The following is a 92,083-nucleotide window of genomic DNA, read 5'->3' on the forward strand; positions in this document are numbered from 1 at the left end:
CCGGAAGCTAAGCCTCACAGCGCCGATGGTACTGCAGGGGGGACCCTGTGGGAGAGTAGGACGCCGCCGAACTAAATTTAGAGAAAAGCCCGGACGGGAAACCGTCCGGGCTTTTCTGCGTTCAGGGGAAAACTTCGAGGGCACCCCTCTGCGCGGGTGCCGGTGTCCTGAGGGTAAGGTCAGGAGGCATCGTTGGCTCGTTTCCCACAGGAGGCCCCCGGGTGGAGGTCCAGGAGACCCGTGTCCAGACGGACCGGGTGCTCACCATCCCGAACATCCTCAGCATGGCGCGTCTCGTCGGCGTACCCCTGTTCCTGTGGCTGATCCTCAGGCCCGAGTTCGGCGGGCCCAAGAGCGACGGCTGGGCGCTGCTTGTCCTGATGCTCAGTGGAATCAGCGACTATCTCGACGGAAAGCTCGCCCGGCGCTGGAATCAGATCAGCAGCCTCGGCCGGCTCCTCGACCCCGCCGCTGACCGGCTTTACATTCTGTCCACGCTGGTGGGACTCACCTGGCGCGAGATTCTGCCGATCTGGTTGACGGCCGTACTGCTTGCCCGTGAACTGGTTCTTCTGGTGATGGTGGGAATCCTTCGCCGGCACGGCTATCCGCCGCCGCAGGTGAACTTCCTCGGTAAGGCCGCGACGTTCAACCTCATGTATGCGTTCCCGCTGCTGCTCCTCAGTGACGGAAGCGGCTGGATCAACACGCTCGCTGCTATTTTCGGCTGGGCGTTCGCGGGTTGGGGTACAACGCTGTACTGGTGGGCAGGGATCCTGTACGTAGTACAAGTCCGCCGACTGGTCAGGGCGGACTCCACGGTCGATTGAGCTCGCCATGTAGCGGTATTTGAGGCCATATCGGTCCGCAACCTGAGATCTGCGGGTCCATCCGGACGGGCGAAGTCGGCTAGACAGTCGTCTCTGCGAGGAGGACGCTTCCGATATGAAGGCCGTCGTAATGGCTGGAGGCGAAGGGACACGCCTTCGCCCCATGACCTCGAGTATGCCCAAGCCGCTCCTGCCGGTGGTGAACCGGCCGATCATGGAGCATGTGCTGCGGCTGCTCAAACGGCATGGGCTCACCGAGACCGTCGTCACCGTCCAGTTCCTGGCATCTCTCGTCAGGAACTACTTCGGGGACGGCGAGGAGCTCGGAATGGAGCTCACGTATGCCAACGAGGAAAAGCCACTCGGCACCGCCGGCAGCGTGAAGAACGCCGAGGAAGCTCTCAAGGACGACGCTTTCGTTGTGATCTCCGGCGATGCGCTGACCGATTTCGACCTGACCGACCTCATCAATTTCCACAAGGAAAAGGGTGCGCTCGTAACGGTCTGCCTGACCCGTGTTCCCAATCCCCTCGAATTCGGCATCACCATCGTCGATGAACAGGGGAAGGTCGAGCGTTTCCTTGAGAAACCCACCTGGGGCCAGGTTTTCTCCGACACCGTGAACACGGGCATCTACGTCATGGAGCCCGAGGTCTTCGACTACGTCGACGCCGATGTGTCGGTCGACTGGTCCGGCGATGTCTTCCCGCAGCTCATGAAGGAAGGCAAGCCCATCTACGGCTATGTCGCCGAGGGCTACTGGGAGGACGTCGGTACGCACGAGAGCTACGTCAAGGCACAGGCGGACGTGCTCGAAGGCAAGGTCGACGTCGAGATCGACGGATTCGAGATCTCGCCCGGTGTGTGGGTGGCCGAGGGCGCCGAGGTGCATCCCGACGCCGTGCTGCGCGGGCCGCTCTACATCGGGGACTACGCCAAGGTCGAAGCCGACGTAGAGATGCGCGAGCACACCGTGGTCGGTTCGAACGTCGTCGTGAAGAGCGGGGCCTTTCTGCACAAGGCCGTCGTCCACGACAACGTGTACATCGGCCAGCACAGCAATCTCCGCGGCTGCGTCATCGGCAAGAACACCGACATCATGCGGGCCGCCCGCATCGAGGACGGCGCCGTCATCGGCGACGAATGCCTCGTCGGTGAGGAATCGATCATCCAGGGCAACGTACGGGTCTATCCGTTCAAGACCATCGAAGCCGGTGCGTTCGTCAACACCTCGGTGATCTGGGAGTCCAGAGGGCAGGCGCATCTCTTCGGCGCGCGTGGCGTCTCCGGGATTCTCAACGTCGAGATCACCCCGGAACTCGCCGTGCGGCTCGCGGGGGCGTACGCGACGACGCTCAAGAAGGGGTCGACCGTCACCACGGCCCGTGACCACTCGCGCGGTGCGCGGGCGCTGAAGCGGGCCGTCATCTCCGCGCTGCAGGCGAGCGCCATCGACGTACGCGACCTGGAGAACGTGCCCCTGCCGGTCGCGCGGCAGCAGACCGCGCGGGGCAGTGCCGGCGGGATCATGATCCGTACGACGCCTGGAGTGCCGGACTCCGTCGACATCATGTTCTTCGACGAACGGGGCGCGGACCTCTCGCAGGGCAGCCAGCGCAAGCTCGACCGCGTGTACGCGCGGCAGGAGTACCGGCGGGCGTTCCCCGGAGAGATCGGGGACCTGCACTTTCCGTCGAGCGTCTTCGACTCGTACACGGGTTCCCTGCTGCGGAATGTGGACACGACGGGGATCGCCGAGGCGGGGCTCAAGGTCGTCGTCGACGCGTCGAACGGCAGCGCGGGGCTTGTGCTGCCGAGTCTGCTCGGTCGACTGGGTGTCGACTCGCTGACCATCAACCCCGGTCTCGACGAGTCGCGGCCGACGGAGACGCGGGACGCGCGGCGTTCCGGGCTCGTGCGGCTCGGGGAGATCGTGGCGTCGGCGCGGGCCGCGTTCGGCGTGCGCTTCGACCCGGTGGGCGAGCGGCTTTCGCTGGTGGACGAGAAGGGGCGCATCGTCGAGGACGACCGCGCGCTGCTCGTCATGCTGGACCTGGTGGCGGCGGAGCGGCGCAGCGGGCGGGTGGCGCTGCCGGTGACGACGACGCGTATCGCCGAGCAGGTTGCCGCGTATCACGGGACGCAGGTGGAGTGGACGACGACGTCGCCCGATGATCTGACGCGCGTCGGGCGGGACGATGAGGCGATCTTCGGCGGTGACGGCCGGGGCGGGTTCATCATTCCTGAGTTCAGTTCCGTCTTCGATGGTGCTGCCGCGTTCGTGCGGCTGATCGGGCTCGTGGCGCGTACGCAGCTGACCTTGAGTCAGATCGACGCGCGGATTCCGCGGGCGCATGTGCTCAAGCGGGACCTCGCGACTCCGTGGGCGGTGAAGGGGCTCGTGATGCGGCGCGTGGTCGAGGCGGCCGGTGACCGTTCCGTGGACACAACCGACGGTGTCCGGGTCGTCGAGGCGGACGGCCGTTGGGTGATGGTGCTGCCCGACCCTGCCGAAGCTGTCACCCATCTGTGGGCCGAGGGGCCCGACGACGCATCCGCGCAGCAGCTGCTCGACGAGTGGGCGGTGGTCGTGGACAGCGCAGGTCGCTGAGGGTTTTTCCGTATCCGGCCGGCGTCCGTGGAGGGCGTCGGCCGGTACGCGGGTGGGGCCATTCGGAGGTAGGGGGCACCACGTGCGACGATGTGCGGCATGTCGCAGCAGCCCCCCGAACGGAGCAGTCCCGCGGGCCCCGTGCGCCCCAGGCGGCCCGACGCGTCCATGTCGCTGCTGACGAACGTGATGGACCACAGCCTCGACGACGGCTACGCGGAGGCGGCGGCCCGTAAGAAGGCCGAGGGAAACGGCGGGATGCCGCGGACGTTGCGCGCCAAGCTCGGGCTCGCGGCGGGGCTTGTCCTCGCGGCGCTCGTGGTGACGGTGGGGGCGGCGCAGGCGCGGGTGGCGGCGCCGGTCGTGGCGAAGGAGCGCGAGGAGCTCATCGCCCGTATCGACCGGGAGACGCAGGCCGCGGACAAGCTCGAACGCAGAGTGGAGACGCTCCGGAACGACGTGAGCGGCCGGCAGCGTGAGGCGCTGAAGAAGCACGGCGGGGACAAGGGTGAGCTGGTCGGCCTGCTTTCCGGGGCGACTGCGGTGCACGGACCCGGCGTGAAGCTGGTGGTCGACGACGCCAAGGAAGCCGACCAGGGCGGCGGTGGGCCGCGTGAGAGCGCCGGCTTCTCCGACACCGGGCGGGTGCGGGACCGGGACATGCAGAAGGTCGTGAACGGCCTGTGGCAGTCCGGGGCGGAGGCCATCGCGATCAACGGGCAGCGGCTGACCGCCCTGTCCGCGATCCGTGCGGCGGGCGACGCGATACTGGTCGACAACAGGCCCCTCGTGCCGCCGTACACGGTGCTCGCGGTGGGGGACGGCCGTCGGCTGAGCACACGGTTCCAGAACAGCCCCGACGGCATGTACCTTCACGCCCTGCAGGAGAACTTCGGGATCCGGACCGCCATTTCGGCCCAGGACGACGTCCGGCTGCCCGCGGCGCCGAGCGTGATCGTACGTACAGCAGAGCCAAGCACAGGGAAGGGCACATCGTGATCGCCGTACTGGGTCTCATCGTCGGAGTCGTGGTGGGACTGTTCGTCCGGCCAGAGGTTCCGGCGGTGGTCGAGCCCTATCTTCCGATCGCCGTGGTGGCGGCCCTCGACGCGGTGTTCGGCGGTCTGCGGGCGATGCTCGACGGGATCTTCGACGACAAGGTCTTCGTCGTGTCGTTCCTGTCGAACGTCGTCGTGGCGGCGCTGATCGTGTTCCTGGGCGACAAGCTGGGCGTGGGCGCGCAGTTGTCCACCGGCGTCGTCGTGGTGCTCGGCATCCGCATCTTCTCCAACGCGGCCGCCATCCGGCGGCACATCTTCCGGGCGTGACGCCGATGTCCGAGGAAGAGAACCCCGAGCAGCACCGCCTGCGCAAGGAACTGCCCGCCGAGGTCGCTCCCAAGGCGGCGGACGAAGCGGCGGCGCCGGCCGAGGACGCCCCGGAGGCGTCGGCCGCGGCGGATCCGGCGGCCAGGACGAAGGACCCGTCCCTGACCGGGCGTCAGCGGCTGGCCAAGGGACTGTGGCCGCCGCGGGTCACCCGGGCGCAACTCATCGTCGCCGTCCTGCTGTTCGTCCTGGGCCTCGGTCTGGCCATCCAGGTGCGGTCCAACAGCGACAGCAGCGCGCTGCGCGGGGCGCGTCAGGAAGATCTTGTCCGCATCCTCGATGAACTGGATGACCGTACACAGCGTCTGGGAGATGAGAAGCAGCGTCTCGAGGGGCAGCGTACGGAGCTGGAGAACAGTTCCAACCAGGCCGAGGAGGCCCGCAAGCAGACGGTCGAGAGGGAGAAGCAACTCGGCATTCTGGCGGGCACCGTGGCGGCGCAGGGCCCCGGGATCACGCTGACGGTCAGCGACAAGAAGGGCTCGGTGCAGGCGGACATGCTGCTCGACGCGATCCAGGAACTGCGGGCCGCGGGTGCCGAGGCGATCCAGGTGAACGACGTGCGGATCGTGGCCGACACGTATCTGACGGACGCGACGGGCGGGGGAGTGAGCGTGGACGGTCGCAAGATCGCCCAGCCCTATGTCTTCAAGGTCATCGGCAAGCCGCAGGACCTGGAGCCGGCGCTCAACATCCCTGGTGGCGTGGTCCAGACTCTGGAGAAGGAGCAGGCCACGGTTACCGTGAGTCGGGCTCAGAAGATCGTTGTAGACGCCTTGCGACCGGCGAAGCGGCCTGACTACGCTCAGTCGTCTTCCCAGTGAGGCGGGGGTGCATGGGGGTCCTTCCGCGAGGGCATGAGGTTGCGGGGGGTCGGCGCACCGTAAGAGGTGTGCGTGGTGGAAACTGTTTGGCGGATACGGACGTTGTGAGGATGTCTGTACCGCTGATGTACGGCGGTGTGTGCAATCAGGGTTCGTCCTGCCCCACGGGCGGGTCTGTTTCGGTCAAGGGGAATCGCCCGTGAAGTTGTTTGCGAAGTTGTTCGGCAAGAGCGCACGCGAGGACAGCGGCAACGCCGCTGGCAGTCACCGTGCGCCGCGCTCCCAGGGCGCTCAGGAGCCGGGGGCCGAGCGCCCTCTGTTCCGCGATGAGGTCGGTGGTCAAGGCGGTGACATTTCGGGCGGACAGGGCGCGTCGTCTGTTGACCCTGCCGCGTCCGGCCGCATAGGTTTCGGGGAACCGTCAACCTCAAGTGCGGGTGGAGGGTTCGCCCCCGACCCGTATGCGTCCAATGCCCCCGCGGGGCAGCCGCGGCAGGAGGATCCGTCCATGTCGGCACAGGTGTGTACGAGGTGCGGAAACCGCAACGCCGAGGCGAGCCGGTTCTGCTCCAACTGCGGTGCGCCGCTGCGTGCCGGAGCCGAGCGTCCGTCCGAGACGACCTCGACCATTTCCATTTCGGGCCTTGAGGCCTACGACGCCGAAGTCACCGGTCAGACGCTCTCGCCGGCGCTCTCCCCGGAGGCCCAGGCCGCCGTCGACGCCCTGCCGCTCGGCTCGGCGCTCCTGGTGGTGCGGCGCGGTCCGAACTCGGGCAGCCGCTTCCTCCTCGACGGTGAACTGACCACGGCGGGACGCCACCCGCAGAGCGACATCTTCCTCGACGACGTGACCGTGTCGCGCCGCCATGTGGATTTCCGTCGCGGTGCGGACGGCGTCTTCACGGTCAGCGACGTGGGCAGCCTCAACGGCACGTACGTCAATCGGGAGCGGATCGACTCGGTCACGCTGTCGAACGGCGACGAGGTGCAGATCGGCAAGTACCGGCTGGTCTTCTACGCGAGCCAGCGGGGCATCTGACCTGTCAGGAAGGTCCATGCTTCAAACACCGAAGGGCGGTGCCGGTCACGGCGCCGCCCTCACGGACAGTCGGCTGATGAGCATCGGCACCGTACTGAACGTGTTGCGCGACGAGTTTCCCGAAGTCACCATCTCCAAGATCCGGTTCCTGGAGTCGGAAGGGCTGATCGATCCGCAGCGGACCCCCTCGGGGTACCGCAAGTTCAGCCCGGACGACGTCGAGCGACTCGCCCACGTGCTGCGTATGCAGCGGGACCACTACCTTCCGCTGAAGGTCATCAAGGAACAGCTCGACGCTCTGGAGCGGGGAGAAGCGATCACGCTGCCCTCTCCGGGGCGACCGGGCGACGGGGAGGACGCAAGCGCCTCCGAGGGCGGCGAGGGCCCGACAGTGGCCCGTGTGGGCCGTGACGAGCTGCTGGCCGCCGCCGGCATCGAGTCGTCCGAGCTCGACGAGTGGGAGTCGTACGGCCTCCTCGCGCCGCTGCCGGACGGCGGGTACGACGCGGAGGCGGTCACGGTCGCCGAGCTGGTGACGGAGCTCGGCCGGTTCGGCATCGAGCCCCGGCATCTGCGGGCGATGAAGGCCTCCGCCGACCGTGAGGCCGGCCTGGTCGACCAGATCGTGGCGCCGCTGCGACGGCACCGCAATCCTCAGACCAGGGCGCACGCGCAGGCCCGCGCGAAGGAGCTCGCGGCACTGACCGTGAAACTTCACGGGGCGTTCGTGCAGACCGCTCTCGGCGTGCGTCTGCCCTGATGCGAGGGGTGCTCGCGCGGTGTGCGACCGGCGATCGACGGGTGCCCGACTACCCAAACCTGCCGGGCACGTCCTAGGGTTGCTGTGTGAACGAGCTCGACGTCGTAGGTGTCCGGGTCGAAATGCCCTCCAACCAACCGATCGTGCTCCTGCGTGAAGTGGGAGGCGACCGTTACCTCCCCATCTGGATCGGTCCGGGGGAGGCGACGGCGATCGCCTTCGCACAGCAGGGCATGGCTCCCGCCCGCCCGCTGACGCACGACCTGTTCAAGGACGTGCTGGAAGCGGTCGGCCAGGAGCTCACCGAAGTACGCATCACGGACCTGCGCGAAGGCGTCTTCTACGCGGAGCTGGTGTTCGCCAGCGGGGTGGAAGTCAGTGCCCGTCCGTCCGACGCCATAGCGCTCGCGCTGCGCACCGGTACGCCGATCTACGGCAGTGACGGTGTGCTCGACGATGCCGGGATCGCGATCCCGGACGAACAGGAGGACGAAGTGGAGAAGTTCCGCGAGTTCCTCGATCAGATCTCGCCCGAGGACTTCGGGACCAACAGCCAGTGACGCGCGCGGCCGCCGTCCGGCGGCCGCAGCCGCGCCGGGTCCCGGCCGGACATTCGGCTAGCCTTTCCCCGCGGTGGGGTACGGGAAACCACTCTTAGGGTGATTATCACTCGGCGTGCCGAGTGTGGCGATCGTTGACGCACCCCTGGTGACTGCCTACCGTCGAGAAGGCAGGTCAAAGAGGAGGTCGGCGTGAGAAGCAGCGGCGACGGTACGGCTGGGGGTGCCGGACACAGTCCGGCGGGCCCGTACTCGCTTCACGGCCACGCGGCCGATCACACTCCGCGTCGGCCGACAGTGTTGCCGGCGGTCGTTCGGGGGGATGACGACGCGACGCCCGAGCAGGTCGGATACCGGGGACCCACCGCGTGCGCGGCGGCCGGGATCACCTATCGGCAACTGGACTACTGGGCGAGGACCGGGCTGGTCGAGCCCAGTGTGCGCCCCGCCCACGGGTCGGGGACCCAGCGCCTCTACAGCTTCCGGGACGTGGTCGTCCTCAAGATCGTCAAGCGCTTCCTCGACACGGGTGTCTCGCTGCAGAACATCCGTACCGCGGTGCAGCACCTCAGGGAGCGCGGCTTCCGCGATCTGGAGCGGATGACGCTCATGAGCGACGGCGCCACGGTGTACGAGTGCAGCTCGCCGACGGAGGTGCACGACCTGCTCCAGGGCGGGCAGGGCATCTTCGGCATCGCGGTCGGTGTGGTGTGGCGGGACGTCGAGAGCGCCCTGTCGCAGCTGCACGGGGAGCGCGTCGACACCGGCGAGACCCTCGTGGGGAACAACCCCGCCGACGAGCTCGCGAGGCGCCGCAACCGCGCCGTCTGAGCAGCGCCGATGCGTCCGGCGCGGCATTGTCAGTGCCGTAGGGCAGCATCGGATGTGTGAGAACCGCCCCGACGATCCTGCATCTCGACATGGATGCCTTCTTCGCCTCCGCGGAGCAGGCGGCGAAGCCGAGTCTGCGCGGGAAAGCCGTCGTCGTGGGCGGGCTCGGGCCGCGCGGGGTGGTCGCCACCGCCTCGTACGAGGCCCGGGTGTTCGGGGTGCACTCGGCGATGCCGATGGGGCAGGCGCGGCGGCTCGCGCCCAATGCCGCGTATCTCGTGCCGCGGTTCCGGCTGTACCGGGATGTCAGCGACCAGGTGATGGCGCTGCTGCGGGAGCTTTCACCGCTGGTGGAGCCCTTGAGCCTGGACGAGGCGTTCGTCGATCTGGAGGCCGGTGGCGCGGCGTCGGACGCGGCGTCGGCGCGGCTGGTGGGTGAGCGGCTGCGGGCCGACATCCGGGTCGTCACCGGGCTGACGGGATCGGTGGGCCTCGCGGCGTCCAAGATGCTGGCGAAGATCGCCTCCGAGGAGGCCAAGCCGGACGGGCTCCGCCTGATAGAGCCCGGTACCGAGCGCGCTCTGCTCGGGCCCATGTCGGTACGCACACTGCCGGGCGTCGGGCCCGCCACCGGAGACCATCTGCGGCGGGCCGGGATCACCACCGTCGAGGAGATCGCCGAGGCGGGCGAGGACGAGCTCGTACGGCTGCTCGGGAAGGCGCACGGGGCCTCGCTGTACGCCATGGCGCTCGCGCACGACGATCGGCCTGTGGTGGCCGAGCGGGACACCAAGTCGGTGTCGGTCGAGGACACGTACGACGTGGACATCCATGACCGGGTGCGCGTGCAGAACGAGGTGTGGCGGCTCGCCGGGCGGTGTGTGGAGCGGCTGAGGGGTGCGGAGCGGTCGGGGCGGACCGTCGTCCTCAAGGTGCGGCGCTACGACTTCTCGACGCTGACGCGGTCCGAGACGCTGCGCGGGCCCACCGATGACCCGGCCGTGGTGCGGGAGGCGGCCGCGCGGCTGCTGGACTCCGTGGACACGACCGGTGGCGTGCGGCTGCTCGGGGTCGGTGTGAGCGGCCTGGCCGACTACACGCAGGAGGACCTGTTCGCGCAGGCGCGGGCACAGGCGGAGGCCGACGCGCAGCCGGGCGAGGCTCATGGTGACAGGAGCGCGTCGGAGGAGGGCCAGGCGGCGGTGGAGGAAGCGGCCGAGGCCGTGGACCGGCGCTGGGTGGCCGGGCACGACGTGCGGCACGAGGAGTACGGGCACGGGTGGGTGCAGGGGAGTGGGCTTGGGAGAGTGACGGTGCGGTTCGAGACGCCTTATTCGGGGGTGGGGCGGGTGCGGACGTTTCGTACTGACGATCCGGCGCTGGCGCCTGCGGAGCCGTTGCCGCTGGTGGCGGTGGGCGGGGCGGTGCGGGGTGCGGTGGGGGAGTCGGGCGCGGGTCGGGGCAGCGGGTCGGGTGTTGTCTGAGGCGCGGCGCTCGTCTCCGCCGAGCCGCTGCCGCTGGTGCCGGTGGGCGGGCGGAGGGAGAGCCGGGCACGGGTGGGTGCAGGGCAGTGGGCTCGGCCGGGTGACGGTGCGGTTCGAGACGCCGTATTCGGGGCCCGGGCGGGTGTGGACGCTCCGCAGCGGCGATCCGGCGCTCGCCGCGCCGGGCCGCTGCCGCTGGTGCCTTAGGGCGGTGCGGAGCCGGGTGCGGGGTCGGACGGCGGGTCAGGCGTCGTCTGACGTGCCGTTGCTGTTTCCGTTGTTGGCGAGTTTGCCGAAGTCGCGGTCCTTCGGGGGGACGGCGTCGTCGGGGACCGTCAGGTGGAGGCCGTAGTGGTGGTAGAGCTGGAGCTCCTGTTCGGGGGAGAGGTGGCGGCCGACCCCGAAGTCGGGGGCGTCCTTGATCAGGGAGCGTTCGAAGGGGACGCGCAGGGTTCCCTCGACCAGTTCGCTCGGCTCCAGGGGGACGAAGGCGTCCCGGCTGAACAGGCCGGTTCGTATCGCCGCCCACTCCGGGACGCCGGTGGCGTCGTCGAGATACACCTCGTCGACGGTTCCGATCTTGGCTCCGTTGCGGTCGAACGCCTTGCGGCCGATCAGACTGCGCGGATCGACATCGGTCTGCACGGGGCCCTCCAGCTGGTCGCAACTCATCCGTAAGCACTACGAAAGAGCACATTGGTGATGACGGCCACTCGAGGCCGGAGGCCGTGTCGCCGCTGGTAGGCTGGCTTACGGCTGCTGACCCCGTGCGGGAGAGTCTTCCGGAGGTATCCGGAGGCGCCGAAGGAGCAAATCCTCCCCGGAATCTCTCAGGCCCACGTACCGCATGGACGAGGTCACTCTGGAAAGTAGGGCGGGTGTCCACACCTCCGCTCTCACCGACGGTGAAAGCCGGTATGCCCTTCGTCACACGGGGTGCGCCGGTGAAACTCTCAGGTTGAGATGACAGAGGGGGAGGCCGTCCGGGCACCCACGCCGTGGTGCCCCTCGCAGGTCGCAATGACCAGGAGGCCTCCGCAATGACCGCCAACCGTATTCCGCTCTCTCGGCTTGAGCAGGGAATCCCCTTCGAGCAGCGCCACATCGGTCCGGATGAAGCCGCGCAGGCCAAGATGCTCGCGCAGGTCGGGTACGGCTCGCTCGACGAGCTGACGGCGGCCGCGGTGCCGGACGTGATCAAGAGCGCCGAGGCGCTCGACCTTCCCGGTGCCCGCACGGAGGCGGAGGTTCTCGCCGAGCTGCGTTCGCTCGCGGACCGGAACCAGGTCCTCGGCTCGATGGTCGGCCTCGGTTACTACGGCACGTTCACCCCGCCCGTCATCCTGCGCAACGTCATGGAGAACCCGGCCTGGTACACGGCGTACACGCCCTACCAGCCGGAGATCTCGCAGGGCCGTCTCGAGGCGCTGCTCAACTTCCAGACGATGGTCGCCGAGCTGACCGGTCTGCCGACCTCGGGCGCCTCGCTGCTCGACGAGGGCACCGCCGCCGCCGAGGCCATGGCGCTGTCCCGCCGCATCGGCAAGGTCAAGAACGGCGCCTTCGTCGTCGACGCCGACGCGCTGCCGCAGACCATCGCCGTGATCGAGACGCGCGCCGAGCCGACCGGTGTCGAGGTCGTCGTCGCCGACCTCAGCGAGGGCATCCCGGCCGAGGTCGCCGAGCGCGGCGTCGTCGGCGTGCTCATCCAGTACCCGGGCGCCTCCGGTGCCGTCCGTGACATCAAGCCCGTCATCGAGCAGGCCCACGAGCTGGGCGCCGTCGTCACGGTCGCCGCCGACCTGCTCGCCCTCACGCTTCTCACCTCGCCCGGCGAGCTCGGCGCCGACATCGCCGTCGGCACGACGCAGCGCTTCGGCGTCCCGATGGGCTTCGGCGGTCCGCACGCCGGCTACATGGCCGTCCGCGAGAAGTTCGCCCGCAGCCTCCCCGGCCGCCTCGTCGGCGTCTCCGTCGACGCCGACGGGAACAAGGCGTACCGCCTCGCGCTCCAGACCCGCGAGCAGCACATCCGCCGCGAGAAGGCCACCAGCAACATCTGCACCGCGCAGGTGCTGCTCGCCGTCATGGCCGGCATGTACGCCGTCTACCACGGGCCCGACGGCCTCAAGAGCATCGCGCGCCGCACGCACCGGTACGCGACGCTGCTCGCCGAGGGCCTGAAGGCCGGTGGCGTGGAGGTCGTGCACGGCGCGTACTTCGACACCCTGACCGTGAAGGCGCCCGGCAAGGCCGCCGCCGTCGTCGGCGCAGCCCGTGAGGGCGGGGTCAACCTGCACCTCGTGGACGCCGACCACGTGTCGATCTCCTGCGACGAGACCACGACCCGTGCCCAGCTGGGCGCCGTCTGGTCCGCCTTCGGTGTCGAGGCCGACGTCGAGGCGCTCGACGCGGCCGCCAAGGACACGCTGCCCGCGGGCCTCCTGCGCGGCGACGCCTACCTCACGCACCCGGTGTTCCACTCGCACCGCTCCGAGACCGCGATGCTGCGCTACCTGCGCAAGCTGTCCGACCGTGACTACGCGCTCGACCGCGGCATGATCCCGCTGGGCTCCTGCACGATGAAGCTCAACGCGACGACGGAGATGGAGCCGGTCACCTGGCCCGAGTTCGGCCAGCTGCACCCCTTCGCGCCCGCCGAGCAGGCCCAGGGCTACCTCACGCTCATCCGTGAGCTGGAGGAGCGCCTCGCCGAGGTCACCGGCTACGACAAGGTGTCGCTCCAGCCGAACGCCGGTTCGCAGGGCGAGCTGGCCGGCCTCCTCGCGGTCCGCGGCTACCACCGCGCCAACGGCGACGAGGGCCGCACCGTCTGCCTGATCCCGTCCTCCGCCCACGGCACGAACGCCGCGAGCGCCGTGATGGCCGGCATGAAGGTCGTCGTCGTGAAGACGGCCGACGACGGTGAGATCGACGTCGAGGACCTGCGCGCCAAGATCGAGCAGTACGCCGACCAGCTCTCCGTCCTGATGATCACCTACCCGTCGACGCACGGTGTGTTCGAGGAGCACGTCGCCGACATCTGCGCCCAGGTGCACGACGCGGGCGGCCAGGTGTACGTCGACGGCGCCAACCTCAACGCCCTGGTGGGCCTCGCCAAGCCGGGCCACTTCGGCGGCGACGTCTCGCACCTGAACCTGCACAAGACGTTCTGCATCCCGCACGGCGGCGGCGGCCCCGGCGTCGGCCCGGTCGGCGTCCGCGCGCACCTCGCGCCGTACCTGCCCAACCACCCGATGCAGCCGGCCGCCGGTCCCGAGACGGGCGTGGGCCCGATCTCCGCGGCTCCGTGGGGCTCCGCGGGCATTCTGCCGATCTCGTGGGCGTACGTGCGTCTCATGGGTGGAGAGGGGCTCAAGAGGGCCACGCAGGTCGCCGTGCTCAGCGCCAACTACATCGCCAAGCGCCTCGAGCCGCACTTCCCGGTCCTGTACACGGGCCCGGCCGGCCTTGTCGCGCACGAGTGCATCATCGACCTGCGCCCGCTCTCGAAGGAGACCGGCGTCAGCGTCGACGACATCGCCAAGCGCCTCATCGACTACGGGTTCCACGCGCCGACGATGTCGTTCCCCGTGGCCGGCACGCTGATGATCGAGCCGACCGAGAGCGAGGACCTCGCCGAGCTGGACCGCTTCTGCGAGGCGATGATCGCCATCCGCGGCGAGATCGACAAGGTCGCCGCCGGTACGTGGCCCGCCGAGGACAACCCGCTGCGGAACGCGCCGCACACCGCGGCCGCGCTCGGCGGTGAGTGGGACCACGCGTACAGCCGCGAGGAGGCCGTCTTCCCCGCCGGTGTCTCGGCCGCCGACAAGTACTGGCCGCCGGTCCGCCGCATCGACCAGGCCTTCGGCGACCGCAACCTGGTCTGCTCGTGCCCGCCCATGGACGCGTACGAGAACTGAGCATGAGTGAGGGCCGGTCCCGGGGAGTTTCCCGGGGCCGGCCCCTTCGCTTGTCGTGCTGCCTGGCTGTCGCCGCGGGCTCAGGCCGCGGTCACGACCTTGACCGGTCGGTGCGGCGCGATGATCTGCCCGTCGGGCAGCAGCTCACCGGTGTCCTCGAAGAGCAGGACGCCGTTGCAGAGCAGGCTCCAGCCCTGTTCGGGGTGATGGGCCACAGGGTGCGCGGCCTCCCGGTCGGCGGAGTCTGCGGACGGGCACGGTGGCTGGTGCTGGCACATGGGTGGGATCTTTCGCTGCGGAGTGATGTCGGTGACGGGTGTGTTGCCGGCTGCTGAAGCTGTCCTGCGGCGCGGTGTGCTGCTCGGTGTGTTGTTCATGGCCGCCCCCCGTTTTGATTGGTCGGTCCGGACCCCAGTGTTGCTCCACGGACGGGAATCCGCAGGTATTTGGTGACAGCGGTCCTCACTCAAGGAGTACGCATCACCCCTGCGGGCGGTTCAGTCCAACCGCACTGTCCCTTCGGGTGGTTCGGGGTGGCCGGATGGGGCTAGTCCGGTCGGGCCGGGTAGTGGGACGGCTACGCCCCGCGACCGGAAAGTGCGGGTCGTGGGGCGGGTGTTCCGGGAGGTCAGCGCGGTGTCGGAGGCCTCGTCGTGTCAGGCCGGTGAGATCAGGAGGGGCGCGGGGGCCAGTCGGTGGGTGAGGACGGGCAGGAGGTCGGCCGCGCGGTGTGGGAGGTGGGGCGCGATGCCGGGGGGCGCGGGTGCGAGCGGGACCAGGAGATCGTCCGCCGATGGATGGCCGGTGGCGGCGTCGGCGGTGGTGTCGCCGTGCAGCCAGAGGGTGAGCATGTACAGCTCCGGGACCGAGAGCAGGCGCGGCTGGTACGGCGTGGGCAGTGACTCGGCCTGGCGCAGGGCGCGCTCGGTGGCCGTGACGTAGGGGCCTTCGAAGAAGTGCGAGAACACCCAGCCGTCCGCCGTCGGTGTCGTGTCGGCGGCGGCCACCGCGTGCTCCCCGCAGCGGATCAGGAACCGCCACGCGGTGAGCCGGGTGCGCGCCGGTCCTGCCCCGCCGGTGACGTGGTCAAGTACGTGGACGGGCAAAGGGAGTTCGGGGGATGCCGGGGCCTCGGCGGAACGCAGTGACGGGGTGCGGGCCTCGCGGACGGCGGTGGGGGAACCGAGGGCCGTGAGGACGGTGCGCAGGGCGGGCGCGGGGGCCGGGAAGACATGCAGCGGCATCGTGGGTCGCCTCTCGTTCGACAGGCACGGTGGATCGAGGTCGCGGCGCGACGAGCGGACGACGCTGTCAGCTGATCGGGCCAGAGAAGGCGGGGGAAAGTGCCACGAGCGCCCACTCTCTGCCTCGTCCGCGGAGTTTATACGACACGTGTTCACATAGTGTTTCGGCTAGCTGTCGCCGAAATCCCCGGCAAGGCGCTATCCGGTCGTCCGGATGGGCCAAAAGCTCCCGGTTCCCCGAGGAGGCGGGTCCGTGACCTCGTAATCTTCATGGCGTGCGGACGGCTGGATTTCGCGGGTTGTATTTCGCGGCGACAGGTGGAAGCGAATCTTCGACATGTCGGTTGCCGTATGAATGTGCCCCGGGAAAACCGCTGTGAGCCTACTCGCGTGCGCCGGGGCGCGGGCCTTATTGATCACATTGCCTGGGCATCATCCATCGTGACACCCGGCCAGGTGGTTGGTCCGGCCATGCGAGGAGGGACGCTTCCATGGGCGAGAAGGTCGTGGCGGGCGCGTTCGACCTGTCCGATCGGCGGCACTACCGTAGAAAGTTGCAGCAGTGCCTCGCGGGGCTCGCGCGCCTTCTGGAGGAGGAGCGGTTCGACCGGCCGAGGAATCTCATGGGTCTGGAGATAGAGCTGAATCTCGCGGGCCCGGACGGTATGCCGAAAATGCGGAATGCGCAGGTGCTCGAACGTATCGCGAGCCGTGATTTCCAGACAGAACTCGGAATGTTCAACCTGGAAGTGAACATTGCTCCGCACCGACTGGAAGGCCGCGTTCTCGACCGGCTGGCGGAGGAACTGAGGACCGGGCTCGCCTATGCCCACCGGAAGGCCAACGAGGTGGATGCCGGGATCGTGATGATCGGCATTCTCCCGACGCTCGCACCCGACGATCTCGTCTCCGCGAATCTGTCGGACGTCGACCGGTACAGCCTGCTCAACGAGCAGATGCTTGCGGCGCGGGGCGAGGACTTCGCGCTCGACATCGAGGGTGTGGAGCACCTGCGCTGCAACTCGGAGTCGATCGCGACCGAAGCGGCGTGCACGTCCGTGCAGTTGCACCTCCAGGTCACGCCCTCCCGCTTCGCCGACGTGTGGAACGCCGCGCAGGCCGTCGCCGCCGTACAGATCGCCGTCGGTGCCAACGCGCCGTTCCTTTTCGGGCGCGAGCTGTGGCGGGAGTCGCGGCCGCCCCTGTTCCAGCAGTCGACCGACACCCGGCCGCCCGAGCTGCAGGCCCAGGGCGTGCGGCCGCGCACGTGGTTCGGGGAGCGCTGGATCAGCAGTGCGTACGACCTCTTCGAGGAGAACCTGCGCTACTTCCCGCCACTGCTGCCGCTGCTCAGCGACGAGGAGCCGCTACGGGTCCTCGACGACGGCGGAGTCCCGGCGCTCGGCGAGCTCGTCCTGCACAACGGCACCGTCTACCGCTGGAACCGGCCCGTGTACGGCCTCGTGGACGGCGTCCCGCACCTGCGCGTGGAGAACCGCGTGCTGCCCGCGGGCCCCACCGTCACCGACGTCATCGCGAACGTCGCCTTCTATTACGGCCTTGTGCGTGCTCTCGCCGAGGAGGCCCGGCCCGTGTGGACCCGCCTCCCCTTCGACGCGGCGGCCCGCAACTTCGACGAGGCGTGCCGGTACGGCATCGAGGCCCGCCTGGACTGGCCGCGCCGGGGCCGGTTCGGCGGGGTGGAGCGGGTGGCGGCGGTTGCGCTCGTACGGGACGAGCTGTTGCCGTTGGCCGCCGCCGGGCTCGACGCGTGGGGCGTCGAGCCCGCGGACCGGGACTTCTACCTCGGGGTGATCGAGGAGCGGTGCCGGCGCCGGGTCAACGGGGCGTCGTGGCAGGCGGCCACGTTCCATCGCGCGCTGGATGCGGGTCTGGAGCGGGACGCGGCGCTGGCCGCGACGACGCGGCGCTATGCGGAGCTGATGCATACGGGGGAACCGGTGCATTCGTGGCCGGTGGGGCTGCCGGCGCCTACGGTGCGGGTGGGGTGACGGGGCGAGCGGATCGGGTTGGGGTGTGGCGGCGCCAGCTGAATGTGCGGGTTGGGCTGGCGCCGGCCGATGGTGCGGGCCGGCGTCAGCCGATGGTGCTCATGGGCTGACCGGCGCCGAGCGTGCGGCTCGTGTGGAGCCTCAGCTCTTCGCCCCCGCCTCCATGATCGCCTTGAGGATCACCGAGTGGATCTGGGCCGGGTCGTTGACCTGGTGGCCCGAGCCGTTGGTGGCCGCGGCCATCTGTTCGACCTCGTCCTTGGATGCGTCCGGGCCGACCGCCATGGCGATGAGCGGTACCGGGTGCTGGGGGTCGGCGAGGTCTTCGAGGCGGGAGATCAGGTTGCTGCGCGAGATCGAGCCCGGGTCCTCGTTCGCGCCGTCGGTCACCACGACGAGGGCGTTGAACTTGCCCTTCGCGTAACTGGCCGTGGCCTGCTGGTACGCGGCGAGTGTCGTGTCGTAGAGGCCGGTGGCGCCGCCCGGCACGGGCTGGAGGCCGCTGAAGGCCGCGGACAGCCGGTCGCGCTGGGTGCCGTCGCCCTTGCGGTCGCCGAGACGCTCGGTCGGCACGAGCTTCTTGTAGTCGAGCTTGCCGTCCAGATGCGTGCTGAACTCCCACAGGCCGATCTCGTCCTCGGGCGTGAACGTGGCGAGGGCCTGGAGCATCGAGGCCTTCGTGACCTCCATCCGGGACTGGCCGCGGCCCGGCACGGGGTTCGCCATGGATCCCGACGCGTCCACGACGACGGTGATCCGGGCGCTCTGCACCGTGATCGTCCACATGCCGAGGGTCTCCTGGAGCTCCTTGTCCGTCGGCGGTTCCGGGTCCGCCGTCGCGTACGGCTGTGGAGTGCGCCCGCCCGCCCCCGCGACGAGGGTCTCCGACGGCGCCTCGTCGTCCGTACGGAAGCCCTGCTTGTGCAGGATCCGCAGGCCGGCGTCCTCACCGAGCAGAGTCATGAAACGGGTCGCCGCCCGCCGCTGGTCCGTCGTCTGGGAACCCTCGTCGAGCAGCGTGAACGGATAGTCGAGCGCCGGCGCCCCGTCCTTCGGGTAGAAGAGATCGAGGTCGTCGCCGTCCGCGGCGGACTCGTTGTAGCGGAACGAGGACTGCTCGGAGAGGATCAGCGCCTGATTGCGCCGCGGATTGCCCTGTTCCGTGCCGGAGGAGTCGCGGGGGAGGGTGTCGGTGAGCTGCGCGTCGCTGTCGACCGTGCGCTCGGAGAGCGCCTTGGCGAGAGCGGCGGCCTGGGTGTCGCTGTCCGCCCCGCCCTTCTTCGAGGACTTGCCCAACTGCGACAGGGCGAGGAGCCCGGTCGCGCTGCGCGCCGGGTCCGCCGTCCCGAGCCGCAGCTCGTCCCCCTGCATGGCCGCACCCGTCAACTCCGCCCAGGTGTAAGTCTTCGCGGGCCAGCCCATGCTCTTCGCGGCCGACGGCACCATGCTGACCCCGATGGGAGACGAGGCGACGTTGCCCATGGGCGTGACCGGGGTGGGGTCCTCGCCGAGGCCGGCGCGCTGTATCCACAGACTCGAGTCCGGCACCCACGCCTCGAACTCCCGGGTGCTCTTGTCGCCCCGCCGCAGCGCGTCGGCGATCTTGTACGAGTCGGCGGCCTGCACACGGGCGTCGAGGCACTGCCCGTCGGAGGTCAGGCTGTTCTTACGGGCGTGGTCCGCCGCGGCCTGCAACGCGGGGGCGACATCGGGCGAGGCGACGACGTCGAGGCGGATGGTCCGGCCGCCGCAGGCCCCGCCGAAGGAGAGGAACCCGCCGCGCACGGCGAGTGTCGTACCCGCGGCGACCACGAGGACCACGGCGGTGGCGATGGCCACGGTTCGGCCCCGTGAGCGGGGGGCGACGGTGTCCGTCCCGTACTCGTCGGGCAAGCTGTGACGTCCCATGGCGGTGGTGCCCTTCCTCGGCCCGGCCCGAAGACGAGGGAGAGGTACACCAAAGAACGGCCTTCGTCCCCCCGGCCTGTCGCGCGCGATCTTCGTACCTGCATTCGAGACCCTAGCGGGGCGGCGTGGGGGATGAGGCGGGATTACTCAACTGGAGGCAGGAGTGCAGGCGGAGGTGGGTGCGGTGGCCGATTCTTTTCCGAACGAGCGACTCTCGCGACGGATTTTCCGGGACGAGACGCTGCTCGTGCTGGCGCTCTCGCTCGGTGCGAGCGGAGTGTCCGCGCTGATCAGCTTTGTCGGATCGGTCACCAAACCGGGCGGTCTGAAGCACCAGGCCGCGACCTTGAACGCCTCGGCGGCTCCAGGGCGGCCGTGGCTCGATCTCGCTTGGCAACTGTTCGGTATCGCGAGCGCGCTCGTCCCGGTCGCCCTCGTCGCGCACCTGCTGCTGCGCGAGGGTGCCGGAATGCGGACGATCGGCTTCGACCGCCGTAGACCGCTCTTCGACACGAGCCGCGGAGCGGCGATCGCGGCGGTCATCGGGAGTACGGGCATCGCCTTCTACCTGGCGGCGCGGAGCCTCGGCTTCAACCTCACTGTGGTGCCCGAGGCGCTGCCCGGCGTGTGGTGGAAGTTCCCGGTCCTGATCCTCTCGGCGATCCAGAACGCCGTCGTGGAGGAAGTGATCGTCGTCGGCTATCTGCTGCGCAGACTCGGCCAGTTGGGCTGGACCCCGGCCGCGGCGCTCCTGGCGAGCGCGCTGCTGCGCGGCTCGTACCACCTCTACCAGGGCATCGGCGGCTTCCTCGGCAACTTCGTGATGGGCGTCGTCTTCGTGTACCTGTACCGGCGGTGGGGGCGGGTCGGGCCGCTCGTGGTGGCACACTCGCTGCTCGACATCGGCGCGTTCGTCGGTTACGCGCTGCTCGCGGGCAAGGTGGGCTGGCTGCCGACCGGTTGAGACGAGCCGGTGAGGCGGTCGCAGGGGGCGTACGAGGTGTTCGTACGCCCCCTGTTCTGTGACAACTATTCGTACGCCCCCTGTTCTGTGAGACCTACACGAGCAGTTCGCCCTCGATCGTCGTGACGGCGCGGCCGGTCAACAGGGTGCGGGCGCCGCGCAGTTCGGTGCGGACGAGGCCCGTACGGGCGGACGCCTGGAGGCCGGTGAGTTCGGCGCGGACGAGGCGTTCGGACCAGAACGGGGCGAGGGCCGTGTGGGCGCTGCCCGTGACCGGGTCCTCGTCGACGCCGACGTTCGGGAAGAAGCAGCGCGAGACGTAGTCGTACGGCCCGTCGGGGTCCTCCGCACGGGCCGTCGCGATGACGCCGCGCGCGGAGTGGGCCGCGAGCGCCTTGAGGTCGGGGGTGAGGGAGCGCACGGTCTTCTCGTCCGCGAGCTCGACGAGCAGGTCACCGACCTGGCGGCCCGTGTCGTGCACCGACAGGGGCTCGGCGCCGAGGGCTGCGGCGATGCCGTCGGGGGTGTCGATGTGCGTCAGCGGCGCGGTCGGGAAGTCGAGCGTGATGGCGCCGTCCTCGCGCGGCGACGCGACGAGTACCCCGCTGCGGGTGGCGAAGCGGACGGGGCCGTCGGTCACGCCCGTGCTGTGCAGGACGTGGGCGGTGGCCAGGGTGGCGTGGCCGCACATGTCGACCTCGGTCGCGGGCGTGAACCAGCGCAGCGCCCAGTCCGCGTCGCCGCCCGGGGGCAGTGGGTGGGCGAAGGCCGTCTCGGCGTGGTTGACCTCGGCGGCCACGGCCTGGAGGCGGGCGTCGTCGGGAAAGGCGTCCAGGAGCAGGACGCCGGCGGGATTGCCGGAGAAGGGGCGGTCGGTGAAGGCGTCCACGATTCGAATGCGCATGGACCGGACGCTACGCGGGTGACGAAAGCGCAGGCCAAGGCCAATTCCTGAGTGCTGGACCGGGAGGGGGTTGTCAGTCGAACAGTCCCGATATATCGTTGACGCATCGCGACCGATCAACGATGGAAGGAATGACGACAATGCGTCCCCATGAACACGAACATGAGCACGGGCATGGACACGGACCGTGCGGGCCCGGCCATCCCGGTCGGGGCGGCTTCGAGGCGCGGCGCGCGGCCTTCGGTCCCTTCGGGCCGGGCTTCGGCCCGGGACCCTGGGGTCACGGGCGCGGCGGCGGCCGGGGCGGACCCAGGGGAAGGGCACGGCGCGGCGACGTACGCGCGTCGATCCTGGCCCTCCTGAAGGACCGCCCGATGCACGGTTACGAGATGATCCAGGAGATCGCCGAGCGCAGCGGCGGGGCGTGGAAGCCCAGCCCGGGGTCGGTGTACCCGACCCTCCAGCTGCTCGAGGACGAGGGCCTGATCGCCAGCGAGAGCGAAGGCGGCAAGAAGCTGTTCGCCCTCACCGAGTCCGGTCGTTCCGCGGCCGACGAAGGCCCGGACGCCCCTTGGGAAGAGGCCGGGCGCGGAGTCGACTGGGACACGCTCAACGAGATCCGCCAGGCCGGCTTCGGCCTGATGGAGGCGTTCGGGCAGGTCTGGAAGACCGGCAGCAAGGAGCAGCGCGAGAAGGCGCTGACCGTCATCAACGACGCCCGTAAGAAGCTGTACCTGATCCTCGCCGACGAGCACTGAGCCGTCCCGGCGGACGAGGTTGTACTGATCGACAAGTGAAGGCGCCCCGCACATGTGATGTGTGCGGGGCGCCTTTGTTTGTCTGTCCGGACCGGCGTGGGGCCGGTCCGGGTGGCCGTCGGGGTCAGGCCACGAGGCCGGCCAGCTTGGTCAGCGACTCGTTGAGCGCGGCCGTCGCCGAGTCCTTGAGCTTGCCCGCCATCAGCGACACGGCGGCGCCGGTGAACTCGCCGTCGATGCGGACGGTGGTGGCGTCGCCGTCCGCGGTCAGTGTGTAGCGCGTACCGATGTTCACGCCCATCGGCCCCTTGCCCCGGATGGCCAGGGTGCGGGCGGTCTCCAGGTCCTCGACGGTCCAGGTCACCTCCGCCGGGAAGCCCATGAGCTTCATGTTCTCCTCGAACGTGCCGCCCAGTTCGAGCGCCGTGGGCGGACCCTTGGGGAAACTCGTGTGCGTGGCGCTCCACTCTCCGAACGCGCTGAAGTCCGTGAGCTGCGCCCAGACCTTCTCCGCGGGGGCCCCGATCCGTGCTTCCGCGCTGACTTCGGCCATGCGACCACCCCTTCTCGACGAGAGCTGCGGCCTGCGCAGCCGTGGTGTCGCGGAAAGTAGTCTCAGGGCCGCGAACATTCAATACTGATGAACCGTCAGAAAGAACTGATGAGTCGTCAGGGCCTGTGCGGGTGGGGCGTGTTGTCAGGTGACCTTCTCGATGACCGCTGCGTCGAAGAGGTCCGAAGCTCGGGGGAACGGGCCCTCGTCGTGGCAGTGCCACGCGTCCCAGAACAGGTCGGCGAGCAGCGCGTCGTCGGGTGCGTACACCCGGTACACGTACTGTCGGCCGTCGATCGCGGGCAGGGCGACGAGCCAGCACCTGCTCTCCATATCAGTGAAGGACGTCCTCCGGTCGGGGTCCGGTTGCGGTCGGCGCGGAATGCAAGGCGGCGCCACCTCCCGAAGTGAATCGGCGTGATCTCATCCGCAAGGAGGACAACCCGCCTGGCCATGCCCACCTTGCGTCGGACGTGGAAATGCTTCCCGCCGGCGATGTCACGCCGGGGAGGTGCTGATGGGGTGGGAGACGTGCAAAGCCCTACCCCGCCCGATGCTGCCGCAAGCGGCCACAATCGTGAAGATGCCTGCGCCGTGCTGAGTCCCGAACTGGCCTCCGTGCCGGCCGGCGCCCGGCGCAGAGCCGTGCGTGACGGGGACGGGCAGATCGACACCGCGCACCTCCTGCACTCGCTCCTCGAGGCGGACCCGCAGGTGCGGGAGGCCGTCGGCGACACACCCCAGCTCGCCCGGCTCTTCGGCTACCTCGTCCAGCGGAGCATCGGCTACGGGCTCCTGTGGCAGGGCACCGTCGAGGACTCCGGCGCCGTGCCCGTCGTGAAGGAGCTGGGCTGGTCCCCGGCGGCCGCCGCCGCGATGGAGGCCGCGCTCGACCGTGCGGTGCGGCGCGGCGAGAAGCGGGCGCGCGGGGTGGACCTGCTGGCCGCGCTGGCCGCGGACGGCGAGTGCCGCGCGGCCGACGTGCTGGCGCGGGCGGGCATCGACAGGGAGAGCCTGCGGCGGCGGGTGGAGGCGATCTGGTCGTGAGGCGGCTGGGCGGAGGCCGTCGGGCACTGACGCCTCCGCGCCGTAGGTGGTGCGCTACGTGTGGGACTTGCCGCAGGCTGTGGCTGATCGCGCAGTTCCCCGCGCCCCTTACGGGGCGCTCTGAGCTCAGTCGTGATGGATGCCGTATGCACCTACATCACGTTCCCCCACGTCAGCCGCCCTATGCCTGCCGTCCGCCACGTGAGACAGGGGTTATCGGGGATGACGGTCATTACGGGGGCTGTCATGATGTGCCGGTGTATGCGTCTCAGGGGATTCAGGCGAACCGCGGGCGGGGCATCGGGCTGGGGCTCGCCCTCGGGTCCGCGCTCGCCTTCGGTGGTTCGGGTGTCGCGGCGAAGCCGCTCATCGAGGCGGGTCTCGACCCGCTCCACGTGGTGTGGCTGCGGGTCGCGGGCGCCGCGCTCGTCATGCTGCCCGTCGCCTGGCGGCACCGCTCCCTGCTGATTCAGCGGCCCGCGCTGCTCGCCGGTTTCGGCCTGCTCGCCGTCGCCGGTGTGCAGGCCTGCTACTTCGCCGCGCTCTCCCGTATCCCGGTCGGCGTCGCGCTCCTCATCGAGTACCTCGCCCCGGCCCTCGTGCTCCTCTGGGTGCGTTTCGTGCAGCGCAGGCCCGTGACGCGCGCCGCCGCCGTCGGTGTGGTCCTCGCCGTCGGCGGTCTCGCCTGCGTCGTCGAGGTGTGGGCGGGCCTCAGGCTCGACCCGATCGGCCTGATCCTCGCCCTCGGCGCCGCCTGCTGCCAGGTCGCCTACTTCGTCCTGGCCGACCAGGGCAGCGACGCGGGGGAGCGCGCACCGGACCCGCTCGGCATGATCGCGTACGGGCTGTTGGTGGGCGCCCTCGTGCTGACGGCCGTGGCGCGGCCCTGGGGCATGGACTGGTCCGTGCTCGGCGGCAGCGCCTCGATGAACGGCACCTCCGTACCGGCCTGGCTGCTGCTCTGCTGGATCGTGCTGCTCGCGACCGTCGTCGCCTACGTCACCGGCGTCCTCGCCGTACGCCGGCTCTCGCCCCAGGTGGCCGGCGTCGTGGCCTGCCTCGAAGCGGTCATCGCGACCGTCCTCGCCTGGGTGCTCCTCGGCGAGCACCTGTCGGCCCCGCAGATCGCCGGTGGTGTGGTCGTCCTGGTCGGCGCCTTCATCGCCCAGTCCTCGGCTCCGGCCAAGCCCGAGGTGGTCGCCGTCGGTGAGGGTGGCGCGAAGACCGCTGCCGACGCCGACCAGTCGGAAGCGGACCGGACGCTTTCGGGGCAGCGCACCACGAACCTGTAGCCGAGGGGCGACCCCGAGAGTCCCGCCCCCCGTCAGAGCATCGTCAGGTAGTCCGGCAGCCCGATCCCCGGCGCGAGGTCGTCCGCCGGGATCGGCGCTCCGTGGCCCTTCGTCAGCGGGATGACGCCCGTCCAGTACGGCAGGCCGAGGTCCTCCGCGTCGTCGTTCGGGCCGCCCGCGCGTACCCGGGCGGAGACCTCCGCGAGGTCGAGCCGGAGCACGGACGTCGCCGCGAGTTCCTTGGCGTTCCCCGGGCGCGAGTCCTGGGAACGGCCTGGCACGACATGGTCGACGATCGCGTCGAGCGCCGTGCCCTTCTCGTCGGGGTCGGTCACCTGGTGCGCGAGTCCGTGCACCACCACGGAGCGGTAGTTGAGCGAATGGTGGAAGGCGGAACGGGCGATGACGAGCCCGTCGACATGCGTGACCGTCAGGCAGACCTGGAGGCCCGGATCGGCTGCGCCCGCCATGCGCTGAACCCGCGCTCCCGTCGAACCGTGCACGTAAAGGGTCTCGCCGACGCGGCCGTACAGAGTCGGCAGCACGACGGGGGAGCCGTCGCGGACGAGGCCGAGATGGCAGATGTAGGCCTCGTCGAGTATCGAGTGGACCAGCTCCCGGTCGTAGTGCGTCCGGTCGAGCTTGCGGGCCGGGGTGGTGCGGTCGGTCGCCGCGTACGAACCGGCGTCCCCCGAAGTGACGGTGCCGGGCTCGGATGCCACACTCATTGCCAACTCCATTGCACTAGTGCATAATCTGCTTTGTGCTAGGAGAGTATCCGATCGAGGGTCGGCGTGCAGCGGATATTGCCGCGAGTGTGGAACGCGCGGTGGGCAGCGGTGACCTGGAACCCGGTCAACTGCTGCCGCCCATGCGGGAGTTGGCGCAGCATCTGGGGGTCAATCCCAATACGGTCGCGGCCGCGTACCGCACGCTCCGCGAGCGTGGGGTGATCGAGACCGGGGGGCGCCGCGGCAGCCGCGTACGTGCCAAGCCCGCCACGACGGCCCGCAAGCAGATCCGCGTCGACGTGCCGCCAGGGGTCCGTGACGTCTCGAACGGCAATCCGGACACGGCTCTGCTGCCTCCGCTCGCCGACGCCTTCGCCTGGGCTGCCGCACGCGGCGACAAGGAGCCCGTCCTCTACGGGGACGAGGCCCTGGACCCGGAACTGGCGCGGCACGCGCGCGTGGCGTTTGGCAAGGACGGCGCACCGGAGGGGCCGCTCGCCGTGACCTCCGGTTCCCTCGACGCCATCGAGCGGGTACTGGCCGCGCACCTCAAGCCGGGTGACGCCGTCGCCGTCGAGGATCCGGGCTGGGGCAGCCTGCTCGACCTGGTCCCGGCGCTCGGGCTGCGCGTCGTGCCCGTCGGGGTGGACGACGAGGGTCCGATCCCGGAGGACGTGGAGCGGGCGCTGGGCGCGGGGGCGCGGGCCCTGGTGGTCACCGACCGCGCCCAGAACCCCACCGGCGCCGCCGTCACCGAACCACGTGCGCGTGCGGTGCGCCGCGTCCTCGCGGCCCACAAGGACGTACTGCTCATCGAGGACGACCACGGGCACGGGATCGTCGACCTGCCGTTGCATCCGCTGGCCGGGGTGACGCGGCACTGGGCGTTCGTCCGCTCCGCCGCCAAGGCCTACGGGCCCGATCTGCGGATCGCCGTCATGACCGGGGACGCCGTGACGGTCGACCGGGTGCAGGGGCGGCAGCGCCTCGGGCCCGGCTGGGTGAGCCGCATCCTGCAGCGGGCCGTCGCGCGCCTGTGGTCCGAGGGGGCCGTGGACACGCGCGCCGTCGCGGCCTCGTACGGAGAGCGGCGTGACGCACTCATCGCGGCCCTCGCCGAGCGCGGGATTGTCGCGCACGGGCGGAGCGGCATGAACGTGTGGGTGCCCGTCCCGGACGAGACGGGAGCGGTCGCCCGGCTGCTGCACGCCGGCTGGGCGGTGGCGCCGGGTGCGCGGTTCCGGATGGAGGCGGCGCCCGGGGTGCGGATCACGGTGTCGACGCTCGGCGCCGACGACATCGGCGTGGTGGCGGACGCCGTCGCCTCCGCGACGGAGCCCGCGCCGGCCCGCCGATACGGGTAGGGCCTACGCCCGAGCCCTGCGCGGCCTCGACTGCGTGAGCGCCGCGCCAGCCAGCACGATCACCGCGCCGATCGGCGTCGACCAGCTCAGGGACTCGCCGAGCAGGGCGACGCCCGCGGCCGTAGCGATCACCGGGATGAAGTACGTGACCATCTGCGCCGTCGTCGGGCCGATCTCCGCCACCAGGCCGTACTGGATGAGGAACGCGAGGCCGGTGCCGAGGGCGCCCAGGGCGACGATCGCGAGCAGCGGGACGACCGGCAGGTGGGCCGGGAGAGTGGTGAACAGCGGGGTGACGACGGCCAGTTGGAGCGTGGCCAGCATCAGCTGCGCGCCGGACAGCGACAGGTTCGAGTGGCCGGTGCCGGCCAGCGTGCGGCGCAGGTAGATCCAGCCGACCGGGTAGCACAGCGACGCCAGCAGGGCCATCGCGGTGCCCGCGAGGTCGAGGCCGTGGAAGCCCTGCCACACCCCGAGAACGGTGAGCACGCCCAGGAAGCCGATGCCGAGCCCCGCGACGCGGCGCCGCGTGGGCCGGTCCTCGGACAGCGCGACCAGCGACAGCGCCATGCCCCACAACGGGGACGTCGCGTTGCAGATACCGGCGAGCGTCGACGGAATCGTCTGCTCGGAGAAGGCGAACAGGGAGAACGGCATCGAGTTGAGCAGCAGCGCCGCCACGAAGATGTGCCCCCACGTCCGGGCGCCCCGCGGCAGCCGCTCACGCTTCACGGCCATCGCGACGGCGAGCACCACCGTGCCGAAGGCGAGCCGCCCGAGCGTCACCTGGAACGGCGCGTAGCCCTCCGTGCCGACCTTGATGAGGAGGAAGCTGAAGCCCCATATGAGCGACAGGACGCCGAAGCGGAGCCGCCAGTCGAGGGCGCGGCGCGGCGGGTGGGACGCAGGCATGTCGACGGAGGCCGAGGCCGTGGCGGAGGCGGAGGCGGAAGCGGAAGCGGAAGCAGATGCGGAGGTACCGGAGGGGTCAGGGGTACCGGGGGTGCCAGGGGTGGCGGCGGGGGCCGAAGTCGTGCGGGACGACGAGGGGACGACGGAACTCATGTCCGTAACTGTGCCGCCCCGCAACCTCTTAGCACAAGCCAGAAATATTGCCCGGTACGGCTTAGCATCGCTTACATGTTGAACCTGGAGCGCCTGCGCACCCTCGACGCCCTCGCCCGGCACGGTTCCGTCAGTGGCGCGGCCGCCGGGCTGCACGTCACGACGTCCGCCGTCTCGCAGCAGATGGCCAAGCTGGAGCGTGAGGTCGGGCAGCGGCTCCTGGCCAAGAACGGCCGCGGTGTGCGGCTCACCGACGCCGGGCGGCTGCTCGCCGAACACGCGGGGCGGATCCTCTCCCAGGTCGAGCTCGCGCAGTCCGACCTGGAGGCGCAGCGCGGGCAGGTGGCGGGGGAGCTGCGCATCTCGGCCTTCCCGACGGCGGCCCGCGGCCTCTTCCCGCGCGCGCTCGCGACGCTCCGCGCCGAGCACCCGGGGCTACGGCTGCGCTCGCAGGAACTGGAACCGGAACTGGCCGTCGCCGGGGTCGTCCGCGGGGACCTCGACCTCGCCGTGGTGCTCGACTGGTACAACAAGCCGATGCCGCTCCCCGAGGGCCTCGTGAAGGCGGCGATCCTCGACGACCCCGCCGATGTGGCGATGCCGGCGGACCACCCCCTCGCCGGGCGCCAGGAGGTAGGCCTGGAGGACTTTGCAGAGGACGAGTGGATCACCTGGGGCGAGGGCGAGTTCTGCCACGAGTGGCTGCTCTTCACGCTGCGCGCCAAGGGTGTCGAGCCCCGCATCGGCCATCGCGCTGCCGAGACCCACACCCAGCTCGCCCTCGTCGCCGCCGGGCTCGGCGTGTGCGTGGCTCCGTTGCTCGGGCGCGATCCCGTGCCGGAAGGCGTGGTGACCGTGCCCGTGCGGCAGCGCGTGCGCCGCCAGGTGTTCGTCGTGTGGCGGGCCGACGCGGACCGCCGCCCGTCCATCAGGGCGGCGGTGAAGGCGCTCCGGGCGGCGGGGGAGAGCCTAGGTGGCGTACCGGCGAGGTAGGGGGTGTGCGGCGAGCTAGGGGGTGTCCGGCGAATTAGGGGGTGTCCCGCGAGCTAGGGGGCGACCGGCGAGTCAGGGGGCGTCCCCGGCGAACCAGTCGATCCCTAGAGCGACGCCAGCTTCCGGAAGTCCCACGACGCGACCTTGTCCGGCGTGAGCCGCGCCCACGCGTGCCGGCCGTCGTGCACCATCTCGTCGAGGCCGAAGTTCTTACGGGCGAACAGCCGCTCCGGGGCGTCCAGTTCGGGCACGGCCTCACCGGTGCGCGGGCTCTCGCCGACGAACTCGACCGTGCCGGACAGCTCGGCGCCGCGCAGCTCCCCGTACTCCTCGCCGTCGTCGATCACCACGGCGATGCGCGGGTTCTGGCGCAGATCGGCCCAGCGGCGACTGCGCGTGATCGAGTACAGCCACAGCGAGGCGCCGTCCCAGACGAACCACAGGGTGCTGACGTGCGGGGAGCCGTCGGGCGACACCGTGGCGACGCGGCACGTGCGCTGGGAGCCCAGGAACTCGTCCAGCTCGGCCGGCGTCATCATGATCCGGCGGCCCCGGCGCTGTGTGACGGTCATGGGAACTCCCTTTTGCGGACCAGTTACTGACGGTATGTCAGATCAGAAGCATGGAGCGTCTTCCTCCATGACGCAATGGCGGTTAATCTCTCGCCGCTGAGGATGCCTGCGACAGGGAGACACCGTGCCGTCGTACGAACAGCTCGCCGAACTGCTCGACCCCGCCACCACGGTGCTGCTGACCGTCGAATGCCAGCGAGGCGTCGTCGGTACCGACAGCGCCCTGCCCGAACTCGCCCAGGAGGCCCGCTCGTCCGGGGCGCTCGGCAACGTGGCGCGCCTCGTCTCGGCCGCGCACGAGAGCGGCGTGCAGGTCATGCACGCGGTGGCCGAGCGGCGGCCCGACGGGCGGGGCGCCAACAGCAACGGACGCCTGTTCCGCGCCGCCGCGCGCCTGCCCGTGCAGCAGCTCACCGGCACCGAGGCCGTCGAGATCGCGCCACCCGTCGAGGTCGCGGACGAGGACATCGTCGTGCGCCGGCTGCACGGTCTCTCGCCGATCGCGGGCACCGACGTGGACCCCCTGCTGCGCAACCTCGGCTGCCGGACGCTGATCGTCACCGGCGTCTCGTCGAACGTCGCCATTCCCAACACGGTCTTCGACGCGGTGAACCTCGGCTACAACGTCGCGGTGCCCGCGGACGCCATCGCGGGGGTGCCCGCCGACTACACCCCCGTGATGGTCCGCAACACGCTCTCCCTGGTCGCCACGGTGACGTCGACGGAGGACATCCTGACCTGCTGGAAGCGGTCGCGCGACGAGGGGTGACGGGTTCCCGCCGGGCCGTCGGGGTGCCTGGGCCATATCGACTTCGGCGGCCCGGGGAGAGCGCCTAGGCCAGCTCGACCGAGTCGCCCGTCACCTTGATCTGCTTGGCGGCGAGCGGCGTCGTGGCCGGTGAGCCCGGCTTCGGGCTGCCGTCCTCGATCGAGAACTTGCTGCCGTGGCACGGGCAGTTGATGGTGCCGCCCTCTACCGCCGAGACCGGGCACTGGCGGTGGGTGCAGATGTTCGTGAACGCCTTGAACTCGCCCTTCTGTGGCTGGGTCACGACGACACCCGCGTCGCCGAAGATCTTGCCTCCGCCCACGGGGATGTCGGCCGTCTTGGCCAGCTCCTTGCCGGCAGCGCCGCCGCCCTCGGCCTTGCTTCCGCTGCCGCTTCCGCTGCCGCCGCCGTCGGCCTTGCCCGCGTTCCCCGTGGCCTTCGAGGGCGAGGAGCCGCCGGAACTCCCGCACGCGGTGAGCGCGGCGGCGACGCCGACGGCTCCCACGGCCGCGACGACACTGCGGCGGGCCGGGGCGGAGACGGACTGCTGCGAAGAGGTCATGACGGATGCTTCCCTTCGGTCGGAGAGGGGTGACCACGTCTCGTACGGGCCGCACTGCCGGAGCGTTCAACGCAGGGTGGACTTTCACCCGGTGCGCACCCGTCGCCTAACCTGGGCCAATGCTCACCGAAGTCACGGCGACCCGCTATGTCACCCCTTTGAGGGAGGGCGGATCGCTCCCCGGTCTGGTCGAGGCCGACGATCTCGCCCCGTACGTCATGAAGTTCACCGGCGCGGGTCAGGGCCGTAAGACGCTGGTCGCGGAGGTGATCTGCGGAGGGCTCGCGCGGCGGCTCGGATTCCGGGTGCCCGGACTCGTGACGATCGGCCTCGACCCCGTACTCGGCCTCGGTGAACCCGACCAGGAGGTGCAGGCCCTGCTCAAGTCGAGCGGTGGCGTGAACCTCGGGATGGAGTACCTGTCCGGCGCGCTCGGCTTCGACCCGCTCGCCTACGAGGTGGACCCCGCCGAAGCGGGCCGCGTGGTCTGGTTCGACGCCCTGATCAACAACGTCGACCGGTCCTGGCGCAACCCCAACATGCTGGTCTGGCACGGCGACCTGTGGCTCATCGACCACGGCGCCAGCATGATCTGGCACCACAACTGGCGCGGCGCCAAGTCCGCCGCCTGGACCGACAAGCCGTACGACGCGACCGACCACGCCCTCGCCCGGTTCGCCCCCGACGTCACAGAAGCCGCCGCCGCACTCGCGCCGCGCGTCACCGAGGAACTGCTCGGCGAGACCGTCGCCGACGTGCCGGACGTGTGGCTGGCGGACGAGCCCGGGTTCGACGGCCCCGACGCCGTGCGCAGCGCCTACGTAGAGATGCTCCTCGCGCGCGCCGCCACCATCCACGAACGCATCGCGCTGCCCGAGAGCGGCGCGGACCGGACCCGGCCGACGGCGCCGGGCTGGCTGACCGGGGGAACCGACCGATGAGCGAGCGCGACGTCTTCGAGTACGCCCTGCTGAGGGTGGTGCCCCGCATCGAGCGCGGCGAGCAGATCAACGCCGGAGTGGTCGTCTACTGCCGCGCCAAGTCCTTCGTCGCCGCCCTCACCCACCTGGACGAGCGGCGCCTCCTCGCGCTCGACCCCGAGGCCGACGTGGCCGGCGTGCGCGCCCTGCTCGGCGCGATCGAGCGGCACTGCGAGGGTGGCGCGGCCTCCGGTCAGGCCGCCGACGACGACGCGGGGCGCCGCTACCGCTGGCTGATCGCGCCGCGCTCCACGGTCGTGCAACCGGGCCCCGTCCACACCGGTCTGACGGCGGATCCGGCGGCCGAGGCGCAGCGCCTCCTCGACCTGCTCGTGCGCTGACCGCGGAGCCCGTCGCCGCACCGAGTGATCAGGGGCACGGCCTGGGTACGTTGACACCGGGTGCCAGGGCTTCTAGCGTCACCCGCACTGGGTACTAAGCGGTCGCTCACCCGCACCGGAGCGGAGCGGCCGCACTCTACGGCGAGGAGACCGAAGAGCATGTCCACCACTGAGCAGCGCGTCGCGATCGTCACCGGTGCCGCACGGGGCATCGGCGCCGCCACCGCCGTACGTCTGGCCGCCGAGGGCCGCGCCGTCGCCGTGATCGACCTCGACGAGGCCGCGTGCAAGGACACCGTCGCGAAGATCACCGAAGCCGGCGGCAAGGCCATCGCCGTCGGCTGCGACGTCGCCGACGAGGCGCAGGTCGAGGCCGCGGTCGCCCGTATCGCCGCGGAGCTCGGCGCGCCCACGATCCTCGTCAACAACGCGGGCGTGCTCCGCGACAACCTGCTCTTCAAGATGAGCGCCCTCGACTGGGACACCGTCATGAACGTGCACCTGCGCGGCGCGTTCCTGATGGCGAAGGCCGTCCAGAAGCACATGGTGGACGCCAAGTTCGGCCGCATCGTCAACCTCTCCTCCTCCTCGGCCCTCGGCAACCGCGGCCAGGTCAACTACTCGGCGGCCAAGGCCGGCCTCCAGGGCTTCACCAAGACCCTCGCCAAGGAGCTCGGCAAGTTCGGCGTCACCGCCAACGCCGTCGCCCCCGGCTTCATCGTCACCGAGATGACGGCCGCCACCGCCGCCCGCGTCGGCATGGGCTTCGAGGAGTTCCAGGCCGCCGCCGCCACCCAGATCCCCGTCGCGCGCGTGGGCGTCCCCGACGACATCGCCAACGCCATCGCCTTCTTCACGGGAGAGGCGGCAGGCTACGTCTCCGGCCAGGTCCTGTACGTCGCCGGCGGACCGCTCAACTGAGGCCGGGGACAACGGACATGACCGCAACCCAGCTCCCCGAGCTCTCCGGCAAGGTCGCCCTCGTCACCGGCGCGAGCCGCGGCATCGGCTACGGCATCGCCGAGGCGCTCGTCGCCCGCGGTGACCGCGTCGTCATCACCGGCCGCGGCGAGGACGCCCTGAAGGAGGCCGTCGACAGGCTCGGCTCCGACCGCGCGATCTACGTGGCCGGCAAGGCGCACGACGAGGCCCACCAGGCCGCCGCCGTCGAACGCACCATGGAGGCCTTCGGCCGCGTCGACTTCCTGGTCAACAACGCCGGTACGAACCCGGTGTTCGGCCCCATCGCCGACCTCGACCTGAACGTGGCCCGCAAGGTCTTCGAGACCAACGTCGTCTCCGCGCTCGGCTTCGCCCAGCGGACATGGAAGGCGTGGCAGGGCGAGAACGGCGGGGCGATCGTCAACATCGCCTCCGTCGCCGGCCTCGCCCCGTCGCCCTTCATCGGCGCGTACGGCATCAGCAAGGCCGCCATGATCAACATGACGATCCAGCTGGCGCACGAGTTCGCGCCCAAGGTGCGGGTCAACGCGATCGCCCCGGCGGTCGTCAAGACCAAGTTCGCCCAGGCCCTCTACGAAGGGCGCGAGGAGGAGGCCGCGGCCGCCTACCCGCTCGCCCGGCTCGGCGTGCCGTCGGACATCGGAGGCGCGGCCGCCTTCCTGACCTCGAACCAGTCCGACTGGATCACCGGTCAGACCCTCGTGGTGGACGGCGGGCTCTTCCTCAACGCGGGCGTCGCCTGACCGGACAACACCCGTCGTACGGGACCGATTTCGCCCCAGCGAATTTGCCCGCGCACCTGACGGACGCACGCATCAAGTGCCCCGCCGGACTTCCTCATCGGACCGGCGGGGCACTGCGGTATGGTCTGCCGATCCATGGCATGGCCGATCGAGGAGCGCGCGCGTGTTCAACCGGATCAAGGGCCCACGTCAACTGGCGGCGATAGCCTCCCTGTCGCTCGTCGCGGGATGCGGACTGATGCCCTCGGCAAGCTCCGGCACCGAGGAGCCGATCGTCGTGGGGACCACCAGCGCGCCCAGCACCCTTGACCCGGCCGCGTCCTGGGACGGCTCCTGGGAACTCTTCCGGAACGTCTACCAGACCCTCCTCAGCTTCCCCTCCGGCGCCTCCGCGCCCGCCCCCGACGCAGCCGAGAGCTGCGACTTCACCGACACCTCGAACCGCGTCTACCACTGCACGCTGCGTGCGGACATGACGTTCTCGGACGGCGACAAGCTCGACGCGACGGCGGTCAAGTACTCCATCGACCGCATCAGCCGGATCGACGTCCAGGGCGGCCCGAAGGGACTCCTCGGCAGCCTGAAGTCCGTCGAGGTCCAGGGCGACCGGGACATCACCTTCCACCTGAACAAGCCCGACGCGACCTTCCCCTTCGTCCTCGCGACCCCGGCGATGTCCATCGTCGACCCCGCCGAGTACCCGACGGACAAGATCCGCGACGACGGCAAGATCAGCGGCTCCGGGCCCTACGCGCTCGACTCCTACAGCGACGGCGCAAAGGCGGAACTCGTCGAGAACACCCACTACAAGGGCTTCGCCGACCGCAAGAACAGCGCCGTCACCATCCGGTACTTCAAGGACTCCGCCGCGATGGTCGGCGCCCTGCGCGACAAGAAGATCGACGCGACCTTCCGTGGTCTCGCCGCCTCCGACGTCGTGACGCTCCAGGGGAAGAAGGTCACCGACGGCATCCAGCTCGTCGAGGGCGCCGGCATGGAGATCAGCTACCTGGTCTTCAACCCGAAGGACCCCTGGGCCGCCAAGCCCGCCGTCCGCAAGGCCGTCGCCCAGGTCGTCGACCGCGGCGCCATCGCCCACAAGATCTACCAGGACACCGTCGACCCGCTCTACTCGATGGTCCCGCGCGGCCTGACCGGACACACCACCGGCTTCTTCGACGACTACGGCGACCCGAGCACGGCCAAGGCGAAGGCCATCCTCGCCCGGGCCGGCATCACCACGCCCGTGCCGCTCACCCTCTGGTACACCACCGACCGCTACGGCTCCGCGACCGGCGCCGAGTTCGCGGAACTGAAGCGTCAGCTGGACGCCTCGGGCCTGTTCCGCGTCACGGTCAAGGGACGCCCCTGGAAGACGTTCGAGGCCGGATACCGCAAGGGCGAGTACCCCGTCTTCGGCCGCGGCTGGTTCCCCGACTTCCCGGACGCCGAGAACTTCATCGCCCCCTTCGTCGGCGAACAGAACGCGCTCGGTACGCCGTACCCGTCCCGCGAGATCACCGACAAGCTGCTGCCGCAGACGCGCCGCGAGCGCGACCGGGCCGCCGGCGTCGGCCAGTTCACCCGTGCCCAGCAGATCCTCGTCGACGACGCCCGGCTGCTGCCGCTGTGGCAGGGCAAGCAGTACATCGCGGCCAGCGAGGACATCGCGGGCGGCGAGCGGGCCCTCGACCCGTCGACGATCATGATGATGTGGGAACTGCACCGCAAGACCAGCTGGTAGGCGGGGCAGCGGGGCCCGTTGTCAGTGGGCGCCGGTAGGTTCTGGGGTGTGAAACGGCCGTGCCCCGCACGGCCGTGAAGTGACCGTACCCCGGAGGTTGTTGACGTGACCGACACCGCGATGCTGCCCGAGTCCTGGCGCGGCGTCCTCGGCGAGGAGCTGCAGAAGCCCTACTTCAAGGAGCTCACCGACTTCGTCGAGGAGGAGCGCGCGAAGGGTCCCGTCTACCCGCCGCGCGAGCAGGTCTTCGCCGCGCTCGACGCGACTCCGTACGACAAGGTCAAGGTGCTCGTCCTCGGCCAGGACCCGTACCACGGGGAGGGGCAGGGGCACGGCCTGTGCTTCTCCGTGCAGCCCGGCGTCAAGACGCCGCCGTCGCTGCGGAACATCTACAAGGAGATGCAGGCCGAGCTCGGCACCCCGATCCCGGACAACGGCTATCTGATGCCGTGGGCCGAGCAGGGCGTGCTCCTGCTCAACGCGGTGCTCACGGTCCGGGCCGGCGAGGCCAACTCCCACAAGGGCAAGGGCTGGGAGAAGTTCACGGACGCGGTCATCCGCGCGGTGGCCGACCGGCCCGACCCGGCCGTCTTCGTCCTGTGGGGGAACTACGCGCAGAAGAAGCTCCCCCTGATCGACGAGGAGCGTCACATCGTGGTGAAGGGCGCGCACCCCTCGCCGCTCTCCGCGAAGAAGTTCTTCGGCTCGCACCCCTTCACGCAGATCGACAAGGCCGTCGCGGCACAGGGCCACACGCCGATCGACTGGCGCATTCCGAACCTCGGCTGACCAGCGTCCTTCCGGGCCCGGCGGCGTCCCTGGACGCGCCGGGATCCGGAGACCCCGGCAGCCCGTGCCTGACGAGAATTGTCCGTTACTCCCTATAGCGTCGGAATTGTTATCGGCTGGACCGATCGGCATACGAGCATGGAGGACCCGTGACTGGGCAGCGGGAACAGGCGGCTGAGGACGCCATGATGAGCCGGATCGGGCAGGTGGTCATGCTGCATCACGCCGGCGACCGCGAGGAGGCCAGGGAGCGTTACCTGGGCCTGTGGTCCGAAATCGGCGAGGACGGTGATCCTCTCCATCGGTGCACGCTCGCGCACTACATGGCGGACACCCAGGACGACCCGGACGACGAACTGGCCTGGGACCTGAGAGCCCTGTCCGCCGCCGAGGGTCTGACCGAGGACCGGCTCGCGCAGCACGAGCAGTCGCTCGCGGTCCGCGCGCTCTACCCCTCACTGCATCTCAACCTGGCGGCGGACTACGTGAAACTGAGCCGCCCCGAAGCGGCGCGCACCCATCTGGCACTGGCCCGCGCGGTGGTGGGGGCGCTCGGCGACGACGGTTACGGGGACGGTGTGCGGGCGGCGATCACCCGCCTGGAACAACGGGTTGCGGGGATGCCGACGCTGCCCTCCGGGGAGCGGGGGCCGGGGCCGAGGCGGGGGTCCACGGGGGGCGAGGCGTTGGGGCCGCCTCGGCGGAGTTCTTGAGGGGGGCCGGGTCCTCGGGGTAGGGGTTACTGGTGTCGGGGGTGCCGGGGGTGCCGGGGGTGTCGGGTTCGGGGGTCCCAGGTCGAGCTTCCAGGGCTAGATGCCCCGGGCCTCAGGGCCCCCAGGTCCCCGGGGTGCCGGGTTCTGGGTTACCGGGTGGGGCCCCCCAAGGTCAGATGTCCCGGGCCTCCAGAGCTTCTCCGTCACCGGCGCCCCGGACCCCTCATTTCCCATACGCCTCTCGGCAGATCCGGGCCTGCGGACTGTTCGGGTCCCACTTGCCGTACTGGTTGCCCAGGGCGCACACATCGCGCGCGGAGCCCGGTGCCGCGGGGATCGGGATGTCCGGGGGGAGCCGTGGAGGTGCCACGTGGCGGGGCTCCTGTTCCGGGCCCGACCGCCGCGGTGCCTCGTGGCGCGGGGGCGCCGGTGGCTGGTGCGGTGGGCGCGCCTGCTCGGGTTCGCGGGCCTCGGCCGGTGGCGACGAGCGGGGTGACGGGCTCTGGCCCATCCTGTCCAGCACCTCCCGCACCGGCGCCTGCACGAGCTTGGGTTTCGCCCGGCCGTCGGGGCTGGGGAGCACCGGAACGGCGGGGGTACTGGGGGACAGAGCGGGCGGCTCGGGCTGCCGTACGCTCACGCACCCTGACACCGCGGCGGCCGTGGCCGCCACCGCGAGAAGGAGCGCTGCGGAGGTCGTCGATCCATGCACCCACCCCACTCTGGTGGTTGGAGAGCGCCGTCGCGGGCCCGTCCGCGGATGATGCCCCGCACGGGTGACGCGCAGGTCAGAGGCGGACGAGCCGATCCTACGTATGCCCGTAATTCCGGCCACCCGGTCGCCACAAGGTCAACTCGGGGGCGCCAGGCGGTAGTTCATGCCAGCAGGAAATCGGGTGGCGCGATCATGAGACGGCCGTTCGCGCAGCGGTCGTATGCTGCCGGGACACAGCGGGTCGGGCCGGGCACGGCCGACTCCGGGCGACAGGGAGAACACGCACGTGAAGGTCGGCTGCATCGGACTCGGAGACATCGCGCAGAAGGCGTACCTGCCCGTGCTCACCGCCCTGCCGGGGGTCGAGCTGCACCTGCAGACCCGTACGCCCGAGACGCTTCGGCGGGTCGGCGACGCGCACCGCATTCCCGCCGGACAGCGGCACACGGACCTGGACGCGCTGCTCGCGCAGGGGCTCGACGCGGCCTTCGTGCACGCGTCGACCGTGGCCCACCCCGAGATCGTGACGCGGCTCCTCGAAGCGGGCGTCGCCACCTACGTCGACAAGCCGCTCGCCTACGAACTCGCCGACTCGCAGCGTCTCGTCCAGCTCGCCGAGGAGCGCGGGATCAGCCTCGCCGTCGGGTTCAACCGGCGGCACGCCCCCGGCTACACGCAGTGCGCCGACCACCCCCGCGAACTCATCCTCATGCAGAAGAACCGGATCGGGCTGCCCGAGGACCCGCGCACCCTCGTCCTCGACGACTTCATCCACGTCGTGGACACCCTGCGCTACCTCGCGCCCGGACCCATCGACGACGTGACCGTGCGCTCCCGCGTCCGGGACGGCCTGCTGCACCACGTCGTGCTCCAGCTCTCCGGGGAGGGCTTCACGGCGATCGGCATCATGAACCGGCTCAGCGGCTCGACCGAGGAGATCCTCGAAGTGTCCGGCCAGGACACGAAGCGCCAGGTCGTCAACCTCGCCGAGGTCATCGACCACAAGGGCCAGCCGACGATCCGCCGCCGCGGCGACTGGGTGCCCGTGGCCCGCCAGCGCGGCATCGAGCAGCTCGTCACCGGCTTCCTCGACGCCGTACGCGCGGGCAAGATCCTCAGCGCCAAGGACGCTCTTGAGACCCATGTCCTGTGCGAACAGGTCGTACGTGAGGTGCGGCGCTCCGCCGCCTGAACATCCGGACGGCCTCGGCCGTGCCCAGGACGAAGAGCGTCAGGACGGCCGCGTGCACCGGCCAGGCGCCGTACCGGACGTACAGCGTCGTCCCCTTCGCCATCGGCACCGTGTAGACGTGGGCCGTGCTCGCCGAGGTGCCGAGCCGCGGACCGATCCGGGACCCGTCGGCCTTGTACACGGCGGACTCCCCGGTCAGCGTCGCGTGCACCATCGGGCGCCCGGACTCCGCCGCCCGGAGCGCCGCGAGCGTCGCGTGCTGCTCCGGCGCCCAGGTGTTCTGGAACGTCGACGTCGAGGACTGCGCGACCAGTACCTGCGCCCCGTCCCGCGTCAGGTTGCGCGTCATGTCGGGGAACGCCGTCTCGAAGCAGATGAGCGGGCCGATCCGCAGGAGGGGCTCCCGCGCGGACCGTATGTTCATCACGACCTGGTGCTTGCCCCTGATCCGGTTCTCACTGGCCGCCCCTTTGCCGACCGCTGTTGCCCAGCCGAACAGGGGGCGCGCCGGGATGTACTCGCCGAACGGGACGAGCCGCATCTTGTCGTAGCTCTGCCCCGTCAGGCCGTTCGGGCCCACGAGGACCGAACTCTTGGAGATGCCCTGGGGGCCGGTGGGGGAGGTGTTGCGTGCGTCCACGTTCACCAGGATCTCCGCGCCGACCTCACGCGAGAGGGCCGCGATGCGGCGCGTCAGGTCCGGCCGCGCGCGCAGGTCGAAGCCGACACTGCTCTCGCCCCACACCACCAGGCCGACGTGCTGTCCGATCAGGCCGCGGGTCAGGGCTTCCTGCCGGTCGAAGCGCTGTCCGGGGCCGGCTATGAGGCCCGGCTGGACGACGGCGACCCTGACGTCCCTGCCGGTCGCTGTGGGGCGCGGTGCCCAGGCCCACGCGGCCGTCGTCACCATGGCCGTCACGACGAGCCCCACCACGGCGGCCATCCGGGCCCTGCGCGCCACGAGGAGGATCGTGACCGCCGTGTTCACCGCCACGACGAGCAGGCTGAGCAGCCACACCCCGCCCACGGACGCGACGCGCAGCGCGGGCGGCACCTGCCACTGGCTCGACCCGAGAAGCCCCCAGGGACCGCCGAGCCCCTGCCAGGACCTGACGAGTTCGGCCATCAGCCAGGCCGACGGCACCGCGACGAGGGCGGCGGCCGCACGCCCGCGTGACGGCGTGCCGCCGAGCAGATATCTCACCAGCCGGCCCCAGGGCGCCCACAGCACCCCGAGCAGCGCCGCGATCACGAACGTGAACACATTGAGGCTCGACAGCAGCCAGTGGTGCACGGCGAACATGAACCCGAACCCGCCGAGCCAGCCGTCGAGGGTCGCGCGGCGCGGGGTGGGGGCCGACCGGATGAGCAGCATCCACGGGACGAGGACGACGTACGCCAGCCACCACAGCGACGGCGTGGGGAACACGAGTACGGGCAGGCCGCCCAGGACCGCGGCGGCCGCGCCACGCCACCACGGGGACGCACTGAGGCGCGCGACGACGCTCTGCGGCGACGCCGTGGACCCGCCGGGCACACCACGCAGCGCCCGGACCGCGGGCACCGGCCGGACCGGCGCCGGATTCGCGGAGCGTGACCGGCCCTTCCCGTCCGACTCGTCCATGCGCCATCTCCCTCGTCGTCCGACGCCCGGTACGTGTACGTGCCTTCAGTGTGCGCTTCACGGACGATCTCTGACAGTGGGCGCCCGGACGGCCTGATCAGGCGGTAGCGGTCCTGGCTGGGCTTTCGGGGTGACGCGGTGCCGCGCGGGCGATCACTTCGGCTCGTTCTCGTCGGTGATTCCGGCGCGTCGCCGGGCCTTGCGCGGAGTCACCCGGCACCGTTCCCCGCCGCGCTCGCGACGCGGCGCCACTTCTCGTGCACCGTCACCCCACGCAGTCGCCAGCCCTCGTAAGTCCGTACAAGAGCGAAGGCGTACCGGCCGCCGCACACGAAGTCGGGCGCACCGGACGCGTCCCCTACGTCGCCCTTCGTCGCGAACCGCATCGGGTTGATGTAGTCCGCCTGCACCCCGGCCGTGTCGCCGGTGTCGTTGTCCAGGCGGCCGAAGCGGAGGCGCCGGTTCACGATCAGGTGCTGGCGCATCGGGAACAGTTCCATCGTCCGGGCCATCCACTCGGCGATCTCGGCCGCGCCGCCCTCGATGCCGCCGGCCCGCCGGTAGTCCGCGCGCCCGTCCGGACTGAAGAGCCCGCGGTACGCCGTCCAGTCCCCGTCGTCCACGCACACCGCGTAGTCGGTGATCAGCTCCTCGATGGCTAGCCGGTCCATCATGGTGTGGAGTTCCACGCGCTGGGTCATCCCGTCAGTGTTGGGCACCGGGACAGTGGATCCAAGAGGTGCGACGGGGGTGAGGTGCCGCGACGATGGCCGTTGGTACCTTCTGCGCCATGTCACGAGAGAGCACACCGCACCACGGTCCGGTCACCGCCGACGACGTCGCGCACTCCGTCCGCCTGTCGGTCGACACCTTGGCCGAGGCGGCGGCCGCCGACTGGAGCGTCAAGGCCGGTTCGCTGGACTGGGACTGCTGGGAGACGGCCGAGCATCTGGCCGACGACCTGTTCGCGTACGCGGCCCAACTCGGGCCCGCCAGGCCGCCGTTGGACACCGACGTGCCGTTCGACTGGACGAGCCGCAGGCCGGGCGGCCCCGCCAACGTCGTCTTCGCGAACCGTGCGGCAGGTCCCGCGGGTCTGCTCCAGGTGCTCGACGCGAGCGGCGCCCTGCTGGTCGCCATGGTGCGGACGGCGCCACGGGACGTGCGCGCCCATCACGTGTTCGGCGTATCGGACCCCGAGGGCTTCGGCGCGATGGGCGTCGTGGAAACCCTCGTCCACACGCAGGACATCGCGGAGGGGCTTGGTCTTGGTTGGTCCCCGCCGGGCGACCTCTGCGCCCGGGCCCTCGTCCGCCTGTTCCCTGACGCGCCGGTCGACGGCGACTCCTGGCGTACGTTGCTGTGGGCGACGGGGCGAGGTGAGCTGGCTGGCAGGGAACGGCTCACGTCGTGGCGCTGGTACGGGGAAGTCCGCTGAACGCGCTCGGGGCTGACGGGGCGTCAGGCCGCCTCGACGACCTCGTCGCGGACCGCGTTCGCCCATTCCGTGACGAGGCGCGCGTACTGGGCGCGCTGCTCGGCGGAGAGCCGGCCGCCCGCGCGCAGCCATAACCCGCGGATCTGCTCGTTCACTTCGTCGGCAGACCGCACGGAACCCGAACACTCAAGCGGCATGGCGGCAAGGCTAGGCCGCCCGAGGCCCTCTGGGAACCCTCAGCGACCGAACATATTCGCCAAGTGATCGGAAACACCGGAGAGTTGTGCGAGGCCGTGGACGGGTCAGCCCGCCGACTGTCCGGCGTGCGGGCTCAGCACACCCGCCGTGACCAGCGCGATCAGCGCGATGCCGAGCAGGACCCGGTAGTAGACGAACGGCATGAAGCTCTTGCTCGAGATGAACTTCATGAACCACGCGATGACGGCATAGCCGACCCCGAAGGCGATGGCCGTCGCGAAGGCGACAGGACCCCAGCTGGTGTGACCGTCCTGCCCCGCGTCCTTGAGCTCGAAGACACCGGAGGCGAGCACGGCCGGGATCGCGAGAAGGAACGAGTAACGAGCCGCGGCCTCACGCGTGTACCCCATGAGGAGTCCGCCGCTGATGGTGGCGCCGGAGCGGGAGACTCCGGGGATCAGGGCCATGGCCTGGCAGATTCCGTAGATCAGGCCGTCCTTGACGCTCAGCTCCTCCAGGCTCTTGCGCTCCCGCACCGCGCGGTGCCTGCCCCCGATCTCGTCGCGGGCGGCCCGGCGGTCGGCGATGCCGAGGACGATACCCATCACGATGAGGGTCGTCGCGGTCAGCCGCAGATCGCGGAACGGGCCCTCGATCTGGTCCTTGAACGCGACACCGAGCACGCCGATGGGTATGGAGCCCACGATCACGAGCCAGCCCATCTGCGCGTCATGGTCGCCGCGCAGCGCCTTGTTCGTGAGCGAGCGGAACCAGGCCGAGACGATCCGCGCGATGTCCTTGCGGAAGTAGATCACCACCGCCGTCTCCGTGCCGAGCTGGGTGATCGCCGTGAAGGCGGCTCCCGGGTCGTGCCAGCCCGCGAAAGCCGCCGTCAGACGCAGATGCGCGCTCGACGAGACGGGCAGGAACTCGGTCAGCCCCTGGACGAGTCCGAGGATGAATGATTCGAACCAAGACATGACGTTACGCGATCCAAGTGCTGACGTGAGCTGACCGCGGACGCGCAGGCCAGAGGCGGGTGCCCGCCGCCGCGCAGATTAGTGACGCCGGGTGAAGCGGAGGCGACGGGATCACGACGGCGAGGAAACCCGGGGGTGGCGCACGGGTGCGCCCGGCAGCCCCGGCACCCCCAGTAGTCCCGTCAGCCCAAGCGGTCCCGTCAGCCCCCGGCCCTCCCCCCCAGTAATCGCGTCAGCCGCGCAAGCGATGCCGCTTGCGCCAAGCCACCACCGCGCCCACCACCATCGGCACCACGACCAACGCCATCGCGATCAGGAACGCGGGCGACGTCGGCTTCGAGGCGGTGGCCCCGGCGAACACGTACGCCGCCGTGTTCGGCACCGAACCGATCGCCGTCGCCAGCAGGAACGGCATCCACCGCATCCGGGAGACCGCCGCGCAGTAATTGGCCGCCCAGAACGGCACCCCGGGAAACGTCCGCGCCGCCAGCATCGACCGGAACCCGTGCCGGCTGAACTGCCCGTCGACCGCCTTCAGCCAGCGCCCCCTGAGCAGCGGCCGCAGCGCGTCCTGCCCGAGCACCCGCCCAAGGCCGAACGACACCGCCGCACCCAGCACCGTCCCGCCGATGGACCCCGCGAGCCCGAGCGGGGTCCCGAACAGCGCGCCCGCCGCGAGGCTCAGCACCGGCCGCGGCACGAACGCCACCGTGCACAGCCCGTACGCGGCACCGAACAGAACGACCGCCGTCACGCCGCTCAGCTGCTGAGGCCAGCCGTCCGAGAGGAGGCGCTGAGGGTGGAGCAGCAGCACCGAGACCCCGCCCGCGGCGAGCAGCGCCACCAGGAGCGACAGCCGTGACCACGGCGAAAGGAGAACGCTGGTGCAGCGCTCGGTCAGGGAGGCGGGGCGGGCGGCGGCGGGTCCGTCCGTCACGGGTGCGGGACGGGTCGCTGGACAGGACGCGACGGTGTCGGGCATCCGGGGAGACTAACCGACCATGCCGTAAGTTCGCCGTAGGGTGCGTCTCATGAGCGTCACAATGCCGCGCAGCGCCCTGGCCGACACTCTGCTCGACCGGCTCACCACCGCCTACCCCGAAGCCGCCGACCCCGAGCGGGCGGCGGGGATGCGCGCGTACATGAAGGACGTCGCCCCCTTCCTCGGGCTCACCACCCCCGTCCGCCGCGCGCTCTCCCGCACCGTCCTCGCCGGGACGCCCCGCCCCGACGAAGCCGACTGCACCGCGCTCGCCCTGCGCTGCTGGGAACTGCCCGAGCGCGAGTACGCGTACTTCGCCGTCGACTACCTGCGCCGTCACGTGGCGCGCTGCTCGTCCGGTTTCCTGCCCGTCGTCCGGCACCTCGTGTCCACGGTCCCCTGGTGGGACACCGTCGATCTGCTCGCCGCGCACGTGGCCGGCGCCCTCGTCGCCGCCGATCCGGAGCTCAAGCGCGACATGGACGCGTGGATCGAGGACGACGACCTGTGGATCGCCCGCGCCGCGCTCCTGCACCAGCTCCGCTTCAAGGAGGCGACCGACACCGAGCGCCTTTTCGGTTACTGCCTGCGCCAGGCCGGGCACCCCGACTTCTTCGTCCGTAAGGCCGTCGGCTGGTGCCTGAGGGAGTACGCCAAGACCGCCCCGGACGCGGTCCGCGCCTTCGTGACGGCCCACCGGGACCGCCTGTCACCCCTGTCCGTACGCGAGGCTCTGAAGCACGTCGGAACCTGAACTCCCGTACCAAGCAAGGGAGTACGGCTCGTAGCCCCGGCCCGCCGAAAACCATTCGACGCACGACGGCGCTTCGGCGATGATCGGCGTCATGTTCCGGTACGCCTTCCCCGCAGCCACGTCCGCAGTCGCGGACGCTGCGAAGGCTGCCGTCTTCCTGGCCGCCGCAGCAGACGGCGCCCGAACCTGACCCTCTCCGGACATTCCGGCGGACCCCGCAGGGGGAGGGTCGGCAGGTCACCGGGGTCCCCGCCTCACTCAGGAGGCCACCGCACCCTGTTCCGCTGAGGAACACGTTCCGGGAGGAACCACCCAGCCATGCCCAAGACGGCATATGTGCGCACCAAGCCGCACCTCAACATCGGCACCATTGGCCACGTCGACCACGGCAAGACGACCCTCACCGCCGCCATCACCAAGGTCCTCGCCGAGCGCGGCGCCGGCACGTTCGTACCGTTCGACCGCATCGACCGCGCCCCGGAGGAGGCCGCCCGCGGCATCACGATCAACATCGCGCACGTCGAGTACGAGACGGACACCCGCCACTACGCGCACGTCGACATGCCAGGTCACGCCGACTACGTGAAAAACATGGTCACGGGCGCCGCGCAGCTCGACGGGGCCATCCTCGTCGTCTCCGCGCTCGACGGGATCATGCCGCAGACCGCCGAGCACGTCCTGCTCGCCCGCCAGGTCGGCGTCGACCACATCGTCGTCGCGCTCAACAAGGCGGACGCGGGCGACGAGGAGCTCACCGACCTCGTCGAGCTGGAGGTCCGCGAGCTGCTCTCCGCGCACGGGTACGGCGGCGACGCCGTCCCCGTCGTACGGGTCTCCGGGCTCAAGGCGCTGGAGGGCGACCCCCGTTGGACCCGGGCCGTCGAGGCGCTGCTCGACGCCGTGGACACGTACGTGCCCATGCCGGAGCGGTACGTGGACGCGCCTTTCCTGCTTCCTGTGGAGAACGTGCTCACCATCACCGGTCGCGGCACGGTCGTCACCGGGGCCGTCGAGCGCGGCCGGGTGCGCGTCGGCGACCGCGTCGAGATCTTCGGGGCGGACACGGAGACGGTCGTCACCGGGCTTGAGACGTTCGGCAAGCCCATGGAGGAGGCGCAGGCCGGGGACAACGTGGCGCTGCTCCTGCGCGGTGTCCCGCGTGACGCGGTCCGCCGCGGCGACGTGATCGCGGCGCCCGGCAGCGTCAGCCCGAGCCGCCGCTTCACGGCCCAGGTGTATGTCCTGTCGGCGGCCGAGGGCGGTCGTACGACGCCGGTCGCGACGGGGTACCGGCCGCAGTTCTACCTGCGGACCGCCGACGTCGTCGGGGACGTCGACCTCGGCGAGGCCGCCGTCGCCCGGCCCGGCGACACCGTCACCATGACGGTCGAACTCGGCCGCGACATGCCCCTGGAGCCGGGCCTCGGCTTCGCGATCCGCGAGGGCGGGCGCACCGTCGGCGCGGGCACGGTCAGCTCCGTCGGCTGAGCGTGTCATGGAGGGCTGCCCGCACCCCGAGGGGTGCGGGCAGCCGCTCGTCCGCCACACTGGCGGCGACGTCGGAGAGCGGAGGCCACACGTGACGGGCAGGGCACTCGTACTCGGAGGCGGCGGCCTCTCGGGCATCGGCTGGATCGCCGGAATCCTCTACGGGCTCGCCGAGGCGGGCGCCGACCTGTCGGACGCCGACACCGTGATCGGCACCTCGGCCGGCTCCGTCGTCGGCGCCCAGCTCACCTCCGGTCTACTGACCCCCGCCGAGCTGTACGAGCGTCAACTCGCCGCCCCCGTAGGGGAGATCGCGGGTCACCTCGGCCCGGCGGCCGTCATCCGGCACGCACGCGCCGTGCTCACCTCCCGTACCCCCGAAGACTTCGGCCGCACCATCGGGCACGTCGCGCTCGCCGCCGACACCCCGGACGAGGCGACGCGCCGCGCGGTCATCGAGGGGCGGCTGGTCTCGCACCGGTGGCCTGATCGCCCGCTCCTGGTGACGGCTGTCCACGCGACGACGGGGGAGTTCCGCGTCTTCGACCGTGACAGCGGCGTCGGCCTGGTCGACGCGGTCGCCGCGAGCTGCGCGGTGCCGGGCGTCTGGCCGCCGGTCACTGTCGGAGACGCCCGCTGGATCGACGGAGGAATCCGCTCCCCGGCCAACGCGCATCTCGCCGAGGGCTACGACAGCGTGGTGATCCTCGCCCCGATCGCCACGGGCGGCGGCGTACTGACGTCGGCCCGCGCCCAGGCGGAAAGCCTCGCGGCGGCCGGTTCGAGGGTCGCCCTGATCACCCCGGACCGCGCGACGAGGAAGGCCATGGGGCGCGACAGCCTGAACCCGTCCCACCGCGCGCCATCCGCTCGCGCCGGGAGGGAACAGGCGGCAGGACATGTGGCGGAGGCGGCGGAGGTGTGGGGCCAGGCCTGAGCGACGGCCTCCCCTGACAGCTCCCGCCCCACGCCCGGCACAATGGACCCGTGGACGAGCCCATACCCGTGACCAGGACCGTAGACCACGGCACCGCCAAACTGATGCCCGACGTGGACCGGCGCCAGGCCTGGCTGCTCACGGTCGACGGCGCCCCGCAGTCGTACGTCGACCTCGACGAGCCCGAGTACCTCGAATTCGAGTACGCGCGCCGGCTCGGCCACGTCCTCGACTGCGCGGCCGAGCCCGCGCAGCCCCTCGACGTGCTGCACCTCGGCGGCGGCGCGCTCACCCTGCCCCGCTACGTCGCCGCGACCCGCCCCGGCTCACGTCAGGACGTCGTCGAGGCCGACCGCGCCCTGCTCGCCCTGGTGGACGAACACCTCCCGCTCCCGCCCGCCGCGGGCATCGCCGTACACGGCGGTGACGCCCGCGCCTGGCTGGAGTCGGCCGAGCCGGACAGCGCCGACGTCCTCGTGGCGGACGTCTTCGGCGGGTCCCGCGTCCCGGCCCACCTGACCACGGAGGCCTACGCCCGCGCGGCGGACCGCGTCCTGCGCCCCACGGGCGTCTACGCGGCGAACCTCGCCGACGGCGCGCCCTTCGCGTTCCTGCGTTCCCAACTCGCCACGTTCTCAGCGGTGTTCGAGCATCTCGCTTTGATCGCGGAGCCCGCCGTACTGCGCGGCCGGCGCTTCGGCAACGCCGTTCTCGTCGCCTCGCACAAGGAGTTCGACATCGAGGGCCTCGCCCGGCGCGCGGCGGCCGACGCGTTCGCCGCCCGCGTCGAGCACGGCGCCGAACTGCGCCGCTTCATCGGCGACGCGAAGCCCGTACGGGACGAGGACGCGGTGCCGTCACCCGAGCCGCCGGGCGGCTCATTCGGCATCGGCTGACACGACCTCCGGCGCGGGCTGCTTCCCGATGGGACCGGCCTCGCGCCGCGTCAGCCGCCGCACATCCGGTACGAGGAGAACCGCCGCTGTCGACACGACGACCAGCGCGGCGCAGCCCCACAACGACGCCGCCCGGCCGAACGCGGCCTCGGCGGGCCCCGCGAGCGCCGTGGCGACCGGCACCATCGCGACGGACCCGAACCAGTCGTAGGCGGAGACCCGCGACAGTTTCTCCTCGGGGATCTCCTGGTGCAGCGCCGTCATCCAGGACACGCTGAACACCTCGATGGTCACGCCGCTCACGAACATCACGCAGACCAGCGCCACGAGCGGTACGGGAACGGCGAGCGCCGCCGCCGGCAGCGAGAGCGGGAACACGCACAGGGTCCCGGCGAGCAGCAGCCGGCGTGGTTTCCACCGCGTCATCAGGAGCGCCCCCGAGACCGTGCCGACGCCGAACGCGCCGAGGGCGAGCCCCCACGGCCCGGGTCCGCCGAGCGAGTCCCGCGCGACCAGCGGCCCGAACACCGACTCGGCCGCCCCGACCACCGCCACCACGACGGAGAACTGGGCGACGATGCCCCACAGCCACGGCCGCCCGGTGAACTCCCGCCAGCCGTCCCGCATATCGGCGAGCAGCCCGCCGCCCGGCTCACGCGGCGCGATATGACTCACGTCGAGGAACGAGCGCAGCACCGCCGCCACCGCGAAGGCCACCGCGTCGACGGCGAGCACCCAGCCGGGCCCGATCGCGGCGACCATCGCCCCGCCGAGCGCCGCACCGCCCACGGCCGCGCCCGACATCGCCATCCGGAACATCGCGAAGGCACGGCTCGCCTGCTCCCCGCTGACGGACGACATCAACATGCCCTCGGCCGCGGGATTGAAGAAGGCCTGCCCGGTGCCGCCGAGCGCGCTGAGCAGCATCATCTGCCACAGCGCGGGCTCCCCGGTGAGCACGAGCAGCGCGAAGGCGCCCTGCGAAAGGAAGTTGAGGGCATTCGCCGCGACCATCACATGGTGCCGCGGCAGCCGGTCGGCGACAGCGCCACCGACGAGCAGGAACAGCACGAGGGTCAGCGTCCGCGACGCCGCGACAAGCCCGACGTCGCCGCCGTCACCGCCCGCGTCGAGCACCGCGAACGCGGACGCGATCAACGCCCCATGACTCCCGAGCGTCGTCACGAACGCCGCAACGGCAAGCAGGCTGTAGTTACGGCCGGCCCAGGCGGGTCTGCGGGAGCGGCGAGGTGAGGTGTCGGGGGTGGTCACCGGTGGACTATTGCCGCAACGGGCGTGCCCTGCAAACGAATTGTTGCCGGGAAGGCGGGCGGGGGCCGGCCGGCCATTGGCTCGCCGGAGTCACGGCAGACGTACGCGCGAACGTCGGGCCTGCCCCTCGCAGGGGCAGGCCCGACGTCATGCGGCCGCGAAACGGTAGGTCGGGCGCGGGGTCAGCCCGTGGTCGGGTCGCCCTGGAGGCGGACCGTCTTCATGATCTTCTCGACGGTCGCGTCCGGGACCTCGTCCTTCACGCCCTTGGCGCCGTAGAACGTCCACGAGACGAAGTCGCCCTGGGAGTTCTTGAACGCGAACACCGTGGCCTTGCCGTCCGTGTCGCACTTGCCGGTCTTCGGCACACCGGACGAGTAGGTCGTCGCGAAGCTGCCCTTGACACCGGAAGCCGTCGTGAAGTCCTTCGGCTTACCGATCGTCAGGAGCTTCTTGGACGCCTTCTTCTGATCGGTGTAGCCGCCGAACACCCACCACGCCGAGTCGTTGCGCGCGATGTCCTGGGTGTTCTTGGCGCCGTTCTGCCCCTTGGTGCCCGCCGCCGCGAGCGCGGTGTCGTCCGGGGTGCCGTCCTTGTTGTCGTCGGACGTGCACCACTTCTCCTTCAAGAAGGCGGGCGCGGACATCGTGATGAGCGGTTTGAAGCCGTCGTCGTTGTTGTCGTCGAAGCCGGTGATGACACCGTCCGACTTCACGGCCCAGTCCGGCGGGACGTCGAACGCGGTCCCGTACTTCGGGTTCACCACGACCTGCCAGCCCGGAATGCTGGGCTTCGCGGCGTTCGCAGGGTCGCGCGGGTTGCCCTCACTGGCGCTCGCGCTCGGGTCCGCAGGCGCGGCCTTCGAGGGGGACGCGGACGGCTTGGGGTCCGCGTTGTCCTTCTTGCCGCCCCCGAGAACCAGGAAGCCGGTCACGCCGGCGGCGACCACGACAGCCGCGGCGGCGACGATCGCGGTGATCTTCGTCTTGTTGCCGCCGCCCTTCGGCGGCTGGGGTGCGCCCATCGGGACGGTGGGAGCGCCCCACTGCCCGGGAGGCTGCTGCCCCGGCTGTTGCTGGTACGGATTGGGCTGCTGATACCCCGGCTGCTGATAGGGGTTCGGCTGCTGGTACCCCGGCTGCTGGTACGGGTTCTGGTCCTGCGGGTTCTGCTCGCCCCCGGGCGGCTGCTGTCCTGGCCACATGGCGCACAACAATAGAGGGCGCACGCAGCGGCGATGCCGTCGCCCTGTACCGGACGTGCAACGGTTCGACGACGGGAACGCCGCCCGGTCCCCGGGGCCTCAGGAGTCGCTGACGTCCACGAGCCGCACGGTGCTGACGATCTTACGGACGACGGCGTCCGGCACTTCCCCCTTCACGCCTTTTGCCCCGTAGAACGACCACGACGCGAAGTCGCCCTCGGCGTCCTTGAAGGCGAACACGGCGGCCTTGCCGTCCGTGAAGCATTTGCCGTGCTTCTTCTGCGTCACGCCCGAGGAGGAGGCCGTCACCAGAGTGCCGTCGAGACCGGACGTGGTGGTGAAGGGCTCGGCCGGGTTCGTGGTGATGCTCTTACGGTCGGGCTGCGCGTACGCGCCGTAGACCCACATCGTCGCGTCCTTGGTGGCCGCGTCCTCGGTGCTCTTGGCCCCGTTGTTGCCCCGCGACCCGGTCGCGCCCAGCGAGTACTCCTCCTGGTTGCCGTCCTTGTCGTCGTCGGACGTGCACCACTTCTCCTGGAGGAACGCCGGATTGCTCATGGCGATGAGCGGCTTCTCCTCGGGATCGCCGTCCTTGGAGACCCAGTTCGCCCAGCCGTTGGACTTCACCTGCCAGGTGCCCGGCACGTCGAAGGCGAGGCCGTGGTCGGCGTTCACGACGGTCTTCCAGCCCGCGACCGTCGGCTCGATCGGGCCTCCCGCACGCGGGTTGCCGGTCGGGCTGGGGGCCGCCGCCGACGACTTCGCCGGACCGGGACCGGCCTTGTCGTCCTTCGTGTCCTTGCCGCCGCCGAGTACGAGGAACCCGGTGACCGCCGAAGCGACCACGACGATGGCAGCGGCCACGACCGCGAGGATCGCCGCGCGCCGCTGCTTCGGCGGCTCGGGCCGCGACGGACCCGAACCGGCGGGCATCGTCGGCGCGTTCCAGATCTGCTGCCCGGACTGCTGTTGCCCGGCGGGCTGCTGAACCGTCGGCTGCTGGTACGGGTTCGGCTGCTGGTACGGATTCGGTCCGCGGCCCTGCGGGTTCTGCTCGCCCCCGGGACCCTGCTCTCCTGGCCACATGCGCAGCAACGATAGGGGGCTGGGCCGGGGGAGGATGGTCAAGGTCGCTACTCGCGGGTAACATCACCGGTCATGAGCGCAGACCAGATGTCGATCGGCGAGATGCTCGCCGCCACCGTTCCGATGGCCAGGACCCTGAACATCGAGTTCCTGGAGACCACGCCCGAGAAGGCCGTCGTGGCGCTGCCGGACCAGAGCGAGTTCCACAACCACGTCGGCGGCCCCCACGCCGGAGCGATGTTCACGCTCGGTGAGTCCGCGAGCGGCGCCATCGTCCTCGCCGCCTTCGGGGACCAGCTGTCGCGGGCCGTGCCGCTCGCCGTCCGCGCCGACATCGCGTACAAGAAGCTCGCGATGGGTGCCGTCACGGCGACCGCCACGCTCGGCCGTCCGGCCGCCGACGTGATCGCGGAGCTCGACGCGGGCGAGCGTCCGGAATTCCCCGTGACCGTCGCCATCCAGCGCGCCGACGGGGCCGTGACCGGCGAGATGACCGTCGTCTGGACCCTGCGCCCCAACAACTGAGCCTTATCTTCCCTTTCCCGTCACCGGGTAGGCTGGCCCGGCGTGCGTACCTGGGGGAACGCGCGCCGGGCAGACGCCCACCGACACGGGAGGAATCGGCGTTGCACGTCCAGGAATGGCTCGACACAGTACCGGCGGTCGCCATCTACGCCCTGGTGGCCGGGGTGATCGGCCTGGAGAGCCTGGGCGTCCCGCTGCCCGGCGAGATCGTGCTGGTCTCCGCGGCGCTGCTCGCTTCCCAGCACGGCGACGTCAACCCGCTCGTCCTCGGGGCCTGCGCCAGCGCGGGAGCCGTGATCGGCGACTCCATCGGTTACGCCATCGGCCGCAAGGGCGGCCGTCCCTTGCTCGCCTGGCTCGGCGGCAAATTCCCCCGCCACTTCGGCGAGGCCCATGTCGCCACCGCCGAGCGCTCCTTCGAGAAGTGGGGCATGTGGGCCGTCTTCTTCGGCCGCTTCATCGCCCTGCTGCGCATCTTCGCGGGCCCGCTCGCGGGCGTCCTGCACATGCCGTACTGGAAGTTCCTCATCGCGAACTTCCTCGGCGGAGTCATCTGGGCCGGCGGCACGACCGCCGTCGTCTACTACATCGGCGTGGTCGCGGAGAGCTGGCTCAAGCGGTTCTCGTACTACGGCCTCGCGGCGGCCGTCCTGATCGGCGTGGCCTCCATGCTGATCGTCCGGCGCAAGGCGAAGAAGACGGCGGCCGAGGCGGAACAGCCCGTCCCGGCCACCGACTGATACGCGCGCTCGCGCCGGCCACCGACCGATACGCGCGCTCGAACTAGCTGTTCGCGTGGGCCGCGCGGTGCGCCTTGGCCAGGTCCACGTACAGCGTGCCGTTCAGGGTGACGCCCTCGCGCTCCTCGTCGGTCAGCGGGCGCTTGACCTTCGCGGGGACGCCGGCGACCAGGGAGCCCGGCGGGATCTGCATCCCCTGCGGGACGAGGGCCTGCGCGGCGACCAGCGAACCGGCGCCGATCACCGCTCCGTTCAGGACCGTGGCGCCCATGCCGACCAGGGAGTCGTCCTCGACGGTGCAGCCGTGCAGGACGGCGTTGTGCCCGACCGACACCCGCTCGCCGACCGTCAGCGGGAATCCGGGGTCGACGTGCAGGGTGCAGTTGTCCTGGATGTTGCTGTCGGCGCCGATCACGATCGGGCCGCCGTCTCCGCGGAGCACCGCGCCGTACCAGACACTCGCCCCGGCGTGCACGGTGACGTCGCCGATCACGACGGAGGTCGGCGACACGAACGCCTCCTCGTCCAGCTCCGGGTCCTTGCCGCCGATCCCGGTGATGAGTGCCTGCTGGCCCATCGTTCTCTCTCCTCTTCCACGGTGCCGCGCCTGACCGAACCGTACGGGACGGCCCTTGCGGGAGGGTCGCGTGGGGCGAAGATCACAGGCCGGAGCCCGGCGGGGACCCGTACGGCTGAGTAACGTGTGGCTGTGCCGAAGAACTGGAACGCGTTCTCATCCCGCGTCTTCACCGGACGCCTGGCCCATCGCGTGGTGCAGGCGGGTCTGCGCTGGGCGCAGCGGGCGGGCGCGGTGACCGCCGAGCAGCCGGGCCGCTACCGTTTCGGCGCCATCGGGCCCGGCACCAAGCTGGCCTTCCCGCAGGGCACCGTCTTCGGCGAGCCGTGGATCCGGCTCGGCGCCCACTGCATCATCGGCGAGCAGGTCACCCTGACCGCCGGCCTGATGCCCGACCTCGACCTCGGCCCCGACCCGATCCTGCGCATGGGCGACGGAGTGGTCCTCGGCCGCGGCAGCCATGTCATCGCGGACACGACGGTGACGATCGGCAGTGACTGCTACTTCGGCCCGTACGTCTACGTGACCTCGACCAACCACTCGTACGACGACCCGCACGAGCCCATCGGCAAGCAGTGGCCGCGCATGGAGCCGGTCGAGATCGGGCCGGGCTGCTGGATCGGTACGGGCGCGGTGATCCTGCCCGGCGCGCGCATCGGCCGGAACGTCGTGGTGGCGGCGGGCGCGGTGGTGCGGGGCGAGGTGCCGGACCACTCGGTGGTGGCGGGCGCGCCGGCACGGGTCGTCCGCACCTGGGACGAGACCAACGGCTGGCAGCCCCCACTCCGCACCCCGGCCCCCGCCCCGATACCGGAGGGCATCACCCCGGAACAGCTGCTGGCGCTGGCGGAGCTGGACGCGGATTCGCAGGCGGGTGGCTAGATCGGGACCTCGCCGGGCAACACAGTCGCTCAGCCCGTAGCCAGCAGCACGGTTCCCAGCAGTGCCAGGCCCGCGCCCGCTGCCTGTACTCCGCGGAGGCGTTCGCTGAGGATGCCGCGGGCGGCCAGGGCTGTGACCACCGGGTAGAGAGAGGCCAGGACCGCGGCGATCGTGACCGGGCCGTACTGGGCCGCCACCACGTACGTGCCGTTGGCCGCCACGTCGGCGAGGCCCACGAACGTGAGCGCCGGGAGGGACGCGCGGACGGCGCGCCAGCCGTTCTCGGGGAGTACCGCGCCGCCGCGCCGCGCGGACACGAAGAGGCCCGCGCCACCCGCCGCCACATTGGTCACCCGCTGCACGAAGAGCGCGAGGAAGAGCCCGGTCACGGTCGTCGAGGCCTCCGCGATCAGGGCCATCACCGCTCCGAAGCCGACCGCCGCGAGCAGCGTGAGCAGGACCGCCTGCCGCTGCACGGGCGCACCCCTGAACTGCGGTCCGCCCGCCAGGACGACACCCGCGATCGCCACCGCGATGCCCGCGATCTGGAGCAGGCCGGGGCGCTCGCCGAGTACGAGGCCGAGGGCCACGGGGACGGCGACGCCGAGCGAGCCGAGCGGGGAGACGACGCCCATCGGGCCGAGGGCGAGCGCCTTGTAGAACGCGAGCATGGCCACCGGTCCGACGAGGCCGGCCGCTACCGCGAACCACAGCTGGGGGCCCGCCTCGCTCCACGCGCCGGTGACCACGACTGTCGCGCCGAGCACCACCGTCGCGATGCTCTGCGAGACGACGACCACGGTGAGCGCGGGCGTTCGCCGGGTCAGCAGCCCGCCGCCGAAGTCGGCCAGGCCCCACAGGAGGCTGGCGCCCAAGGCGAAGAGTGCTGTCATCGTCTACCTCGCAGTACAGTGTGGTGAACGTGGGCGAACGTTTTGTTGCACCACACATTAGTTCAGTGAACTGAACCCTGTCATCCAGAATATTGGACGGAATGTGTCGGAACTCGATCTGCTGACCCAGTCCCTCGGGCGGAACGTCAAGCGCTGGCGCACCGAGCGCGGCTTCACCCTGGACGGGCTCGCCTCCCGGGCCGGCGTCAGCCGCGGGATGCTCATCCAGATCGAGCAGGCCCGCACCAACCCGAGCCTCGGCACGGTCGTCAAGATCGGCGACGCGCTGGGCATCAGCATCACCACACTCCTCGACTACGAGCAGGGCCCGAAGGTCCGCGTCGTGCCGCCCGAACAGGCCGTCCGCCTGTGGAGCACGGACGCCGGCAGCTACAACCGCCTGCTCGCCGGAACGGAAGCACCCGGCCCCCTGGAGCTGTGGGACTGGAGCCTGGAACCCGGCGACGGCAGCGCCTCCGACCCGCACCGGCCCGGCACCGTCGAACTCGTGCACGTCACGGCCGGGGAGCTGACCCTGGTCGTGGACGGCGCCGAGTACCGCGTACCGGCCGGCTCCAGCGCCTCCTTCGAGGCGAACGTCCCGCACGCGTACCGCAACGACGGCACCGAGGCTATGCAGATGATGATGGCGGTGTCGGTCCCGCCCGTACGGTGAGACGCCGGTTCGTACCCTGAGACACGCGGATCGGCCGGTCGCACGACTGTTAGCGTGCGGCCATGCGCGCACCCATCGGAAACTTCGACGTCGTCCGCCCGGCCCCCGAGGCCCTGGAACTGCTCACGGAACCGGTGGCCGACGCCGTACGGCAGTGGGGCGGCGCGGTGCCCGCCGAGCAGCTGATCCATGTCGACACCGACCCCGAGTGGGCGGACACGGCCACGTTCGTCGAGCACTACGGCCCCGAACTCCTCGACACGTCCGCGAACTGCGTCGTCGTCGCGGGCAAGCGCGGCGGCGAGACGACGCTCGCCGCCTGCGTCGTCCTCTCCGGCACGCGCGTCGACGTCAACGGCGTCGTGCGCCGCCAACTCGGCGCCCGCAAAGCCTCGTTCGCCCCGACGGACACGGCCACCGGAGCCACCGGCATGGAGTACGGCGGCATCACGCCCATCGGTCTGCCCGCCGACTGGCCGCTCCTCGTGGACGCCGCCGTCGTCGACCTGCCGCACGTCCTGATCGGCAGCGGCACGCGCCGCGGCAAGCTCATCGTGCCCGGCAAGGCGTTCCTGGACCTGCCCGGCGCCGTCGTCCTCGAAGGCCTCGGGGTCAGCTGACCGCACCCCTAGGTGAACGAACCTGGGAGCCCCCGCGTCTGAGGAGCGCCCGCGCGAGTGCGCGGGGCGCGGACGGCGGAACGGGTGGGGCGGAACATGAGAACACGGATCGTGGCGGTGCTGATCGCGCTGGTGGGGGCGTCGGTGTCGGCCTGCGGCGGGGACCCGCCGGTTCCTGAAGGCCTCGTGCTGAAGGGCTCGGCACCCGCCACCCCCTACGGCGGACCCCTCCGGGCCAAGACCCCCGACACCGCCGAGGACAACGTCCAGGGCGGAGGCGCCGCCGTCCTCGCCCTCGAATGCGCCGGAAAGCCCTATCAGGGCGGCGGGGGAGACGACGGCTGGGGCGGTTCCGACGGCGCGGACTCACCGGCCGCCGCCCTGAACGCCCTCGTGACGGACGAACTCGCGGGGTCCCTGCCGCACCGCGGCTATCGCGTCGAGCGTGAGCAGGGCCGCCGCGTCCTGTACTCGTACGACGTCGGTGGCCGCACCCGCGCGGCCGTGATCGTCGCCAAGGACCTGCCGCGCAGGCCGGGTTGGGGGATGGAGGCGTACGCCCAGTGCGATCCGGCCGAGTTCGCGCGCCGGGAGCGGGCCGGGCTCGACATCCGGGTGTGGACCGACCGAGCGGGGCGTCCCGTCCCCGTATCCCGGGTCTTCAGCACAGAGGGCCCCGAGCACTGCGACTGGCAGTCGGTGACCTTCCTCCACGTCGGCGACCGTCAATACCTGCGCGACCCCGGGCATGTGCTGCCCCGGGAACTCGTTCGCTCGTCGTACGCGCCGAAGACCCGGCTGCCCGAGGGTGCAACGGACACCGGGTACCGGGACGGACGCCGTCAACTCTGGCTCTCCGCCGACAAGTTGAACGCCTACGTGCGGACCGGGAGTGGTGTGGAGCGATGGCCGGGAGCGGTCGAGCAGATCGCGTGCATGTAGTCGCGGGCGCTTGAGCGGGACGCGGGCCGTAGCGTCGGCCGCTCGGCCGGGACGCGGGCCAGTAGCGTCGGCCGCCCGAGCGGGACGCGCGCGGGTGACCGAACGCCGCCCGCACGCCCCCAGCAGGCCTGCTGCCCGAACGCTCAGTCCAGAAGCGGGATCTCGATCGCCGGGCACTTGTTCATGACTATCTCCAGGCCCGCCTCGCGCGTCCGGTCGTACGCCGCCTCGTCGACCACGCCCAGCTGGAACCACACCGCCTTCGCGCCGATCGCGCCGGCCTCGTCGGCGACCTGACCGGCGAGGTCGGAGTTGACGAAGACGTCCACCACGTCGACCTCGAACGGGATGTCGGCGAGGGACGCGTAGCCCTGCTCGCCGTGCACCGTCTCGGCCTTGGGGTGGACCGGGACGATCCGCTTGCCGTAGCGCTGGAGGACGGCGGCGACGCCGTACGCGGCGCGCTCGCTGTTCGAGGAGAGGCCCACGACCGCCCAGGTGTCACCGGACTCCGTGAGGATCTTGCGGACCGTCTCCTGATCGCCGTACATGTGCTGCCTCCTGGGTCGACGTCGGTTCACCGGCGACAACAGGGCGATGGCGCGGGGGATTCCCCGGGTTCAGCCCACGTGGACGCGGGGGCGCAGCGCGGTGTCCGGTTCGGCCGTGAAGTCGGACGAGTCCTCGACGAAGACCTCCAGGAACAGCACGGGCCGGCCGTCCGGGATGTGGGTCTGCTCGCGCTGGCTGTACTCCTTGGACCAGTACTCGGCCGTCGAGTGCTCGTCCGGCTCGTTCGCGATGACCCGCAGCGGGCCGTGGCTCGCGGCCTCGTCGATGAGGCGCCGCGCGGTCTCGTCGAACGTGACCTCACCGGCCCGCAGCTCGAACGCGCGGTGCACCCGGGACGCGAAGGAGTTGAGCATGATCCCGACGATGAACAGAAACGCGATCTTGATGCCGTCGGGCCGCTCGATCACGTTCGTGACGAGGGTGTACGCGAACACCGCGGTGATCGCGCCGAAGCCGACCGTGGCGGCCCGGCGCGCCTTCGACCGCACGGCGACCGTCGAGGTGAACGACGCCGACAGCATCAGGACCAGCACACCCGTCGCGTACGCCCCGCTCTGCTCGTCGACGTTCGCGTGGAACCAGAGCGTGATGCACACCGCGGTCGCCATGAACAGGAGCACCAGCGGCCGGACGGCACGCGTCCACTCCGGGGCCATGCCGTAGCGCGGCAGATAGCGCGGTACGAGGTTGAGGAGACCGGCGAGCGCGGACGCTCCGGCGAACCACAGGATGGCGATGGTCGACACGTCATACACCGTGCCGAAGGCCTCGCCCAGGTAGCGGTGCGCGAGGAAGGCGAGGGCGCGCCCGTTGGCCGGGCCGCCGCTCTCGAACGCGGACTGCGGGATGAGGATCGTCGTCGCGAGGTTGGACAGCAGCAGGAAACCGCTCATGATCAGCGCGGCCGTGGTGAGCAGCTTGCGGGTGTCCTTGATCCGCCCGGCGGGACGCGCGTGCGTGTCGGTGGCGTCGCCCCGCACCTGCGGCATCACGGCGACGCCCGTCTCGAAGCCGGACATGCCGAGCGCCAGCTTCGGGAAGACGAGGAGCGCCACGCCGACCATCGCCAGCGGCGAGGAGTGCGCGGCGGTCATGGAGTCCAACCAGTTGCCGATCTTCACCGGCTGGGTCAGGACGTGCCAGGAGGCGGTGAAGAGGACGACCACGTTCAGCGCGAGATGGACGGCGACCAGTGCGACCGCGCGGCTCTTTCGTCGCGACGGTGCAGGACAGGGACGTCCGGCGGCCGCTGTGACGACGAGCGAGTATTCACCACTGCGTGATCAGGACGACGGGCGGGGCGAACGGACGAGGCCACGCGGCATACGCTGGGCCGATGCAGGACGAGTACCGCACCGTGGCCCGCGAGGGTGTGCACGAGACCGAGATCAACCGTTCCCGGTTCCTGTGCGCGCTCGCGCCCGCCGCCACCGAACGCGAGGCCCAGGACTTCATCGCGCGCATCCGCAAGGAGCATCCCACCGCGACCCACAACTGCTACGCGTACGTCATCGGAGCCGACGCCTCCGTGCAGAAGGCGAGCGACGACGGCGAACCGGGCGGCACCGCGGGCGTGCCCATGCTCCAGATGCTCACGCGCCGCGAGATGCGGTACGTCGTCGCCGTCGTGACCCGCTACTACGGAGGCGTGAAGCTCGGCGCGGGCGGCCTCATCCGCGCCTACGGGGGCGCCGTCGGGGAGGCCCTCGACGCGCTCGGCACCCTCACCCGGCGCCGCTTCCGGCTCGCCACCGTCACCGTCGACCACCAGCGCGCCGGCAAGGTGCAGAACGACCTGCGGTCGACGGGACGTGAGGTGCGTGACGTCCATTACGGAGAGGCGGTCACGATCGAGATCGGCCTGCCCGATGCCGACGTCGACGCGTTCCGGGCCTGGCTGGCCGATGTCACCGCCGGCACCGCCGAGTTCGAGCTCGGGGGAGAGGCGTACGGGGACGCGTGAGGGCCCCTGCCGGGGGCGGGCGGGAAGCGGCCGATCCGCGAGAGGCCGCCCGTGATGTCCGACCCGGCCGTTAGTCTCGGGGATCATGAGGCTGCTGCACACTTCCGACTGGCATCTCGGCCGGGCGTTCCACCGGGTGAACATGCTCGGTGCCCAGGCCGAGTTCATCGGTCACCTCGTCGACACCGTCCGTGAGCGGGACGTCGACGCGGTGGTCGTGGCCGGCGACGTGTACGACCGCGCGGTGCCGCCGCTCGCCGCGGTCGAGCTGTTCGACGACGCCCTGCACCGCCTCGCCGAGCACGGCATCCCCACGGTGATGATCTCCGGGAACCACGACTCCGCGCGCCGCCTCGGCGTCGGCGCGGGACTCATCGGACGCGCCGGCATCCACCTGCGCACCGACCCGGCCGCCTGCGCCACCCCCGTCATCGTCCCCGACACCACCGGGGACGTCGCCTTCTACGGGCTCCCGTATCTCGAACCGGCGCTCGTGAAGGACCAGTTCGGGGTGGTCAAGGCCGGACACGAGGCCGTCCTGGCCGCCGCCATGGACCGCGTGCGCGCCGATCTCGCCGAGCGCCCCGCCGGTACGAGATCCGTGGTCCTCGCGCACGCCTTCGTCACCGGCGGCGAGGCCAGCGACAGCGAGCGGGACATCACCGTCGGCGGAGTCGCCTCCGTGCCCTCCGGCGTCTTCGACGGCGTCGACTACGTGGCGCTCGGGCATCTGCACGGCAGCCAGGTCATCTCCGAGCGCGTCCGCTACTCCGGATCACCGCTCCCGTACTCCTTCTCCGAGGCCGACCACCGCAAGAGCATGTGGCTTGTCGACCTGGACGCGGACGGTTTCGCCGGTGCCGAGCGCGTCGACTGCCCGGTGCCCAGACCGCTTGCACGGATCCGCGGCGAGCTGGCCGACCTCCTCGAACGGCCGGAGCTTGCGGTACACGAAGAGGCGTGGGTCGAGGCCACCCTCACCGATCCGGTGCGCCCGGACGATCCCATGGCCCGCCTCGCCGAGCGGTTCCCGCACACCCTCAGCCTCGTCTTCGACCCGCAGCGCGCTCCCGAGGACCCCGACGTCTCGTACGCGCAGCGCCTCAAGGGGCGTGACGATCAGCAGATCGCGGAGGACTTCGTGGCCCATGTGCGCGGCGCCGGACCCGACGAGCACGAGCGCGCCGTCCTGCGCGACGCCCTCGACGCCGTACGGATCGACGACACCCGCCGCGAGGTCGCCCGATGAGGCTCCACCGGCTGCGGATCACCGCCTTCGGCCCCTTCGGGGCGAGCCAGGACATCGACTTCGACGACCTCTCGGCGGCCGGCCTGTTCCTGCTGCACGGCCCGACCGGCGCCGGAAAGACGTCCGTGCTCGACGCCGTCTGCTACGCCCTGTACGGCTCCGTGCCCGGCGCCCGGCAGGGCAGCGGCCAGGGCACGTCCCTGCGCAGTGATCATGCCGCGCCCGGCACGCGTACGGAGGTCACCCTCGACCTCACCGTCGCGGGCCGCCGCCTGGAGCTGACCCGGCAGCCGCCGTGGGAGCGCCCCAAGAAGCGCGGCACGGGCACGACCGTCGACAAGGCGCAGAGCTGGCTGCGCGAGTACGACGCCGCCGCCGGCACCTGGAAGGACCTCAGCCGCTCCCACCAGGAGATCGGCGAGGAGATCAGCCAGCTCCTCGGCATGAGCAAGGAGCAGTTCTGCCAGGTCGTCCTGTTGCCGCAGGGGGACTTCGCGCGGTTCCTGCGGGCCGACGCCGAGGCCCGCGGCAAGCTCCTCGGCAGGCTCTTCGACACGCGCCGCTTCGCCGCGGCCGAGCAGCGGCTGGCCGAGCAGCGCCGCGCCGCCGAGAGCGAAGTGCGCGCTGCGGACGCCGAGTTGCTGGCCGACGCGCACCGGATGCAGCAGGCAGCGGGGGACATCGTCGAGCTGCCGGCCCCTGACGCCGAGCCCGGCGACCCCGGACTCGCCGACTCCGTCCTCACGTGGGCCGCCGTGGCCCGCTCCACCGCTCGCGAGCGGCTGACCGTCGCACACCTCGCGCTGACCGCCGCAGACGCTGAACGCACCTGTGCACAGGGCGAGTTGGCCGACGTGCAGGAGAGGCACCGGCTCCAGCGGCGGTATGCGGAGGCCCGGGAGCGGGCCGCGCGGCTCGACGAACGGGCTGACGTGCACCGGCTGGTTCAGGAACGCATGGCGCGGGGTCGTAAGGCGGAGGCGGTCGCGCCCGCGCTTGCGCTGCGCGACGCCGCCGAGAGCGAGCACCGCAGGGCCGCGGGCGAGGAGGCGCGTGCGCGAGTCGTGCTGCCCGAGGAGTTTGCCGGGGCCGGCGCGGCGGGGCTCGCCGCCGCCGCGCGCAAGGCGACCGAGGAACTGGGCGGCCTGGAGTCCGCCCGGCGCGCCGAGCAGCGACTGACGGAACTCGCCGAGCAGCGGCGGGAACTCGACGGCGAGGAGCGCGCCGACGACGAACTCCTTCAGGACGCGGCCAGTTGGCTCGACGGCTGGGAGAGCGCCAAGGCCGCACTCCAGGACGCGGTCGAGGCCGGGCAGGACGGTGCGACGCGGGCCGAACACCTTGCGAGTCAGCTGGAGTTCGCGCAGCAGAAGGCCGAGGCCGCGCGGCGCCGCGACCGGCTCGCCGGTGAGGCCGCAGAGGCCGGTGACCGTGCCCTGCGGACCCGGGAGGAGGCCGCCGCCGCGCACGAGCGCTGGCTCGCCCTCAAGGAGCGGCGGCTGAACGGGATCGCGGCCGAACTCGCCGCCCAGCTCGTCCCCGGCGAGCGCTGCGCCGTCTGCGGCTCCATCGACCACCCCGAGCCCATGCGCAAGACGGCGGAACACGTCGGGCGCGAAGCCGAGGAATCGGCCCTCACCGCCTACCGTGAGGCCGAGGACGCCCGCACCACCCAGGAGACCCACCTCGCGGCGGTACGGGAATCCCTCGCCGCCGCCACGGCTGCCGCCGGGGAGACCTCTGCCGCCGAACTCGCCGACGCCGCCGAGGAGTTCCGCGTACGACACGCCGAGGCGCGCGGCCTCGCCTCCGGCCTGCACGCTGCCCGCGAGGCCCTCCATCAGGCCGAACGTGAGCACGACCGCCGACTCGCCGCACAGCAGGAAGCGACGCGGCGGGCCGTCGCCAGGGCCACCCTGCGTGAGACCGTCGACCGCGAACAGGGCGTCCTGGAAGGCGAGTTGGCCCAGGCCCGTGGTGACGAGGCCAGCGTCGGCGCGCGCGCCGCCCAGCTGGAACGCCGGGCCACGCAGCTCACGTCCGCCGCCGACGCCGCCCGCGCGGCCGACGACACGGCGCAGCGGCTCAAGGACACCGACGCGCGACTCGCCGACGCGGCCTTCCGTGCCGGGTTCGACACGCCGGAGGCCGCCGCGGCCGCACTCCTCGACGACGACGAGCACCGCGAACTCCAGCACCGGCTCGACGCCCGCCAGAACGAAGAGGCCGCGGTGCGCTCCGTGCTGGCGGAGGACGACACGACGGCAGCGGGTGGGCTGCCGCCCGCCGATGTGGCCGCAGCCCAGCACGCCGCCGAGACGGCGGACCGGCGCGTGCGGGACGCGGCCTCCGCCCGCGACGACGCGGCCCGGCGCTGCACCGAACTCGACCGGCTGTCGGAGCGCTGCCTCAGCGCCGTCCAGCGGCTCGCGCCGCTGCGCGCCCGGTACGACCGCGTCGCCCGCATGGCGGGCCTGGCCGCCGGCACGTCAGCGGACAACGAACGCAAGATGCGCCTGGAGTCCTATGTCCTCGCGGCCCGGCTCGAACAGGTCGCGGCCGCCGCGACGGCGCGCCTGGCCCGTATGTCGTCGGGCCGGTACACGCTCGTGCACTCCGACGACCGCACGGGGCGCGGCCGTTCGGGCCTCGGCCTGCATGTCGTCGACGCGTGGACCGGGCGCGAGCGGGACACGGCGACGCTGTCGGGCGGCGAGACGTTCTTCGCGTCCCTCGCCCTCGCCCTCGGCCTCGCGGACGTCGTCACGGACGAGGCGGGCGGCGTCCGCCTCGACACCCTCTTCATCGACGAGGGCTTCGGCAGTCTCGACGACCAGACCCTGGACGAGGTCCTCGACGTCCTCGACTCCCTGCGCGAACGGGACCGCAGCGTGGGCATCGTGAGCCATGTCGCGGACTTGCGACGGCGGGTGCACGCGCAGTTGGAGGTCGTGAAGGGGAGGTCGGGGTCGTCGGTGCAGCAGCGGGGGGCGGGGGACTAGGCCCGGTTCTGAAAGTGCTGGTCACAGCGTCTCGTCGAGGGCTGTGACCAGTACGGTCGCTTTTGCGGCGGCAAGTGGCTGGTCAGTGAACCAGCAGGTCGATCACGCCCGTCAGGTCTTCATCTCCGCTGCCCTCGGCCAGGCGGCGGCGCATCAGCTCGAAGTAGGGGCTGAGCAGTTCCGGGCTGACACCCTGATGCTCGGCGGTGCTCAGCAAGGTCGGCGCGCCAGTCACCTGCATGGCAAGGCTGGAGACGACGCCCTTGGTGTAGTCGCCGCTCCGCAGCTGGTCGGCGGTCTGGTGAACTGCCGGGGCCATCGCGACGAGCCAGTCGGCGAGCAGCGGGGCGAGCGTCGCGGGGTCGATGTCCTCCTTGCGGATCAGGGCGAAGGCGTGCGCGGCTCCGGCGAACATCCCGTACATGGCGCTGAGCAGGGCCACGTCGTGCAGGGCCGCGAAGCCCGCGTCCTCGCCGACGTAGGTCGTGCCGGCCGGGACGCTCAGGGTCTCCTCGTGCTGCTCGAAGAGCTTCCGCGAGCCGCTGTAGAAGGCGTAGCCGCCGGCTTCGGGGACGCCGATCATCGGAGGGACGGCCATGATCCCGCCGTCGAGGTAGCGGGCGCCGCGTTCGCGGGCCCACTCGGCGCGTGCGCGGGCCTGGGCGGGGGTGCTGGTAGTCAGGTTGACCAGGTCCTTGTCGGCCAGGTCGGTGCCGGTCAGCACCTCGTCGACCGAGGTGTCGTCCAACAGACAGACGACGATCAGCGTGTTCGCTGCGACCGCCTCAACGGCGGTGTCCGCGACGCGTGCACCCTCGGCGGCGAGTGCCGTGGCTCGGGCCGGGGTGCGGTTCCAGACGGTGAGTGGGTGGCCTGCGGCAAGCCAGGTGCGGGCCAGCGCGGTGCCCATCGCGCCGAGGCCCAGCAGCGTGACGGGAGTCTTCTCAACAGTGTTCTGTGCCATGCCGATTAGGCTGGTCAAAGGCCCGGAGGTGATCAAGTACGCACTTTGGAGTGGGTGGTTACCCCGGGGTGAGCGAGCACGTCAGAAGGGTGGGGCATGACGACGCTGAACCGGCCGGGCGCACCAGACGGACACGTCTGCGGGATCGACGCCGCGATGGAGGTGATCGGCGGCAAGTGGAAGGTGCTGATCCTCTGGGCGCTCCACGAGCACCCCTACCGTCGCTTCGGCGAGCTGCGCCGACTGCTTCCGGGGATCACCGAGAAGGTGCTGGCCTCTCACCTACGTGAGCTGGAAGAGGACGGCGTCGTGCACCGCGTCTCCTACGACGAGGTGCCGCCCCGCGTCGAGTACTCGCTGACCGAGGACGGCGTACGCCTCAACGGCGCACTCCAGCCACTGGCCGCCTGGGGTCGCGAGCGGCCGACCACCCGAGGGCTGGAGGGGAAGGCGGGTTGAGCCCTTCTCACGGTGGGGCGGGGCCTGTACGAGGCTTGTCTCAGGGTGCAATTGTGGAGGGCATGAGCGGCTGGGTTTCGGTGTGTGCACCCGCCCGAGACGCTGGGGCAGCCAGCGGTCGAGCTGCGCAGACGACCGAGAGGCCAAACCGACGACTGCCCGACAGCGCGGACCCGCCCTCAACGCCCCAACGCCCGCCGCGGCAGCGGCGACGAATACACCACACTCGTCGTCACCGAGCCCAGCGCCCCGATCCGCCCCGAGATCTCCTCCAGGTGCTTCATCGAGCGCGCCGCCACCTTGATCACGAAGCAGTCGTCGCCCGTGACGTGGTGGGCCTCCAGGATTTCCGGCGTCGTCTCGACCAGGTCGTGGAACGGCTTGTAGTTCCCGTTCGGGTAACGCAGCCGTACGAACGCCAGGATCGGGAGGCCGATGCGCTCGGGTGCGACCACCGCCGCGTAACCGGCGATGACGCCGGCCTCCTCCAGGCGCCGTACCCGTTCGGTCACCGCGCTCGCGGACATCGAGACGGCGCGTGCGAGCTCGGCGTAGCTGGCCCGGCCCTCGCGCTGGAGGACGTCCAGGATGCGCCAGTCGGTGGCGTCGGGTGTGTACGGGGATTCACCGGTCATGAGGCAGGAATAGCAGGGGGATCCCCGGCTGATCAAGGGTGATGCCGGGGATCGTCAGTTCAGGCGGGGCGCTGCGGCCCGTAGTTTTCTGGGCATGACCACCACCCTCAATGCCGTGCTCCGCATACCCCCGGAGGACCCCGCCGTCGCCGCCGCCCACTTCGCGGCCAGCCTCGCCTTCCACGCCGACGTGTCCGACGTCGCCTCCGCCCTCGAAGCGGCAACCGGCGACCCCGGATTCGTCGTCGTGGACACCCGATCGACCGCCGCCTGGGACCAGGGTCACCTCCCCGGCGCCGTCCACCTGCCCACCGCACTCATCCCCGAGCAGGCCGAACAGATCCTGGACAAGGCCGTGCCCGTGGTCACGTACTGCTGGGGGCCCGGCTGCAACGGCGCCACTCGGGCCGCCCTCGCCCTCGCCCAACTCGGCTTCCAGGTAAAGGAGATGCTCGGCGGATTCGAGTACTGGGCGCGGGAAGGGTTCGCGTACGAGACGTGGGAGGGGCGGGTGCGGCGTGAGGTCGATTCTCTTACGGCGCCGGCCGGCACGGATGACTGCGGCTGCTGACCCGACAGGGAAGGTGGGCGGCAGCCCAACGACCGCCGCCCACCCCACGCGTCACAGCTGCGACAACTCGTCCACCAAGTCGTCCAGCCCCAGCGACCCCTGCGAAAGCGCCGCCATGTGCCACGCCTTCGCGTCGAACGAATCCCCGTGCCTGGCCTGCGCGTTGGAGCGCCCGAGCAGCCACGCGCGCTCGCCCAGCTTGTAGCCGATCGCCTGCCCCGGGATGGACAGATAGCGGGTCAGCTCGCTCTCCACGAAGTCCGCCGGGCGACTGCTGTGCGCGCCGAAGAACTCCTGCGCGAGGTCAGGCGTCCACCGCTCGCCCGGGTGGAACGGCGAGTCCGCCGGGATCTCCAGCTCCAGATGCATCCCGATGTCGACGATGACGCGAGTCGCACGCATCATCTGCGCGTCCAGATAACCGAGCCGCCGCTCCGCGTCCGTGAGGAAGCCCAGCTCGTCCATCAGGCGCTCCGCGTACAGCGCCCACCCCTCGGCGTTGGCACTGACCATGCCGACGCTCGCCTGGTAGCGGGACAGGCTGTCCGCGACGTGCGTCCACTGCGCGAGCTGGAGATGATGACCGGGGACACCCTCGTGGTACCAGGTGGAGACCAGGTCGTAGACCGGGAACCGGGTCTCGCCCATCGTCGGCAGCCACGTGCGCCCGGGGCGCGAGAAGTCCTCCGACGGCGCCGTGTAGTAGGGCGCGGCGGCGCTGCCGGCCGGAGCGATACGGGACTCCACCCGCCGTACCCGCTCCGCGAGTTCGAAGTGCGTACCGTCGAGCGCGTCGATCGCCTCGTCCATCACGCCCTGGAGCCAGCGCTGGACCTCGTCCACGCCCTCGATGTGCGTGCCGTGCTCGTCGAGGTGGGCGAGCGCGACCCACGGCGTCGCGGCGCCGGGCAGGATCTTCTCGGCCTCCTTCCGCATCTCGCCGAGGAGCCGGTGGTACTCCGCCCAGCCGTACGCGTACGCCTCGTCCAGGTCGAGGTCCGTGCCGTTGTAGTACCGCGACCAGCGCGCGTACCGCTCACGCCCCACCGTGTCGGGCGAACCCTCGATCGCGGGCGCGTACACGTCACGCATCCAGTCGCGCAGTTCGACGACCGCGGCGGTCGCGGCGGCGCCCGCCGCGTCGAGCTCGGCGCGCAGTGCGTCCGGGCCGTCCGCCGTGAACTCCTCGAACCAGCCGCGCTCTTCGCCCGCCCACTCGGTGAGCTGCCCGATGAACGTGTCGGTCGGACGCGGTGACGCGTGGAGCTTCTTGTCCAGGCCGAGCTGAAGCGTCTCCCGGTACCCGGCGAGCGTCCGCGGCACGGCGCGCAGCCGCTCGGCGACGGCCGCCCAGTCCGCGTCCGTCTCCGTCGGCGTGAGGGTGAACACCTCCCGCACGTTGTGGATCGGTCCGCCGAGGTTGGTGACGGCCCGCAGGTTCTCCTCGGCGTCGTGCACGGCGAGTTCGGCCGTGAGCCGCTCCCGCAGGAGCCGGCCGCAGCGGCGCTCGATCGCCTCCTCGGCGCCCGGCCTGCGCTCGGCCTCGTCGAGCCGCGCGAGCGTGGCGCGCGCGAGCTCGGCGATGGCGTCGTGACCGGCCGGGGACAGGTCGGGCAGCTTGCTGTGGCTCTCCGGCACACCGAGGTAGGTGCCGGTCACGGGGTCGAGGGCGATCAGCTCGTCGACGTACGCGTCGGCGACCTCACGGGGGAGCGGTCCGGTGACCGCTGCTGTTGTGGCTGACGTATCTGACATGCCGCCATATTCATACGACACGGTGTGCCGCGTCAGCAGGATTCGCCCACCGCGTCGGCGGGCGGAGGAAGCAGCGGGCCGCACTCCCACTGCTGGAAGATGAGCCGGGTCTCGACGCGCGCCACTTCCCGGCGCGCGGTGAACTCGTCGAGCACGAGCCGCTGGAGGTCGGCCGTGTCGCGCACGGCGACATGCACCAAGTAGTCCTCGGGGCCCGTCAGATGGAACACCGACCGTGACTCGGGCAGCGCCCGGATCCGCTCCACGAACGGCCCCACCAGCTCACGCCGGTGCGGCCGCACCTGTACGGACAGCAGCGCCTGGAGCCCGCGCCCCAGCTTCGCCGGGTCGAGACGCAGCTGATGCCCGAGGATCACACCGGACCGCCGCAGCCGCGCCACCCGGTCCAGACACGTGGACGGCGCCACCCCGACCTGCGCGGCGAGGTCCCGGTACGTGACGCGGGCATCGTTCTGCAGGAGGCGCAGCATGTGCAGATCCACCGGATCCAGTACGACAGAATCGGCCATCTGCCGAACGTAACACGGGGGTTGATGGCTTGATCCCGGAGGTTGTTCAGGCTGATCACCATGGACAACGACCTGTACGCAGGCCCGCGCCAGGGCTCCGCCCACCGGCGGGCCCTCGCCACCGAAGCCGTGCACGCCGGACGCGACGACCTCGCCGGACTCGGCCTGCACGCCCCGCCCATCGACCTGTCCACCACCTACCCGTCCTACGACAGCCGCGCCGAGGCCGCCCGTATCGACGCGTTCGCCGCGGACGGCGTCGTCGACGACGGACCCCCGGTGTACGCGCGGCTCGGCAACCCGACCGTCGCCCGCTTCGAGACCGCGCTCGCCCGTCTCGAAGGCACCGAGAGCGCCGTCGCCTTCGCGAGCGGCATGGCCGCGCTCACGGCGGTACTCCTCGTACGCGGCGGGGCAGGGCTTCGGCATGTGGTGGCCGTCCGGCCGCTGTACGGCTGCAGCGACCATCTGCTCACGGCCGGAGCACTTGGTACGGAGGTGACCTGGGTCGACCCCGCCGGCATCGCGGACGCGATCCGGCCTGACACGGGACTTGTGATGGTCGAGTCACCCGCGAATCCGACGCTCGCCGAGCTCGATCTGCGTGCCGTGGCCCACTCGTGCGGGACCGTGCCGCTGCTCGCCGACAACACCTTCGCCACGCCGGTGCTCCAGCGGCCGGCCGAGAGCGGCGCACGCCTCGTCCTGCACAGCGCCACCAAGTTCCTCGGCGGGCACGGGGACGTCATGGGCGGGGTGGTGGCCTGCGACGAGAAGTTCGCGCGGCAACTGCGCCAGGTGCGCTTCGCGACGGGCGGCGTGCTGCATCCGCTCGCCGGCTATCTGCTCCTGCGCGGCCTCTCGACGCTGCCGGTACGGGTTCGGGCCGCCTCCGCGACGGCGGCCGAACTGGCGCGGCGCCTGTCCGCCGACCCGCGCGTCACCCGCGTCCACTACCCGCGGATCGGCGGCGCGATGATCGCCTTCGAGACGGCGGGCGACCCCCACGAGGTGATCGGCGCGGTACGGCTTGTCACTCCGGCCGTCAGCCTCGGGAGCGTCGACTCGCTCATCCAGCACCCGGCGTCCATCAGCCACCGCATCGTCGACGCGACCGACCGCAGGGACGCCGGGGTGAGCGACCGGCTGCTGCGGCTTTCGGTGGGGTTGGAGGACGTCGAGGATCTGTGGGCGGACTTGGACGTGGCGCTGGGGCGGCCGGGTGGCGGCGGTGCGGGCGTGCGCGGGGAGGAACGGGAGGTACGGGAGGTACGGGTTCCGGAGTGACACCGGTGACGGGGTGGGGGTGACCGGTCCGGGCCCGTGCCGGAGTGACGCCGACGGCGGGATGTGGGTGACCGGTCCGGGCCGGCTCGCGAGGAGCCGGTCCCGGCCGGTTAGGCCTCAGCGGTGGTCGACCTGCGCGTACGGCACCCGTGCCCTGGCCGGCCAGGCCTCAGCGGTGGTCGGCCCGCTCGTACGGCACCCGCGCCCCGGCCGCCGTCTTCTCAAGGCGTGCCGTCAGCACCAGCGTGCCCTCCTCGACCTGGTAGTCGAGGGGCAGGCCGAGGCCGCGCATCGCCGCGACCATCCCGGTGTTGGACGACTGCGTGAGTGCGTACACGCTCTCGCAGCCGGCCTCGGCCGCCATCGAGACCAGCCGTCCGATCAGTTCGGCGCCGATGCCGCGCCGCTGCCACTGGTCCTCGACGAGCAGCGCGATCTCCGTCTCGTCGCCGTCCCACAGCAGATGCCCGAGGGCGACGATGCGGCCCGAAGCGGTCTGCGCGGCGAGGGTCCGGCCGTAGCGGGGGCTGAGCAGGTGGTTGAGGTAGCGGTCGGCGTCGCCGACGGGACCGTGGTAGCGCCTGCTGAGCGTCTGCGGCGAGCACCGCGCCTGCATGGCCTTGGCGGCTTCCACGTCGTCCGTGCCGGCCCGGCGGATGGTGATCGCGTCGCCCTCGGGCAGCGTGAGGACGTCCTGGCTGCGGGGGATGCGCGGGCCGAGCCGCGCGTCGAGCTCGACGAGGGCGCGGGCGCGGGCGAACTCGGTGGGCGTGAACGGCAGATACGGCCGCTCCACGGTGATCACGCCGCCTTCGGGGGCCCGCAGCCGGATCAGGGTCCCGTCGAGCACCCCGTCCACCGGCGAGGCCTCCGCCGTCGCCGGATACGACCTGATCGTGCACCGGCCGAGCAACTGACGTAGTGCCAACGGCAGTTCGGCCGCGTCCAGAGCTGTACGCGTGGCCAGGCCGAGGATGCGGGTGGGGGCGTCCACGAGGTCGTGGGCGTCGGCCCGCTCGGTCCAGGTGTCGGTGCCGCCGGCCTCGGAGACGACCCGGGTGAGTTCGTCCGTGGCCAGGTCCTGCGGAGCGCGCAGCAGGAACTCGTCCACGGTGCCCTCGCCGAGCGGATGTGTCTGGAGGCTCAGAATGTCGACCCGCAGGGCGGCCAGCGCCGCGCACAGGGCCGCGAGCGATCCCGGCTCGTCGCGCACGGTCGTCCGCATCCGCCACAGGGCGGTGCCGGCAGGGGCGGTGTCGGTCGGTTCCGACTGCCCGGTGCGCTCCGTGGAGGGGAGCGGCCGGGCCTCGGTATCGGTGGTCACCGGAGGCGCGTGGTTGTGGCGTCGTGTGCGCCATGTGCGGATTCCGGCGGTGAACAGGGCCGCGAGTTCGGCGGGGCGACCGTTCTTCGTGTGCGGCACGTCAGACATGTCTGGAGTCATGTGACCACTGTGAAGGAACGGTGTTGCGTGACCGCTAACGCTTTGTGACCGATGGGTAAAGACTGCTTACGCCCCATGAGTCCTATTTGCCGCGAAGTGGCACTGGCCCGCTACTGACCGACCCGCCCCGGCTCCAGCGTCTTCGAGAACAGTACGTCCCCGCCCTCCTGCCGCAGCCGGACCGTCAACTCACCGCTGTCACCGTCGATTTCGACCTCGCCGAAGTACGGCGGTGTCTCCATCGGCGAGGTGTTCGCCCGGTTCGGAGCCTTGATGAACTTCTGCTCCGGACCGAACGTGCCGTCCAGCTTCAGCGCCTGGAATCCGCCCGCCGCCAGCGGGCCCGAGACGAACTCCCAGAACGGCTCGAAGTCCTGGAACGCCGCGCGCGAGGGGTCGTAGCGCTGGGCGGAGGTGTAGTGCACGTCGGTGGTGAGCCACAGGGTGCCCGTGATCCGGTCGTGCTTGATGTGGCGGAGCAGCTCGGCGATCTGCAGCTCACGCCCGAGCGGTGTCCCCGGATCGCCCTGCGCGACCGCCTCGAAGTTCACCTTGCCGTCGGGTACGACGAGGCCGAGCGGCATGTCGGAGGCGATCACCTTCCACGTGGCCCGCGAACGCGACAACTCGCGCTTGAGCCAGGCGAGTTGACGGGCGCCGAGAATCCCGGTGGTGTCGTCGGCCTGTCGGCCGGGGGAGTTGGCGTTGCGGTACGACCGCATGTCGAGGACGAACACATCGAGCAGCGGGCCGTGCCGCAGGACCCGGTACACGCGTCCCTCGGCGTCGCCCGGCGGCAGCGTGGACACGGGGAAGTACTCGCTGAATGCCCGCAGCGACCGCGCCGAGAGGACGTCTGTGCTCTTCTCCGTGTAGCGGGCGTCGTCCAGGATCTGGCCCGGGTACCAGTTGTTGTGCACCTCGTGGTCGTCCCACTGGACGATCGACGGCACCTGCGCGTTGAAGCGGCGCAGGTTCTCGTCGAGCAGGTTGTACCGGAACGCGCCCCGGAACTCCGCGAGGGTCTCGGCGACCTTCGACTTCTCCTCCGTCGTGACGTTCCGCCAGATCCGGCCGTCGGGCAGCGTGACGCTGGGCAGGATCGGGCCGTCGGCGTAGATGTTGTCGCCGCTGCACAGGAAGAAGTCGGGGTTCAGGACGCGCATGTCCTCGTACACGCGGTAGCCGCCCCGGTCCGGATTGATGCCCCAGCCCTGGCCCGCGATGTCGCCGGACCACAGGAAGCGGACGCCGCCACGGCGGTTCACGGGGGAGGTGCGGAAGGTGCCGGTGACGGGTTCGCCGGTGCGGCGCGGGTCGTCGGGGTCGGCGAGCAGGACGCGGTAGTGGATCTGCTCGCCCGGCGGCAGGTCGCGGAGCCGGGTGGTGCCGGTGAAGTCGGTGCGGGCGCCGATCAGCGGCCCGTTCCACCGGATGGGGTTCCGGAACGACTCGGTGGCGGAGGTCTCCACGATCATGCGCGCGGGGCGGTCGGACCGCGTCCAGATCAGCCCCGAGTGCGCCGACACGTCACCGGCCTGGACACCCCACGCGGCCTTCGGGCGTCCAGACAGGGAGAGGGCCGGTGCCGATCCCAGGGTGGGCAGCGCGAGAGCGGCGGAAGCGGCGAGCGAACCGCGCAGCACCCCGCGGCGGCCGGGCAGAGAACTCGGCGGACGGTGTGACATGAAGACGCCTCCAGAGACGGGTCCCGACGACAGTGACGACAGTGCGGTGCGCCCACCGCGTGGGCGCCGCCGCGATGCCCACACCTACGTGCTCACCGCAGCCCGCACGCGAACCTCAAGTGAACAACCGTCTCAGGGAGTTGGGGAACCCGGCACGCGGACGGGATCTGGCCATCACGGGGCCGGTGCGAGGCCGGTACGGGGTCGGTGCGGGGTGGGCCGGCCGGGGCAAGCCGCGTATGGCCCCACCCATGCCCGCGTCAGCGACTCGTGTCCAGGATGACGCGCGACACCAGCGCCGGGTCGTCGTTCATGGGCACATGCCCGCACCCGGGCAGCCGCACGAGACGGGCGCCGGGCAGGGCGTGCTTGGCGCGGATGCCCTGGCGCCGCAGGAGCAGCCGGTCACGGGTGCCCCACGCCACCGTGACGGGCACCTCCGGGACGTCGTCCGTGAACAGCACGTGCCGGCCGGCCTGAAGCGTCGGCGTGAACCCGGTCGCCTCGCGCAGGGCCAGCGTCTCGGCGACCACGTCCTCGGGTGAACGGCGGCCGGGGCGGGCGTAGATGGTGCTCGTCAGGGCAGCCCGGCCCGCGGCGGAGCGCGACAGCCGCTCGATCGCCGCGACCGGCAGCGCGCGGGCCCCCTGCCGCATCGCGTGGAGCGTGCCGAACGCGTACCGCCGTTCGGCCTCCGACCAGAACCCGCCCGGCGACAGTGCGGTGACCGAGCGCACCAGCTTCTCGCGGCCGAGCTCCAGGGCGAGCAGCCCGCCGAGCGAGTTGCCCGCCACGTGCGGCCGCTCGATGCCGAGGGTCGCGCACAGCGCCCCGAGCACGGACGTCACGGTCGGCAGGTCGTACGCCAGACCCTCGGGGAGTGCCGGGGACGCGCCGAAGCCCGGCAGGTCGACGGCGATGACCTCGCGCTCGCCGGCCAGCACCGGAATCACCGGCGACCAGGCCTGCCAGTGGTGGCCGATGCCGTGCAGCAGAAGCAGCGGCTCCCCACTGCCCACACGTTCGTGAGCGATGGTCACCTGGCGGGGGCCACCGGGGGATTCGATGCTGAAGGACACCTCTGCGGCCATGTCGCGCTCCCTGTCCCCGACGCCCGCGCGACGGATTCTTAGACTGCTTGTCAGCAACAATTACCGCTCAGTAGCCTTCAGTTCAAGTGGGCGCCCTGGCACGGCCCGTGGCGTCGGCCGAATCCTCCTGGACAGGCGCCGCCGGGTCCGTTGGGATGGGGGCGTGGCAACCGACACCGTGATCGAGGAATTCGAAGAACACCGTCCGGTCCTGATGGGCGTCGTCTACCGGATGCTGGGCCGGGTCGCCGACGCCGAGGACGTCGTGCAGGACGCGTGGCTGCGCTGGTCGCAGGCCGACCGCGACGAGGTGCGCGAACCGCGCGCGTACCTCGTCCGCGTCGCCACGCGCCTCGCCATCGACCGTCTGCGCCAGGCGCAGACCCGCCGCGAGGCGTACGTCGGTCCCTGGCTCCCGGAGCCGCTGGTCACCGACTACGGGCCGACCGCGCCCGACACCGCGGAGACCGCCGTCCTCGCCGACTCCGTGTCGCTCGCCGTGCTCGTCGTCCTGGAGTCGCTCTCGCCACTGGAACGCGCCGTGTTCGTGCTGCGCGAGGCGTTCGGGTTCCCGTTCGCCGAGATCGCCGCCACGCTCGAACGCAGCGAGTCCGCCGTCCGCCAGCTCGCGGGCCGGGCGCGCCGGCACGTCGACGAGCGCCGGCCCCGCTACGAGGTGGACCCGGTCGAGCGACGCGACCTCACCGAGCGCTTCCTCGCGGCGGCGACCGGCGGGGACCTGGAGGGTCTGATGGCACTCCTCGCACCCGACGTGCGCCTCGTCGGCGACAGCGGCGGCAAGACGAAGGCGCCGCTGCGCGTCATCGAGTCCGCCGACAAGGTGGGCCGCTTCCTGCACGGCGTGTCCGGAAAGGGCGACGAGTTCACCGTCCGGTTCGTGGAGATCAACGGCGGGCCCGCCGTGCTCCTCCTCGCCGGGGACAAGCCGGACAGCGTCTTCCAGCTCGAGGTCGCCGACGGCCGGATCCAGTGCGTGTACATCCTGCGCAACCCGGACAAGCTCACGTCCCTCGCCTGACGCCGCTTCCTCCGGTCCGCGTCGAAGCCCCCGTCGAAGCCCCCGCCCGCCAGGGAGGGGGCTTCGCCGCGTTGCGCGAATACCGCGTTGCGCGAATACCGCGTCGCACGAACACCGCGTCGCACGAATGCCGTGTTTCACCAACGCCGCGTGAACGCTCGGCGGACCTCCGTGAACCCTCCGCTGCCACGCCCCGGCGGGCCCCCGCGCGGCCCGAGGATTGGTCTTGACCAAGTCGGGGGCCGGGCCTACCCTCGCAGAGATAGTGCAGGAACCTTTAATAAACAAGGGCGCTAAACAAGGGCGCTGAACACAGCCGGGACACGGTGATTGCGGAGGACAGGGTGGGGACCACGCAGTTGGAAGCGGCACCGGAGCCGAAGTACTGGCACCTCAAGACCGTACTGAGCGAGGCACTCGACTCCGAGTTCTCCGTGGGCGAGATCCTGCCGAACGAGCGCGAGCTCGCGGCCCGCTTCGGGGTCGCCCGTGCCACGCTCCGCCAGGCCCTCGAGCAGCTCGAACTCGAAGGCAGGCTCCAGCGCCGCCGCGGCGTCGGCACCACCGTCGCACCGCCCCGCATGGGCGTCGCGGTCGCCTCCTCCGAAGACCAGGACTGGCCCGGTGAGGCCGACGGAGACGCCTGGCAGACCGTCGACAGCGAGCCCGCCGTACCGCCCGCCGCGGTGGCCAAGATCCTCGGGACAGCCCCCGACGAGCGCGTCCACCGGGTCCGCCGTACGCGCCTCTCGCACGGCCAGCCCATCGCCGCCGAGCTGCTCTACGTACCGGCGTCATCCGTGCCCGAACTCTCCGCCATCGACGCGCCCTCCGGGCCCGCCCGCGCGCGGGCCGTGTTGCGGGAGCTGAGGCGGCTCGGGCTCGAGGGCCAGGACCGGGCCGTCGAGCTGGGCTCGGCCCGCGCCGACGAGGCGAAGGAACTCGACCGGCTACCCGGCGCGCCGATGCTCGTCGTCACGACCCGGTTCTTCAGCGAGGGCGAGACGGCCGCCGTCTCCGTGGCCACGTACCGCGCCGACACCTGCCGCCTCACCTTCGGCGACTCGGGCGGCGTCGAGATCCACCACGGACCGGACCGCCAGGCGTCCTGAGCGCGTTCATGGGTGAGGCCCACGGCGACGGCCGCCGTGGGCCTCACCCATGATCACCGCCGCGCCGTGACCGTCCCCTCGACGGCGAACAGCTGCTCCTCCACGTGGTCGAGCGCCAGCCGCAGCGCCCCCGTCGCGACCGCCGCCTCGCCCAGGATCGACAGTGCCACGCGCGGCGGACGCAGGCAGTAACGCGCCAACTCCCGCCGCAGCGGCTCCAGTACACCGTCCAGACCGGCCGCCCAGCCGCCCACGACGACCACTTCGGGATCGAGGGCGAGCACCAGCGCCGCCACGTCGTGCACCAGGCGCTGGAGGAACCGGTCGACCGCCGCGCCCGCCCGCTCGTCGCCCTCACGCGCGAGCGCGAAGACCTCCGCCACCGCCTGCTCGTCGAGCGGATGCAGCGGCTCGCCGGTCGTCGACAGCAGCGTCTCCGGGCGTACCTCACGCCCCAGCAGATGCAGCGCCCCGATCTCTCCGGCCGCGCCCCCGTAGCCGCGGTGCAGCCGGCCGCCGATCAGCGCGCCCGCCCCGGGGCTGAGGCCCGCGAGGACGAACACGACGTCGTCCGACTCGGTCGCCGCGCCCTTCCAGTGCTCGGCCACGGCGGCGGCGTTCGCGTCGTTCTCCACCAGGACCGGGCACTTGAACGAGCGCCGCAGCCGCTCGCCGAGCCGCAGACCGGTCCACTCCGGGAGCGCCGTCCCGAGCCGCACGGTGCCGTCGGCCTCCACGATGCCGGGGGTGCCCACGCCGACCGCCCGCAGCGAGTCCCGGGCGACGCCCGCGCGGCGCAGCAGGTCGGCGACCGCGGTCCGCAGCCGTTCGAGCCGCTCGTCGGCCGGGGCCGTCTCGTCGACCTCCTTCGCCGCCGTGCCGAGCACCTTGCCGTCCAGGTCCGACAGGACGGCGGCCACGCGGTGCGGGCCGATCTCCAGGCCCAGCAGATGACCGGCCTCCGCCCGGAACCGGAACCGTCGCGCCGGCCGCCCCTGGCGCCGCGTCGCGCTGTCGTCGACGGCCGTCTCGACGACGAGTCCCGCTGCGATGAGCCCTTCGACGACGCCCTCGACCGTGGGCCGGGACAGACCTGTCACCCGGGTGATCTCGGTGAGTGTCGCGAGGTCTGTGGCGCGCAGGGCGTGCAGCACCACCGCGGAGTTGATCCGCCGTAGCAGGGACGGATCCCCGCCGGTCAGCCGCCCCAACGTCCGTCCTCCCAGCTCGCGCGCGTGATGGGCGGATCGTACTCGCAGGCGTCGGTACCGGCGAGCGCGGGTGCACTTCTGTGCCGCGCCACGCTCAGCCGGGCGACACGAAACCGGATTCGTACGCGGCGATCACGGCCTGCGTGCGGTCGCGTGCGCCCAGCTTGGCGAGGACGGCGCTGACGTGCGACTTCACGGTCTCCGTGCCCACGACGAGCCCCTCCGCGATCTCCGCGTTCGACAGCCCGCGCGTCATCAGGCGCAGCACGTCCGCCTCCCGCTCGGTGAGGGCCGCGCGGTCCATCGCCTCACGCGCCGACGCGTTCCCGTACTCGGCCGCGAGCCGCCGCACGGCCGCCGGGAACAGCAGCGACTCGCCCGAGGCCACGAGCCGCACCGCGTGCACGATCTCGGCCGGCCGCGACCGCTTCAGCAGGAACCCGTCCGCGCCGGCCCGCAGCGCCCCGTACACGTACTCGTCGTTCTCGAACGTCGTGATCACGAGGATTTTCGGCGGCTCGGGCATGGCGCGCAGCACCGCGCGCGTGGCCTCGATCCCGTCCAGGAGGGGCATCCGTACGTCCATGGCGACGACGTCCGGGCGCAGTTGCCGTACGAGCGGGATCACCGCGGCGCCGTCGGCGGCCTCGCCCACGACCTCGATGTCCGGCTGCGCCGACAACACGGCCCGCAACCCCGCCCGGACGAGCGGTTCGTCATCGACAAGAAGCACGGTGAGCGGCATCGGGCCAGCGTAGAGGAGGGGCGGGTACGGAGGCGTGGGCCTCGCCAATTTGTGGATCAAGCCCGGCCCGTACGCGGGGCAAGCGCGGCCGTTCGCGGGGCAAGCCCGGCCGTTCGCGGGGCAAGCCCGGCCCATTCACGGATCAAGCCCGGCCCGTACGCGGGTCAGCCGAGCGGCAGCTCGACCCGTACCTGCCACTGGCCCTCATGAGGACCCGTCCGTGCCCGCCCTCCAAGCAGCGCCGCCCGTTCCCGGATGCCGCGCAGGCCGCTGCCGCCGGAGCGTGCGTCCACCGGTGTGCCCGCAGGCAGCGGATTGCGTACGTCGAGCCGGAGTTGGGCGGCGTCGACCGTGACGGCCACGCGGATCGGGACCGTTCCCGAGTGCCGCAGCACATTCGTGAGCGCTTCCTGAAGGATGCGGTAGCCCTCCCTGGAGACGGGACCGGGCACCGTGTCGAGGGCGCCCGCGAGCTCGGCGTCCACCTCGGCGCCCGACGCGCGCGCCGAGTCGAGGAGTCGGTCCGCCTCCGCGAGCGTGGGGCGGCGACTCGCGGGCTGCTCCGACTCGCGAAGGACCAGAAGCACCCGCTCCAGATCTTCGAGCGCCGCCCGGCCGGTCTCCTCGATGGCATCCAGGGCGCGGTCGGTGAACGCGGGGTCGGCCGCCGCCCGCGCGGCACCGGCCTGCACGACGGCGACCGTGAGGGCGTGCCCGATCGAGTCGTGCAACTCCCTTGCGATGCGGTTGCGTTCGAGAAGCTGCTCGGTGCGCTCCTCGAGCGCGGCAAGCCGCTCCGCGGCGGACGGTCCGAGCAGGCCGAGCGCGGCAGAGGCCATCAGACGCCCCGCGAGCGCGACCGTGTGCACGAGCACGAGCAGCGGCACCGGTACGAGCAAGGCGCACGGCCAGCCGTGCCACGGGAGGGGGATCAGGGACGCGCCTTCTCCCCGGCCGCCCAACGCGAGGTCCACCAGCTGCATGGAGGGCGAGATGAGCTGCACGGTCACGAACGCGACCGCGCAGCCCGCCCACAGACGCAGCGTCAGCCAGGCCGCCGTCCTGCCCCGGTCACGCCACGAGGCCGACGGTGCGACGGAGACGCCCTCTTCCCGCTTATCGCCCTCCACGCGCGCGTGCGCCCCCGGGAACAGCATCAGCCGGGCCTGAAGCCCCTCCGCCCTGCGCACCGCGGGAATCACGGCGGTGGCGACGAGCAGTGGGACCGGGATCAGGACGATCAGGGTCCATTCCCTGACCCCGGGCCGGACGAGCCCCGGGTACACCATCCCGCACACCAGGGCGATGAGCACACCGACCAGGAGATGCAGCCAACGGGTGTACGTGACCGCGCGGGTGAACGGTGCGAGGAGGCGGGACATGCCGCCATCGTGCCAGCGCGGGTACGCGGACGGCTCCCCCGCGCGGGGGAGACGGTCTCCACCCACGGGGGAGGACCGGGCAGGGGCACGCACGGAACGCTGGACCCATGACCAGCATCGACGTCCAAGAACTCACCAAGGAGTACGGCACGACCCGCGCGGTGGACGGCCTCACCTTCAGCGTCCGCCCCGGCCGGGTCACCGGCTTCCTCGGCCCGAACGGCGCCGGCAAGTCCACGACCATGCGCCTCGTCCTCGGCCTCGACCGCCCGACGTCCGGCGCCGCCACCCTCGGCGGCCGCCCCTATTCGACCCTCACCGAACCCCTCCGCGAGGTCGGCGCGCTCCTCGACGCGCAGGCCGCCCATGGCTCCCGTACCGCTCGCAACCACCTTCTCGCGCTGGCCGCCGCGGGCCGTATCCCCGCGCGACGGGTCGACGAGGTCATGGAACAGGCAGGGATCGCGGCCGTCGCACGGCGCCGGATCAAGACGTTCTCGCTGGGGATGCGCCAGCGCCTCGGGATCGCCGCCGCGCTTCTGGGCGATCCGAAGGTCGTGATGCTCGACGAGCCGTCGAACGGCCTCGACCCGGAGGGCATCATCTGGATCCGTGAACTGATGCGCGGCCTCGCCCGCGAGGGCCGAACCGTCCTCGTCTCCAGTCACCTCATGAACGAGACCGCCACATTCGCCGACCATCTCGTCGTCCTCGGCCGGGGGCGGCTCCTCGCCGACACCCCCATGCGCGACTTCATCGAGGCGCACAGCGAACGGCGCGTCCGTGTCCGCACCACCGACCCGGAACGCCTGCGCGCCCTGCTCGACGCCGAGGGGCACACGGCGGTCGCCACGGACGACGGCCGCTGGTCCGTCGGCGGCGTACGGGCCGAGGAGATCGGCGCGCTGGCCGCCGCCGACGGCATCCCGATCCTCGAACTCGCCGACGAGACAGGCTCGTTGGAGCAGGCCTATCTCGCCCTCACCGCGGACGACACCGAGTTCGCGGCCACCGCCGACCACGCCCGCCAGGAGGTCTGACGATGCCGAGCACCACCGCCGTGATGCGTTCCGAGTGGATCAAGCTGAGGTCGGTGCGCGCCGGTACCGGCTCGCTCGTCGCGGTCTTCGTCGCGACCGTGGCCGTCGGCGTCCTCACCGCCGCCACGATCGGTCAGGACGAGGCCGGCGACGAAGGCGCGGACCTCCTCTTCGGAGCCTTCTCCGCACTCAGCTTCGGCCAGATCGCGGCCGTCGCCTTCGGTGCGACCGCCGTCTCCTCCGAGTACCTGAACGGCGCCCTGCGCGTGTCCCTGGCCGCGGTCCCCGACCGCACGCTCTTCTACACCGCGAAGATGACGGTCGTCGGCGGCCTCGCCGTAGCCGTGGGCCTGCTCACGTCGTTCGTCACGTTCTTCTCGGGGCAGGTGTTCATGGGGCGCCACGCCCTGGGGCTCGGCGATCCGGGCGTCCTGCGCGCCTGCGCCGGGGGTGGGCTCTACCTCGCCCTCATGGCTCTGTTCGCCGCCGGGCTCACGGTCGTGCTGCGCAGCGCGGTGGCCACGCTGAGCCTGCTCATCCCGTTCATCCTGATCGTGTCGTTCATCATCGGTGACATGGCCGGCACGGTCGCCGAGTTCCTGCCGGACAAGGCCGGGCAGCAGGTGCTGCACCAGGACCCGGTGGGCACGCTCGGGGCGTGGTCGGGGCTCGCCGTCACGGCGGCGTGGGCGGCGGCCGCGCTCCTGGCGGGGTGGTGGGCGTTGCGGCGGAGGGACGCGTGACGCTGGTGGCTCGTGACGGCAGGCGGGTATCGGCCTCACGCCCCGCCAGATGTCAGTGGGGGAAGCTTTACTGGACGTCATGAGCACCGCACAGCATCTCGCGACGATCGATCTGCTGCGCTCCCGGGAGTTTCCCGCCGAGCACGGCAGATCGGACGTGGGCGCAGGCGGGCCGGGTTACCACATAGCGGAGTTGGTGACCTGCGAGGGAATCAAGGGTGACGATGCCGCGGAGGCGGCCGGCGCGCAGGAGCAGACGGTCGCCGAGCGGGACGGCCTTGGCGCGGTCTTCACGGAGCGCTGGGGGCAGCCGCAGTGGTTCAGCCTGTGGAGCGTCAGCCTGCGCGCGGTCGAGGGAGGCGAGGACATACCCGAACCCTGGGCCGCGCTCAGCGCGTACGTGCCGGACGTCCAGTTGTGGCGGGCGGGGGACCGGTGGATAGCGCTCGGCATCCCGCTCGGCACCGAGGACCCGCCGTTCCTGCTGGTCGCCGCGATCACGGACGTGGACCCGCCCTGAGAGCGCTCCCGTACGGCAACTCCCGTGCCACCATGGGATCTTGACGTTGCATCGTGGCACGACCAGCGCTGAGGAGAGCACGTGAGCGAGCACGGCGGAGAGCAGCCGGGAGACAGGATCGCGCGCCACATCGCGCACAACGCCCGGGTGTGGAACTACTGGCTCGGCGGCAAGGACCACTACGAGGTCGACGAGCAGGTGGGCGACCGCATCACGTCCATGTACCCCAGCATCGGCGAGGTCGCCCGCGCCGACCGGGCCTTCCTCGGCCGCGCCGTGACGTACCTGACCGGCCAGGCCGGCATCCGCCAGTACCTCGACATCGGTACGGGCCTGCCCACGGAGGACAACACGCACGAGGTCGCCCAGCGCATCGCCCCCGACTCCTGCGTGGTCTACGTCGACAGCGACCCGATCGTGCTGACTCACGCCCGCGCGCTCCTCACCAGCACGGAAGAGGGCGCCACCAGCTATGTGGACGCCGACGCGCGCGACCACGCGGCCGTCCTCCGCGCCGCGGCCGGCACCCTCGACCTCGACCGGCCCATCGCCGTCATGATGCTCGGCATCCTGAACTTCGTCCTCGACACCGACGAGGCGACATCCGTCGTACGCCACCTCATGGACGCGGTGCCCTCCGGCAGCTACCTCGTCCTCACGCACCCCACGCTGGAACTGGGCGGCGAGGGAAACGCGGAGGCGATGCGCTTCTGGAACGAGAACGCCACCCCACCGATCACCGCGCGCGGCCGCGCCGAGATCGAGGGCTTCCTGGAGGGCCTGGAAATCCTGGACCCGGGCCTCGTCTCCTGCGCCCGCTGGCGCACGGAGGGCGAGGAGGAGGGACCGCTGGTCGCCCAGTACGGGGTGGTGGCGCGCAAGCCGTAGGCTCCGCCGGGGCGTCGGTTCGCGGCGCCGGGTCACCGTGGGGGCGGGGGCTGTGGTGCACGTGCGTCGGCCCGGACGGGTCGGCCGCGTGGCGGCTCGGGCCCCGGCGGGGGAGCCTCCGCTGAGGCGATCCTGGTCTCGCCGGGTCGGCCCATTCGGGCTGGGCTTGCTCTTCCCGGGGGCGGCCTCTCGCGCTGGGCTTGCTCTCGCCCGGGGCAGCCCTGTTGCGCGCGGCTCGTTCTCGCCCCGACTCAGCCTCGCGGCTCCGGCTCACCCTCGCAGCGGCGACCCCGGCCCCACCCGGTCAGCCCCGCCGCGCCCGGCTCGTTCTCGCCTTGGCCCAGCCTCGCCGCTCCGAGCTTTCCCGCCTGGGGTGGGGTCGGCCTCCGCCGCGTCGGGCTGGTGCCCGTTCTGGCTTGGCCCCGTCGCATCCGGCCCTGTTCGCGTCCCGGGGGTGAGCTTCGCCGCGCCGAGTTTGTTCCCGCCCGGGGCTAATTCGCCGCGCCGGGCCTGTTCCCATCTCGGCTCAGCCCCGCGGCTCCTGGGCACCCCCGGTGCGACGATCCCGGTCCCGCCGGGTCAGCCCCACTGTGGCGGGATCGCCCTCGCCTTGGGGCGGGCCCGGCGCTGAGCCTTCCCGCCCCGGGGCCGGCCCCGTCAGGCTCGCTCTCGCCCCGGGGCAACCCCGCCAGGCTCGTTCTCGCCCCGGCCGACCGTCACGCCGGGCCTGCCCCCGACACGGCTCAGCCCCGTGGCGCCGGCTCACCCCCACCCCCTACGCCCCGTCACCCTCCGAGGCCGCGGCCCGCAGGCGCCCGTACTCCTCCGCCATCGTCTCCGCCGTCCAATGCGCGTTCAGGCCGCTGGGGTTGGGCAGCGCCCACACGCGCGTGCTGCCGATCATGCGCTCCTGCGGGCCGATCTGCGCCTTGGGTTCGCGGAAGGCCGACCTGTATGCCGTCACTCCGACCACCGCGAGCCAGCGTGGCCGCAGTCGCTCCACCTTGGCCGTCAGGAGGCGGCCGCCGTCCCGGTACTCCTGCGTGCTCAGTTCGTCCGCGCGTGCCGTGGCCCGGGCGACGACGTTCGTGATGCCGAGGCCGTACGAGAGGAGTTCCTCCTGCTCGGCCGGGGCGAGCCGGCGGGGTGTGAAGCCCGAGAGGTGGAGCACCGGCCAGAAGCGGTTGCCGGGGCGGGCGAAGTGGTGGCCCGTGGCCGCCGTCATCAGGCCCGGGTTGATGCCGCAGAAAAGCACGGAGAGGCCGTCCGCGGCCACATCGGGGACGATGCGATCGCGGGCGGCCTCCATTTCCGCGGCGGTGAACCGGGTCAGAGGATCGCTCCGGGCGTGTAGCCGGCGGCCTCGGGGTGCTGCTTGACGATCTCCTCGACGCGCGCGACGACGGCGGCGACCTGGGCGCTCGCGGCACCCGTGAACGACAGCTTGTCGGCCATCAGCTCGTCGAGACCGGCACGGTCCAGCGGGATCCGGGAGTCGGCGGCGAGCTTGTCGAGCAGCTCGTTGCGCTCGGCGCCCTGCTCGCGCATGGCGAGGGCCGACGCGACGGCGTTCTCCTTGATGGCCTCGTGGGCCTCCTCGCGGCCGACGCCCGCCCGCACCGACGCCATCAGAACCTTCGTCGTGGCGAGGAACGGCAGGTAACGGTCCAGCTCACGCGCGACGACGGCCGGGAACGCGCCGAACTCGTCGAGCACCGTCAGGAACGTCTCCAGGAGCCCGTCGAGCGCGAAGAACGCGTCCGGCAGGGCGACGCGGCGCACCACGGAGCAGGACACGTCGCCCTCGTTCCACTGGTCGCCGGCCAGCTCGCCGGTCATCGACGCGTAGCCGCGCAGGATCACCATGAGGCCGTTGACGCGCTCGCAGGAGCGGGTGTTCATCTTGTGCGGCATCGCGGACGAGCCGACCTGGCCCGGCTTGAAGCCCTCGGTGACCAGCTCGTGCCCGGCCATCAGACGGATCGTCTTGGCGGTCGAGGACGGCGAGGCCGCGAGCTGCACGAGGGCGGTGACGACCTCGTAGTCCAGGGAGCGCGGGTAGACCTGGCCGACCGACGTGAAGGCCTGAGAGAAGCCCAGGTGACCGGCGATGCGCTGCTCCAGCTCGTCCAGCTTCGCGGCGTCGCCGCCGAGCAGGTCGAGCATGTCCTGGGCGGTGCCGACCGGGCCCTTGATGCCGCGCAGCGGGTAGCGGTTCAGCAGCTCCTCGACGCGGGCGTACGCGACGAGTAGCTCGTCGGTGGCCGTCGCGAAGCGCTTGCCGAGGGTCGTGGCCTGCGCCGCGACGTTGTGCGAGCGGCCCGCCATGACCAGCTCGGCGTACTCGCCGGACAGCTTGCCCAGGCGCGCCAGGACGGCGACGGTACGGTCGCGCACGAGCTCCAGGGAGAGCCGGATCTGGAGCTGCTCGACGTTCTCCGTCAGGTCGCGGGACGTCATGCCCTTGTGGACCTGCTCGTGGCCGGCGAGGGCGTTGAACTCCTCGATACGGGCCTTCACGTCATGGCGCGTGACCTTCTCGCGCTCGGCGATGGAGGCCAGGTCGACCTGGTCGAGGACTCGCTCGTAGTCGGTGAGCGCGGCGTCCGGCACCTCGATCCCGAGGTCCTTCTGCGCGCGCAGCACGGCGAGCCAGAGCTGACGCTCCAGCTTCACCTTCTGCTCGGGGGACCAGACAGTGGCGAGCTCGGCGGAGGCATAGCGTCCGGCGAGAACGTTCGGGATACGGGGCTTTGCAGGCGCAGCAGTCACGTGTACGGAGTTTACCGGGCGTCCCTACAGGCTCCGAACCAGCCATCTCCTGGAGGAACCTACAGGTCAGAGGCCGCTTTCCGGGCAGGTCGGCGGAGCCGTCCCGGCCCGCCGCTCCCATGAACGTCGCTTGAATTGACTGGTAAAAACGGGTATTGACCGGTCAATTATGAGCCCCTAGATTTCTGGCCATGGCGGTCCCGGCGTACCTGCGCATCCGGAACGAGTTCGAGCAACAGATCCGCTCCGGAGCTCTCCCTCCCGGCAGCCGGCTTCCCACCGAGGCCGAGCTGCAGCAGCAGTACGCGGTGGGCAGGGCGACCGCCCAGCGCGTGCTGACCGAGCTGGCGCAGGCCGGAATGGTCGAGCGGCACCGCCGGCGCGGCACCTTCGTCACCGACGGGGCCCGGCAGGAGAACCTGCTGCGCTGCGTCAACCCGGCACTGCGCGGCCCGGAGATCCCGGGCCGGCACGCGGTCGAGTCGGCGATGGTCGTCCCGGCCCGTGACGCCGGCGTCGCCATGCCCGGCGTAGCCGACGACACCCCCGTACACCGGCTCCGGCGCCTCAAGTACGACCTCGACGAGCACGTGATCGGCGTCGAGCTGTCCGCCGTCCCGTTCGCCCTGGCACCACGACTCCAGGAGGAGGACCTCACCCACCTGACGACGCACGACTACTTCGCCCGCACCGGCGTCCCCGCGGCCAAGTCCCGCGTCTACATCGACCCGATCGCGCTCGACGCGGCGACCGCGGCCCGGCTGCGCGTGCCCGAGGGCCAGGCCGTGATCCGGCTGCGACGGCTGACCTGGCTGACGGACGGCCGGCTCGCCGAGGCCCGCTGGGACATCAGCCGCCCCGACCTCGTCGAGTTCTACCTCGAACAGACCGTGCAGCCCCCTACGGACTCGTAGAGCAACACGCAACACCCCTCCCAAGCCCCCGGCCGACGACCGCTCACCGCGGCGATGTCCTGCGCCGCAATGCGCCGCGCCGTCATGCCCAAAATCCCGGGCACCGCTCCACCGTCCCCCTCCCGGGCTCCGCCGCGCTCGGCACCGTTCTCCCCTGCGCGGAGCACCGGGACGCCCTCACCCACACACGGGCCGGACCGCGCCTCAGCGGTATCCGGCAGCCGGAGGTACCTCATGAACACAGGTTCAACCGGACAGGTCATCGGCATCAGCATCGCCAGTCTGCTGGTGATCGGCTGGGGCGCGGCGATGTCCCTCTACTTCGGACGCCGCGCCAAGACATCCCGTGACTGGCTCTCCGCCGGCGAATCCCTTCCGCTCTTCGTCGTCGTCATCACCCAGTTCGCCGCCGCGGCGGGCGGCGGCGTCCTCATCGCCCACGTCGGAATCGGCTACCAGTCGGGCTGGTCCGTCTTCATCTACGAGGGCTGCGTGCTGGTCGGCTTCCTGCTGCTGACCCTCATCGCCAGATGGCTCCGCGAGCAGAGCTTCACGACCGTCCCCGACGTCGTCACCCGCCTGTTCGGGCAGCACAGACTGGTCACCAGCATCGCCGCGCTTGCCGCGCTCGTCGTCCCGTTCGGCTGGATCGTCACCCAGTTCGTGGCCTTCGCCAAGCTCTTCGGCCAGCTGACCGGCATATCGACGCCGGTGCTCGTCGCGGTCATCACGGTCGCCTCGCTCACCTTCGTCCTGCCCGGCGGACTGACCTCGGTGGCCTGGGCGGACTTCGTGTTCGGCATCTTCAAGATCGCGATGGCGCTCGCCGTGGCGTTCTACGGCATCCACCTGGCCGGCGGCTGGGACCACATCACCAAGACCGTCCCCGCGAAGCTGTGGAGCGCCGAGGGATTCACCGCCGTGGGCTGGCAGCAGGCGTGGCTGTGGGTCGCCGCGATCATCCCCGGCACCCTCACCAACCAGCTCTACTATCAGCGCGTGTTCGCCACCAAGAAGGTCTCCGACGCCCGCAAGGGCCTCGCCTTCTCCGGCGCCACGATGCTCGTCAGCGGCGTCTACGCCGGCTGCATCGGTCTCACCGTGCGCTCCATGAACCCGAACCTCACCAACCCAGAGGACGCCGCCGGCTGGCTGCTCACCCAGCTCCCGTCCTGGATGCTGATCGCCTTCGCCGCGTTCCTGGTCGCCACCATCGTCGCCACCAGTGGCGCCGCCCTGCAGTCCACCGTCGCCACGCTGACCCGCGACGTCTACCAGAACATCGGCGGCAAGGACGCGGGCGAACGTCGTACCGTCGCCCTCTCGCGAATCATCACCGTCGTCGTCGCGGCCCTCGGAGCGATGCTCGCGATCGCCTTCCCCGCCGCCCTGGCCTGGCTCGTCGCCACCTACGCCTACTCGGCGGCCGCGCTCGCCGCACCCATCTTCCTCGGCTACGCCCTGCACCGCCGCCGTCAGCTCAAGCCCGTCGCCGCCATCGGCTCCATGGTCGCCGGCCTCGTCGGCTGCGGCGCCGCCCAACTCCTCGGCACCACCGTCCCGTACGCGGTGTACGGCATCGCCACCTCCGCCGTCGTCCTGCTCGTGCTGACCGCGGCGACCTCCGAGAAGCGCACCCCCGCCACCCCGCAGAAGGTTGTGAGCAACGCATGAAGATCGCCGTGATCGGACTCGGCGTACTGGGCGCCGGTGCCGCCCGCTCTCTCGCCCTCATGGGCGCCGAAGTGACCGTCTACGAACAGCACTTCGCCACGGCGGGCACCACCAGTACGTCCTTCGCCTGGACCAACTCGCACAACAAGAACCCGCGCTCCTACCACGACCTCAACGCCGCCGGGATGGCCGAACACGCGGCCCTCGCGCAGCAGCCCGGCGACGCCCCCGCCTGGCTCGTACGCAACGGGAACCTGGAGTGGGCCGACGACGCGGCGGCCGACGAGCACCTGGCAGCCTCCGTCGACGAACTCCTCGCCCGCTCCTACCCCGTCCGCTGGATCACCCCGAAGCAGGCCCGCGAACTCGTCCCCGACCTGCGCGTCCCGTCCCACGTCGAGCGCATCGCCCACTACCCCGACGAAGGCCACGTCTTCCCCGCCCTGCTCGTGTCCCGCCTCTGGGGCGAAGCCCGCGATCTCGGCGCCCGGCTGCGCTGCCCGGCCAAGGTCACGGGCCTGACCGAGACCGCGACCGGAGTACGCGTCGAACTGGCCGACGGCCACCACGCCGAGGCCGACGCCGTGGTGATCGCCGCCGGCCGCTGGACCGAAGGGCTCACCGCGGCCGCCGGCCACCGCGTCCCGATGGCCGACCCCGACGCCGCGGGCAGCGCCACCGTGGGCCTGCTCGGCTACACCAACCCGCTCCCGACCCGCCTCGACCGCGTCCTGACCACACCGAGGCTCAACGTCCGCCCGGACGGCGCCGGCCGCCTCATCGTGCAGGGCCTGGACCTGGACGCGGACGCCGACCCGGCCGCGCCGCCCGCCGTGGACGGCCACCACGCCGACGAACTCTGCCGCCGCCTGAACGGCCTGCTCGACGGAACCGAGGGCGCCCGCCTCGAATCCCTGCGTGTCGGCCGGCGCGCCCTGCCCGCCGACGGCCTCACGGTCGCTGGCTTCCTCGGCGACAGCAGCCGCATGTACACCCTCGCCACGCACAGCGGCATCACCCTCGGCCCGCTCCTGGGCAGGCTCGCCGCGCAGGAACTGCTCACCGGCAGCTCCGAGAACCTCCTGGCGGACTTCCGCCCGGGGCGCCTGATCGGGCGTACCGGACTCCCGACACTGCGACCGGCCCGTTTCGCGGGTCAGCAATGAGGCGGATCCGGCCGTACTGAGGGTGACCGTCAACGGGCTTGCTCCGGCGGGCCCGTTGACGTATGTCCAGGTCACCCAGTCGAGTGGTTTCCGGGCGGATACGGCCGGATGACCGGGGCGGCGGCGCGTGCAGACAGGAATATGCCCCGGTGAACCTGACTTCTCGAAGTTCCGTACGCCTGTGGGCCGTTCCGGCAGCCGTCGCCGCGCTGACCGCGCTCTCGCCCCTGACGGCGGGGCCCGCCGACGCGCGGCCCGTGGGCGCGAAGCCCGCCAAGTCCGCGCCGCGGCCGACGACCGCCGCCGAGGCGCGCACGAACGCCTATCTGGCCTCTCTCCGCAACAGCCCCGAACGCCTCCGCGCCTTCTTCCAGGCCATGCCCAAGGGCGGTGACCTGCACAACCACCTGTCGGGCGCGGTCTCCACCGAGTACCTGATCGAGCTGGCCGCCGAGGACGGGCTCTGCATCGACTCCACGATGACCGCCGTCCCGGCGCCCTGTCCGGCCGGCGCGCGACCGGCCGCGGACGCCCGTACCGACCGCGCCTTCCACGACGCGATCGTGCGCGCCTGGTCCATGCAGGACTTCCCGGCGGGCCAGAACGGCCATGACCACTTCTTCGACACCTTCGGCAAGTTCGGCGAGGTCACCTGGCGCAACCGCGGCAAGCTGCTGTCCCAGGTCGCCGACAACGCCGTACGGCAGAACCAGTTCTATCTGGAGACCATGATCAGCCCCGCCTCCGACGGGGCGAAGAAGCTCGCGGGCGAGGTGGGCTGGGACCCCGACCTGGCCGCCCTGCACCGCAAGCTCGTGGCCGGCGGCCGGCTCGACGCGCTCGTCGCCGACGCCAAGAAGGAGGCCGACGACGGCGACGCCGAGTTCCGCGCCACCGAGCACTGCGGCACGCACAAGGCCGGCCCCGGCTGCGCGCTCACCGTGCGCTGGATCTCCCAGGTGTCGCGCGGCAGTTCACCCGAGCGGGTTTTCACCCAGATGGCGCTCGGGATGCGCCTGTCCGAGCGCGACGGCCGGTTCGTCGCCGTCAACCTCGTCCAGCCGGAGGACTGGGACAGCTCCCTGCAGAACTACAGCCTCCAGATGCGGATGCTGCAGTACCTGCGCGGCGTGTACCCGAAGGCCCATGTCACCCTGCACGCGGGCGAGTTGTGGCCAGGGCTCGTGAAGCCCGCGGACCTGAAGTTCCACATCCAGGAGGCCGTGGACGTCGCCCGCGCCGACCGCATCGGCCACGGCGTCGACCTGGTCCACGAGGACAACTGGCAGCGGACCGCGCGCCGGATGGCGGCGCGCGAGACGGCCGTGGAGGTCCCCTTCACCAGCAACGCCCAGATCCTCGGGGTCAAGGGCGCCGAGCACCCCTTCAACACGTACCGCGCGTACGGCGTGCCGGTCGTCCTCGCCACTGACGACGAGGGCGTGTCCCGCATCGACATCACGCACGAGTACCAGTACGCCGCGAAGACCTACGGTCTGTCGTACCCGGTGCTGAAGGACCTGGCCCGTGCCTCGCTGGAGTACGCGTTCCTGCCGGGCGAGAGCCTGTGGCGCGGGAACCCGACGACCGGCGGCTACCGCATGGTCCCGGCCTGCGAGGGCCAGCGCCCGGGTCTGCCGGTGCTGAAGCGCTCCTGCCGCGCCCTGCTCGCCGACAACGCGAAGGCGTCGTCCTGGCGAACTTCGGGGCCCGCCGGCGCAGCTCGCGCAGATACGCCTCGTACCCTTCGTCGACGTCCATGACGGGGGAGGGGAAGCTG

General features: G+C 71.3%; 88 protein-coding genes, 2 pseudogenes and 1 riboswitch. Of the genes and pseudogenes, 55 read left to right on the top strand and 35 right to left on the bottom strand.

Going from position 1 to position 92,083, the window contains the following annotated elements; genetic code table 11:
• Window positions 1–221: 221 nt before the first annotated feature.
• The 11 genes and pseudogenes from ABZ893_RS33360 to ABZ893_RS33410 form a co-directional block, all read left to right on the top strand.
• Window positions 222–830, top strand: coding sequence for a CDP-alcohol phosphatidyltransferase family protein (locus tag ABZ893_RS33360; RefSeq protein ID WP_361411570.1), 609 nt, complete (start codon window positions 222–224; stop codon window positions 828–830).
• Window positions 831–945: 115 nt separating this feature from the next.
• Entirely contained in the window at window positions 946–3,441 is a 2,496-nt protein-coding gene (locus ABZ893_RS33365) for a mannose-1-phosphate guanyltransferase (protein WP_361411572.1), read from the top strand.
• A gap of 90 nt (window positions 3,442–3,531) precedes the next feature.
• Window positions 3,532–4,440, top strand: a complete 909-nt coding sequence (locus ABZ893_RS33370; protein ID WP_361411574.1) for a DUF881 domain-containing protein — start codon at window positions 3,532–3,534, stop codon at window positions 4,438–4,440.
• Complete coding sequence (locus ABZ893_RS33375) at window positions 4,437–4,769, top strand: small basic family protein (RefSeq protein ID WP_361411576.1); 333 nt, start codon at window positions 4,437–4,439, stop codon at window positions 4,767–4,769. Before ABZ893_RS33370 ends, ABZ893_RS33375 begins: the two co-directional genes overlap by 4 nt.
• A 5-nt stretch (window positions 4,770–4,774) precedes the next feature.
• Complete coding sequence (locus ABZ893_RS33380) at window positions 4,775–5,653, top strand: DUF881 domain-containing protein (protein ID WP_361411730.1); 879 nt, start codon at window positions 4,775–4,777, stop codon at window positions 5,651–5,653.
• An 82-nt stretch (window positions 5,654–5,735) separates the two neighbouring features.
• Complete coding sequence (locus tag ABZ893_RS33385) at window positions 5,736–6,692, top strand: FHA domain-containing protein (protein ID WP_361411732.1); 957 nt, start codon at window positions 5,736–5,738, stop codon at window positions 6,690–6,692.
• 16 nt (window positions 6,693–6,708) lie between these two features.
• Window positions 6,709–7,452 carry a MerR family transcriptional regulator gene (locus tag ABZ893_RS33390; RefSeq protein ID WP_361411578.1) on the top strand — a complete coding sequence of 248 codons (744 nt, stop codon included), beginning with the start codon at window positions 6,709–6,711 and terminating at the stop codon, window positions 7,450–7,452.
• 86 nt (window positions 7,453–7,538) lie between these two features.
• Window positions 7,539–8,012, top strand: coding sequence for a bifunctional nuclease family protein (locus ABZ893_RS33395; RefSeq protein ID WP_006123076.1), 474 nt, complete (start codon window positions 7,539–7,541; stop codon window positions 8,010–8,012).
• A 192-nt stretch (window positions 8,013–8,204) separates the two neighbouring features.
• Window positions 8,205–8,843, top strand: a complete 639-nt coding sequence (locus ABZ893_RS33400) for a MerR family transcriptional regulator (RefSeq protein WP_361411581.1) — start codon at window positions 8,205–8,207, stop codon at window positions 8,841–8,843.
• A 56-nt stretch (window positions 8,844–8,899) separates the two neighbouring features.
• On the top strand, window positions 8,900–10,327 hold the full coding sequence (locus tag ABZ893_RS33405; RefSeq protein WP_361411583.1) for a DNA polymerase IV: 1,428 nt from the start codon (window positions 8,900–8,902) through the stop codon (window positions 10,325–10,327).
• Between the two features lie 64 nt (window positions 10,328–10,391).
• Window positions 10,392–10,534: pseudogene (locus ABZ893_RS33410) on the top strand (DNA polymerase IV); the annotation flags it as partial.
• Window positions 10,535–10,570: 36 nt separating this feature from the next.
• On the opposite strand, the gene ABZ893_RS33415 reads toward ABZ893_RS33410, so the two are convergent.
• Window positions 10,571–10,972, bottom strand: a complete 402-nt coding sequence (locus tag ABZ893_RS33415) for a PRC-barrel domain-containing protein (RefSeq protein ID WP_361411734.1) — start codon at window positions 10,970–10,972, stop codon at window positions 10,571–10,573.
• Window positions 10,973–11,087: 115 nt separating this feature from the next.
• Window positions 11,088–11,183, top strand: a riboswitch (glycine riboswitch).
• Window positions 11,184–11,367: 184 nt separating this feature from the next.
• Here ABZ893_RS33415 and gcvP point away from each other — a divergent pair.
• A complete protein-coding gene (gene gcvP, locus ABZ893_RS33420; protein WP_361411585.1) occupies window positions 11,368–14,253 on the top strand; it encodes an aminomethyl-transferring glycine dehydrogenase in 2,886 nt (961 codons plus the stop codon).
• 80 nt (window positions 14,254–14,333) lie between these two features.
• Here gcvP and ABZ893_RS33425 read toward each other — a convergent pair whose 3' ends face one another.
• Both ABZ893_RS33425 and ABZ893_RS33430 read right to left on the bottom strand, forming a co-directional pair.
• Window positions 14,334–14,531, bottom strand: coding sequence for a DUF5999 family protein (locus tag ABZ893_RS33425; RefSeq protein WP_361411736.1), 198 nt, complete (start codon window positions 14,529–14,531; stop codon window positions 14,334–14,336).
• Window positions 14,532–14,909: 378 nt separating this feature from the next.
• Window positions 14,910–15,497, bottom strand: coding sequence for a hypothetical protein (locus tag ABZ893_RS33430; protein ID WP_361411587.1), 588 nt, complete (start codon window positions 15,495–15,497; stop codon window positions 14,910–14,912).
• Window positions 15,498–15,988: 491 nt separating this feature from the next.
• Here ABZ893_RS33430 and ABZ893_RS33435 point away from each other — a divergent pair, with 491 nt between their 5' ends.
• Window positions 15,989–17,509: a glutamate--cysteine ligase gene (locus ABZ893_RS33435; RefSeq protein WP_361411589.1), complete on the top strand. Its 1,521-nt coding sequence runs from the start codon at window positions 15,989–15,991 to the stop codon at window positions 17,507–17,509.
• A 141-nt stretch (window positions 17,510–17,650) separates the two neighbouring features.
• On the opposite strand, the gene ABZ893_RS33440 is transcribed toward ABZ893_RS33435, so the two are convergent.
• Entirely contained in the window at window positions 17,651–19,417 is a 1,767-nt protein-coding gene (locus ABZ893_RS33440) for a substrate-binding and VWA domain-containing protein (RefSeq protein ID WP_361411591.1), read from the bottom strand.
• A gap of 163 nt (window positions 19,418–19,580) precedes the next feature.
• Between ABZ893_RS33440 and ABZ893_RS33445 the strand changes: the two genes are divergently transcribed.
• Entirely contained in the window at window positions 19,581–20,381 is an 801-nt protein-coding gene (locus ABZ893_RS33445) for a type II CAAX endopeptidase family protein (protein WP_361411593.1), read from the top strand.
• A gap of 94 nt (window positions 20,382–20,475) precedes the next feature.
• Here ABZ893_RS33445 and ABZ893_RS33450 read toward each other — a convergent pair whose 3' ends face one another.
• Window positions 20,476–21,285: a PhzF family phenazine biosynthesis protein gene (locus tag ABZ893_RS33450; protein ID WP_361411595.1), complete on the bottom strand. Its 810-nt coding sequence runs from the start codon at window positions 21,283–21,285 to the stop codon at window positions 20,476–20,478.
• 140 nt (window positions 21,286–21,425) lie between these two features.
• Between ABZ893_RS33450 and ABZ893_RS33455 the strand changes: the two genes are divergently transcribed.
• Window positions 21,426–22,043, top strand: a complete 618-nt coding sequence (locus tag ABZ893_RS33455) for a PadR family transcriptional regulator (RefSeq protein ID WP_361411597.1) — start codon at window positions 21,426–21,428, stop codon at window positions 22,041–22,043.
• Window positions 22,044–22,167: 124 nt separating this feature from the next.
• On the opposite strand, the gene ABZ893_RS33460 is transcribed toward ABZ893_RS33455, so the two are convergent.
• Both ABZ893_RS33460 and ABZ893_RS33465 read right to left on the bottom strand, forming a co-directional pair.
• Complete coding sequence (locus ABZ893_RS33460; RefSeq protein WP_361411599.1) at window positions 22,168–22,596, bottom strand: SRPBCC family protein; 429 nt, start codon at window positions 22,594–22,596, stop codon at window positions 22,168–22,170.
• 144 nt (window positions 22,597–22,740) lie between these two features.
• Window positions 22,741–22,929, bottom strand: coding sequence for a hypothetical protein (locus ABZ893_RS33465; RefSeq protein ID WP_361411601.1), 189 nt, complete (start codon window positions 22,927–22,929; stop codon window positions 22,741–22,743).
• Window positions 22,930–23,190: 261 nt separating this feature from the next.
• Between ABZ893_RS33465 and ABZ893_RS33470 the strand changes: the two genes are divergently transcribed.
• Together ABZ893_RS33470 and ABZ893_RS33475 are read left to right on the top strand one after the other, a co-directional pair.
• Entirely contained in the window at window positions 23,191–23,643 is a 453-nt protein-coding gene (locus ABZ893_RS33470; RefSeq protein ID WP_361411603.1) for a Clp protease N-terminal domain-containing protein, read from the top strand.
• Between the two features lie 251 nt (window positions 23,644–23,894).
• Entirely contained in the window at window positions 23,895–24,935 is a 1,041-nt protein-coding gene (locus ABZ893_RS33475; RefSeq protein ID WP_361411605.1) for an EamA family transporter, read from the top strand.
• A gap of 32 nt (window positions 24,936–24,967) precedes the next feature.
• Here ABZ893_RS33475 and ABZ893_RS33480 read toward each other — a convergent pair whose 3' ends face one another.
• Complete coding sequence (locus ABZ893_RS33480) at window positions 24,968–25,663, bottom strand: pyridoxamine 5'-phosphate oxidase family protein (RefSeq protein ID WP_361411607.1); 696 nt, start codon at window positions 25,661–25,663, stop codon at window positions 24,968–24,970.
• A 35-nt stretch (window positions 25,664–25,698) separates the two neighbouring features.
• Here ABZ893_RS33480 and ABZ893_RS33485 point away from each other — a divergent pair, with 35 nt between their 5' ends.
• Window positions 25,699–27,030: an aminotransferase class I/II-fold pyridoxal phosphate-dependent enzyme gene (locus ABZ893_RS33485; protein WP_361411609.1), complete on the top strand. Its 1,332-nt coding sequence runs from the start codon at window positions 25,699–25,701 to the stop codon at window positions 27,028–27,030.
• A 3-nt stretch (window positions 27,031–27,033) separates the two neighbouring features.
• Here the strand turns inward: ABZ893_RS33485 and ABZ893_RS33490 are convergent, their stop codons facing one another.
• A complete protein-coding gene (locus ABZ893_RS33490; RefSeq protein ID WP_361411738.1) occupies window positions 27,034–27,942 on the bottom strand; it encodes a DMT family transporter in 909 nt (302 codons plus the stop codon).
• A 228-nt stretch (window positions 27,943–28,170) separates the two neighbouring features.
• Here ABZ893_RS33490 and ABZ893_RS33495 point away from each other — a divergent pair, with 228 nt between their 5' ends.
• Window positions 28,171–29,088 (top strand): LysR family transcriptional regulator, encoded by a 918-nt coding sequence (locus ABZ893_RS33495; protein WP_361411611.1) that lies wholly within the window; start codon window positions 28,171–28,173, stop codon window positions 29,086–29,088.
• A gap of 104 nt (window positions 29,089–29,192) precedes the next feature.
• Here the strand turns inward: ABZ893_RS33495 and ABZ893_RS33500 are convergent, their stop codons facing one another.
• Window positions 29,193–29,660, bottom strand: a complete 468-nt coding sequence (locus ABZ893_RS33500; protein WP_361411613.1) for a pyridoxamine 5'-phosphate oxidase family protein — start codon at window positions 29,658–29,660, stop codon at window positions 29,193–29,195.
• Window positions 29,661–29,784: 124 nt separating this feature from the next.
• Between ABZ893_RS33500 and ABZ893_RS33505 the strand changes: the two genes are divergently transcribed.
• A complete protein-coding gene (locus ABZ893_RS33505) occupies window positions 29,785–30,429 on the top strand; it encodes a cysteine hydrolase (protein WP_361411614.1) in 645 nt (214 codons plus the stop codon).
• Between the two features lie 64 nt (window positions 30,430–30,493).
• On the opposite strand, the gene ABZ893_RS33510 is transcribed toward ABZ893_RS33505, so the two are convergent.
• Entirely contained in the window at window positions 30,494–30,991 is a 498-nt protein-coding gene (locus ABZ893_RS33510) for a Rieske (2Fe-2S) protein (protein ID WP_361411616.1), read from the bottom strand.
• Window positions 30,992–31,110: 119 nt separating this feature from the next.
• On the opposite strand from ABZ893_RS33510, the gene ABZ893_RS33515 reads away from it, so the two are divergent.
• The 8 genes from ABZ893_RS33515 (at window position 31,111) to ABZ893_RS33550 (ending at window position 39,171) form a co-directional block, all read left to right on the top strand.
• Window positions 31,111–31,932 (top strand): HipA family kinase, encoded by an 822-nt coding sequence (locus tag ABZ893_RS33515; protein WP_361411618.1) that lies wholly within the window; start codon window positions 31,111–31,113, stop codon window positions 31,930–31,932.
• Window positions 31,929–32,312, top strand: coding sequence for a DUF3037 domain-containing protein (locus ABZ893_RS33520; protein WP_361411620.1), 384 nt, complete (start codon window positions 31,929–31,931; stop codon window positions 32,310–32,312). The genes ABZ893_RS33515 and ABZ893_RS33520 overlap by 4 nt, the downstream gene beginning before the upstream one ends.
• Window positions 32,313–32,471: 159 nt before the next feature.
• Window positions 32,472–33,233: a 3-oxoacyl-ACP reductase FabG gene (gene fabG, locus ABZ893_RS33525; RefSeq protein WP_361411622.1), complete on the top strand. Its 762-nt coding sequence runs from the start codon at window positions 32,472–32,474 to the stop codon at window positions 33,231–33,233.
• Between the two features lie 17 nt (window positions 33,234–33,250).
• Window positions 33,251–34,018: an SDR family oxidoreductase gene (locus ABZ893_RS33530; RefSeq protein ID WP_361411624.1), complete on the top strand. Its 768-nt coding sequence runs from the start codon at window positions 33,251–33,253 to the stop codon at window positions 34,016–34,018.
• A gap of 163 nt (window positions 34,019–34,181) precedes the next feature.
• Window positions 34,182–35,762: an ABC transporter substrate-binding protein gene (locus ABZ893_RS33535; protein WP_361411626.1), complete on the top strand. Its 1,581-nt coding sequence runs from the start codon at window positions 34,182–34,184 to the stop codon at window positions 35,760–35,762.
• A gap of 120 nt (window positions 35,763–35,882) precedes the next feature.
• Complete coding sequence (locus ABZ893_RS33540; protein WP_361411740.1) at window positions 35,883–36,551, top strand: uracil-DNA glycosylase; 669 nt, start codon at window positions 35,883–35,885, stop codon at window positions 36,549–36,551.
• 149 nt (window positions 36,552–36,700) lie between these two features.
• Window positions 36,701–37,264, top strand: coding sequence for a hypothetical protein (locus ABZ893_RS33545; protein WP_361411628.1), 564 nt, complete (start codon window positions 36,701–36,703; stop codon window positions 37,262–37,264).
• Between the two features lie 1,001 nt (window positions 37,265–38,265).
• Window positions 38,266–39,171 carry a Gfo/Idh/MocA family oxidoreductase gene (locus ABZ893_RS33550; RefSeq protein ID WP_361411630.1) on the top strand — a complete coding sequence of 302 codons (906 nt, stop codon included), beginning with the start codon at window positions 38,266–38,268 and terminating at the stop codon, window positions 39,169–39,171.
• Here the strand turns inward: ABZ893_RS33550 and lnt are convergent.
• Window positions 39,095–40,795: an apolipoprotein N-acyltransferase gene (lnt, locus tag ABZ893_RS33555; RefSeq protein ID WP_361411632.1), complete on the bottom strand. Its 1,701-nt coding sequence runs from the start codon at window positions 40,793–40,795 to the stop codon at window positions 39,095–39,097. The genes ABZ893_RS33550 and lnt overlap by 77 nt on opposite strands.
• A 209-nt stretch (window positions 40,796–41,004) precedes the next feature.
• Complete coding sequence (locus tag ABZ893_RS33560) at window positions 41,005–41,496, bottom strand: nuclear transport factor 2 family protein (RefSeq protein WP_361411634.1); 492 nt, start codon at window positions 41,494–41,496, stop codon at window positions 41,005–41,007.
• Between the two features lie 89 nt (window positions 41,497–41,585).
• Between ABZ893_RS33560 and ABZ893_RS33565 the strand changes: the two genes are divergently transcribed.
• The gene (locus ABZ893_RS33565) at window positions 41,586–42,233 is read left to right on the top strand and encodes a maleylpyruvate isomerase N-terminal domain-containing protein (protein ID WP_361411636.1); all 648 of its coding nucleotides are present in this window, start codon (window positions 41,586–41,588) and stop codon (window positions 42,231–42,233) included.
• Window positions 42,234–42,256: 23 nt separating this feature from the next.
• On the opposite strand, the gene ABZ893_RS33570 is transcribed toward ABZ893_RS33565, so the two are convergent.
• The 3 genes from ABZ893_RS33570 to ABZ893_RS33580 form a co-directional block, all read right to left on the bottom strand.
• Complete coding sequence (locus ABZ893_RS33570; RefSeq protein WP_361411638.1) at window positions 42,257–42,430, bottom strand: hypothetical protein; 174 nt, start codon at window positions 42,428–42,430, stop codon at window positions 42,257–42,259.
• Between the two features lie 105 nt (window positions 42,431–42,535).
• On the bottom strand, window positions 42,536–43,411 hold the full coding sequence (locus ABZ893_RS33575) for an undecaprenyl-diphosphate phosphatase (protein ID WP_361411640.1): 876 nt from the start codon (window positions 43,409–43,411) through the stop codon (window positions 42,536–42,538).
• A gap of 232 nt (window positions 43,412–43,643) precedes the next feature.
• Window positions 43,644–44,393: a TVP38/TMEM64 family protein gene (locus ABZ893_RS33580; protein ID WP_361411642.1), complete on the bottom strand. Its 750-nt coding sequence runs from the start codon at window positions 44,391–44,393 to the stop codon at window positions 43,644–43,646.
• Between the two features lie 49 nt (window positions 44,394–44,442).
• On the opposite strand from ABZ893_RS33580, the gene ABZ893_RS33585 reads away from it, so the two are divergent.
• The 4 genes from ABZ893_RS33585 (at window position 44,443) to ABZ893_RS33600 (ending at window position 48,468) form a co-directional block, all read left to right on the top strand.
• Window positions 44,443–45,147, top strand: coding sequence for a DNA alkylation repair protein (locus tag ABZ893_RS33585; RefSeq protein ID WP_361411644.1), 705 nt, complete (start codon window positions 44,443–44,445; stop codon window positions 45,145–45,147).
• A 318-nt stretch (window positions 45,148–45,465) separates the two neighbouring features.
• Window positions 45,466–46,635, top strand: a complete 1,170-nt coding sequence (gene tuf, locus ABZ893_RS33590; protein WP_361411646.1) for an elongation factor Tu — start codon at window positions 45,466–45,468, stop codon at window positions 46,633–46,635.
• Between the two features lie 91 nt (window positions 46,636–46,726).
• Entirely contained in the window at window positions 46,727–47,572 is an 846-nt protein-coding gene (locus tag ABZ893_RS33595; RefSeq protein ID WP_361411648.1) for a patatin-like phospholipase family protein, read from the top strand.
• Between the two features lie 50 nt (window positions 47,573–47,622).
• Window positions 47,623–48,468, top strand: coding sequence for a fused MFS/spermidine synthase (locus tag ABZ893_RS33600; RefSeq protein ID WP_361411650.1), 846 nt, complete (start codon window positions 47,623–47,625; stop codon window positions 48,466–48,468).
• On the opposite strand, the gene ABZ893_RS33605 is transcribed toward ABZ893_RS33600, so the two are convergent.
• The 3 genes from ABZ893_RS33605 to ABZ893_RS33615 form a co-directional block, all read right to left on the bottom strand.
• Window positions 48,451–49,740, bottom strand: coding sequence for an MFS transporter (locus ABZ893_RS33605; RefSeq protein ID WP_361411652.1), 1,290 nt, complete (start codon window positions 49,738–49,740; stop codon window positions 48,451–48,453). The genes ABZ893_RS33600 and ABZ893_RS33605 overlap by 18 nt on opposite strands.
• Window positions 49,741–49,922: 182 nt before the next feature.
• Window positions 49,923–50,945: a hypothetical protein gene (locus ABZ893_RS33610; RefSeq protein ID WP_361411654.1), complete on the bottom strand. Its 1,023-nt coding sequence runs from the start codon at window positions 50,943–50,945 to the stop codon at window positions 49,923–49,925.
• A gap of 99 nt (window positions 50,946–51,044) precedes the next feature.
• Window positions 51,045–52,031 (bottom strand): hypothetical protein, encoded by a 987-nt coding sequence (locus ABZ893_RS33615; RefSeq protein WP_361411656.1) that lies wholly within the window; start codon window positions 52,029–52,031, stop codon window positions 51,045–51,047.
• 72 nt (window positions 52,032–52,103) lie between these two features.
• Here ABZ893_RS33615 and ABZ893_RS33620 point away from each other — a divergent pair, with 72 nt between their 5' ends.
• Together ABZ893_RS33620 and ABZ893_RS33625 are read left to right on the top strand one after the other, a co-directional pair.
• The gene (locus ABZ893_RS33620; RefSeq protein WP_361411658.1) at window positions 52,104–52,556 is read left to right on the top strand and encodes a DUF4442 domain-containing protein; all 453 of its coding nucleotides are present in this window, start codon (window positions 52,104–52,106) and stop codon (window positions 52,554–52,556) included.
• A 101-nt stretch (window positions 52,557–52,657) separates the two neighbouring features.
• Window positions 52,658–53,296 (top strand): DedA family protein, encoded by a 639-nt coding sequence (locus ABZ893_RS33625; RefSeq protein ID WP_361411660.1) that lies wholly within the window; start codon window positions 52,658–52,660, stop codon window positions 53,294–53,296.
• Between the two features lie 43 nt (window positions 53,297–53,339).
• On the opposite strand, the gene ABZ893_RS33630 is transcribed toward ABZ893_RS33625, so the two are convergent.
• Window positions 53,340–53,873: a gamma carbonic anhydrase family protein gene (locus ABZ893_RS33630; protein ID WP_361411662.1), complete on the bottom strand. Its 534-nt coding sequence runs from the start codon at window positions 53,871–53,873 to the stop codon at window positions 53,340–53,342.
• Between the two features lie 132 nt (window positions 53,874–54,005).
• Here ABZ893_RS33630 and ABZ893_RS33635 point away from each other — a divergent pair, with 132 nt between their 5' ends.
• A complete protein-coding gene (locus tag ABZ893_RS33635) occupies window positions 54,006–54,755 on the top strand; it encodes an acyltransferase (RefSeq protein ID WP_361411664.1) in 750 nt (249 codons plus the stop codon).
• Window positions 54,756–54,784: 29 nt separating this feature from the next.
• On the opposite strand, the gene ABZ893_RS33640 is transcribed toward ABZ893_RS33635, so the two are convergent.
• Window positions 54,785–55,648, bottom strand: coding sequence for an EamA family transporter (locus tag ABZ893_RS33640; RefSeq protein ID WP_361411666.1), 864 nt, complete (start codon window positions 55,646–55,648; stop codon window positions 54,785–54,787).
• Between the two features lie 103 nt (window positions 55,649–55,751).
• On the opposite strand from ABZ893_RS33640, the gene ABZ893_RS33645 reads away from it, so the two are divergent.
• The 3 genes from ABZ893_RS33645 to ABZ893_RS33655 all read left to right on the top strand — a co-directional run bounded on the left by ABZ893_RS33645 (window position 55,752) and on the right by ABZ893_RS33655 (window position 57,886).
• The gene (locus ABZ893_RS33645) at window positions 55,752–56,324 is read left to right on the top strand and encodes an XRE family transcriptional regulator (protein ID WP_361411668.1); all 573 of its coding nucleotides are present in this window, start codon (window positions 55,752–55,754) and stop codon (window positions 56,322–56,324) included.
• 62 nt (window positions 56,325–56,386) lie between these two features.
• A complete protein-coding gene (locus ABZ893_RS33650; RefSeq protein WP_361411670.1) occupies window positions 56,387–56,944 on the top strand; it encodes a YbaK/EbsC family protein in 558 nt (185 codons plus the stop codon).
• A 96-nt stretch (window positions 56,945–57,040) separates the two neighbouring features.
• The gene (locus ABZ893_RS33655; protein ID WP_361411672.1) at window positions 57,041–57,886 is read left to right on the top strand and encodes a hypothetical protein; all 846 of its coding nucleotides are present in this window, start codon (window positions 57,041–57,043) and stop codon (window positions 57,884–57,886) included.
• 143 nt (window positions 57,887–58,029) lie between these two features.
• Here the strand turns inward: ABZ893_RS33655 and ABZ893_RS33660 are convergent, their stop codons facing one another.
• Window positions 58,030–58,437 carry a CoA-binding protein gene (locus ABZ893_RS33660; protein WP_361411674.1) on the bottom strand — a complete coding sequence of 136 codons (408 nt, stop codon included), beginning with the start codon at window positions 58,435–58,437 and terminating at the stop codon, window positions 58,030–58,032.
• A gap of 108 nt (window positions 58,438–58,545) precedes the next feature.
• Window positions 58,546–59,661 (bottom strand): annotated as a pseudogene (locus ABZ893_RS33665) (amino acid transporter); the annotation flags it as partial.
• A 134-nt stretch (window positions 59,662–59,795) separates the two neighbouring features.
• On the opposite strand from ABZ893_RS33665, the gene ABZ893_RS33670 reads away from it, so the two are divergent.
• From ABZ893_RS33670 to ABZ893_RS33680, 3 genes are all read left to right on the top strand, one after another.
• On the top strand, window positions 59,796–60,422 hold the full coding sequence (locus tag ABZ893_RS33670; protein ID WP_361411675.1) for a YigZ family protein: 627 nt from the start codon (window positions 59,796–59,798) through the stop codon (window positions 60,420–60,422).
• An 85-nt stretch (window positions 60,423–60,507) separates the two neighbouring features.
• Window positions 60,508–61,671: an exonuclease SbcCD subunit D gene (locus tag ABZ893_RS33675; RefSeq protein ID WP_361411676.1), complete on the top strand. Its 1,164-nt coding sequence runs from the start codon at window positions 60,508–60,510 to the stop codon at window positions 61,669–61,671.
• Window positions 61,668–64,673: an SMC family ATPase gene (locus ABZ893_RS33680; protein ID WP_361411678.1), complete on the top strand. Its 3,006-nt coding sequence runs from the start codon at window positions 61,668–61,670 to the stop codon at window positions 64,671–64,673. Before ABZ893_RS33675 ends, ABZ893_RS33680 begins: the two co-directional genes overlap by 4 nt.
• An 82-nt stretch (window positions 64,674–64,755) precedes the next feature.
• Here the strand turns inward: ABZ893_RS33680 and ABZ893_RS33685 are convergent, their stop codons facing one another.
• Entirely contained in the window at window positions 64,756–65,637 is an 882-nt protein-coding gene (locus tag ABZ893_RS33685; protein ID WP_361411680.1) for an NAD(P)-binding domain-containing protein, read from the bottom strand.
• Window positions 65,638–65,733: 96 nt separating this feature from the next.
• Between ABZ893_RS33685 and ABZ893_RS33690 the strand changes: the two genes are divergently transcribed.
• Entirely contained in the window at window positions 65,734–66,096 is a 363-nt protein-coding gene (locus ABZ893_RS33690) for a helix-turn-helix domain-containing protein (RefSeq protein WP_361411682.1), read from the top strand.
• Between the two features lie 179 nt (window positions 66,097–66,275).
• Here the strand turns inward: ABZ893_RS33690 and ABZ893_RS33695 are convergent, their stop codons facing one another.
• Window positions 66,276–66,731, bottom strand: a complete 456-nt coding sequence (locus ABZ893_RS33695) for an Lrp/AsnC family transcriptional regulator (protein ID WP_361411684.1) — start codon at window positions 66,729–66,731, stop codon at window positions 66,276–66,278.
• Between the two features lie 94 nt (window positions 66,732–66,825).
• Here ABZ893_RS33695 and ABZ893_RS33700 point away from each other — a divergent pair, with 94 nt between their 5' ends.
• Window positions 66,826–67,302 (top strand): rhodanese-like domain-containing protein, encoded by a 477-nt coding sequence (locus ABZ893_RS33700; RefSeq protein ID WP_361411686.1) that lies wholly within the window; start codon window positions 66,826–66,828, stop codon window positions 67,300–67,302.
• A gap of 51 nt (window positions 67,303–67,353) precedes the next feature.
• Here ABZ893_RS33700 and ABZ893_RS33705 read toward each other — a convergent pair whose 3' ends face one another.
• Window positions 67,354–69,057, bottom strand: a complete 1,704-nt coding sequence (locus ABZ893_RS33705; RefSeq protein ID WP_361411688.1) for a DUF885 domain-containing protein — start codon at window positions 69,055–69,057, stop codon at window positions 67,354–67,356.
• A gap of 32 nt (window positions 69,058–69,089) precedes the next feature.
• Window positions 69,090–69,587: an Lrp/AsnC family transcriptional regulator gene (locus tag ABZ893_RS33710; protein ID WP_361411690.1), complete on the bottom strand. Its 498-nt coding sequence runs from the start codon at window positions 69,585–69,587 to the stop codon at window positions 69,090–69,092.
• 60 nt (window positions 69,588–69,647) lie between these two features.
• On the opposite strand from ABZ893_RS33710, the gene ABZ893_RS33715 reads away from it, so the two are divergent.
• Window positions 69,648–70,874, top strand: a complete 1,227-nt coding sequence (locus ABZ893_RS33715; protein ID WP_361411692.1) for a PLP-dependent transferase — start codon at window positions 69,648–69,650, stop codon at window positions 70,872–70,874.
• 169 nt (window positions 70,875–71,043) lie between these two features.
• Here ABZ893_RS33715 and ABZ893_RS33720 read toward each other — a convergent pair whose 3' ends face one another.
• The 3 genes from ABZ893_RS33720 to ABZ893_RS33730 all read right to left on the bottom strand — a co-directional run bounded on the left by ABZ893_RS33720 (window position 71,044) and on the right by ABZ893_RS33730 (window position 75,097).
• The gene (locus ABZ893_RS33720; RefSeq protein WP_361411694.1) at window positions 71,044–72,318 is read right to left on the bottom strand and encodes a GNAT family N-acetyltransferase; all 1,275 of its coding nucleotides are present in this window, start codon (window positions 72,316–72,318) and stop codon (window positions 71,044–71,046) included.
• A 110-nt stretch (window positions 72,319–72,428) separates the two neighbouring features.
• A complete protein-coding gene (locus ABZ893_RS33725) occupies window positions 72,429–74,006 on the bottom strand; it encodes an alkaline phosphatase D family protein (protein ID WP_361411696.1) in 1,578 nt (525 codons plus the stop codon).
• 260 nt (window positions 74,007–74,266) lie between these two features.
• Window positions 74,267–75,097, bottom strand: coding sequence for an alpha/beta fold hydrolase (locus tag ABZ893_RS33730; RefSeq protein ID WP_361411698.1), 831 nt, complete (start codon window positions 75,095–75,097; stop codon window positions 74,267–74,269).
• Window positions 75,098–75,260: 163 nt separating this feature from the next.
• Between ABZ893_RS33730 and sigJ the strand changes: the two genes are divergently transcribed.
• Together sigJ and ABZ893_RS33740 are read left to right on the top strand one after the other, a co-directional pair.
• A complete protein-coding gene (gene sigJ / locus ABZ893_RS33735; RefSeq protein ID WP_361411700.1) occupies window positions 75,261–76,136 on the top strand; it encodes an RNA polymerase sigma factor SigJ in 876 nt (291 codons plus the stop codon).
• A gap of 344 nt (window positions 76,137–76,480) precedes the next feature.
• Window positions 76,481–77,248, top strand: a complete 768-nt coding sequence (locus tag ABZ893_RS33740) for a GntR family transcriptional regulator (protein ID WP_361411702.1) — start codon at window positions 76,481–76,483, stop codon at window positions 77,246–77,248.
• Window positions 77,249–77,301: 53 nt separating this feature from the next.
• On the opposite strand, the gene ABZ893_RS33745 is transcribed toward ABZ893_RS33740, so the two are convergent.
• From ABZ893_RS33745 to ABZ893_RS33755, 3 genes are all read right to left on the bottom strand, one after another.
• Entirely contained in the window at window positions 77,302–78,459 is a 1,158-nt protein-coding gene (locus ABZ893_RS33745) for an ROK family transcriptional regulator (protein WP_361411704.1), read from the bottom strand.
• A gap of 94 nt (window positions 78,460–78,553) precedes the next feature.
• Window positions 78,554–79,204: a response regulator transcription factor gene (locus tag ABZ893_RS33750; RefSeq protein ID WP_361411706.1), complete on the bottom strand. Its 651-nt coding sequence runs from the start codon at window positions 79,202–79,204 to the stop codon at window positions 78,554–78,556.
• A gap of 164 nt (window positions 79,205–79,368) precedes the next feature.
• The gene (locus tag ABZ893_RS33755) at window positions 79,369–80,586 is read right to left on the bottom strand and encodes a histidine kinase (RefSeq protein WP_361411708.1); all 1,218 of its coding nucleotides are present in this window, start codon (window positions 80,584–80,586) and stop codon (window positions 79,369–79,371) included.
• Between the two features lie 107 nt (window positions 80,587–80,693).
• Here ABZ893_RS33755 and ABZ893_RS33760 point away from each other — a divergent pair, with 107 nt between their 5' ends.
• From ABZ893_RS33760 to ABZ893_RS33775, 4 genes are all read left to right on the top strand, one after another.
• Window positions 80,694–81,626, top strand: a complete 933-nt coding sequence (locus ABZ893_RS33760) for an ATP-binding cassette domain-containing protein (RefSeq protein ID WP_361411710.1) — start codon at window positions 80,694–80,696, stop codon at window positions 81,624–81,626.
• Window positions 81,627–81,628: 2 nt separating this feature from the next.
• The gene (locus ABZ893_RS33765; RefSeq protein ID WP_361411712.1) at window positions 81,629–82,369 is read left to right on the top strand and encodes an ABC transporter permease; all 741 of its coding nucleotides are present in this window, start codon (window positions 81,629–81,631) and stop codon (window positions 82,367–82,369) included.
• Window positions 82,370–82,448: 79 nt separating this feature from the next.
• Window positions 82,449–82,889: a hypothetical protein gene (locus ABZ893_RS33770; RefSeq protein WP_361411714.1), complete on the top strand. Its 441-nt coding sequence runs from the start codon at window positions 82,449–82,451 to the stop codon at window positions 82,887–82,889.
• An 81-nt stretch (window positions 82,890–82,970) separates the two neighbouring features.
• Window positions 82,971–83,777, top strand: coding sequence for an SAM-dependent methyltransferase (locus tag ABZ893_RS33775; protein WP_361411716.1), 807 nt, complete (start codon window positions 82,971–82,973; stop codon window positions 83,775–83,777).
• A gap of 775 nt (window positions 83,778–84,552) precedes the next feature.
• Here ABZ893_RS33775 and mug read toward each other — a convergent pair.
• Entirely contained in the window at window positions 84,553–85,086 is a 534-nt protein-coding gene (gene mug, locus ABZ893_RS33780) for a G/U mismatch-specific DNA glycosylase (protein ID WP_361411718.1), read from the bottom strand.
• Window positions 85,087–85,106: 20 nt separating this feature from the next.
• Window positions 85,107–86,549: an adenylosuccinate lyase gene (gene purB / locus ABZ893_RS33785; protein WP_361411720.1), complete on the bottom strand. Its 1,443-nt coding sequence runs from the start codon at window positions 86,547–86,549 to the stop codon at window positions 85,107–85,109.
• A 191-nt stretch (window positions 86,550–86,740) separates the two neighbouring features.
• Between purB and ABZ893_RS33790 the strand changes: the two genes are divergently transcribed.
• The 4 genes from ABZ893_RS33790 to ABZ893_RS33805 all read left to right on the top strand — a co-directional run bounded on the left by ABZ893_RS33790 (window position 86,741) and on the right by ABZ893_RS33805 (window position 92,066).
• Window positions 86,741–87,463 (top strand): GntR family transcriptional regulator, encoded by a 723-nt coding sequence (locus tag ABZ893_RS33790; protein ID WP_361411722.1) that lies wholly within the window; start codon window positions 86,741–86,743, stop codon window positions 87,461–87,463.
• A gap of 234 nt (window positions 87,464–87,697) precedes the next feature.
• Window positions 87,698–89,137 (top strand): sodium:solute symporter family protein, encoded by a 1,440-nt coding sequence (locus ABZ893_RS33795; RefSeq protein WP_361411724.1) that lies wholly within the window; start codon window positions 87,698–87,700, stop codon window positions 89,135–89,137.
• Window positions 89,134–90,303 carry an FAD-dependent oxidoreductase gene (locus ABZ893_RS33800; RefSeq protein ID WP_361411726.1) on the top strand — a complete coding sequence of 390 codons (1,170 nt, stop codon included), beginning with the start codon at window positions 89,134–89,136 and terminating at the stop codon, window positions 90,301–90,303. Before ABZ893_RS33795 ends, ABZ893_RS33800 begins: the two co-directional genes overlap by 4 nt.
• 149 nt (window positions 90,304–90,452) lie before the next feature.
• Window positions 90,453–92,066: an adenosine deaminase gene (locus tag ABZ893_RS33805; protein WP_361411728.1), complete on the top strand. Its 1,614-nt coding sequence runs from the start codon at window positions 90,453–90,455 to the stop codon at window positions 92,064–92,066.
• The last annotated feature ends 17 nt before the right edge of the window (window positions 92,067–92,083 follow it).

This window comes from Streptomyces sp. NPDC046821 (assembly GCF_040645335.1).
In the GTDB taxonomy this organism is placed as follows: Bacteria; Actinomycetota; Actinomycetes; order Streptomycetales; family Streptomycetaceae; genus Streptomyces.

Coding starts and splice junctions, on each gene's coding strand:
- ABZ893_RS33365 (WP_361411572.1), top strand. CDS start 946: ATGAAGGCCGTCGTAATGGCTGGAGGCGAAGGGACACGCCTTCGCCCC.
- ABZ893_RS33370 (WP_361411574.1), top strand. CDS start 3,532: ATGTGCGGCATGTCGCAGCAGCCCCCCGAACGGAGCAGTCCCGCGGGC.
- ABZ893_RS33380 (WP_361411730.1), top strand. CDS start 4,775: ATGTCCGAGGAAGAGAACCCCGAGCAGCACCGCCTGCGCAAGGAACTG.
- ABZ893_RS33390 (WP_361411578.1), top strand. CDS start 6,709: ATGCTTCAAACACCGAAGGGCGGTGCCGGTCACGGCGCCGCCCTCACG.
- gcvP (WP_361411585.1), top strand. CDS start 11,368: ATGACCGCCAACCGTATTCCGCTCTCTCGGCTTGAGCAGGGAATCCCC.
- ABZ893_RS33425 (WP_361411736.1), bottom strand. CDS start 14,531: ATGTGCCAGCACCAGCCACCGTGCCCGTCCGCAGACTCCGCCGACCGG.
- ABZ893_RS33430 (WP_361411587.1), bottom strand. CDS start 15,497: ATGCCGCTGCATGTCTTCCCGGCCCCCGCGCCCGCCCTGCGCACCGTC.
- ABZ893_RS33435 (WP_361411589.1), top strand. CDS start 15,989: ATGGGCGAGAAGGTCGTGGCGGGCGCGTTCGACCTGTCCGATCGGCGG.
- ABZ893_RS33440 (WP_361411591.1), bottom strand. CDS start 19,417: ATGGGACGTCACAGCTTGCCCGACGAGTACGGGACGGACACCGTCGCC.
- ABZ893_RS33450 (WP_361411595.1), bottom strand. CDS start 21,285: ATGCGCATTCGAATCGTGGACGCCTTCACCGACCGCCCCTTCTCCGGC.
- ABZ893_RS33455 (WP_361411597.1), top strand. CDS start 21,426: ATGCGTCCCCATGAACACGAACATGAGCACGGGCATGGACACGGACCG.
- ABZ893_RS33460 (WP_361411599.1), bottom strand. CDS start 22,596: ATGGCCGAAGTCAGCGCGGAAGCACGGATCGGGGCCCCCGCGGAGAAG.
- ABZ893_RS33465 (WP_361411601.1), bottom strand. CDS start 22,929: ATGGAGAGCAGGTGCTGGCTCGTCGCCCTGCCCGCGATCGACGGCCGA.
- ABZ893_RS33480 (WP_361411607.1), bottom strand. CDS start 25,663: ATGAGTGTGGCATCCGAGCCCGGCACCGTCACTTCGGGGGACGCCGGT.
- ABZ893_RS33490 (WP_361411738.1), bottom strand. CDS start 27,942: ATGCCTGCGTCCCACCCGCCGCGCCGCGCCCTCGACTGGCGGCTCCGC.
- ABZ893_RS33495 (WP_361411611.1), top strand. CDS start 28,171: ATGTTGAACCTGGAGCGCCTGCGCACCCTCGACGCCCTCGCCCGGCAC.
- ABZ893_RS33500 (WP_361411613.1), bottom strand. CDS start 29,660: ATGACCGTCACACAGCGCCGGGGCCGCCGGATCATGATGACGCCGGCC.
- ABZ893_RS33510 (WP_361411616.1), bottom strand. CDS start 30,991: ATGACCTCTTCGCAGCAGTCCGTCTCCGCCCCGGCCCGCCGCAGTGTC.
- ABZ893_RS33515 (WP_361411618.1), top strand. CDS start 31,111: ATGCTCACCGAAGTCACGGCGACCCGCTATGTCACCCCTTTGAGGGAG.
- ABZ893_RS33520 (WP_361411620.1), top strand. CDS start 31,929: ATGAGCGAGCGCGACGTCTTCGAGTACGCCCTGCTGAGGGTGGTGCCC.
- fabG (WP_361411622.1), top strand. CDS start 32,472: ATGTCCACCACTGAGCAGCGCGTCGCGATCGTCACCGGTGCCGCACGG.
- ABZ893_RS33530 (WP_361411624.1), top strand. CDS start 33,251: ATGACCGCAACCCAGCTCCCCGAGCTCTCCGGCAAGGTCGCCCTCGTC.
- ABZ893_RS33540 (WP_361411740.1), top strand. CDS start 35,883: ATGCTGCCCGAGTCCTGGCGCGGCGTCCTCGGCGAGGAGCTGCAGAAG.
- lnt (WP_361411632.1), bottom strand. CDS start 40,795: ATGGACGAGTCGGACGGGAAGGGCCGGTCACGCTCCGCGAATCCGGCG.
- ABZ893_RS33560 (WP_361411634.1), bottom strand. CDS start 41,496: ATGACCCAGCGCGTGGAACTCCACACCATGATGGACCGGCTAGCCATC.
- ABZ893_RS33565 (WP_361411636.1), top strand. CDS start 41,586: ATGTCACGAGAGAGCACACCGCACCACGGTCCGGTCACCGCCGACGAC.
- ABZ893_RS33570 (WP_361411638.1), bottom strand. CDS start 42,430: ATGCCGCTTGAGTGTTCGGGTTCCGTGCGGTCTGCCGACGAAGTGAAC.
- ABZ893_RS33575 (WP_361411640.1), bottom strand. CDS start 43,411: ATGTCTTGGTTCGAATCATTCATCCTCGGACTCGTCCAGGGGCTGACC.
- ABZ893_RS33580 (WP_361411642.1), bottom strand. CDS start 44,393: ATGCCCGACACCGTCGCGTCCTGTCCAGCGACCCGTCCCGCACCCGTG.
- ABZ893_RS33585 (WP_361411644.1), top strand. CDS start 44,443: ATGAGCGTCACAATGCCGCGCAGCGCCCTGGCCGACACTCTGCTCGAC.
- tuf (WP_361411646.1), top strand. CDS start 45,466: ATGCCCAAGACGGCATATGTGCGCACCAAGCCGCACCTCAACATCGGC.
- ABZ893_RS33610 (WP_361411654.1), bottom strand. CDS start 50,945: ATGTGGCCAGGACAGCAGCCGCCCGGGGGCGAGCAGAACCCGCAGGAC.
- ABZ893_RS33615 (WP_361411656.1), bottom strand. CDS start 52,031: ATGTGGCCAGGAGAGCAGGGTCCCGGGGGCGAGCAGAACCCGCAGGGC.
- ABZ893_RS33620 (WP_361411658.1), top strand. CDS start 52,104: ATGAGCGCAGACCAGATGTCGATCGGCGAGATGCTCGCCGCCACCGTT.
- ABZ893_RS33630 (WP_361411662.1), bottom strand. CDS start 53,873: ATGGGCCAGCAGGCACTCATCACCGGGATCGGCGGCAAGGACCCGGAG.
- ABZ893_RS33640 (WP_361411666.1), bottom strand. CDS start 55,648: ATGACAGCACTCTTCGCCTTGGGCGCCAGCCTCCTGTGGGGCCTGGCC.
- ABZ893_RS33650 (WP_361411670.1), top strand. CDS start 56,387: ATGCGCGCACCCATCGGAAACTTCGACGTCGTCCGCCCGGCCCCCGAG.
- ABZ893_RS33655 (WP_361411672.1), top strand. CDS start 57,041: ATGAGAACACGGATCGTGGCGGTGCTGATCGCGCTGGTGGGGGCGTCG.
- ABZ893_RS33660 (WP_361411674.1), bottom strand. CDS start 58,437: ATGTACGGCGATCAGGAGACGGTCCGCAAGATCCTCACGGAGTCCGGT.
- ABZ893_RS33670 (WP_361411675.1), top strand. CDS start 59,796: ATGCAGGACGAGTACCGCACCGTGGCCCGCGAGGGTGTGCACGAGACC.
- ABZ893_RS33675 (WP_361411676.1), top strand. CDS start 60,508: ATGAGGCTGCTGCACACTTCCGACTGGCATCTCGGCCGGGCGTTCCAC.
- ABZ893_RS33680 (WP_361411678.1), top strand. CDS start 61,668: ATGAGGCTCCACCGGCTGCGGATCACCGCCTTCGGCCCCTTCGGGGCG.
- ABZ893_RS33685 (WP_361411680.1), bottom strand. CDS start 65,637: ATGGCACAGAACACTGTTGAGAAGACTCCCGTCACGCTGCTGGGCCTC.
- ABZ893_RS33690 (WP_361411682.1), top strand. CDS start 65,734: ATGACGACGCTGAACCGGCCGGGCGCACCAGACGGACACGTCTGCGGG.
- ABZ893_RS33695 (WP_361411684.1), bottom strand. CDS start 66,731: ATGACCGGTGAATCCCCGTACACACCCGACGCCACCGACTGGCGCATC.
- ABZ893_RS33700 (WP_361411686.1), top strand. CDS start 66,826: ATGACCACCACCCTCAATGCCGTGCTCCGCATACCCCCGGAGGACCCC.
- ABZ893_RS33705 (WP_361411688.1), bottom strand. CDS start 69,057: ATGTCAGATACGTCAGCCACAACAGCAGCGGTCACCGGACCGCTCCCC.
- ABZ893_RS33710 (WP_361411690.1), bottom strand. CDS start 69,587: ATGGCCGATTCTGTCGTACTGGATCCGGTGGATCTGCACATGCTGCGC.
- ABZ893_RS33715 (WP_361411692.1), top strand. CDS start 69,648: ATGGACAACGACCTGTACGCAGGCCCGCGCCAGGGCTCCGCCCACCGG.
- ABZ893_RS33720 (WP_361411694.1), bottom strand. CDS start 72,318: ATGACTCCAGACATGTCTGACGTGCCGCACACGAAGAACGGTCGCCCC.
- ABZ893_RS33725 (WP_361411696.1), bottom strand. CDS start 74,006: ATGTCACACCGTCCGCCGAGTTCTCTGCCCGGCCGCCGCGGGGTGCTG.
- ABZ893_RS33730 (WP_361411698.1), bottom strand. CDS start 75,097: ATGGCCGCAGAGGTGTCCTTCAGCATCGAATCCCCCGGTGGCCCCCGC.
- ABZ893_RS33750 (WP_361411706.1), bottom strand. CDS start 79,204: ATGCCGCTCACCGTGCTTCTTGTCGATGACGAACCGCTCGTCCGGGCG.
- ABZ893_RS33755 (WP_361411708.1), bottom strand. CDS start 80,586: ATGTCCCGCCTCCTCGCACCGTTCACCCGCGCGGTCACGTACACCCGT.
- ABZ893_RS33760 (WP_361411710.1), top strand. CDS start 80,694: ATGACCAGCATCGACGTCCAAGAACTCACCAAGGAGTACGGCACGACC.
- ABZ893_RS33765 (WP_361411712.1), top strand. CDS start 81,629: ATGCCGAGCACCACCGCCGTGATGCGTTCCGAGTGGATCAAGCTGAGG.
- ABZ893_RS33770 (WP_361411714.1), top strand. CDS start 82,449: ATGAGCACCGCACAGCATCTCGCGACGATCGATCTGCTGCGCTCCCGG.
- mug (WP_361411718.1), bottom strand. CDS start 85,086: ATGGAGGCCGCCCGCGATCGCATCGTCCCCGATGTGGCCGCGGACGGC.
- ABZ893_RS33790 (WP_361411722.1), top strand. CDS start 86,741: ATGGCGGTCCCGGCGTACCTGCGCATCCGGAACGAGTTCGAGCAACAG.
- ABZ893_RS33795 (WP_361411724.1), top strand. CDS start 87,698: ATGAACACAGGTTCAACCGGACAGGTCATCGGCATCAGCATCGCCAGT.
- ABZ893_RS33800 (WP_361411726.1), top strand. CDS start 89,134: ATGAAGATCGCCGTGATCGGACTCGGCGTACTGGGCGCCGGTGCCGCC.